Origin of the sequence: Leclercia sp. LSNIH1, assembly GCF_002902985.1 — a bacterium.
Taxonomy (GTDB): Bacteria; Pseudomonadota; Gammaproteobacteria; order Enterobacterales; family Enterobacteriaceae; genus Enterobacter.
Window position 1 is genome coordinate 57672 of sequence record NZ_CP026167.1, and the last position, 115343, is coordinate 173014.

The 115343-nt window shown below is 56.5% G+C and carries 101 protein-coding genes, 2 tRNA genes and 3 rRNA genes (2 of these 106 cut by a window edge); 49 read left to right on the plus strand and 57 right to left on the minus strand.

What is annotated here, in order from left to right; all coding sequences use genetic code 11:
• From fbaA to tkt, 4 genes are all read right to left on the minus strand, one after another.
• Nucleotides 1–839, minus strand: partial view of a class II fructose-bisphosphate aldolase gene (gene fbaA, locus C2U54_RS00335; protein ID WP_039029814.1) — the 5' portion only. 241 nt of this gene lie to the left of the window's left edge; only the first 839 of its 1080 coding nucleotides appear in the window; the start codon lies at nucleotides 837–839; its stop codon lies off the left edge, out of view.
• Nucleotides 840–928: 89 nt separating this feature from the next.
• Nucleotides 929–2092: a phosphoglycerate kinase gene (gene pgk, locus C2U54_RS00340; RefSeq protein WP_103176895.1), complete on the minus strand. Its 1164-nt coding sequence runs from the start codon at nucleotides 2090–2092 to the stop codon at nucleotides 929–931.
• A 49-nt stretch (nucleotides 2093–2141) separates the two neighbouring features.
• A complete protein-coding gene (gene epd, locus C2U54_RS00345; RefSeq protein ID WP_103176896.1) occupies nucleotides 2142–3161 on the minus strand; it encodes an erythrose-4-phosphate dehydrogenase in 1020 nt (339 codons plus the stop codon).
• A 347-nt stretch (nucleotides 3162–3508) separates the two neighbouring features.
• Nucleotides 3509–5500, minus strand: coding sequence for a transketolase (gene tkt, locus C2U54_RS00355; protein WP_103176897.1), 1992 nt, complete (start codon nucleotides 5498–5500; stop codon nucleotides 3509–3511).
• A gap of 279 nt (nucleotides 5501–5779) precedes the next feature.
• On the opposite strand from tkt, the gene C2U54_RS00360 reads away from it, so the two are divergent.
• Nucleotides 5780–6538, plus strand: coding sequence for a M48 family metallopeptidase (locus tag C2U54_RS00360; RefSeq protein ID WP_103176898.1), 759 nt, complete (start codon nucleotides 5780–5782; stop codon nucleotides 6536–6538).
• A 115-nt stretch (nucleotides 6539–6653) separates the two neighbouring features.
• Here the strand turns inward: C2U54_RS00360 and C2U54_RS00370 are convergent, their stop codons facing one another.
• From C2U54_RS00370 to C2U54_RS00435, 14 genes are all read right to left on the minus strand, one after another.
• Nucleotides 6654–8294: a thiamine pyrophosphate-binding protein gene (locus C2U54_RS00370; protein WP_103176899.1), complete on the minus strand. Its 1641-nt coding sequence runs from the start codon at nucleotides 8292–8294 to the stop codon at nucleotides 6654–6656.
• Between the two features lie 13 nt (nucleotides 8295–8307).
• Nucleotides 8308–9777: an aldehyde dehydrogenase gene (locus C2U54_RS00375; protein WP_103176900.1), complete on the minus strand. Its 1470-nt coding sequence runs from the start codon at nucleotides 9775–9777 to the stop codon at nucleotides 8308–8310.
• Between the two features lie 9 nt (nucleotides 9778–9786).
• Nucleotides 9787–10557 carry an aspartate dehydrogenase gene (locus tag C2U54_RS00380; protein ID WP_103176901.1) on the minus strand — a complete coding sequence of 257 codons (771 nt, stop codon included), beginning with the start codon at nucleotides 10555–10557 and terminating at the stop codon, nucleotides 9787–9789.
• Nucleotides 10558–10566: 9 nt separating this feature from the next.
• Entirely contained in the window at nucleotides 10567–11361 is a 795-nt protein-coding gene (locus C2U54_RS00385; RefSeq protein WP_103176902.1) for an SDR family oxidoreductase, read from the minus strand.
• On the minus strand, nucleotides 11345–12115 hold the full coding sequence (locus tag C2U54_RS00390) for an alpha/beta fold hydrolase (protein WP_103176903.1): 771 nt from the start codon (nucleotides 12113–12115) through the stop codon (nucleotides 11345–11347). Before C2U54_RS00390 ends, C2U54_RS00385 begins: the two co-directional genes overlap by 17 nt.
• Nucleotides 12116–12125: 10 nt before the next feature.
• A complete protein-coding gene (locus tag C2U54_RS00395; protein WP_103176904.1) occupies nucleotides 12126–12656 on the minus strand; it encodes a cupin domain-containing protein in 531 nt (176 codons plus the stop codon).
• A 10-nt stretch (nucleotides 12657–12666) separates the two neighbouring features.
• Nucleotides 12667–13923, minus strand: coding sequence for an MFS transporter (locus C2U54_RS00400; RefSeq protein ID WP_103176905.1), 1257 nt, complete (start codon nucleotides 13921–13923; stop codon nucleotides 12667–12669).
• A gap of 25 nt (nucleotides 13924–13948) precedes the next feature.
• Entirely contained in the window at nucleotides 13949–15136 is a 1188-nt protein-coding gene (locus C2U54_RS00405) for an NAD(P)/FAD-dependent oxidoreductase (protein ID WP_103176906.1), read from the minus strand.
• Nucleotides 15133–16059, minus strand: a complete 927-nt coding sequence (locus tag C2U54_RS00410; protein ID WP_014833207.1) for a VOC family protein — start codon at nucleotides 16057–16059, stop codon at nucleotides 15133–15135. Before C2U54_RS00410 ends, C2U54_RS00405 begins: the two co-directional genes overlap by 4 nt.
• 78 nt (nucleotides 16060–16137) lie before the next feature.
• Complete coding sequence (locus C2U54_RS00415; protein WP_038983568.1) at nucleotides 16138–16926, minus strand: IclR family transcriptional regulator; 789 nt, start codon at nucleotides 16924–16926, stop codon at nucleotides 16138–16140.
• Between the two features lie 12 nt (nucleotides 16927–16938).
• Nucleotides 16939–17688, minus strand: a complete 750-nt coding sequence (locus C2U54_RS00420; protein ID WP_103176907.1) for an SDR family oxidoreductase — start codon at nucleotides 17686–17688, stop codon at nucleotides 16939–16941.
• Complete coding sequence (locus C2U54_RS00425; RefSeq protein WP_103176908.1) at nucleotides 17688–18710, minus strand: aromatic ring-hydroxylating oxygenase subunit alpha; 1023 nt, start codon at nucleotides 18708–18710, stop codon at nucleotides 17688–17690. Before C2U54_RS00425 ends, C2U54_RS00420 begins: the two co-directional genes overlap by 1 nt.
• 10 nt (nucleotides 18711–18720) lie before the next feature.
• A complete protein-coding gene (locus tag C2U54_RS00430; protein WP_103176909.1) occupies nucleotides 18721–19029 on the minus strand; it encodes a recombinase-like helix-turn-helix domain-containing protein in 309 nt (102 codons plus the stop codon).
• Nucleotides 19026–19349: a Rieske (2Fe-2S) protein gene (locus C2U54_RS00435; protein WP_013098654.1), complete on the minus strand. Its 324-nt coding sequence runs from the start codon at nucleotides 19347–19349 to the stop codon at nucleotides 19026–19028. The genes C2U54_RS00430 and C2U54_RS00435 overlap by 4 nt, the downstream gene beginning before the upstream one ends.
• Nucleotides 19350–19763: 414 nt before the next feature.
• Between C2U54_RS00435 and C2U54_RS00440 the strand changes: the two genes are divergently transcribed.
• Nucleotides 19764–20975, plus strand: a complete 1212-nt coding sequence (locus tag C2U54_RS00440) for an MFS transporter (protein WP_103176910.1) — start codon at nucleotides 19764–19766, stop codon at nucleotides 20973–20975.
• Between the two features lie 3 nt (nucleotides 20976–20978).
• Here the strand turns inward: C2U54_RS00440 and speB are convergent, their stop codons facing one another.
• The 4 genes from speB to C2U54_RS00460 all read right to left on the minus strand — a co-directional run bounded on the left by speB (nucleotide 20979) and on the right by C2U54_RS00460 (nucleotide 25378).
• Nucleotides 20979–21899 (minus strand): agmatinase, encoded by a 921-nt coding sequence (speB, locus tag C2U54_RS00445; RefSeq protein WP_058608614.1) that lies wholly within the window; start codon nucleotides 21897–21899, stop codon nucleotides 20979–20981.
• A gap of 151 nt (nucleotides 21900–22050) precedes the next feature.
• Entirely contained in the window at nucleotides 22051–22866 is an 816-nt protein-coding gene (locus C2U54_RS00450) for a sugar phosphate isomerase/epimerase family protein (RefSeq protein WP_158251044.1), read from the minus strand.
• 36 nt (nucleotides 22867–22902) lie between these two features.
• Nucleotides 22903–24186, minus strand: coding sequence for an ABC transporter substrate-binding protein (locus C2U54_RS00455; protein ID WP_103176912.1), 1284 nt, complete (start codon nucleotides 24184–24186; stop codon nucleotides 22903–22905).
• A gap of 13 nt (nucleotides 24187–24199) precedes the next feature.
• Nucleotides 24200–25378 carry an oligogalacturonate lyase family protein gene (locus C2U54_RS00460; protein ID WP_103176913.1) on the minus strand — a complete coding sequence of 393 codons (1179 nt, stop codon included), beginning with the start codon at nucleotides 25376–25378 and terminating at the stop codon, nucleotides 24200–24202.
• Nucleotides 25379–25540: 162 nt separating this feature from the next.
• Between C2U54_RS00460 and C2U54_RS00465 the strand changes: the two genes are divergently transcribed.
• Nucleotides 25541–27115 carry a hypothetical protein gene (locus C2U54_RS00465; protein WP_103791339.1) on the plus strand — a complete coding sequence of 525 codons (1575 nt, stop codon included), beginning with the start codon at nucleotides 25541–25543 and terminating at the stop codon, nucleotides 27113–27115.
• Nucleotides 27116–27335: 220 nt separating this feature from the next.
• On the opposite strand, the gene speA is transcribed toward C2U54_RS00465, so the two are convergent.
• The 3 genes from speA to C2U54_RS27940 form a co-directional block, all read right to left on the minus strand.
• Nucleotides 27336–29312, minus strand: coding sequence for a biosynthetic arginine decarboxylase (speA, locus tag C2U54_RS00470; protein WP_103176915.1), 1977 nt, complete (start codon nucleotides 29310–29312; stop codon nucleotides 27336–27338).
• A gap of 8 nt (nucleotides 29313–29320) precedes the next feature.
• The gene (gene yqgB / locus C2U54_RS00475; protein WP_139156299.1) at nucleotides 29321–29452 is read right to left on the minus strand and encodes an acid stress response protein YqgB; all 132 of its coding nucleotides are present in this window, start codon (nucleotides 29450–29452) and stop codon (nucleotides 29321–29323) included.
• An 87-nt stretch (nucleotides 29453–29539) separates the two neighbouring features.
• On the minus strand, nucleotides 29540–29692 hold the full coding sequence (locus C2U54_RS27940; RefSeq protein WP_418936642.1) for a hypothetical protein: 153 nt from the start codon (nucleotides 29690–29692) through the stop codon (nucleotides 29540–29542).
• Nucleotides 29693–30111: 419 nt separating this feature from the next.
• Here C2U54_RS27940 and metK point away from each other — a divergent pair, with 419 nt between their 5' ends.
• From metK to ruvX, 8 genes are all read left to right on the plus strand, one after another.
• Nucleotides 30112–31266, plus strand: coding sequence for a methionine adenosyltransferase (gene metK, locus C2U54_RS00485; RefSeq protein WP_103176917.1), 1155 nt, complete (start codon nucleotides 30112–30114; stop codon nucleotides 31264–31266).
• A gap of 209 nt (nucleotides 31267–31475) precedes the next feature.
• A complete protein-coding gene (locus C2U54_RS00490; protein WP_103176918.1) occupies nucleotides 31476–32873 on the plus strand; it encodes a sugar porter family MFS transporter in 1398 nt (465 codons plus the stop codon).
• A 71-nt stretch (nucleotides 32874–32944) separates the two neighbouring features.
• Nucleotides 32945–33442 carry a SprT family zinc-dependent metalloprotease gene (locus C2U54_RS00495; RefSeq protein WP_103176919.1) on the plus strand — a complete coding sequence of 166 codons (498 nt, stop codon included), beginning with the start codon at nucleotides 32945–32947 and terminating at the stop codon, nucleotides 33440–33442.
• Nucleotides 33443–33536: 94 nt separating this feature from the next.
• Nucleotides 33537–34244: a deoxyribonuclease I gene (endA, locus tag C2U54_RS00500; protein WP_103176920.1), complete on the plus strand. Its 708-nt coding sequence runs from the start codon at nucleotides 33537–33539 to the stop codon at nucleotides 34242–34244.
• 90 nt (nucleotides 34245–34334) lie between these two features.
• The gene (rsmE, locus tag C2U54_RS00505; RefSeq protein ID WP_103176921.1) at nucleotides 34335–35066 is read left to right on the plus strand and encodes a 16S rRNA (uracil(1498)-N(3))-methyltransferase; all 732 of its coding nucleotides are present in this window, start codon (nucleotides 34335–34337) and stop codon (nucleotides 35064–35066) included.
• 19 nt (nucleotides 35067–35085) lie between these two features.
• Complete coding sequence (gene gshB / locus C2U54_RS00510) at nucleotides 35086–36033, plus strand: glutathione synthase (protein ID WP_103176922.1); 948 nt, start codon at nucleotides 35086–35088, stop codon at nucleotides 36031–36033.
• A gap of 155 nt (nucleotides 36034–36188) precedes the next feature.
• A complete protein-coding gene (locus C2U54_RS00515) occupies nucleotides 36189–36749 on the plus strand; it encodes a YqgE/AlgH family protein (protein ID WP_103176923.1) in 561 nt (186 codons plus the stop codon).
• Nucleotides 36749–37165, plus strand: coding sequence for a Holliday junction resolvase RuvX (gene ruvX, locus C2U54_RS00520; protein ID WP_103176924.1), 417 nt, complete (start codon nucleotides 36749–36751; stop codon nucleotides 37163–37165). Before C2U54_RS00515 ends, ruvX begins: the two co-directional genes overlap by 1 nt.
• Nucleotides 37166–37197: 32 nt before the next feature.
• On the opposite strand, the gene C2U54_RS00525 is transcribed toward ruvX, so the two are convergent.
• Together C2U54_RS00525 and C2U54_RS00530 are read right to left on the minus strand one after the other, a co-directional pair.
• Nucleotides 37198–37893 (minus strand): transcriptional regulator, encoded by a 696-nt coding sequence (locus C2U54_RS00525; protein WP_103176925.1) that lies wholly within the window; start codon nucleotides 37891–37893, stop codon nucleotides 37198–37200.
• Between the two features lie 91 nt (nucleotides 37894–37984).
• The gene (locus tag C2U54_RS00530) at nucleotides 37985–38968 is read right to left on the minus strand and encodes a type IV pilus twitching motility protein PilT (RefSeq protein ID WP_103176926.1); all 984 of its coding nucleotides are present in this window, start codon (nucleotides 38966–38968) and stop codon (nucleotides 37985–37987) included.
• 17 nt (nucleotides 38969–38985) lie between these two features.
• Between C2U54_RS00530 and C2U54_RS00535 the strand changes: the two genes are divergently transcribed.
• The 5 genes from C2U54_RS00535 to hemW are packed head-to-tail and all read left to right on the plus strand — an operon-like array spanning nucleotide 38986 to nucleotide 42300.
• Nucleotides 38986–39687 (plus strand): YggS family pyridoxal phosphate-dependent enzyme, encoded by a 702-nt coding sequence (locus tag C2U54_RS00535; protein ID WP_103176927.1) that lies wholly within the window; start codon nucleotides 38986–38988, stop codon nucleotides 39685–39687.
• Between the two features lie 21 nt (nucleotides 39688–39708).
• On the plus strand, nucleotides 39709–40275 hold the full coding sequence (locus C2U54_RS00540) for a YggT family protein (protein WP_103176928.1): 567 nt from the start codon (nucleotides 39709–39711) through the stop codon (nucleotides 40273–40275).
• On the plus strand, nucleotides 40272–40568 hold the full coding sequence (gene yggU, locus C2U54_RS00545) for a DUF167 family protein YggU (RefSeq protein ID WP_103176929.1): 297 nt from the start codon (nucleotides 40272–40274) through the stop codon (nucleotides 40566–40568). The genes C2U54_RS00540 and yggU overlap by 4 nt, the downstream gene beginning before the upstream one ends.
• 3 nt (nucleotides 40569–40571) lie before the next feature.
• Nucleotides 40572–41165, plus strand: coding sequence for an XTP/dITP diphosphatase (locus tag C2U54_RS00550; protein ID WP_103176930.1), 594 nt, complete (start codon nucleotides 40572–40574; stop codon nucleotides 41163–41165).
• On the plus strand, nucleotides 41158–42300 hold the full coding sequence (gene hemW, locus C2U54_RS00555; RefSeq protein WP_103176931.1) for a radical SAM family heme chaperone HemW: 1143 nt from the start codon (nucleotides 41158–41160) through the stop codon (nucleotides 42298–42300). The genes C2U54_RS00550 and hemW overlap by 8 nt, the downstream gene beginning before the upstream one ends.
• Before the next feature lie 188 nt (nucleotides 42301–42488).
• On the opposite strand, the gene C2U54_RS00560 is transcribed toward hemW, so the two are convergent.
• The 3 genes from C2U54_RS00560 to trmB are packed head-to-tail and all read right to left on the minus strand — an operon-like array spanning nucleotide 42489 to nucleotide 44306.
• Nucleotides 42489–43208: a DUF2884 domain-containing protein gene (locus tag C2U54_RS00560; RefSeq protein WP_103176932.1), complete on the minus strand. Its 720-nt coding sequence runs from the start codon at nucleotides 43206–43208 to the stop codon at nucleotides 42489–42491.
• 52 nt (nucleotides 43209–43260) lie between these two features.
• The gene (locus tag C2U54_RS00565; protein ID WP_103176933.1) at nucleotides 43261–43587 is read right to left on the minus strand and encodes a YggL family protein; all 327 of its coding nucleotides are present in this window, start codon (nucleotides 43585–43587) and stop codon (nucleotides 43261–43263) included.
• Nucleotides 43587–44306: a tRNA (guanosine(46)-N7)-methyltransferase TrmB gene (gene trmB / locus C2U54_RS00570; protein ID WP_103176934.1), complete on the minus strand. Its 720-nt coding sequence runs from the start codon at nucleotides 44304–44306 to the stop codon at nucleotides 43587–43589. Before trmB ends, C2U54_RS00565 begins: the two co-directional genes overlap by 1 nt.
• Nucleotides 44307–44450: 144 nt before the next feature.
• Between trmB and mutY the strand changes: the two genes are divergently transcribed.
• The 4 genes from mutY to C2U54_RS00590 all read left to right on the plus strand — a co-directional run bounded on the left by mutY (nucleotide 44451) and on the right by C2U54_RS00590 (nucleotide 48476).
• Complete coding sequence (mutY, locus tag C2U54_RS00575) at nucleotides 44451–45503, plus strand: A/G-specific adenine glycosylase (protein WP_103176935.1); 1053 nt, start codon at nucleotides 44451–44453, stop codon at nucleotides 45501–45503.
• Between the two features lie 25 nt (nucleotides 45504–45528).
• A complete protein-coding gene (locus C2U54_RS00580; RefSeq protein WP_103176936.1) occupies nucleotides 45529–45801 on the plus strand; it encodes an oxidative damage protection protein in 273 nt (90 codons plus the stop codon).
• A 101-nt stretch (nucleotides 45802–45902) separates the two neighbouring features.
• Nucleotides 45903–46982: a membrane-bound lytic murein transglycosylase MltC gene (mltC, locus tag C2U54_RS00585; RefSeq protein WP_103176937.1), complete on the plus strand. Its 1080-nt coding sequence runs from the start codon at nucleotides 45903–45905 to the stop codon at nucleotides 46980–46982.
• Nucleotides 46983–47219: 237 nt separating this feature from the next.
• A complete protein-coding gene (locus C2U54_RS00590) occupies nucleotides 47220–48476 on the plus strand; it encodes a nucleoside permease (protein WP_103176938.1) in 1257 nt (418 codons plus the stop codon).
• Nucleotides 48477–48513: 37 nt separating this feature from the next.
• Here the strand turns inward: C2U54_RS00590 and C2U54_RS00595 are convergent, their stop codons facing one another.
• Nucleotides 48514–50649, minus strand: a complete 2136-nt coding sequence (locus C2U54_RS00595) for an ornithine decarboxylase (RefSeq protein ID WP_103176939.1) — start codon at nucleotides 50647–50649, stop codon at nucleotides 48514–48516.
• 398 nt (nucleotides 50650–51047) lie between these two features.
• On the opposite strand from C2U54_RS00595, the gene C2U54_RS00600 reads away from it, so the two are divergent.
• Together C2U54_RS00600 and C2U54_RS00605 are read left to right on the plus strand one after the other, a co-directional pair.
• Nucleotides 51048–51758, plus strand: a complete 711-nt coding sequence (locus C2U54_RS00600; RefSeq protein ID WP_103176940.1) for a DUF554 domain-containing protein — start codon at nucleotides 51048–51050, stop codon at nucleotides 51756–51758.
• A gap of 95 nt (nucleotides 51759–51853) precedes the next feature.
• Nucleotides 51854–51929 (plus strand) — tRNA-Phe (locus tag C2U54_RS00605).
• Nucleotides 51930–52528: 599 nt separating this feature from the next.
• Here the strand turns inward: C2U54_RS00605 and rrf are convergent.
• The 5 genes from rrf to C2U54_RS00635 all read right to left on the minus strand — a co-directional run bounded on the left by rrf (nucleotide 52529) and on the right by C2U54_RS00635 (nucleotide 59477).
• A 5S ribosomal RNA gene (gene rrf / locus C2U54_RS00615) occupies nucleotides 52529–52644 on the minus strand.
• Nucleotides 52645–52840: 196 nt separating this feature from the next.
• Nucleotides 52841–55745, minus strand: a 23S ribosomal RNA gene (locus tag C2U54_RS00620).
• A gap of 209 nt (nucleotides 55746–55954) precedes the next feature.
• Nucleotides 55955–56030, minus strand: a tRNA-Glu gene (locus tag C2U54_RS00625).
• A gap of 85 nt (nucleotides 56031–56115) precedes the next feature.
• Nucleotides 56116–57655, minus strand: a 16S ribosomal RNA gene (locus tag C2U54_RS00630).
• Together the 16S, 23S and 5S rRNA genes with 1 tRNA gene alongside form the textbook arrangement of a ribosomal RNA operon.
• Nucleotides 57656–58103: 448 nt before the next feature.
• On the minus strand, nucleotides 58104–59477 hold the full coding sequence (locus tag C2U54_RS00635) for a PTS transporter subunit EIIC (RefSeq protein ID WP_103176941.1): 1374 nt from the start codon (nucleotides 59475–59477) through the stop codon (nucleotides 58104–58106).
• A gap of 274 nt (nucleotides 59478–59751) precedes the next feature.
• On the opposite strand from C2U54_RS00635, the gene C2U54_RS00640 reads away from it, so the two are divergent.
• A complete protein-coding gene (locus C2U54_RS00640) occupies nucleotides 59752–60951 on the plus strand; it encodes an enolase C-terminal domain-like protein (RefSeq protein WP_103176942.1) in 1200 nt (399 codons plus the stop codon).
• Here the strand turns inward: C2U54_RS00640 and C2U54_RS00645 are convergent.
• Together C2U54_RS00645 and C2U54_RS00650 are read right to left on the minus strand one after the other, a co-directional pair.
• The gene (locus C2U54_RS00645) at nucleotides 60939–61658 is read right to left on the minus strand and encodes a GntR family transcriptional regulator (RefSeq protein ID WP_103176943.1); all 720 of its coding nucleotides are present in this window, start codon (nucleotides 61656–61658) and stop codon (nucleotides 60939–60941) included. The genes C2U54_RS00640 and C2U54_RS00645 overlap by 13 nt on opposite strands.
• A 36-nt stretch (nucleotides 61659–61694) precedes the next feature.
• Nucleotides 61695–62534, minus strand: coding sequence for an alpha/beta hydrolase (locus C2U54_RS00650; protein WP_103176944.1), 840 nt, complete (start codon nucleotides 62532–62534; stop codon nucleotides 61695–61697).
• Nucleotides 62535–62721: 187 nt separating this feature from the next.
• Between C2U54_RS00650 and C2U54_RS00655 the strand changes: the two genes are divergently transcribed.
• The 5 genes from C2U54_RS00655 (at nucleotide 62722) to fucR (ending at nucleotide 69118) form a co-directional block, all read left to right on the plus strand.
• Nucleotides 62722–65721, plus strand: a complete 3000-nt coding sequence (locus C2U54_RS00655) for an autotransporter family protein (protein WP_103176945.1) — start codon at nucleotides 62722–62724, stop codon at nucleotides 65719–65721.
• 181 nt (nucleotides 65722–65902) lie between these two features.
• Entirely contained in the window at nucleotides 65903–66772 is an 870-nt protein-coding gene (gene yghU, locus C2U54_RS00660) for a glutathione-dependent disulfide-bond oxidoreductase (protein WP_103176946.1), read from the plus strand.
• 140 nt (nucleotides 66773–66912) lie between these two features.
• Nucleotides 66913–67245, plus strand: coding sequence for a glycine zipper family protein (locus C2U54_RS00665; RefSeq protein WP_103176947.1), 333 nt, complete (start codon nucleotides 66913–66915; stop codon nucleotides 67243–67245).
• Between the two features lie 176 nt (nucleotides 67246–67421).
• Complete coding sequence (locus C2U54_RS00670) at nucleotides 67422–68405, plus strand: sensor domain-containing diguanylate cyclase (RefSeq protein WP_103176948.1); 984 nt, start codon at nucleotides 67422–67424, stop codon at nucleotides 68403–68405.
• Nucleotides 68402–69118 carry an L-fucose operon activator gene (gene fucR / locus C2U54_RS00675; RefSeq protein WP_103176949.1) on the plus strand — a complete coding sequence of 239 codons (717 nt, stop codon included), beginning with the start codon at nucleotides 68402–68404 and terminating at the stop codon, nucleotides 69116–69118. The genes C2U54_RS00670 and fucR overlap by 4 nt, the downstream gene beginning before the upstream one ends.
• Here the strand turns inward: fucR and C2U54_RS00680 are convergent.
• The gene (locus C2U54_RS00680) at nucleotides 69115–70662 is read right to left on the minus strand and encodes a methyl-accepting chemotaxis protein (RefSeq protein ID WP_103176950.1); all 1548 of its coding nucleotides are present in this window, start codon (nucleotides 70660–70662) and stop codon (nucleotides 69115–69117) included. The two genes, fucR and C2U54_RS00680, sit on opposite strands and share 4 nt — an antisense overlap.
• Before the next feature lie 515 nt (nucleotides 70663–71177).
• Here C2U54_RS00680 and C2U54_RS00685 point away from each other — a divergent pair.
• Nucleotides 71178–73730, plus strand: coding sequence for an autotransporter domain-containing protein (locus tag C2U54_RS00685; protein ID WP_233210475.1), 2553 nt, complete (start codon nucleotides 71178–71180; stop codon nucleotides 73728–73730).
• 42 nt (nucleotides 73731–73772) lie between these two features.
• Here C2U54_RS00685 and yghX read toward each other — a convergent pair whose 3' ends face one another.
• Nucleotides 73773–74660, minus strand: coding sequence for a YghX family hydrolase (gene yghX, locus C2U54_RS00690; protein WP_103176952.1), 888 nt, complete (start codon nucleotides 74658–74660; stop codon nucleotides 73773–73775).
• Between the two features lie 83 nt (nucleotides 74661–74743).
• Here yghX and C2U54_RS00695 point away from each other — a divergent pair, with 83 nt between their 5' ends.
• The gene (locus C2U54_RS00695; RefSeq protein WP_103176953.1) at nucleotides 74744–75784 is read left to right on the plus strand and encodes an aldo/keto reductase; all 1041 of its coding nucleotides are present in this window, start codon (nucleotides 74744–74746) and stop codon (nucleotides 75782–75784) included.
• A gap of 90 nt (nucleotides 75785–75874) precedes the next feature.
• On the opposite strand, the gene C2U54_RS00700 is transcribed toward C2U54_RS00695, so the two are convergent.
• Both C2U54_RS00700 and C2U54_RS00705 read right to left on the minus strand, forming a co-directional pair.
• Entirely contained in the window at nucleotides 75875–76363 is a 489-nt protein-coding gene (locus C2U54_RS00700; RefSeq protein ID WP_103176954.1) for a TIGR00645 family protein, read from the minus strand.
• An 81-nt stretch (nucleotides 76364–76444) separates the two neighbouring features.
• A complete protein-coding gene (locus tag C2U54_RS00705) occupies nucleotides 76445–76948 on the minus strand; it encodes an ESA_00282 family adhesion-associated protein (RefSeq protein WP_103176955.1) in 504 nt (167 codons plus the stop codon).
• 105 nt (nucleotides 76949–77053) lie between these two features.
• Here C2U54_RS00705 and C2U54_RS00710 point away from each other — a divergent pair, with 105 nt between their 5' ends.
• From C2U54_RS00710 to C2U54_RS00720, 3 genes are all read left to right on the plus strand, one after another.
• The gene (locus C2U54_RS00710; protein ID WP_103176956.1) at nucleotides 77054–77458 is read left to right on the plus strand and encodes a hypothetical protein; all 405 of its coding nucleotides are present in this window, start codon (nucleotides 77054–77056) and stop codon (nucleotides 77456–77458) included.
• Complete coding sequence (locus tag C2U54_RS00715; protein ID WP_103176957.1) at nucleotides 77451–77903, plus strand: cytoplasmic protein; 453 nt, start codon at nucleotides 77451–77453, stop codon at nucleotides 77901–77903. The genes C2U54_RS00710 and C2U54_RS00715 overlap by 8 nt, the downstream gene beginning before the upstream one ends.
• A 133-nt stretch (nucleotides 77904–78036) precedes the next feature.
• Entirely contained in the window at nucleotides 78037–78933 is an 897-nt protein-coding gene (locus C2U54_RS00720; RefSeq protein ID WP_103176958.1) for an SDR family oxidoreductase, read from the plus strand.
• Nucleotides 78934–79037: 104 nt separating this feature from the next.
• Here the strand turns inward: C2U54_RS00720 and exbD are convergent, their stop codons facing one another.
• Nucleotides 79038–79463, minus strand: a complete 426-nt coding sequence (gene exbD / locus C2U54_RS00725) for a TonB system transport protein ExbD (RefSeq protein ID WP_103176959.1) — start codon at nucleotides 79461–79463, stop codon at nucleotides 79038–79040.
• 6 nt (nucleotides 79464–79469) lie between these two features.
• Nucleotides 79470–80201, minus strand: a complete 732-nt coding sequence (gene exbB / locus C2U54_RS00730; RefSeq protein WP_103176960.1) for a tol-pal system-associated acyl-CoA thioesterase — start codon at nucleotides 80199–80201, stop codon at nucleotides 79470–79472.
• Nucleotides 80202–80452: 251 nt separating this feature from the next.
• Here exbB and metC point away from each other — a divergent pair, with 251 nt between their 5' ends.
• Together metC and yghB are read left to right on the plus strand one after the other, a co-directional pair.
• Nucleotides 80453–81640, plus strand: a complete 1188-nt coding sequence (gene metC, locus C2U54_RS00740; protein WP_103176961.1) for a cystathionine beta-lyase — start codon at nucleotides 80453–80455, stop codon at nucleotides 81638–81640.
• A 141-nt stretch (nucleotides 81641–81781) separates the two neighbouring features.
• Nucleotides 81782–82441 (plus strand): DedA family general envelope maintenance protein YghB, encoded by a 660-nt coding sequence (yghB, locus tag C2U54_RS00745; protein WP_103176962.1) that lies wholly within the window; start codon nucleotides 81782–81784, stop codon nucleotides 82439–82441.
• An 88-nt stretch (nucleotides 82442–82529) separates the two neighbouring features.
• Here yghB and C2U54_RS00750 read toward each other — a convergent pair whose 3' ends face one another.
• Nucleotides 82530–83429, minus strand: a complete 900-nt coding sequence (locus C2U54_RS00750) for an AraC family transcriptional regulator (protein ID WP_103176963.1) — start codon at nucleotides 83427–83429, stop codon at nucleotides 82530–82532.
• A 195-nt stretch (nucleotides 83430–83624) separates the two neighbouring features.
• On the opposite strand from C2U54_RS00750, the gene yqhD reads away from it, so the two are divergent.
• Nucleotides 83625–84788: an alcohol dehydrogenase gene (gene yqhD / locus C2U54_RS00755; RefSeq protein ID WP_103176964.1), complete on the plus strand. Its 1164-nt coding sequence runs from the start codon at nucleotides 83625–83627 to the stop codon at nucleotides 84786–84788.
• A 105-nt stretch (nucleotides 84789–84893) separates the two neighbouring features.
• The gene (dkgA, locus tag C2U54_RS00760; protein ID WP_103176965.1) at nucleotides 84894–85721 is read left to right on the plus strand and encodes a 2,5-didehydrogluconate reductase DkgA; all 828 of its coding nucleotides are present in this window, start codon (nucleotides 84894–84896) and stop codon (nucleotides 85719–85721) included.
• A 90-nt stretch (nucleotides 85722–85811) separates the two neighbouring features.
• Here dkgA and C2U54_RS00765 read toward each other — a convergent pair whose 3' ends face one another.
• The gene (locus C2U54_RS00765) at nucleotides 85812–87986 is read right to left on the minus strand and encodes a YgiQ family radical SAM protein (RefSeq protein WP_103176966.1); all 2175 of its coding nucleotides are present in this window, start codon (nucleotides 87984–87986) and stop codon (nucleotides 85812–85814) included.
• Between the two features lie 205 nt (nucleotides 87987–88191).
• Here C2U54_RS00765 and C2U54_RS00770 point away from each other — a divergent pair, with 205 nt between their 5' ends.
• A complete protein-coding gene (locus tag C2U54_RS00770; RefSeq protein ID WP_197431823.1) occupies nucleotides 88192–89685 on the plus strand; it encodes a TrkH family potassium uptake protein in 1494 nt (497 codons plus the stop codon).
• Nucleotides 89686–89724: 39 nt separating this feature from the next.
• Here C2U54_RS00770 and ftsP read toward each other — a convergent pair whose 3' ends face one another.
• The 4 genes from ftsP to C2U54_RS00790 all read right to left on the minus strand — a co-directional run bounded on the left by ftsP (nucleotide 89725) and on the right by C2U54_RS00790 (nucleotide 94836).
• Nucleotides 89725–91137 carry a cell division protein FtsP gene (ftsP, locus tag C2U54_RS00775; protein ID WP_103176967.1) on the minus strand — a complete coding sequence of 471 codons (1413 nt, stop codon included), beginning with the start codon at nucleotides 91135–91137 and terminating at the stop codon, nucleotides 89725–89727.
• Between the two features lie 58 nt (nucleotides 91138–91195).
• Nucleotides 91196–91933, minus strand: a complete 738-nt coding sequence (plsC, locus tag C2U54_RS00780) for a 1-acylglycerol-3-phosphate O-acyltransferase (protein WP_103180982.1) — start codon at nucleotides 91931–91933, stop codon at nucleotides 91196–91198.
• Between the two features lie 122 nt (nucleotides 91934–92055).
• Nucleotides 92056–94314, minus strand: coding sequence for a DNA topoisomerase IV subunit A (parC, locus tag C2U54_RS00785; RefSeq protein ID WP_103176968.1), 2259 nt, complete (start codon nucleotides 94312–94314; stop codon nucleotides 92056–92058).
• Between the two features lie 120 nt (nucleotides 94315–94434).
• Entirely contained in the window at nucleotides 94435–94836 is a 402-nt protein-coding gene (locus tag C2U54_RS00790) for a YgiW/YdeI family stress tolerance OB fold protein (protein ID WP_103176969.1), read from the minus strand.
• Between the two features lie 139 nt (nucleotides 94837–94975).
• Here C2U54_RS00790 and qseB point away from each other — a divergent pair, with 139 nt between their 5' ends.
• From qseB to C2U54_RS00820, 6 genes are all read left to right on the plus strand, one after another.
• On the plus strand, nucleotides 94976–95635 hold the full coding sequence (qseB, locus tag C2U54_RS00795) for a quorum sensing response regulator transcription factor QseB (RefSeq protein ID WP_103176970.1): 660 nt from the start codon (nucleotides 94976–94978) through the stop codon (nucleotides 95633–95635).
• Entirely contained in the window at nucleotides 95632–96981 is a 1350-nt protein-coding gene (gene qseC / locus C2U54_RS00800) for a quorum sensing histidine kinase QseC (protein WP_103176971.1), read from the plus strand. Before qseB ends, qseC begins: the two co-directional genes overlap by 4 nt.
• A gap of 106 nt (nucleotides 96982–97087) precedes the next feature.
• Complete coding sequence (locus C2U54_RS00805; RefSeq protein ID WP_103176972.1) at nucleotides 97088–97669, plus strand: NAD(P)H-dependent oxidoreductase; 582 nt, start codon at nucleotides 97088–97090, stop codon at nucleotides 97667–97669.
• Between the two features lie 29 nt (nucleotides 97670–97698).
• Nucleotides 97699–98013, plus strand: coding sequence for a putative quinol monooxygenase (locus C2U54_RS00810; RefSeq protein WP_103180983.1), 315 nt, complete (start codon nucleotides 97699–97701; stop codon nucleotides 98011–98013).
• A gap of 193 nt (nucleotides 98014–98206) precedes the next feature.
• Nucleotides 98207–98647 (plus strand): peptidoglycan-binding protein LysM, encoded by a 441-nt coding sequence (lysM, locus tag C2U54_RS00815; protein WP_103176973.1) that lies wholly within the window; start codon nucleotides 98207–98209, stop codon nucleotides 98645–98647.
• 20 nt (nucleotides 98648–98667) lie between these two features.
• Nucleotides 98668–99198 carry a hypothetical protein gene (locus tag C2U54_RS00820; protein ID WP_412531177.1) on the plus strand — a complete coding sequence of 177 codons (531 nt, stop codon included), beginning with the start codon at nucleotides 98668–98670 and terminating at the stop codon, nucleotides 99196–99198.
• A 21-nt stretch (nucleotides 99199–99219) separates the two neighbouring features.
• On the opposite strand, the gene C2U54_RS00825 is transcribed toward C2U54_RS00820, so the two are convergent.
• The 3 genes from C2U54_RS00825 to C2U54_RS00835 are packed head-to-tail and all read right to left on the minus strand — an operon-like array spanning nucleotide 99220 to nucleotide 103520.
• Nucleotides 99220–100407, minus strand: a complete 1188-nt coding sequence (locus C2U54_RS00825; RefSeq protein WP_103176975.1) for a glycoside hydrolase family 88 protein — start codon at nucleotides 100405–100407, stop codon at nucleotides 99220–99222.
• Nucleotides 100408–100435: 28 nt separating this feature from the next.
• A complete protein-coding gene (locus tag C2U54_RS00830; protein WP_197431824.1) occupies nucleotides 100436–101680 on the minus strand; it encodes an oligosaccharide MFS transporter in 1245 nt (414 codons plus the stop codon).
• Between the two features lie 31 nt (nucleotides 101681–101711).
• On the minus strand, nucleotides 101712–103520 hold the full coding sequence (locus C2U54_RS00835; RefSeq protein ID WP_103176977.1) for a DUF2264 domain-containing protein: 1809 nt from the start codon (nucleotides 103518–103520) through the stop codon (nucleotides 101712–101714).
• Between the two features lie 166 nt (nucleotides 103521–103686).
• Between C2U54_RS00835 and C2U54_RS00840 the strand changes: the two genes are divergently transcribed.
• Nucleotides 103687–104526, plus strand: a complete 840-nt coding sequence (locus C2U54_RS00840; RefSeq protein WP_103176978.1) for an AraC family transcriptional regulator — start codon at nucleotides 103687–103689, stop codon at nucleotides 104524–104526.
• Nucleotides 104527–104597: 71 nt separating this feature from the next.
• On the opposite strand, the gene C2U54_RS00845 is transcribed toward C2U54_RS00840, so the two are convergent.
• Both C2U54_RS00845 and C2U54_RS00850 read right to left on the minus strand, forming a co-directional pair.
• Nucleotides 104598–106070 (minus strand): Cu(+)/Ag(+) sensor histidine kinase, encoded by a 1473-nt coding sequence (locus C2U54_RS00845; RefSeq protein WP_103176979.1) that lies wholly within the window; start codon nucleotides 106068–106070, stop codon nucleotides 104598–104600.
• Nucleotides 106060–106743: a copper/silver response regulator transcription factor gene (locus C2U54_RS00850; protein ID WP_103176980.1), complete on the minus strand. Its 684-nt coding sequence runs from the start codon at nucleotides 106741–106743 to the stop codon at nucleotides 106060–106062. Before C2U54_RS00850 ends, C2U54_RS00845 begins: the two co-directional genes overlap by 11 nt.
• Nucleotides 106744–106926: 183 nt before the next feature.
• Between C2U54_RS00850 and C2U54_RS00855 the strand changes: the two genes are divergently transcribed.
• The 4 genes from C2U54_RS00855 to C2U54_RS00870 are packed head-to-tail and all read left to right on the plus strand — an operon-like array spanning nucleotide 106927 to nucleotide 113134.
• Complete coding sequence (locus C2U54_RS00855) at nucleotides 106927–108312, plus strand: Cu(I)/Ag(I) efflux RND transporter outer membrane protein (RefSeq protein WP_103176981.1); 1386 nt, start codon at nucleotides 106927–106929, stop codon at nucleotides 108310–108312.
• Between the two features lie 29 nt (nucleotides 108313–108341).
• Entirely contained in the window at nucleotides 108342–108692 is a 351-nt protein-coding gene (cusF, locus tag C2U54_RS00860; RefSeq protein WP_103176982.1) for a cation efflux system protein CusF, read from the plus strand.
• 40 nt (nucleotides 108693–108732) lie between these two features.
• Nucleotides 108733–109995: an efflux RND transporter periplasmic adaptor subunit gene (locus C2U54_RS00865; RefSeq protein ID WP_103176983.1), complete on the plus strand. Its 1263-nt coding sequence runs from the start codon at nucleotides 108733–108735 to the stop codon at nucleotides 109993–109995.
• Complete coding sequence (locus C2U54_RS00870) at nucleotides 109988–113134, plus strand: CusA/CzcA family heavy metal efflux RND transporter (RefSeq protein ID WP_103176984.1); 3147 nt, start codon at nucleotides 109988–109990, stop codon at nucleotides 113132–113134. The genes C2U54_RS00865 and C2U54_RS00870 overlap by 8 nt, the downstream gene beginning before the upstream one ends.
• Nucleotides 113135–113290: 156 nt before the next feature.
• Here the strand turns inward: C2U54_RS00870 and parE are convergent, their stop codons facing one another.
• Complete coding sequence (gene parE, locus C2U54_RS00875) at nucleotides 113291–115183, minus strand: DNA topoisomerase IV subunit B (protein ID WP_103176985.1); 1893 nt, start codon at nucleotides 115181–115183, stop codon at nucleotides 113291–113293.
• 28 nt (nucleotides 115184–115211) lie between these two features.
• Nucleotides 115212–115343, minus strand: the final stretch of a protein-coding gene (yqiA, locus tag C2U54_RS00880; protein WP_103176986.1) for an esterase YqiA. Its footprint extends 450 nt past the window's final position; 132 of the gene's 582 nt are visible here — the last part of the coding sequence; the start codon falls outside the window, past its right edge; its stop codon occupies nucleotides 115212–115214.

Below are 115343 nucleotides of genomic sequence, written 5' to 3' on the forward strand. Positions count from 1 at the left end.
CTAACGGAATCTTTGATTTCCTGAGCAGAAGAACCGGAACCGCCGTGGAAGACGAAGTTCAGGCTGTTGTGCGGCAGGTTGTGTTTCTTGGAAACGTACTCCTGAGAATCACGCAGGATGGTTGGGGTCAGAACCACGTTACCTGGCTTGTACACACCGTGTACGTTACCGAAGGAAGCCGCGATGGTGAAACGTGGGCTGATTTTGCTCAGCTCGGTGTAAGCGTAATCAACGTCTTCTGGCTGAGTGTACAGAGCAGAAGCGTCCATGTGGCTGTTGTCCACGCCATCTTCTTCGCCACCGGTGCAACCCAGCTCGATTTCCAGGGTCATGTCCATTTTGGCCATGCGAGCCAGGTATTTGGAGCAGATCTCGATGTTCTCTTCCAGAGACTCTTCAGACAGGTCGATCATGTGAGAAGAGAACAGTGGCTTACCGGTTGCAGCGAAGTGTTTTTCGCCCGCGTCCAGCAGACCGTCGATCCACGGCAGCAGTTTCTTCGCGCAGTGGTCAGTGTGCAGGATTACTGGAACGCCGTAGTGTTCAGCCATCTGGTGAACGTGATGTGCGCCAGAGATTGCGCCCAGGATTGCCGCGCCCTGAGGAACGTCAGTTTTCACGCCTTTACCTGCGATAAACGCAGCACCGCCGTTAGAGAACTGAACGATTACCGGCGCTTTAACTTTTGCTGCAGCTTCCAGTACGGCGTTAATAGAGTCGGTACCGACGCAGTTAACCGCTGGCAGCGCAAAGTTGTTTTCTTTAGCTACCTGGAACACTTTCTGAACGTCATCACCAGTGATCACGCCAGGTTTTACGAAATCAAAAATTTTAGACATGTTGCGAGTCCTGTATCTTCGGCCTTGGAAAGGGGCGAGCTCTTAAAAGCGCGCTGAAAATTGGGCAGGTTTCCCTGCCCTAAAATGGCTTACTTCTTAGCGCGCTCTTCGAGCATGGCTACTGCTGGCAGAACTTTGCCTTCCACGAATTCGAGGAATGCGCCGCCGCCAGTGGAGATGTAGGAGATCTTGTCGGAAATACCGAACAGATCGATGGCTGCCAGGGTGTCACCGCCGCCAGCAATGGAGAATGCGTCGCTGTCTGCAATCGCGTTAGCCACGATTTCAGTACCTTTACGGAAGTTCGGGAATTCGAACACGCCAACCGGACCGTTCCACAGAATGGTTTTTGCATTCTTCAGGATTTCAGCCAGTTTCTCTGCAGAGGCGTCGCCCAGGTCCAGAATCTGCTCTTCATTTTTGATGTCAGAAACAGATTTCAGCTCTGCGGTTGCGGTTTCAGAGAACTCGGTCGCGACGCGAACGTCAGTTGGAACCGGGATATCGCAGGTGCTCAGCAGGCGTTTCGCTTCGTCAACCAGGTCTGCTTCGTACAGGGATTTACCCACGTTGTGGCCCTGGGCAGCAACGAAGGTGTTAGCGATACCACCGCCAACGATCAGCTGGTCAGCGATTTTGGACAGGGAGTCCAGAACGGTCAGTTTGGTGGAAACTTTAGAACCACCAACGATAGCAACCATCGGACGAGCAGGTTCTTTCAGCGCTTTACCCAGCGCATCCAGCTCAGCGGCCAGCAGAGGACCTGCACAAGCGACGTCGGCGAATTTACCGATACCGTGGGTAGAAGCCTGGGCACGGTGAGCGGTACCGAAGGCGTCCATCACGAATACGTCGCACAGTGCAGCATATTTTTTGGACAGGGTTTCGTCGTCTTTCTTCTCGCCTTTGTTGAAGCGAACGTTTTCCAGAACAACCAGTTCACCTTCAGCAACTTCCACGCCGTCCAGGTAGTCTTTAACCAGACGTACCGGGCTGGACAGTTTGTCTTTCAGGTAATTAACAACCGGCAGCAGAGAGAATTCTTCGTTGTACTCGCCTTCGGTCGGACGACCCAGGTGGGAGGTTACCATCACTTTTGCGCCCTGCTTCAGTGCCAGTTCGATGGTTGGCAGAGAGGCACGGATACGCGCGTCGCTGGTCACTTTACCCTCTTTAACCGGTACGTTCAGATCCGCACGGATGAAAACGCGTTTACCTGCCAGATCCAGATCGGTCATCTTAATTACAGACATGGTGAATCCTCTCGTTGATTCTTAAAGTTTTGCAGACGCAATACGCGTCTTACCTGAAACCTTGTGCGGCCATGGCTAACGTGGTGTCGAGCATCCTGTTAGCAAAGCCCCATTCGTTATCACACCAGACCAGCGTCTTGATCAGGTGCGCTCCACTCACGCGCGTTTGGGTGCCATCTACAATGGCGCTGTGCGGATCGTGGTTAAAATCTACTGAGACCAACGGTAATTCCGTATAGTCAACTATACCATGAAATGCTTGCTGTGCCGCCTTTTGCAGCAACAGGTTGACCTCAAAGGCTTTTACCGGTTTTTTAACGGTAACGCTGAGGTCGATCGCCGTCACGTTGATGGTAGGTACGCGGACCGCGATAGCTTCAAAACGATCTTCAAACTGCGGAAAAATTCGGGTTATACCGGCCGCCAGTTTGGTGTCCACCGGGATAATCGACTGACTCGCCGCGCGAGTGCGTCGCAGGTCCGGGTGGTAAGCGTCAATGACCTGCTGATCGTGCATGGCTGAGTGGATCGTGGTAACCGTACCCGACTCAATGCCGTAGGCATCGTCCAGCAGCTTGATGACCGGAATAATACAGTTGGTAGTACAGGAGGCATTGGAGACAATTCGGTGTTCTGCGTGCAACTCGTGATGGTTGACGCCGTAAACCACCGTGGCATCGAGATCGTTACTGCCAGGATGTGAAAAGAGCACTTTCTTTGCGCCAGCCGCCAGATGGGCTTCGCCGTGTTCGCGGTTGCCGTAGACGCCGGTACAATCGAGTACCACATCGACACCCAGTTCACGCCAGGGTAATGCTTCGATCGTCCGCTCATGAAGCACACGGATCACGTCATCACCGACAAGCAGCTGCTCTCTCTCCTGACGAACGTCCCAGGCAAAGCGTCCATGGCTGGTGTCATATTTCAATAAATGCGCCATGCCTGCGGCATCCGCCAGTTCATTGATGGCCACCACGGTAATTTCCGCCCGGCGTCCGGATTCATATAAAGCACGAACCACGTTACGTCCGATGCGACCGAAACCATTAATCGCTACGCGTACGGTCATAAGTCTCCTGCAAAGCTTTCCCTGACACGAGGTGGCTGACAGAGTAATGCAGCAACGCGCTGAGGGGAATCCTTGCCTGTCACAAACTCCAACTGATTGGTCATTTGTCGAACATTTAATCGACTGAAACGCTTCAGCCAGAATAAGCGAAACACGGAATAAAGGGAATGACTGTCCAGACCAATAAGCCAGCTATATGACACACATCACATTTTAAGTGGAATAATTTACAGAGGTATTACATCTTTGAGGAATAACATGCACAAAAAAGCCGGGTGACGCTTACGCCTGCCCGGCCTGAATATTTGTAGGCCCGGCAAGCTACGCGCCGCCGGGCACAACCATGATTACAGCAGTTCTTTCGCTTTCGCGACCACGTTCTCAACGGTGAAGCCGAACTCTTCGAACAGCTGCTCAGCTGGCGCAGACTCACCGAAGGTGGTCATGCCAACGATAGCGCCGTTCAGGCCCACGTATTTGAACCAGTAGTCAGCGATACCCGCTTCGATTGCCACTCGGGCAGAAACGGCTTTCGGCAGTACAGATTCACGGTAAGCCGCGTCCTGCTTGTCGAAGGCATCGGTAGACGGCATGGAGACCACGCGCGCTTTCACGCCTTCGCCTGCCAGCTGATCCCAGGCGGCAACAGCCAGTTCAACTTCAGAACCGGTTGCGATGAAGATCACCTGCGGCTGACCGTCGCAGTCTTTCAGCACGTAACCACCGCGGGCGATGTTCGCCAGCTGCTCTTCGGTACGATCCTGCTGAGCCAGGTTCTGACGGGAGAGGATCAGCGCGGTTGGGCCGTCCTGACGCTCAACGCCATATTTCCACGCTACCGCCGATTCAACCTGGTCACATGGACGCCATGTGGACATGTTCGGGGTCACGCGCAGGGAAGCAACCTGCTCAACCGGCTGGTGGGTCGGGCCATCTTCGCCCAGACCGATAGAGTCGTGGGTGTAGACCATCACCTGACGCTGTTTCATCAGCGCAGCCATACGCACCGCGTTACGGGCATATTCCACGAACATCAGGAAGGTGGAGGTGTACGGCAGGAAACCACCGTGCAGGGAGATACCGTTGGCAATCGCGGTCATACCGAACTCACGAACACCGTAATGGATGTAGTTACCGGCAGTATCTTCGTTGATGGCTTTAGAGCCAGACCAGATAGTCAGGTTTGATGGTGCCAGGTCAGCGGAGCCGCCGAGGAACTCTGGCAGCAGCGGGCCGAAGGCTTCGATCGCATTCTGGGAGGCTTTACGGCTGGCGATTTTAGCCGGGTTAGCCTGCAGCTTAGCGATGAACTCGTTCGCTTTGGCGTCGAAGTCTGCTGGCATGTCACCTTTCATACGACGGGTGAACTCTGCCGCTTCCTGTGGGAAGGCTTTAGCGTAGGCGGCGAATTTCTCGTTCCATGCCGCTTCTTTCGCCTGACCAGCTTCTTTGGCATCCCACTGCGCATAAATTTCAGACGGGATTTCAAACGCAGCGTGTTTCCAGCCCAGCGCTTCACGGGTCAGGGCGATCTCTGCGTCACCCAGCGGTGCGCCGTGGGAGTCGTGCGTACCGGCTTTGTTCGGAGAACCGAAACCGATGATGGTTTTGCACATCAGCAGGGACGGTTTGTCAGTCACTGCGCGCGCTTCTTCTACTGCACGTTTAATCGCTTCAGCATCGTGACCGTCAACGCCACGCACCACGTGCCAGCCGTAGGCTTCGAAACGTGCTGCGGTGTCGTCAGTGAACCAGCCTTCAATGTGGCCGTCGATGGAGATGCCGTTGTCGTCATAGAACGCAACCAGTTTGCCCAGTTTCAGGGTGCCTGCCAGGGAGCACACTTCGTGAGAAATGCCTTCCATCATGCAGCCATCACCCAGGAATGCATAGGTGAAGTGGTCGACGATGTCATGACCCGGACGGTTGAACTGCGCCGCCAGCGTCTTCTCGGCAATCGCCATACCCACGGCGTTAGCAATACCCTGACCCAGCGGACCGGTAGTGGTTTCAACACCTGCGGTGTAACCCACTTCCGGGTGACCCGGGGTTTTGGAGTGCAGCTGACGGAAGTTTTTCAGCTCTTCGATTGGCAGATCATAGCCGGTGAGGTGCAGCAGGCTGTAGATCAGCATCGAGCCGTGGCCGTTAGAGAGAACGAAACGGTCGCGGTCAGCCCAGGCAGGGTTCTGCGGGTTGTGGTTCAGGAAATCACGCCACAGGACTTCGGCAATGTCAGCCATACCCATAGGGGCACCCGGGTGACCGGACTTAGCTTTTTGTACAGCATCCATGCTCAGCGCACGAATAGCATTGGCAAGCTCTTTACGTGAGGACATTTTGACTCCAGATCGGATGTTGAAGGCCATGCCCGTTTCGGCTTGACGACAGCGCGTTTTGGGCTACGCCAGAAAAAAGTGCCAACAATGTAACCCAAGCGACAAAGCATGTACATGGACCATTCTTTTGCCGCTTAAGAAATCTCTGGAACAGGCTCGCACGTTGCGCAATCTTCTCGCTCGCCTTCGTTTATATTCTTTATAATTGGAGCTGCACCCTCCTCCGGGGCGGCAAAACTTTCAGAATTTATCAAGTTTAACGAGTACGGAAGCAACATAATGAAAATGCGTGCAGTAGTGCTGGCTCTGGGAACGACCCTTCTTCTTAGCGGGTGTCAGAATATGAATTCTGGTGGCCTGCTGAGCTCCGGAGCAGAGGCGTTTCAGGCCTACTCCCTCACCGATGCCCAGGTGAAAACATTAAGCGATGAGGCCTGTAAAGAGATGGACGGTAAAGCGACCATCGCACCGGCAGACAGCACTTACGCTCAGCGTCTGAATAAGATTGCTTCAGCACTTGGCGACAACATTAACGGCCAGCCGGTGAACTACAAGGTTTACATGGCGAAAGACGTTAACGCCTTTGCGATGGCTAACGGCTGCATCCGCGTCTACAGCGGATTAATGGACATGATGAACGACAATGAAGTCGAAGCGGTTATCGGCCATGAAATGGGCCACGTTGCCCTCGGCCATGTGAAGAAAGGGATGCAGGTTGCCCTCGGCACGAACGCCGTTCGCGTGGCGGCGGCCTCTGCGGGTGGTATTGTAGGTAGCCTTTCCCAGTCGCAGCTCGGCGATCTCGGTGAAAAACTGGTTAACTCCCAGTTCTCTCAGCGTCAGGAATCTGAGGCCGATGACTACTCTTACGATCTGTTGCGCAAACGTGGGATTAACCCATCAGGTTTAGCCACCAGCTTCGAAAAACTGGCTCAACAGGAAGCGGGCCGCCAAAGCTCCATGTTTGACGACCACCCTGCCTCCGCAGCGCGTGCGCAGCACATCCGCGATCGCATGGCGGCAGACGGGATTAAATAATGTACCGGGGAGGCGCCCGCGTCTCCTTTGAAAAGCCGGGTGGCGGCTTCGCCTTACCCGGCCTGCTTTGTGCGTAAACGTAGGCCCGGTAAGCGCAGCGCTACCGGGCACACAGCTAGTACAGCGTTTTCTGCGGCGGCCCGGCAAACTTCAGGGCGCCAATCTGCCCCATCCGCACCTCCACCACCGACGGCCCCGGCATGGCCAGCGCCTCTGTCATCACCGCATCAAAATCCTCTGCCCGCTCAACGCTCCACGCCTGCAGGCCAATCGCCTGGGCCAGCAGGGTAAAGTCCGGCGTATGCAGCTCGTTATAATACTGCCGCCCGCCAAAATATTTATCCTGAATGCCACGCATCACGCCGTAACCGCCGTCATTCATGATCAGCAGCGTCACGTTGGCTTTCTCCTGCGCCAGCGTCGCCAGCTCGCCTAAATTCAGGCTCAGGCCGCCGTCGCCCACCAGCCCCACCACCTTGCGCTGCGGATTGGCAATCGCAGTACCAATTGCCATCGGCAGCCCCATGCCAATTGCCCCGGCCAGAGAGTGAATGTTCATCAGCGGACCGTTGGCGCGGAACAGACGGCTGCCCCACAGGCTGCCGGAAACGGTGATATCACGCACGAGCAGGCCATCCTGCGGCAGCGCTTTCTCGATGGCGTCGTTGAGCTTCGCATAGGCACCACACTGCTCGCGCAGACCCTGCTCAGCTTGCTCCACCGCCTGCTGTACCTGCGTGTCCCACTGCGCGTTACCCCATTCACGCCCCTGCGCTTTTGCAGCCAGCGCGTTAAGCAGCGCTGAACAATCGGCTACCAGCGTCTTATCCATCAAATAGTTACGGCTTGCCGCCGCCGGATCGATATCGATCTGCACCCGCGGAGAGGGCAGTTCGAGCGTCCATGAACGGGTCTCATTGCTGCGCAGGCGTGAGCCCGCCACCAGCGTAAAATCACACCGGGCGATCAGCGCCTCCACTGACGACGAGTTGTGGAAAGCCCGCAGGCTGGCGCGATGGCTGTCCGGCAGCACGCCGCGCGCGTGGGTGCTGGAGATCACGGTGATGCCCGCATCCGCCAGCTTTTTCACAGCGTCAGCGCTGCCCAGCGCCCCGCCACCCAGCCACAGCAGCGGCTGTTTCGCCTGCTTCAGCTGCGCCCAAAGCGCATCAACCATTCCGGCGTCTGGCGCTGAAACTGACACCGGTTTTACCGGCGCCGTCACCAGCGACAGCGGAATTTTCGCCCCCTGAATATCAATCGGGATCTCCACAGAGACCGGCCCGCACGGCGGCGTCTGTGCCTCCTGAATCGCTTTATGGAGAATCGCTATCGCCTGGTTGGCATTGCTGATGCGATATGCCCGTTTTGAACTGGCCTTCAGGAAGGTCAACTGGTCGCGGGTTTCGTGAATAAACCCGGTGTCGGCATCCAGCCAGGCTTTTTCCACCTGTCCGGTTAAATGCAGCAGCGGCGTGCAGGCATTCATCGCTTCCACCAGCGCGCCTACCGCGTTACCTGCCCCTGCCCCGGTACTGGTCAGCGCCACGCCGAGGCCGGAAAAACGCCCGTGGGCATCGGCCATGGTGACGGATCCCGCTTCGCCGCGCGCGGGCACAAAGCGGATATTGCCGCGCTGCCCTACTGCATCGGCGATGGGCAGGTTGTGAATGGAGATGACGCCGTAGATGGCCTCAACCTGATACTGCTCCAGCGTTCTGGCGATGGCGTCGCCGACGGTTATCATTTCGCTCATTGCTCACCCTTTTTCAGTCGCACCAGTGGTTGACGCTGTTACCCGTCGCCAGATAAATGCTCTTTTGTTGCATCCAGGCTTTCAGCCCCTGAATGCCCTTTTCGCGGCCCAGACCGCTCTCTTTAAAGCCCCCGAACGGGGTCGAAATCGCAAAGACCTTGTAGGTGTTGATCCACACCGTGCCCGCCTCAAGCTGCTCGCTTAAGCGCAGCGCACGTCCGGTATCCCGCGTCCAGATCCCGGCAGCCAGACCATATACCGAGTCGTTCGCCTGCTGGATCAACGCCGCTTCATCGTTAAATGGCATCGCCACCAGCACCGGGCCGAAGATCTCCTCCTGACAGGCGCGGGCGCTGTTGCTCAGCCCTTCGATAATCGTTGGCTGGAAGAAGCTGCCGTTTGCAAGATTGGGATCGGCTGGGATCTCCCCGCCGCACAGCACGCGGCCCCCTTCGCGCTTCGCCAGCTCGACGTAGGCCTGCACGCTCTGGCGATGCTTATCGTTGATCAACGGCCCGACGTGGATGCCGTCGGTAAACGGATGCCCGACGCGCAGGCCACGGGTTAACTCCAGCAACCGCGCCATCAGCGGAGCGTAAAGGCTTTCGTGGATAAACAGCCGCGACCCGGCGATACAGGCCTGTCCCGCCGAGCTGAAGATGCCGAAGCAGATCCCGCGTGCGGCCTGCTCGATATCCGCATCGTCGAGCACGATGGTCGGGGATTTACCGCCCAGCTCAAGAGAGGCCGGGATCAGCTTTTCCGCCGCCACGTGCGCCAGATGACGGCCAGTGGTGGTGCCGCCGGTAAAAGAGATTTTGCGCACTTTAGGATGGCGTGCCAGCGCATCGCCAATGACCGAGCCTTTGCCCGGCAGCACGCTCAGCAGCCCGGCGGGCAGCCCCGCCTGTTCAAAGATGCGGGCCAGCTCCAGCGCCATCAGCGGCGTCGCTTCGGCGGGCTTGAGGATCACCGCGTTACCGGCGGCAATGGCCGGAGCGACTTTCTGCATTTCACTGGCAATCGGCGAGTTCCACGGCGTAATGGCTGCCACCACGCCAAGCGGCTCATAGCGACTCAGGGTTAGTAAATCCGGCTGGCGCGGCGTCGGAAGCTCCCCTTCCAGCAGTTCGCAGGCGGCGGCAAAGTAGCGCGCCGTTCCCGCCGCGCTCATCACCAGCCCGCGTGCTTCCGCCAGCGGTTTGCCGTTATCGCGGCTCTGCATCTGCGCCAGCTCGTCGACGCGGGATTCAATCTGATCCGCCACTCTGTGCAGGATCTTCGCGCGCATATGCGGCAGACTGTGGCGCCAGGCGGGATCGCGCCACGCGCGCTCACCGGCCTCGATCGCGTCCTGCAGGTCGTCCAGACTTGCCGCATTCAACGTCGCGTTGATCGACCCGTCAGCCGGAAACTGGCTCTGCATCGGGTTGCCGCTGCCGTGTCGCCAGTGGCCGCCGATAAATATCTTCAGATCGTCCATCGTCACTCCTCAGCTCAGGGCCAGCTCGCGGCAGGCGCGTACCGCGCTGAGTGCCGCCAGGGTGGAGGTTTTCGGGTTAGAGGCAAGCGGCAGGCCGCTTAGCTCCAGATGGAATTCACCAAACGCGCCTTCCACGTGCAGCGTGTGGGTGTTACGTTTCGTGGCCGGGTCGACCATCAGCTGTACGCGGGTCTCATCCATCCCCACGCCGCCGAGCGCCACGGTCGCCGCCACGTTGGCGTTGGCCGGGAACAGTCGTGCCGCCTCCCGGGCGCTGCCTTCGAAAAAGACCTGCGCCACTGACACCGAATTAAGATCGATAAGCTGTTCGGCGTAGCTGCCGCGCCAACTGGCCGGGCTTTTACGCGACTGATAGGTCACGCGCTCAAGCCCGCCCTCTTTCGCCGCCGCCAGCCCGTCGATGCCGGCCACCGCGCCGGAGAGCAGCGTCAGTTTGCCGCCCGCGTTGAGCAGGCGCTGCTCCAGCGCGCTATCTGCCAGTGCGCCGGTGGAGATCACCGCCAGATGCCAGCCGCGATGCAAAATATCCTCGCCGTACTGCGCCACCGCCTGCTGGCTGGCGCACTCCAGCACCAGATCGGGCGCTTCAGCGCACTCCAGCGGCGAGGTCAGCGCCACCACCGCATCACCAAACTGCTGGCGAATCGCCGCGTGATGAGACGCGCGCGCCACGATCCAGCCGATAGCGACACCGGCAGGCAGGCGCTCGATCACCGCCTGCGCCATGGCGCCGAACCCAATTAACATGATCTTTTTCATGATGCGTCCTTACAGATGGCGGCAGAAGCCGCCGGAAACGTCCAGCGCGGCGCCGGTGGTAAACGAGGCCAGCGGCGAGGCGAGGAACAGCAGCGCCTGCGCGGGCTCCTGCGGCTTGCCGAGGCGCGCCATCGGGATGCCGCGTTTGCGCGCGATCTCTGCCGTCCACTCCGGCCAGCTCTGGCTTTTGTCTGTACGGTTTTCAAAGCGGCGCTGCCACTGGCCGGACTCCACCATGCCGAGCAAGATGGAATTCACCCGAATGCCTTTCCCCACCAACTCTTTCGAGAGTGTCAGCGTCATATTCAGCAGCGCGGCACGGGCGGCAGAGGTGGCAATCATGTGCTCCTCCGGCTGCAGCGCCAGTAGCGAGTTGACGCAGGTGATGGAGGCGATGTCGGACTGCTCCAGCAGCGGCTGAAACGCCTGCACCGGATTGATCACTCCGAACAGCTTCAGCTCGGCCTCGTGCAGCCACGCCTCGCGCGGCGTATCCTGGAAGTGCGCCACGTAGCCCTGCCCGGCGTTGTTGATCAGCATATCCGCCGCACCAAAGCGCGCCTGAACGGCATCCGCAAAGGCCTGCATCTCGTCAGCGTTCAGCACGTCGCATCGATAAGAGAAAACCTCCCCGTCGGGGTATTCGTTATGCAGCGCGGCATGGGCGCTGGCGAGGCGATCCGGATCGCGGCCACAGAAGGCCACTTTAGCCCCCTCGCCCAGCAGCAGGCGCAGCGTTTCAAAGCCAATGCCAGAAGAACCGCCGGTGACGACCGCTATGCGCCCATCAATTTGTGCATTCATCGCGCACCTCTTCGTTAATGCGTAAAAGCTGTTGGTTAAAAAACGCGTCGTTATCGAGATAGCTGGCGTGACCGGCCTGGGGAATGGCGATAAACGGCAACCCGTATCGCAGCGCCAGCCCCTGCACCAACTCCGGCTGCGTAATCGCATCCTGCTCGCCGCACCAGACTTCAAAATCGCCCGGGTAGCGCTTAAGCCAGGCATGGATGTCGTCATATGCCAGCATCCACGCGGCGGCCAGGTAGCCCTCCGGGCGCAGCTTGCGCATCCCTGACGCCACGGTGGCAATATCCTCCGCGCGCGCGCCAGGGCGCAGCAGCTTCGCGGCGCGGGTCTGGGCGAGGATTTCGCCGCCCAGTGCCATCTGTTGCTCGCGGTTGCGCCAGACCTGCTCGCGCTGCTCCAGCGCGGCCTGGCCGTAGCCCTGCGCGGCATCCGCCAGCACCAGATGGATAACGCGTTCCGGGAACTTCGCCGCAAAAGCACTGGCGACCAGCGCCCCCAGAGAGTGCCCTACCAGCACCGCCTGCCAGACGCCCGCCCGATCGAGCATCGCCGCCAGCGCGTCGGCGTAATCTCCGGCGTTTGCCCGTTCAGCTGCCAGCATCGGGCTTTCGCCATAGCCGGGCATGTCCCACGCCAGCACCCGAAAACCGTCCAGCGCCATCTGCTTATGCCAGGAGGCGGCGCCGGAGCTGATGCCGTGCAGCAACATCAGCGGAATGCCGCATCCCTGTTCACGAAATTCCGTCATCGTGCACCCCTTAGTTCCGCTTCACTTTTGAGAGCGGATGATCGGCCGGGTAGGTCGGGATTTCCGGCTTGTTAGTGCCCAGCATGACGCACATCAGCGCCTCTTCTTCGCCGTGGTTGAACAGCCCACGATAGATACCCGGCGGGACGGAGATGAGGTCACGCTCGCGCAGCACGGTTTCGGTGTAGTTGTCGCCATCCTGGATCATCAGCGTGATCTGGCCTTTCAGCATGAAGAAGACCTCTTCCACATCGTCATGCAGGTGCAGCGGCCCTTCGCACTTCGACGGCAGTACCATGGTGGAGAAGGTAAAGTGATCCGCCTGCACGGTGTTGGTGTCGTTCGCCACGCCGGTGGCACCGGTGCCGATGTAGCGCATCTGCGCCCGGCGGTATTTCGGATCAAAATCGGCCTGGAACTTCAGGGCGTTCCAGTCATATTTACGCCCTTCGAAGCGCGCGATGCGCGACTCGACCCACTCTTCCATCGTCAGGTGGTCAGGTTTGATGCCAGATTTGTTGGTTATGGTTGAATCAGTCATGACACTCTCCTCAGTAACGTCTCAGCAGCGGCAGTAACAGGACGCAGCCCACCGCCGCCATCACCGCCAGAAAAATCAGCCCGGAATCCATGCTGTGGGTGAAGGCGATAAGCGCGCCCATCACCGCCGGCGACAGCGCGCCCGCAAAGTTTCCCAGCCCGTTGAAGATGCCGCCCGCCGTAGCACTCACCCGTGGATGGGTGGCCTTTGCCAGCAGGGCGAAAATGTTGGGCGCCCCGGTGCCCCACATAAAGGTACTGAAGCTCATCGCCGCGATGATGGTCAGCGGGGTGTCGAGGTGCATGACCGCTGCCAGCCCCACCGCCGCCCCCGCCATGGAGATAAAGCAGGCCGCGGCGCGCTTATCGACCCGGTCCGAGAGCCATGCGCCAATCACCTCGCCTGCCAGCATGGCGATAAACGGCATCGACGACAGCCAGCCCGCATGCTCCAGATGAATGCCCTTCCCCTTGATCAGGTAGCCCGGCAGCCAGCCGTTGATACCCCACAGGTAGGTCAGGAAGGCGATGTTAAAGATGCAGATGATCCAGAAGTGCGGACTGACGAACAGCTCGCGCCGGGCCGCGCGACGCTCATCCTGCGACGCCTGAGTAGTGGCCGGTTTCGCATCCAGACGGATCCCCCGCAGACCGATGCGCACAAAAATAAGCACCGGCACGGTCAGCATCGCCATCACGAAGAAGGTGCTCTGCCAGCCGAAGGTATTCAGCAACCAGAGGGAGAGCGGGAAGCCAATCGCCGCCCCCACCGGGGTGCCCAGCAGCCACAGCATGGTGGCGCGCGCCTGCAGATGCTGCGGGAAGTTGTGGCGCACAATGGCGAAGGCCAGCGGGAAGAGCGGCCCTTCTGCTACCCCCAGCAGGATGCGCAGGACAATCATCAGCGTGTAGTTATGGGTAAAGCCCATCGCCACCATCAGCACGCACCAGATCACCATCATCCCGGTGAGCAGGCGCAGCGGGGCGATTTTGTCCCCCAGCCCGCTTAAAAAGACCGATGAAAAGCCGTAGCTCAGCAGGAAGGCGCTCATCAGAATGCCGAGGCGCGTGGTGTCGAAATCGATGCCCATCGCCTGCTGGAAGTGGCCGTCAGAAAACAGCGCGGCAATGCTGATTTTGTCGAAAAACGCCAGCAGCACGCAGGCCAGCAGCGACAGCGGGATGGCCCAGCGTACCGCTTTTTCAGGCGTGCGGGTCCCCTCACCGCTCGCCTCAACGGGCGCGGTGTTGGTCTCTAATGTGGTCATGTCTCCCCCTACGGGTGCGGGTTAGCTATCGCAATGACATCAGTGAAAAAGTCGGGTCGGCGAGCGGCACGTCTGATAAATCCCGCCCGGCCGCCATCCAGCGTTTCGCCAGCTTGACGGTGCGCGCATCGTTGAACGCCACCAGCTGCGTCAGGCGCCCGTTTTCGTCCAGCGAGAAGTACAACGCGTCTTCACGCACTATGGTGCGGCTGCCCGGCTGCGGAATGCCGAGGATCTGAATATTGTGCTGATATTGATCCGACCATAGCCACGGTGCGTCGTCATAGCCTGCCGCATCGGGGTTAAGCATCGCTTTTGCCGCCACCACCGCCTGATTCTGAGCGAAGGCCCAGGACTGAATGCACAGGCCGTAATGATGATGCTGTGCCACATCCCCGGCAGCGAAGATGGACGGATCCGACGTGCGGCCCTGCGCATCCACCACGATCCCGCGTTCGGTTTGCAGCCCCGCGTCGCGCGCCAGCTCCAGATTGAGATCGACGCCGATCCCTACCACCACCGCATCAACGGTTTCACGTTTGCCGTCACAGTGAATGACCGGCAGGCCGTTATCGTCCTCCAGCTCCAGCGCGCCGCAGCCGGTACGGATATCCACGCCCTGCTCGCGGTGAAGGGCCTCTAAGCGCTGCGATACCTCGCCGCTCACCGAGCGCATGCACAGCGCGGGCTGCTGCTCGAACAGGGTGACCGCCACGCCACTTTTGCGCGCAGATGCGGCAATCTCCAGACCTATCCAGCCGCCGCCCACAATCGCCAGTTTTTGACTGTCCGCCAGCCGCCGTTTCAGGCGCTGCGCGTCCTGCCAGTGGCGGAGGGTGTAGACCTGCGGATGCACAGACCATGCCTCGCCCGGCAGGCGCGCCCGCCCTCCGGTGGCAATTAAAAGTATGTTGTAACTAAGATGCTCGCCGTTGCTCAAACGCACCGTTTTCGCCTTGCGGTCAATCTGCTCCGCGCGCAGCGGACGGTACCAGGTCAGGTTCAGCGCCTGCTGAGCCTCTTCAGTAAAGAGTCGCGGAAGCGCCGCGTCCGTCTCCAGCAGAGCCGCTTTCGACAGCGGCGGACGTTCATAGAAATCCCACGCCTCTTCCGCCACCACGCTGATCTCACCGTCAAAGCCCTCATCGCGCAGGGTTTTCGCCGCCCAGCCCCCCGCCTGACCGCCACCAATAATGACAATGCGCGACGTCATACCGCCTCCGGTTTTTTCTGCTGGCGGCGCGTATCGTGGTCGATCCCGCCTTCCACCGCCCACTCGGTAAAGGAGACCAGCGAATGCTCCAGCTCGCGCGGCTGCCAGTTTTCCGTCAGGTAGTCGTCATTGGTGTAATACTCGAACGCCCCGCCGGTCGGGCTGTTGACGTACCAGAAGTAGGCTGACGACACCGGATGGCGGCCGGGTCCGATAAATGTGCTCCAGGCGTTTTTGTTCATCGCAATCCCGCCGCCGATCACTTCGTGAATATCGCGCACGGTAAAGGCCACGTGGTTCAGGCCGCGCTTACGGTTCGGCAGCTGCAGCAGGAACAGGTTGTGATGGCCGCCGCGCACGCCGCAGCGCAGGAACACAGCGCGGTTGATGTAGCGGTCAGAGACCTGGAAGCCGAGCACCTCGCGGTAGAATTTCTCCACCGCCGCGAGCTCCTCCACGAAGAACACCACGTGCCCCACGTTAATGGGCTGGGCGCGATCGTAAACCGGGCTGGGGGTGTCGATACGTCGAGCGTCGCCCCACTGGTTGATCGGCTCAACGTTTAGCTCCACTTCGGTCTGCTGGCTGACCTGCACACGCAGCGTCATGCCGTTCGGGTCAAGACACTCCAGGGCGTCACCCACTTCGCGAAAGCCGGGCTGCTGCGCAAGCTTCGGGCGCAGCGCATCCAGATCTGACTGTGCGGCAACAGCCCAGGTCATGCGGCGCAGGGTGTTGCCCGCTTCAAACGCCGGGGGCAGGTCGGGGCTGTCGATCGGGTTAAGTTCCACGCGCGCGCCGCTCAGGGTGGTAAAACGCTGGCCGCTGGCATCGCCCGTCAGGCCAAAATCACGCATAAATTTGGCGCAGTGCGTCAGGTCTTCAACGCCAAATTCCAGCTTTTCAATTCCGGTTACACTCATCGTTCGTTGCCTCATCTGGCCCAAATTGGGCGTAAAACATGCCCGACGCCGCAAAGCGCCTGACGTTAACTCACTGATTTAACTGGCCTGTGATAAATACCCTAAGAAGCCAGAAATTTTGTCCGCCGCCAGACGAACCTCGTTTTGCAGTCGCTCGCGGTCGGCCTGTGGGATCTCTTCCGACGGCACCAGAATGCTCACTACCGCCGCCACGCGATGGCTTCGGTCAAACACCGGATAAACGATGGAGGAGATACCGTGGCGGAAGAAGGATTCACCGATCACGTATCCGCGGGCTTTATCCTGCTGCACCATCTGCCACAGGGCTTCACGGTCGTGAAGCTGACCCGGTGTGTTGCCCGGCAGGCGCTCGTGCGGGAACAGCTGTTCGAAATCGGCGCGGGAAATATCGGTCAATAACATGCGGCCAAGCGAGGTGCAGTGCACCGGCAAACGGGTGCCAATGCTGACCTGGTTGATGCGTGATCCGGCGGCGCTGACGCGGGCGATGTAGATGATGTCGCGCCCGTCGCGGATCGCCAGATGGCTGCTGCACTGGCTCACGTCGCGCAGTTGCTCAATCACCGGCTGACCCACCTGCGCCACATCCAGCGAGGCGATGTACTCAAAGCCCAGACGCAGCACGTTCATGCCGAGCGAGAAGGTATTGGTACGGGTATTGCGCTCCAGAAAGCCCATATACTCCAGGGTCTGCACCACCCGGTAGGCGGTGGCCTTCGGCATATCCACCAGCCGGTGAAGCTCGGCAAAGGTCAGTTCGCGATGCTGCTCGCCAAAGGCCAACAGCAGCTGCAGGCCACGCTCCAGCCCCGGTACCAGATACTTCACTTCCTGATCGTTTGCCATCATCGCCCTACCTTAGTTAAAGACAAAACCGCCGTTGACCGGGATCAGCTGCCCGGTGATAAACCGCGACAGATCGCTTAACAGCCAGACCACGCTGCCGGTGACATCTTCCGGCAGCTGCGCGCCCGTTAATGCACGGCCGTTTTCGTAAAGCTGATGCCGCTCGGCGGGCACATATTCGGTGGCCTCGACGCGGGTCAGTCCCGGCGCGATGGCGTTGATCCGGATACGCTTTTCACCGAGTTCGCGCGCCATTGAGCGGGTCATGGCAATCACGGCCCCTTTGCTGGCGACGTAGGCCATCAGGCGCGGCGCGCCCCACAGGGCGGTGTCGGACGCCACGTTCACGATCCCCGCCCCCTCGCGCAGAAGGGGTACGGCGGCCCGCGTCACCAGCCAGGTGCCTTTAACGTTCACGCGCATTACCCGGTCCCACAGCTCCGGGTCGTAATCGAGCATATTTTTGCCGCCCACGCCGGTCGCCATCGCCGCGTTATTCACCAGCCCATCAATCTGCCCCTGCTCGCCAATCGCGTTGAACACCTGCTCAATAGAGGCCGGATCGGCGAGATCGATAACGTGCGATTCGATCGTAAAACCCTGTGCCCGCAGAGCGTGTGCGCTTTCGGCCAGCTCACCTTCGAGGATGTCGCACATCACCACCGCGGCACCCTGCTCCGCGCAGGCGCTGGCGAAGTGATAGCCCAGCCCGCGCGCGGCACCGGTTACAACGATGCGTTTTCCGCTCAACAGCCCGTTCATCAGGCGGCTCCCTGCTGCGCGTCGCGCATCGCCAGCTGCTCTTTCGCAGCTTTTTGCATCATGCGGCGCAGGCGGGAGAGACCAACGTCATGCTGGTAGAGGTATTCATGGTCGCGGGCGTTTGGCGCCATGCTTTCCAGCACCACACGATCCTGCTCCAGCACTTCCCAGTGCAGTTTTTCCAGGCGGTTACGGTACATAAAGCGCCACATATCGCGCTGCCAGCCCTGCACGCGGCGGATGCGCCAGAAGAAGACGCGGCAGTTGTCGTTATCTTCCGGTACCACCATACCGACGATAAAGAAGTGGCCGCCCGGCCCGAAACGCTTCCTGTAAGGAATGGAGAGGCGCATCCAGCAGGTGCCGCTGTTGCCCAGCTCCACCCAGTCGAAGTTAACGCCGCTCTGCCCTTTTTTCTCAAAGATGAAGCCGGTTTTGGTCGGCTGGAGCACCATGTCGGCCTTGCGGTCCCCTTCCGCCATTGAGTGCGAGGAGGAGTGCAGATAGGTGCCGTGCATCGGGTCCATCACGTTTTCCAGCGCGTACTGGTAATTGCATTTCCACCCGGCGGTGCAGAGGAAGTTGCTGAAATTTTCCATGTCGGCGAGTTCATCCGGGAAGGTCAGTTCGTCCGGCTGCTGATCGGCGGTGACACCGAACCACAGGAAGATGGCGCCGTGCGCCTCCTGCACGTTATAGCTGCGTACGCACTGCTGGCCGACCAGCGGACATTTGTCCACCGCAGGCACATCTTTCACTTCGCCATTGCCTGCCACTTCCACGCCGTGATACCAGCAGGCGATGCGGTCCCCGAGATTCCAGCCCATCGACAGGCGCGCGCCGCGGTGCGGACAGCGGTCCTCCAGCGCCTGGACCTGGCCGTCTTTGTTGCGCCAGACCACAATCTGCTCCCCCAGGCGGGTAATGCCCACCGGTGCAGACTGCACTTCCCAGCTCGCCAGCACCGGATACCAGAGGCCGCGCAGACCTTTATCGAGATAGTTTTGTACGGTAGTCGTCATCGCGTTGTCCTCAGTAGCCGTTAACCTGTAAGAATGCCTGGAAGCTGGCGTCGCTCCACGGCTCGCCCTGCTGATCGTGCATCCGCACCGCGTTCAGCCCCTTCACCAGCTCCGGTAAGGTTTCAATGCCCTGCTCAAAGAGATCTTCCAGCGTGGCGATAAGGCTCATTTCCCAGTTTTCCGGCACCCGGCTGCGGGTCTGCCAGATCAGGTTCTGGTACTCGCCCGGTTTATGAATGGCGCCGTTCCCGCCTTCTGCCGGGGGCGTAAACTGGCGGCTTTCGGGCAGCGCCGGGTTGAAGTTCAGGATGTCGCTCATGCCACGGTCTCCTCGACAAAAGTAATCTGGATTTGATTTTCAAAGACCCGAACCGGGTAGCGGTTGAGGTTGCGACCACCGGGGCCATGCAGACACTGGCCGGTTTTGACGTCAAACACCGCCTCATGCAGCGGGCACTCCACTTTGCCATCTTCCACGAAGCCCTGGCTCAGCAAGGCATAAGCGTGCGGGCACACGTCTTCCAGCGCGTAATATTCGCCGTCAATCAAATAAACGCCGATCTCTTTGCCTTCGACGTTGCCGCTAAAAGGGAAATCTTCCTGTACTTGTTCTGCGTCACATACGCCTATCCAGCTCATCGCGATCCTCCAGGCTTTTGTTTCATATATGAAACTCTGTTTCTTATTTAATACGGTCAATATAAAAGCGATGAATGTTTCGTCAAGCGTCAATGTGACGAATTTGTTAATTGATCGGCAATTAATAAGCTAAGTGTGCAAGGGATCACGAAAAAATGCAGCGATATGAAATTTTCATTATTGAGGCGTGAAAGAATACGTTTTAGCGATGAGCTAAAAGAGTAAATGAAAAATATTGACTTCTTTTCTTTTTCTTCCTTAAAAATAAAGCAAAGAAAAATCGACAGGTTTCACCCGTGAAACACATTTTAAAACAACCTTTTAAAAACAACGAGTTTCACAGGTGAACCATTTTAGCTCCGTGACAATCACATTGATAAAAATATAAATTCTCGAACGCATAAGGCGGGCAATATGACGGCAAGATGGCAAGGCACAATTGCACTGTTATTTCTCATTATTATTTCCTACGTTGACCGGGTAAATATTTCGGTGATGATTTTAAATCCGGAATTTGCCGAACATTTTCAGTTAAATGAAAACAGAATGTTACAAGGAATGTTAATGACCTGCTTTCTGCTGGGTTATGGATTCTCGGCTTTATTATTAACACCGGTTATCGAAAGCAAACTGCATTATCGGCAGGGGTTGTTAAGCAGCATTGCGATCTGGGCCCTGGTCTGCGCTGTTTCGCCATTACTGGGCTCGCTAATGGGGATGCTTATCGCCCGCCTGGTATTGGGCATTGCCGAAGGTCCGCTCTTTTCCCTGAAAACGCGCTTTATAAGCGATAACTTCAGCGCGGAAGAGATAGGCAAACCCAACGCCGTCACCGCGCTGGGCGTCTCGCTCGGGCTGGCGGTGGGCTTTCCGCTCGTCACCTGGCTGATGGCACATCTGGGCTGGGCGGGTTCGTTCTATGCGCTGGCGGCAATCAATCTGCTGCTGGGTGGCGGGTTAATCTGGCGCTTCCTGCCCGCACCGCGTGGTGCGGTGAAGATGAAAAAACCAGGATTTGTCGAAACCTTTACCCTCGCCTGGCAAACGCCGCTGCTGGGCTGGATTTTACTGGTTGAAATCGCCACCCTGAGCTATCTCTGGGGAAGCAGTGCCTGGCTGCCCGCGTGGCTGCGGGATGAACACCATTTCTCCCTTCACGCGACGGGCTGGCTTGCGGCGATCCCTTTCCTGCTGAGCCTGGGTTCAAAGTTCCTGGGTGGTGTACTGCTCGATAAAATGCGCCCGGACCAGGCTCCGGTACTCTTTGTTGTGGGCGGCGCGTTGACCGCGTTGTCAGTGGTCGCCCTGATGCTCAGCCATCAGCCGGTATGGCTGGCGCTGTTTATGCTTTCCGCCAATATCTTTTGGGGGCTTCAGGGGGCCGCCATTCCTGCCGTGATCCAGCATCACGCCGCACGAGAAGTGGTGGGCAGCGCCTACGGGATCATTAATGGGATTGGCAATATCTGCGCGGCGTTTATTCCGCTGCTGATGGGGATGGTGATGAAATCGGCCGGGTCGGTCAGTTCCGGTTTTTCGGTGCTGGTGGCGTCGCAGGTTATCACTCTGCTGGCCGGAGGAATGTTGCTGCTGCGCATGCGTCGCGCAGCAGCACTCAGCGCGTAAGGCTTACTCGCCTTTTTTCGCTGCCTGGATGTAGAGCATCTCCAGCGCCAGGGTCGCTGCGGCCAGCGCAGTGATCTCGGACTGGTCATAGGCAGGGGCCACTTCAACGACGTCCATACCGACGATGTTCAGATCCTTCAGGCCGCGCACCAGTTTGATGGCGCGGTCTGAGGTCAGGCCGCCAATTACCGGGGTGCCGGTACCTGGGGCAAAGGCTGGATCCAGGCAGTCGATGTCGAAGGTCAGGTAGACCGGCATATCACCGACGATCTGCTTAACCTGGGCGATGATGTCATCCACGCCGCGATCGTTCACCTGGCAGGCGTCCAGCACGGTGAAGCCGTTATCTTTGTCGAATTCGGTACGGATGCCGATCTGTACGGAGTGGTTCGGATCGATCAGACCTTCCTTCGGCGCGGTGAAGAACATGGTGCCGTGGTCAAATTCACAGCCGTTCGCGTAGGTGTCGGTATGCGCATCGAAATGCACCAGCGCCATCTTACCGAAGTGTTTCGCGTGGGCGCGCAGCAGGGGCAGCGTCACGAAGTGGTCACCACCGAAGGAGAGCATGCGCTTGCCGGCAGCCAGCAGTTTTTCTGCGTGCGCCTGCAGTTTTTCACTCATTTCACGCGCGTCGCCGAAGGCATACACCAGGTCACCGCAGTCCACGACGTTCAGGCGCTCGCGCATGTCGAAGTTCCACGGGAAGCGGTTATGCTCCCAGGCGAGGTTGGTGGAAACCTGACGAATGGCCGCCGGGCCATGACGGCCACCGGCACGACCGGATGTCGCCATATCAAATGGTACGCCGGTGATCACCCAGTCCGCATCGCTGTCGTAAGGCTGGAAGTTCATCGGAAGGCGTAGAAAACCAAAGGCATTGGAAACTAACGAGTTGTCGTACTGGTGACCTAAGGTGCTCATGGCAAAAACCTCATATTCGTCGCTATAAAAAAACCCTCCCGCGTCGTTAGCCCGACGAGGAAGGGTTAGATTGGAAAAAGGCAATAAAAAGAATTATCGCCGTTAATCTGCGCAGGTTCAAGTCAGGAAAAACGATCCCCCACCTCACCCCTTATAAGCGACGCAACCGGTCGATCAGCGGACCGGCCTCCTTAATCAGCGTTGCCGTTGACGGCTGGCACAAACACTCCAGCGAAACCGCCCCCTGATAGTTGGCCGCTTTTAGCGCCAGATAGATGTCGTCAATCGGCAAATGGCCATACCCCGGAAACGCCCGGTTAGAGTCGGCAAAATGCACATGCCGCAGCCGGGAGCCCAGCAAGGCTATCGCGTCGGTGAAATCGCGATCCTCAATATTGGCATGGAAAATATCCCATAACACGCCGACATTTTCCGGTGCGTCGCAGAAGCTTATAAACGCCATCATATCCGCCGCGCTGTGCAGGTGCGCTATTTCATAGCGATTGAGGGCTTCAAGGACCAGCGTCACGCCGCACCGCTTCGCCTGCTCCACGCACGGCGCCATCGCCTCCGCCAGCGCATGCATATACTCGGTTTGACTCAGCACCCTGTCCGTTGCGCGCAATGAGCCTATGGTGACATGGCTCGACAGCTGCGCGGCGGCGTCAATATGTTCCGCCAGGCGCTGTTGAGTACGCAAAACCACCGCCCTGTCGCTGGAAAGTAAAGAGAGGCCATCGCGCTTGCGGGCCTGGCCCGTGGCAATAGTCGTACACCCCAGCCGGTAATCATCCAGCCGCTTTTTCAGCCATGAGACCTCCATGCCTTCATAATCATTGATGCACAGTTCGGCGGCGTCGAAGCCGCTTTGCGCCAGCCACGCCAGCCCCTGCTCAAAGTCCTGCGGGGTAAAAGGCGAAAAAAGCGTTTCATAACGGCAGGTTAGCGTTGCGCTAAAGGTAATCATATCCTTCCCCATCATCTGTGAACCGGTATCGTCGGGTTAGCGCATTGCTCTGCCCAGGATGCGTTCGGCATTACGGGAGAAGCTTTTCGCCGCCTGCTCTACCGTAAGGGTGCCCTGGTCGATATTTTCAATGGTGTTGTGCCAAAGCTCGACAAACTGCGGGTTATCGAAATAGGGCGAGGTGGGGATGTTATGGGGCAGTGCCAGGGAGGCGTTGATCCCGGCTACGGTAATATTGTCCTTTTGAATCACTCCCTCTGCTTCCAGCTGCTGCGCGGCCTTTTTACTCAGCGGCGTGCCGCGCTCCAGCCCCATCGCTTTGACGCCCTGCGGATCGTTCATTAAAAAATCGATCAGCTTCGCCGCCTCCTGTGGGTGCTTCGTCGATTTCCCCACGCTGAACATCATTGTCGGCTTGAAGAATAATCCGGCATCTTTCGCCCCCGGCAGCATAAAGAATGGCCCCAGCTCCAGCTTGTTATAGGGCGCGGTCAGGTTGTTTTCATACATCACGGCATTCGTATTCCACATATAGATGCCGCCCCATTTTCCCTGGATCCAGGGCTTCATCTCCCAGGTATTACTTTTGCCGTAAGAGGAGAGTACCCGCATGGAAGGGAAGACGTGGCTGTCGACAAGATCTTTATACAGCTGGAAGAACTCCACCCACTGCTGCGGGGTATAGTTGAACTTGCCCGTTTTCTCATTAATCGCCGGAATCGCGTACTTCTGCACCATCCAGGACTGTACCAGCGTCAACGACTCCATATAGTCGAGAACCAGCGGATATTTCTCTTTGTCTTTTGCCTGAAACGCTTTCCCGGCCGCCATCAGCTCCGGCCAGCTCTGCGGATAGCTGACGCCCATCTCCTGCCATAATTTCTTGTTGTAGTAGAAGCTGCGCGCCGTCACCGCCACCGGAATGCCGTTCAGCTTGCCGTTGACCGTGGTGGTACTCAGAGACTGCGGGTCATATTGCCCGAGGTCGAGCACCGCTTTCTGGCTGTAGAGATCATAAAAGCCGTTGCCGTCCCGGGAAAAAATAGGCAGCCAGTTCCAGTTGGTCTGAATGACATCCGGCTCGTTGCCGCCCGCAATCTGTACGGTCAGGCGCGAGAGGTATCCCTCCCACCCGGCGTATTCGGCCTTCACCTTGATATCAGGGTATTTCTGCTCAAACAGCTTGATGGCGTTCAAGGTCGCCTGGTGGCGGCTGTTTCCTCCCCACCAGGAGATACGGATTTCCGCCGCCTGCGCCGCCGCGAGGCAGGAGCAGGCAAGCAATAATGAGGCGCTCAGGCAAGCGTTACGTTTCTTCATCGTTTGCTCCTTATTAAGCCTTAATGTTTTGCAAAACCTCAGGCGGGATCTCGGCCAGATAGAGCGCCGGTTTACCGTCTTTATCCGTGCTGAACAGCACCGCTTTTTCGTCCGGCGTAAACGAGGGGTGCGGATGCGTCACCTGGCGATCGCCGTCCAGCACCTGCCAAGATGAGCTGTGACGGGCGATTTTGTAGGCTTGCTTTTTCCGCAAATCAAATAACCACAGGTAGGGATCGCTGGTATCGCCATAGCCGGCGTTATCGGCGATATCAATGGGCACGCCGGAACCGTCGCCTACGGCGAGGGAGCCATCTTCGTTACTCATGACGTGCGAACAGGGGGGCATCGCCATCAGACGTTCGTCCTGACCGCTCTGACCATCAATACGGCATAAATAGCGCACAGGGCTGTTTTTCACATAGGTGACGTACATCAGCGCCGAGCCATCCGGCACCCAGAATTCATGGGTATAGCTCTCCCCGGGAGCGGGCTGTCTGGCTTTACGAATATTGCTGCCATCTTCATCCATCAGCCACATACGGGCATCAACCCGGTCCAAAGGCCCCTCGTGGCAGAAGGCCACGGTGTTGTCATCAAAGGGTCGATAAATCGGATGCCCCAGCCACTGATTCTCCTCCAGCAGCGTGGTTCTCTCCCCTGTATGTAGATCGATGCGGATAACCCGACAGCGCGGCTGCTCGGCCCAGAAGGTCTGGAAGATGGTCCAGTCGCTAATTGGCCGCCAGCTGTCGCGATGGATCTCCACGCCGACAAGCTTATTGCAGGCGCTGTTCGCCACCCAGGTGCCATATCCCACCCACTCTTCCGGCACCTGATAAACGATCTCTTCCTGCAGCGTCGACAGATTTATCCGCATTAAATTGCGTTCGCTTTTGACATAATAGAGCGAAGTTTCATCCGGTGATAAAAAGCCGCCAAAGGTATTATCGCCCGCGCCTTCCGTTAATTGTGTTGCTATACCCGTCGCCAGATCCAGCAGATAATAGTTGCGGTTAACATCGAACTCACCGGCAAAAATTAATTTCCTGCCACCATCAATAAAACATTTCTGGTAAAAGTAATTACGATGACAAATAACATCAACAGGCGTGAAGCGGGTAACTTTAGCGCCGGTATCCTCATCGATATAGTGTTCAAAATGTAATTGTACCTTCATACCTTTCGCCATGGGAACTCCTCCTGTCAGGGCATAACAATCTGGCCTGCAGATGTCACACGTTTTTAGCGCATTCGAGCAGGCTCACACTTTTTTTCTTACGCCAGCAGCGGCGTTTGATCTTTGCGGGGATCGCATCTAGCATGCGTTTTTTATCGCTGCGGAATGCGTTTAATGAATACAACGACGCCTTACCTGTTAATGGAATTTAATTCACCTGAAATATGGCGCTGGGCTTTTATTGAAAAAGCGGTACGACTGGCCACAGGCTATGGTTTTCAGGGCATTATTATTCACCAGCAGTCATTATTAGCGCGTCTGGCTCCGCCTTCACCGCATTGTAAAGGCGCCGATTTAATTAATCTCACCATCGCCCAGGAAAATGCCATTATTTATTTACGCAAAGTGGGCGACTATGTTCAACGTCATAATTTGCAGCTTTGGTTACAGGGAGAAGCCACCCCTAATAGCCAGGAATTAAAAGCAAAATTCCCGGAGTTTTTTCTTTCTGAAAATAACGAATCCCACTTTATTCACGCTTTTTTTCAGAACGTCATTCCGCACATTCTCGCCGCGTTGCCCACCGTTCGCGGTCTGCGCCTGTCGTTATCCACGCCCGACGTCAGCACCGAAAACTGGATTAGCGCACTAAAGGCGCTATATAAGGGCATCCGGCAACTGGGACGCCAGCTTATTTTACGCGATTACCAGGACAAAACCTGGCCCCGGCATATGCTGCGGGAAGCGCTGGAGGCCCTGCCCGGCGACGTTCGCGCCTCGGTTAAAGCAACCGAACTCGATTACCGTCCCGGCTTTGCCGGTAATCCCAATCTGCTCAACATTCGCCATAACCAGAAATGGCTGGAGCTGGATCTCTGGGGGCTGGAATATGGCTGGACGCTGCTGCCCTGTTATCTGCTTGACGAAATCCAGCAGCGCCTTAGCTGGCTTAATCAGCTCGACAGTACGCCAGAGGCCATCACCGTCCGCGTCGACTGGGAGTGGCTGCCCGACCTGACGCTGGAAGATTCCGTTAACGAGCTTAATTTGTCCGGCCTCTCCCGGCTGATCCACGAGCCAGAGATCGCCCCCCGTCAACTGATCGCTCCCTGGCTACAGCAACGCGCCCGCGCCCCTCTCTCCTTGCCGAACCTTAACGCCATCAGCGAAATTCTCGTCGCCAGCCACGAATGGAGCTGTAAAACGCCTACCCTACTGGGGCGCGTGCTGCAATCCCACAGCCGCCCCCCGGAAGATTTAGACCAGACCCTGCATCTGCTTCATCTTGATACCCGCGGCGCCAGCTGGACCCAGTCTTTTCAACCGCTGATGCCGAGCGACGATCCGGAGCTGGGCCACCAGCAGCGTCAGCTTATCGAGCTTGAGGACCAGCGTAGCCGCTTCCTGGCCGACTATATGTACAGCCGGGCATCTAATCTCCTGCCTGATAGCATGCTCACCGACGAAGCCCGGCATATCCTCCTTTCCGGGGTAACCCGGGCGGTGAAATATAGCCATATCTACAGCGCGTTCACCCGGGCGCTGACGCTAAAACTGTGGCTGCGCAAATATGGCGAGCAAGCGGATGTCAGGGCGGAATTCACCGCGGCGCTGGCGCACTTTACTCATCAGAATCGCGAGCTTGAAACGTGGCTGCTTCAGCACGGCTCACAACATCCCTCCTCCTTCGCCACACTGCTCAATCCGCCACGCATCGCGGCGTTGATAGCAAGCCTGGCTCACGACTAAGCGATAGTGAAAGCATGGTGGCACAGGGGCGGGAAGTAAATCCGTCAGGCAAAAGGAAAAGAGCGGTTAGCGCAATGAGCGGTAGAAAAAGCGAGGCCGATCACGACCCGGGGAAATTTCAGGTGATCTAACTCACATTTGAGAGGCAGGATATTGTGATCGCCATCTACTGGCTGGGGCAGGAAAAGCCCGGCGACGCAAACGTCGCCGGGCACCGTCATTACTCGTCTTCCAGATACGTGTAACCGTACAGACCGGCTTCAAACTCTTCCAGGAACTGTTTCTGCAACGTATCGTTTAGGTCGGTCTTTTTCACCTGATCGCGGAACTGGGTCAGCAGTTTGTTCGGATCGAGCTGCACGTACTGCAACATGTCCGCCACGGTGTCGCCCTCGTCAGAGAGCTCCACTTCCACATTGCCGTCAGGGAAGACAAACACGTCAACCGCTTCGGTGTCCCCAAACAGGTTGTGCATGTTGCCCAGGATCTCCTGATAGGCCCCGACCATAAAGAAGCCCAGCATAGGTGGGTTCTCCGGATCGTACTCCGGCATTGGCATGGTGGTAGCGATACCGTCACCGTCAATGTAGTGATCGATCGCGCCGTCGGAGTCACAGGTGATATCCAGCAGCACCGCGCGGCGCTCAGGCACCTGGTTCAGCCCTTCCAGCGGCAGGACCGGGAACAGCTGATCGATACCCCACGCATCCGGCATCGACTGGAACAGCGAGAAGTTGACGTACATTTTGTCCGCCATACGCTCCTGCAACTCGTCGATGATCGGACGGTGCGCACGGTTGCTCGGATCGAGCTGTTTCTGCACTTCGTGACACATGTTCAGATAGAGCTGCTCTGCCCAGGCGCGCTCCTGCAGACTGAACGTACCGGATGAATAGCCGATATGAATATCATGCAGGTCCATCTGGCTGTCGTGCAGCCACTCGCGCAGGGAACGGCGGGTGCCCGGCTCGTGCATCTCCTGCCAGGTTTCCCACATACTCTGCAGGGCGCGTGGCGCGTCGTCAGCAGGCGGTGTGGCTTCGGTGTATTCGTTGCGCTCAACGCCAATAATGTTGGAGACCAGCACCGTATGGTGCGCGGTCACCGCGCGCCCGGACTCGGTGATCACCGTCGGGTGCGGCAGGCCGTGCTCTTCGCAGGCATCGCCGATTGCCCAGATGATGTTGTTCGCATATTCGTTCAGGCCGTAGTTCACGGAGCAGTCAGACTTGGAGCGAGTACCCTCGTAGTCCACGCCCAGGCCGCCGCCCACGTCGAAGCACTGGATATTCACGCCCAGCTTATGCAGCTCGACGTAGAAACGGGCCGACTCGCGCACGCCGGTGGCGATATCGCGGATGTTGGCCATCTGGGAACCGAGGTGGAAGTGCAGCAGTTGGATGCTGTCCAGACGACCACGCTCGCGCATGATCTCCACCAGCTGCAGAACCTGGTTCGCCGCGAGGCCGAATTTGGATTTTTCACCGCCGGAGGACTGCCACTTGCCGGAGCCCTGGGAGGCCAGACGTGCACGTACACCCAGGCGCGGCACCACGTTCAGACGTTCGGCCTCTTCCAGCACAATGTTAATCTCAGACATCTTCTCGATGACCAGATAGACCTTGTGGCCCATCTTCTCACCGATCAACGCCAGACGAATGTATTCACGGTCTTTATAACCGTTACAGACGATCACCGAGCGGGTCATGCCGGCATGGGCCAGCACCGCCATCAGTTCCGCTTTGGAACCGGCTTCCAGACCCAGCGGTTCGCCGGAGTGGATCAGGGATTCAATAACGCGACGATGCTGGTTTACCTTGATCGGATAAACCAGGAAGTAGTCGCCGTTATAGCCGTAGGATTCACGCGCGCGCTTAAAGGCGGCGTTAATGGAGCGCAGACGGTGTTGCAGGATCTGCGGGAAGCAGAACAGAGCGGGCAGACGCTGGCCCTGCGCTTCGCGTGCTTTTACCAGTTTGGCGAGATCGACGCGCGCTTCCGGTACGTCAGGATCCGGGCAAACGCTGATGTGGCCCAGCTCGTTGACGTCGTAGTAGTTGTTACCCCACCACGCAATATTGTATGTGCGCAGCATCTTGCTGGCTTCCTGGGAGCTCATCGCAACCTCCTGCATAGAACGTAGTACACCCTGTTCGCCCGCTGACGAAGGCGAAAACGAAGACATGTCGTCAGACATAGCGAACCTCAACTCTTACTATTAAGTGTAAAACAGTTGACTACTATCGCAGCGTCAATCTGCGATAACAACCCATTATCCGACCGGTTTTCCAGCACAGAATGCTGAAAGCCGGGCCGTGCGACCGGTTTCTTATTCATATCATTGTAAAACACGTATCCGAACTCTGTATGACAAGGTCCGGCGAAACCACGAGAAAACTCTTGTATTAACAAGAGCGCCCTTGTTCAGTCTTCACAAAGCGTAGTGCCTGCCCGGGAATCCTGAGAAGCGCCGAGATGGGTATAACATCGGCAGGTTTGCAGATTAGAAATGCGAATGGCGGGGTACATGTTCCGGCCTGAAAGGCAGAACTGAATTAGCGGAAAACGACGGTTCATTATCTCGTATCACCTCCACGCAAGCCCGATGAAGCTCGCGACAAGTTAAAGCTAAAAGTTCACTGCTTTACCCGGCTGGAAGTGGCGACACGAAGAAACGTCGTGTGCTTTTTTGTATGAGCCGCGCGCCGCGTTTTATACCGACAAGACGCGGAAAATGCAAAATATAAATGCGGGCATTGACGCACCGTCAGCAAAAATTTCCAGCAGGGTTTTCAGGGGCGTGTGGATACATTTAAAAAAAGCTGGAAATCGGGCGAAGAAGTGACCTAAAATAGCCATCCAGATGTTAATCCATCCATACCGATTAACACTCAGACTGCCAGTGTCACCATCTGCAAGTCCTGGTGGAAAACCCTGCCACGGCTATCCCACACGACAGTTTGAGCTAAACAAATTCTCCTTAGGTAAATTAAAACATGGCAAAACACCTGTTTACGTCCGAGTCTGTATCAGAAGGACATCCTGATAAAATTGCTGACCAAATTTCCGATGCCGTGCTGGATGCGATCCTCGAGCAGGATCCAAAGGCGCGCGTAGCGTGTGAAACCTATGTCAAAACCGGCATGGTGATGGTAGGCGGTGAAATCACGACCAGTGCATGGGTTGATATCGAAGAGATCACCCGTAACACCGTACGTGAAATCGGCTATGTGCATTCTGATATGGGCTTTGATGCCAACTCTTGCGCCGTCCTGAGCGCCATTGGCAAACAGTCCCCTGACATCAACCAGGGCGTTGACCGTGCCGATCCGCTGGAACAGGGTGCGGGCGACCAGGGCCTGATGTTTGGCTACGCTACCAACGAAACCGACGTGCTGATGCCAGCGCCAATCACCTATGCGCACCGTCTGGTGCAGCGTCAGGCTGAAGTGCGTAAAAACGGCACCCTGCCGTGGCTGCGTCCGGATGCGAAAAGCCAGGTCACCTTCCAGTACGACGACGGCAAAATTGTCGGCATTGACGCGGTGGTTCTCTCTACTCAGCACGCTGAAGATATCGAGCAGAAATCCCTGCAGGAAGCGGTGATGGAAGAGATCATCAAGCCGGTTCTGCCAACCGAATGGCTGAATAGTTCCACCAAATACTTCATTAACCCAACGGGCCGCTTTGTTATCGGTGGACCAATGGGCGATTGCGGCCTGACCGGACGTAAGATCATCGTTGATACTTACGGTGGCATGGCGCGTCACGGTGGCGGCGCATTCTCCGGTAAGGATCCGTCTAAAGTTGACCGTTCCGCAGCCTACGCAGCACGTTATGTTGCCAAGAACATCGTGGCTGCTGGCCTGGCAGACCGCTGTGAGATCCAGGTCTCCTACGCTATCGGCGTGGCGGAACCGACCTCCATCATGGTTGAAACCTTCGGTACTGAAAAAGTGCCTTCGGAACAGCTGACCCTGCTGGTACGCGAGTTCTTCGACCTGCGTCCGTACGGTCTGATTCAGATGCTGGATCTGCTGCACCCAATCTACAAAGAAACCGCTGCATACGGTCACTTTGGTCGCGAACATTTCCCATGGGAAAAAACCGACAAAGCCGCTCTGCTGCGTGAAGCTGCCGGTCTGAAATAATCGACTGACCGCTTACTGAAAAAGCCAGCCTCGTGCTGGCTTTTTGTTTTTTATCCCCCTGAATGCCCCGCCTGAAATCGCTTACATCGCGATAAAAACGCAGCCCTTTCGGAATACTCTCTTTGTCTGTCCCGCCCCTCTCACATACTTTTACAGCATCCCATTCAAAACTTTACATTCATAAAACAAAAAACCAACTGGAGGGCTTCATGCCTGATAATAAAAAACAGGGGCGGACGTCCAACAAGACGATGACATTCTTCGTCTGCTTCCTCGCAGCACTGGCAGGATTACTTTTCGGCCTCGATATCGGCGTGATTGCCGGCGCCCTGCCGTTCATTACTGACGAATTCCAGATCGATTCCCATACCCAGGAGTGGGTGGTCAGCTCGATGATGTTCGGGGCTGCGGTTGGGGCAGTTGGCAGCGGCTGGCTCTCCTTCAAACTCGGGCGTAAAAAGAGCCTGATGATTGGCGCGATTCTGTTTGTCGCCGGTTCGCTCTTCTCTGCCGCGGCGCCTAACGTGGAAGTGCTGATTGCTTCGCGTGTGCTGCTGGGTCTGGCGGTGGGTGTGGCCTCTTATACCGCGCCGCTGTATCTGTCTGAGATTGCACCGGAGAAAATCCGCGGCAGCATGATCTCCATGTATCAGCTGATGATCACTATCGGTATTCTCGGGGCCTATCTTTCTGACACCGCCTTCAGCTACAGCGGCGCATGGCGCTGGATGCTGGGCGTGATCATTATCCCGGCGGTACTGCTGCTGATTGGCGTCTTCTTCCTGCCTGACAGTCCGCGCTGGTTTGCGGCTAAACGGCGCTTTAACGATGCGGAGCGCGTCCTGCTGCGCCTGCGCGATACCAGCGCGGAAGCGAAGCGTGAGCTGGAAGAGATCCGCGAAAGCCTGCAGGTCAAACAGAGCGGCTGGGCGCTGTTTAAAGAGAACAGCAATTTCCGTCGGGCGGTGTTCCTTGGCGTGCTGCTGCAGATCATGCAGCAGTTCACCGGGATGAACGTCATTATGTATTACGCGCCGAAAATCTTTGAGCTGGCGGGTTACAGCAACACCACTCAGCAGATGTGGGGCACCGTGATTGTCGGCCTGACCAACGTGCTGGCGACCTTTATCGCCATCGGTCTGGTGGATCGCTGGGGTCGTAAACCGACGCTGACGCTGGGCTTCCTGGTGATGGCCGCCGGTATGGGTGTGCTGGGTACAATGCTGCATGTGGGTATTGATTCCACCGCGATGCAGTACGTAGCCGTCGGGATGCTGCTGATGTTTATTGTTGGTTTTGCGATGAGCGCGGGCCCGCTGATCTGGGTACTCTGTTCTGAGATCCAGCCGCTGAAAGGCCGCGACTTCGGTATTACCTGCTCCACCGCCACCAACTGGATCGCCAACATGATTGTCGGCGCAACCTTCCTGACCATGCTCGATACGCTGGGTAATGCCAACACCTTCTGGGTGTACGGCGGTCTGAACCTGCTGTTTATCGTGCTGACGCTGTGGCTGGTTCCTGAAACGAAACATGTTTCGCTGGAACATATTGAACGCAACCTGATGAAAGGTCGCCCACTGCGCGAAATTGGCTCCCACGACTAATCCGTCCGGCTTCCTCCCCTGCGGAGGAAGCCGCTTGCACCGCCTCGCCGCAGGCTCTATGCTCTGCTCCTATGAAAACACCCCGTCTCCCTATTGCGCTTCAGCAAGCCGCTATGCGCAGCCTGCGCGATAAACTGGCCCAGGCCAATCTGAAACTCGACCGGAACTACCCTGAACCTAAACTGGTGTGGCAGCAGCGCGGCACCGCAGCAGGCACCGCCTGGCTGGATGCGTACGAGATCCGCCTTAACCCTGTTTTAATGCTGGAAAACCAGCAGGCGTTTATTGACGAGGTGGTGCCGCATGAACTGGCGCATCTGCTGGTTTGGAAGTACTTTGGCCGCGTGGCACCGCACGGCAAAGAGTGGAAATGGATGATGGAAGCGGTGCTGGGCGTACCGGCTCGCCGAACCCACCAGTTCGAGCTTGATTCCGTTCGGCGCAATACGTTCCCCTATCGCTGCCCCTGTCAGCAGCACCAGCTTACGGTGCGTCGTCATAATCGGGTGGTGCGCGGTGAAGCCACCTACCGCTGCGTCAAGTGCGGTGAACCCCTTATCGCTGAGTAACCGGCAGAACAATCAGGAACATTCATGATCTGCCTGATTGCATACAGGAACAACTTTCGTTACGTTGCGGGCTCGTTTTGACACGGAGTTCACGATGTCCCGTAATTTCTCTCTCGCGGTCGCGTTTCTGACGACGGCGTTCTCAGGCCATGCGCTGGCCGAAGGTATCCACAGTTTCTCCCAGGCAAAAGCCGCAGGCGTAAAGGTTAATGCCGACGTGCCGGGCGATTTTTACTGCGGCTGTAAAATTAACTGGCAGGGCAAAAAAGGGGTCGTGGATCTGCAGTCCTGCGGCTACAAAGTGCGTAAAAATGAGAACCGTGCCAGCCGTATCGAATGGGAACATGTGGTCCCGGCCTGGCAGTTCGGCCACCAGCGTCAGTGCTGGCAGGATGGCGGACGTAAAAACTGCGCCAAAGACCCGATCTATCGCCAGATAGAGAGCGATATGCATAACCTGCAACCCGCCGTGGGCGAGGTAAATGGCGATCGCGGCAACTTTATGTACAGCCAGTGGAACGGCGGCGAAGGCCAGTATGGCCAGTGCGCCATGAAGGTCGATTTCAAGGAGAAACTTGCGGAGCCGCCTGCCCGCGCCCGCGGCAGCATCGCCCGCATCTATTTCTACATGCGCGACAGGTATCACCTCAACCTCTCCCGCCAGCAGACCCAGCTCTTCAACGCCTGGGATAAACTCTATCCGGTCACGGCCTGGGAGTGCATACGAGACGAGCGCATCGCCAAAGTGCAGGGGAATCACAACCCTTACGTCCAGCGCGCTTGCCAGGCGCAAAAGAGCTAACCTACACTAGCGGCAACTGTTTCTTAGCGTCCCCCTCCCCCTCTCCCCTGCGGGGTGAGGGGGACTCAGCTCTTGATGGATTTCTTAACTATGCGTGTTCCTCGTATTTATCACCCTGAACCGATCGCCGCTGGCAGTGAAATCGCCCTCTCGGAAGAGGCCGCCAACCATGTTGGCCGCGTGCTGCGCATGGGTGCAGGCCAGGCGATTCAACTGTTTGATGGATCAAATCAGGTTTTTGACGCCGAAATCATCCGCGCCGATAAAAAAAGCGTGCAGGTCAGCGTCCTGCGTGGCGACATCGACGATCGTGAATCAACGCTGCATATCCATTTAGGCCAGGTGATGTCGCGCGGCGAAAAAATGGAATTCACCATCCAGAAATCGATCGAACTGGGTGTAAGCCTCATTACGCCACTTTTTTCTGAGCGCTGCGGGGTTAAACTGGATGCTGAACGTCTGAATAAGAAGCTCCAGCAGTGGCAAAAAATCGCCATTGCCGCCTGTGAGCAGTGTGGCCGCAACCGCGTCCCGGAGATCCGTCCGGCCATGGATCTTGAAGCCTGGTGCGCGGAAGAGGAGCAGGGTCTGAAGCTCAACCTTCATCCCCGCGCCAGCGCCAGCATCAACACCCTGCCGCTGCCGGTTGAGCGCGTGCGTTTGTTGATCGGTCCGGAAGGCGGCCTGTCGGCGGATGAGATCGCCATGACCGCACGCTACCAGTTTACTGATATTCTGTTGGGACCCCGCGTTCTGCGTACTGAGACCACCGCGCTAACCGCCATCACTGCCCTGCAGGTGCGTTTTGGTGATTTAGGTTGAAGCATTAACGGAGAAGACAATGATCAAGCTCGGCATCGTGATGGACCCCATCGCAAGCATTAATATCAAGAAAGATTCCAGCTTCGCTATGCTGCTGGAAGCGCAACGTCGCGGCTATCAGCTCCACTATATGGAGATGAGCGACCTCTACCTGATTAACGGCGAGGCGCGTGCGCGCACCCGCATCGTCAACGTCGAGCAGAATTACGATAAATGGTACGAGTTTGGTTCCGAGCAGGATCTGCCGCTTGCCGAACTTGACGTGATCCTGATGCGTAAAGACCCGCCGTTCGACACGGAATACATCTACTGCACCTATATCCTGGAGCGCGCAGAAGAGAAAGGCACCCTGATCGTCAACAAACCGCAGAGCCTGCGCGACTGTAACGAGAAGCTCTACACCGCCTGGTTCTCCGACCTGACGCCAGAGACGCTGGTAACGCGCAATAAAGCGCAGCTGAAAGCCTTCTGGCAGAAACATGGCGATATCATCCTGAAACCGCTGGACGGCATGGGCGGTGCCTCAATCTTCCGCGTTAAAGAGGGTGACCCAAACCTGGGGGTGATCGCCGAAACGCTGACCGAGCACGGTACCCGCTACTGCATGGCGCAGAACTATATTCCGGCGATTGTCGACGGCGACAAGCGCGTGCTGGTGGTGGACGGCGAGCCGGTGCCTTACTGCCTGGCGCGTATTCCGCAGGGTGGCGAAACCCGTGGTAACCTGGCGGCCGGTGGCCGTGGCGAGCCGCGTCCGCTGACCGAAAGCGACTGGGAAATTGCCCGCCGCGTGGGCCCGCTGTTAAAAGCCAAAGGGCTGATCTTCGTTGGCCTCGACATCATTGGCGATCGCCTGACAGAAGTGAACGTGACCAGCCCGACCTGTATTCGTGAAATCGAAGCTGAGTTCCCGGTGTTTATCACCGGCATGCTGATGGATGCGATCGAAAAACGGCTGAAGCAGTAACAGTCCCAATATTTATACACACAACCCTTCATGCTGCATCAAGGCGCAGCCGTTGCCCCGGCAGCGTGAAGGGTGAAGTGTATAGTGACAGTGTCGGGTTTTGTCCGCATACTGGGTACTGTCGCTTTTTAAACCAGGAAACTGAACCTCTGACAATGAATTTACAGCATCACTTTCTGATTGCCATGCCTGCTCTCCAGGATCCGATTTTCCGCCGTTCCGTCGTGTATATCTGCGAGTACAGCGAAGAGGGTGCGATGGGGATTATCATCAATAAACCGCTGGAAAATCTGACTGTTGAAGGCATTCTGGAAAAATTGAAAATTTCCCAGGACGAACGTGTTCCTGAAATTCGTCTCGACAAACCGGTGATGCTGGGTGGCCCGCTGGCAGAAGATCGCGGCTTTATTTTGCATACGCCGCCCGGTTTCTCCTCCAGCATCCGCATCTCTGACAATACCGTTGTGACCACCTCCCGTGACGTGCTGGAGACGCTGGGCACCACCAGCCAGCCGGCGGATGTGCTTGTGGCGCTCGGTTACGCCTCATGGGAAAAAGGCCAGCTTGAGCAGGAGATCCTGGATAATGCCTGGCTCACTGCCCCGGCAGATCTGAACATTCTGTTTAAAACCCCCATCGCCGATCGCTGGCGGGATGCGGCAAAACTGATTGGCATTGATATCCAGACCATGCCTGGCGTCGCGGGGCATGCCTGATGAGCGGCACGCTTCTCGCCTTTGATTTCGGCACTAAAAGTATCGGCGTGGCGATCGGCCAGCGCATCACCGGCACCGCCCGCCCGCTGACGGCGCTGAAAGCGCAAAATGGCATCCCGGACTGGAACCTGATCGAACGACTGCTGAAAGAGTGGCAGCCGGACGAGGTCATCGTCGGTTTACCGTTGAATATGGATGGCACAGAACAGCCACTAACTGCCCGGGCGCGCAATTTTGCCAATAAAATTCATGGCCGTTTTGGCGTGGCGATTAAGCTGCATGACGAACGGTTAAGCACGGTTGAAGCCCGCGCCGGTCTGTTCGAGCATGGCGGTTTTCGCGCGCTAAACAAAGGCAGCGTCGATTCCGCTTCTGCGGTGATTATTCTCGAAAGTTTCTTCGAGCAGGGTTACTGATCCCCTTCCCTTTGCCCGGCAATCCGGGCAATTCATTCCCGGTCCGCCAGCAGCGTAGCGTTGAGCGCGGTCAGCTCATCAAGACGGGAGCGGACGCTCTCATCGTCAATATTCCACATGCCGGCAAAGGCCAGCGCGGCATGGTGCGCCCCTACGGGCACCGCCATCGACACTTCACCGTCGTCATGATGCCAGATCACACGTCCCTGCTCGCGCTGCTGGGCCACATGCGGGGCGAGGTTTTGCCACTGCTCTGGCGTAAAGCGTGGGATTAGCGCGTCATCCGGTTCGCTCGCCAGTAGCGACATGCCAATCACCGATTGCCAGGCAGGGAGCATATGGAATCCGGCCAGCGCCTGGCTGGCCTGGCTGCCGGGAACGGCGTGCCAGATATAGATGACCTGATCCTCCCACAGCACGCCCAGGGCCACCACGATATCGCGTGGCGCATGGCGCTCCAGCCGGGGCAAGGCGCGGGAGAAAAGCTCCGAGCCACGGATGGACTGCGCCGCCAGGGCATGAATGCCGGGACCAGGCAGGTAGCGACGATGCTCGTCCTGCATGGTCAGGCCAATAGAAGCCATGGTCATCAGCAAACGGTTCACCCGAGTGGTGTTGATCCCCATCAGTCGTGCGAGTTCACGGCAACCGATAGCACGGTCGCTGGAAACCAGATATTGCAGACAGCGAATGCCGTCGATAAGACTTTGGTTCGGTTGTGATGACATAGCCGCTTTCAATCAGTGCAATCAGAACTCGATTTTAGCGCCCGTACCGCAGGAAACAAGGCCATGAGAGGCATTCTCTGCTGGCACAGGCTCATGACAATCGCCCCTGCGCCCTGCGCTCAGCCAGGCTCTGCTCGAAGTTTTGCATGCCAGCCTGCTGCCCGGTCTGGATCACGCCGGGCAGTTGCCAGGTTTTTCCTTCGCGGATTAAATTGGCTGCCGCAGGGGTATTAACCAGTAATTCGAACAGCGCGACGCGCCCCTGCTGGTTATCCCTTTCGAGTTTTTGCGCCAGCACGGCGCGCAGGCTGCCTGCCAGCTGTTTCCGTACCGGCTCTTTTTCCTGCGCAGGGAAGGCATCCACCAGCCTCTCCACTGCCTGGGCGGCGCCCCGGGTGTGGAGCGTCGCCAGCACCAGATGCCCGGTCTCTGCGGCGGTAAGCGCAAGACGTATCGTCTCGCTGTCACGCAGTTCGCCCAGCAGGATTACATCGGGATCTTCACGTAATGCAGCCCGCAGCGCGTCGGCAAAGGAGAGGCAATGCAGGCCAATCTCCCGCTGCTGAACCAGGCAACGCTTGCTTTGATGGATAAATTCCACCGGATCTTCGAGCGTCAGGATATGCCCGTCGCTATGGTGATTGAGAAAATCGACCATTGCCGCAAGGGTGGTGGATTTACCGCTGCCTGTCGCCCCGGTCACCAGTATCAGACCGTTATCGTGCGCCAGCAGTTCGGGTATCGCCCGCGGCGCTCCCAGGGTGCGCAACTGCGGGCACGCGTCTGGAAGCAGGCGGAGCACCAGAGAACACCCCTGCATATGCGCAAAGGCGCTGGCCCGCAGCCGCTGCCTGCTCGCAAGCGTAACGGCAAAATCCACCTGCCCTTGGGCACACCATGCACCCTGCTGCTCGTCGCTAAGCCAGCTTTTCAGCAGCATCGCGACCTCCGGCCCCGGAAAGGGAGCAAATTCCATTTTCCCTCGCCGCCGCCAGCGAGGTGGTGCGTTACTGCACAGGTGTAGATCCGACACATTATGCTTTACACTAAGGGCCACAATTTCTTCCATATCCATTTAATGATCCCCGGAAAATGAACGACATTGCGCATAACCTGGCACAGGTCAGGGACAAAATCTCAGCCGCGGCAACAGGTTGCGGCCGTGCTTCAGAAGAAGTTACGTTGCTTGCAGTCAGTAAAACCAAGCCTGCGAGCGCTATCGCAGAAGCCATTGATGCAGGCCAGCGCATGTTCGGTGAAAACTACGTGCAGGAAGGGGTGGAAAAAATCCGCCATTTCCGGGAAAAGGGCACCGCGGATCTGCAGTGGCACTTTATCGGACCACTACAGTCGAACAAAAGCCGGCTGGTGGCGGAGCATTTCGACTGGTGTCATACCGTCGATCGTCTGCGCATCGCCACCCGTCTGAGCGAGCAGCGCCCGGCAGAGATGCCGCCGCTTAACGTGCTGATCCAAATCAACATTAGCGATGAGAACAGTAAATCCGGCATTGCGCTGGATGCCCTGGATCTGCTGGCGAAACAGGTTGCCGCTCTGCCCGGCCTTCGCCTGCGCGGGTTAATGGCGATCCCGGCCCCTGAAACAGATTACGACAGGCAGTTTGCCGTAGCCCGGCAAATGGCTGTAGCATTTGAGGCGCTTAAAACGCGCTACCCAACGGTCGACACGCTTTCACTGGGCATGACGGACGATATGGCCGCCGCGATTGCGGCTGGCAGCACCATGGTGCGCATCGGGACAGCAATTTTCGGCGCGCGCGATTACACCCAATAATAAGGAAACCTGAGGAACGCCATGAAGACGTTGACCTTCCTGCTCTCAACGGTCATTGAACTGTATACGATGGTGCTTTTGTTACGCGTCTGGATGCAGTGGGCCCGTTGTGATTTTTACAACCCCTTCTCACAGTTTGTCGTGAAAGTGACCCAACCGATTGTCGGACCGCTGCGCCGGGTGATCCCGCCAATGGGCCCGATTGACAGCGCCTCCCTGCTGGTTGCGCTGATCCTGTGCGTGGTGAAAGCGATCGTGCTGTTTATGGTCATCACCTTCCAGCCGATCATCTGGATCGCGGCGGTGTTGATCCTGATAAAAACGATCGGCCTGCTGATTTTCTGGGTTCTGCTGCTGATGGCGATCATGAGCTGGGTAAGCCAGGGCCGTAGCCCGGTGGAGTATGTCCTGATTCAGCTTGCAGACCCGCTGCTGCGCCCGATTCGTAATCTGCTGCCGGCCATGGGCGGGATCGACTTCTCTCCAATGATCCTCGTACTGCTGCTGTACGTGATCAATATGGGTATCGCTGAACTGCTGCAGTCCACAGGCAATATGCTACTGCCGGGGCTGTGGATGGCGTTATGAGTGCTGTCAGCACCTGCGCCGATGGGCTGGTTTTATGGCTGTATATTCAGCCGAAAGCCAGCCGCGACACGATTATCGGGCTGCATGGCGACGAAGTAAAAGTCGCCATCACTGCCCCTCCTGTGGACGGCCAGGCCAATGCCCATCTGGTGAAGTATCTGGCGAAGCAGTTTCGCGTTGCGAAAAGCCAGGTGCTGATCGAGAAAGGTGAACTGGGCCGTCACAAGCAGGTCAAAATTCTTCATCCGCAACAAATCCCGACGGAAGTCGCGGCACTGATACAACAGGATTAACAGATGCAAAAAGTTGTTCTCGCTACCGGTAACGCCGGTAAAGTGCGCGAGCTGGCCTCGCTGTTAAATGATTTTGGTCTGGATGTGGTTGCCCAGACCGAACTGGGGGTGGACTCTGCAGAAGAGACCGGCCTGACCTTTATTGAAAACGCCATTCTGAAGGCGCGCCATGCTGCACAGGTCACCGGCTTACCGGCCATTGCCGATGACTCTGGCCTGGCGGTAGATGCCCTTGGCGGCGCGCCAGGAATTTACTCCGCCCGCTATTCTGGCGTCGATGCCAGCGATCAGCAGAATCTCGAAAAGCTGCTGGAAACGCTCAAGGATGTGCCGGATGAGCAGCGCAAGGCGCAGTTCCACTGCGTGCTGGTCTATATGCGACACGCTGAAGACCCAACGCCGCTGGTCTGCCACGGCAGCTGGCCGGGCGTGATAGCCCGCGAGGCGGCAGGCAATGGTGGCTTTGGCTACGATCCGATCTTCTTTGTCCCGAGCGAGGGCAAAACCGCTGCGGAACTGACCCGCGAAGAAAAAAGCGCGATTTCCCATCGTGGACGCGCCCTGAAACTGTTACTGGAAGCATTACGTAATGGCTAATTTGCCACCATTGAGTCTTTATATTCACATCCCGTGGTGCGTGCAGAAATGCCCGTACTGCGATTTCAACTCGCATGCGCTAAAAGGCGAAGTGCCCCATGACGATTACGTTCAGCATCTGCTTGCCGATCTGGACGCCGACGTACCTTACGCGCAGGGACGTGAAGTAAAGACCATTTTTATCGGTGGCGGTACGCCGAGCCTGCTCTCAGGGCCGGCGATGCAAACGCTGCTGGATGGCGTGCGAGCGCGCCTTAATCTGGCAGCGGATGCAGAGATTACCATGGAGGCCAACCCGGGTACCGTTGAGGCCGACCGTTTTGTGGAGTATCAGCGCGCCGGGGTGAACCGTATCTCTATTGGCGTGCAGAGCTTTAGCGCGCCGAAGTTAACGCGTCTGGGGCGCATTCATGGCCCGGATGAGGCGAAACGTGCCGCTCACCTGGCGACCGGGCTGGGATTGCGCAGCTTTAACCTCGACCTGATGCACGGCCTGCCGGATCAGTCCCTGGAGGAAGCGCTGGACGATCTACGTCAGGCCATTGAGCTGAACCCGCCGCACCTCTCCTGGTATCAGCTGACCATTGAGCCAAACACGCTGTTTGGTTCACGCCCGCCGGTACTGCCTGATGATGACGCGCTGTGGGATATTTTCGAGCAGGGCCACAAGCTTTTGACCGCCGCCGGGTATCAGCAGTACGAAACCTCGGCCTACGCGAAGCCTGGCTACCAGTGTCAGCACAACCTGAATTACTGGCGTTTTGGCGACTACCTGGGCATTGGCTGTGGCGCCCACGGCAAAGTGACCTTCCCGGACGGACGGATTCTGCGCACGGCTAAAACGCGCCATCCGCGTGGCTATATGGAAGGACGCTATCTTGAGCGCAGCCATGATGTTGAAGCCGACGATAAGCCGTTTGAGTTCTTTATGAACCGCTTCCGCCTGCTGGAACCCGCACCGCGCAAGGAGTTTACGTTGTATACCGGGTTGCCGGAGTCGGTCATTCGTCCGCAGATTGACGAAGCGCTGGCGCAGGGGTATCTGATCGAATGCGCTGATTACTGGCAGATAACCGAGCATGGCAAACTGTTCTTAAACTCCCTTCTTGAGCTATTCCTCGCCGAAGCGTCCTGAAGCAGGCTTCAGGGTTTTGCCTCCCCCTCTGCTGGTTAAGGGAAAAGCGGGCAGAGTGCGGGGAGGGAACTTACTGGTTCTTATGCGAAACAGCTTCGCCGAGAGCGGACCATAGAGACGTCTCCCCTCGCCCCGACCCTCATCCTGAAAGGGAGAGGGTTAAGGTGAGGGGCCCAGAACGCACTAAACTACTTCAACGTCCCCACCAGCGCCTTTCGGCTCTCTTCCAGCGAGACAACACGCTTACACACATCTTTGCCAAAGCTCTGGAAATCCGCTTCCTGGTTTTTCCACTCGTTCTGAATGGCGGTTTGCAGGCCGCCCAGGCTACCCAGTACGCCCTGCAGCGGGTTGCCGCCGCCTTTCAGTACCGCTTTGGCGCCCATTTCGTTAATGCTGTCCTGCAGAATGCCGCCCATCGCCTGGTTCACCAGCTGCTGACCGTCGGCACGTACCTGATCGATCGCTTTATAGTGGAACGTCAGGCCATCGGTGCGATGCTCAATAATGCGGTTCATCTGCTCTTTTAACTGCGCGTCCAGTTTGGTGAGCCGCGAGCGCATGTTGCTGCTCTCACCTACCTCTTTCGCGATGATCTTATCCAGCGCGACACGGCCTTTTTCCACGCGGGTCTGTGCGCCTTCGTCGATCCACGGCAGCGCGCTGCGCAGATCGGCCTGGTAATCTTTTGCCTGTTCACGTTGGGCTGCGCTCAGCGTGTACTGCTTGCCGTTAAACATGACGTTGCCATCCGGGGTGATCACCAGATTGCCGTTCTCACCTTTTACCTGCACGGTTTGGGGACTCAGGATCACATCGTCACGCGGCGTGACTTCACATTTGTACTCTGCGTGAGCGGTGAGTGCCGTGGTCATTAAGGCCGCGGCGAGCAGCGTTTTGCGCATCATATATTCTCCCTCATACAAAATGGGCCAGCAATTGCTGGCCCCTGATGCTCTATTAGTCCCACCAAATGTCGAAAAGTTCGCTGATGCGCACCTCTTCGAATTTGTGGTCTTCCAGCCACTTACGCACAATGGCCTGATCTTCTTCGCTACACTTGCCGATCTCTTGTTTGCAGATCAAACCTTCCCACGCCAGGTAGCCGCTGCCGTCAAACGCCAGCTTGTTCGGCTCGATGACTTCATTGATGAAAGCGTCGACATCTTCATCAATTTTTTCTACGCTGGTGCCTTCCGGGAAACGCCATGCAACCGAAAAACCCACCTCCTGGAACTCCTCGATGTGCATTTTCTTACGCAGACGACGGCTACGGTTCTTTGCCATTATTTTACCCTCTCGAACATTAAGTCCCATACGCCGTGACCAAGACGATGGCCACGCTGTTCAAATTTGGTTACCGGACGCGATTCAGGACGCGGTACATAGTCATTGCTCGCAGACTGGTTTTTATACCCGTCCAGCGCCGACATCACCTCCAGCATATGTTCCGCATACTGTTCCCAGTCGGTTGCCATATGGAAAACACCACCCAGCTTCAGTTTGCTTCTGAGAAGCTCAGCAAACGGCGCCTGAACGATACGGCGTTTATTATGACGTGCTTTGTGCCACGGGTCAGGGAAAAAGAGCTGAACCATGCTCAGAGAATTGTCAGGGATCATCTTGTGCAGCACTTCTACCGCGTCGTGACACATCACGCGCAGGTTCTCGACGCCCTCTTCGTGGGCGGTCGCCAGACACGCACCGACGCCCGGGGAGTGCACTTCAATGCCGAGGAAGTTCTGCTCCGGGCGCGCTTTTGCCATGGTCACCAGCGAAGCGCCCATGCCAAAACCGATCTCAAGTGTAATTGGCGCGTCGCGGCCAAACAGCGCCACAAAGTCGAGCGGCTGTTCGGTGAACTCAACGCCCATCACCGGCCAGTAGTTATCCAGCGCGTGCTGCTGCCCTTTGGTCAGGCGCCCCTGACGGCGGACAAAGCTGCGAATACGGCGCAGCGGGCGACCGTTTTCATCAAATTCCGGTGATATGACGTCGTTTTTCATAAAAGAGTAGTCTGCTTGTGAGAATGTTCGGGAAACGGGCATTATCCAAAGTTAATGACCGGATGCAAGCATGGGAAAGATCCGGTTTACAGCCGCATGCCTCTGTGCTGCAATCTGCCTCCCTGATACCGCAAAGCGAAGACCATGCAAGCCTCTCAATTTTCAGCCCAGGTGCTGGACTGGTACGACAAATACGGGCGTAAAACCCTGCCCTGGCAAATTGAAAAAACACCGTACAAAGTATGGCTCTCAGAGGTGATGTTGCAACAAACGCAGGTCGCGACGGTTATCCCTTACTTTGAGCGCTTTATGGCGCGTTTTCCAACGGTGACCGATCTGGCTAACGCACCGCTGGATGAAGTGCTGCATCTGTGGACCGGGCTCGGCTATTACGCCCGCGCCCGCAACCTGCATAAAGCCGCCCAGCAGGTGGTTTCGCTGCACGGTGGCACCTTCCCGGAAACCTTCGATGAAGTGGCCGCCCTGCCGGGCGTGGGGCGCTCCACCGCCGGGGCCATTCTTTCTCTCTCGCTGGGCAAACATTTCCCGATTCTCGACGGCAACGTTAAACGCGTGCTGGCGCGCTGCTACGCCGTCGGTGGCTGGCCGGGCAAGAAAGAGGTGGAGAAACGCCTCTGGGAGATCAGTGAAGCGGTCACTCCCGCTCAGGGTGTTGAACGCTTTAACCAGGCGATGATGGATTTAGGGGCAATGGTCTGCACCCGCTCGAAACCGAAATGCGAACTGTGCCCGCTGAATAATCTCTGCGTGGCCTATGCTAACCAGTCGTGGGCGCACTATCCCGGTAAAAAGCCGAAGCAGACCTTACCAGAACGTACCGGCTATTTTCTGCTGATGCAGCACGAGGAGACCGTCTGGCTCGCCCAGCGTCCGCCAAGCGGTTTATGGGGCGGTCTCTTCTGCTTCCCGCAGTTTGAGGATGAAGAGCATCTTCGCGACTGGCTGGCGCAACGCGGCATCCCTGCCGATACTCTTGTGCAGCTCACCGCGTTTCGCCATACCTTCAGCCACTTCCATCTGGATATTGTTCCAATGTGGCTTCCCGTGTCCTCATTCACGGCGTGCATGGATGAAGGCACCGCTCTCTGGTATAACTTAGCGCAACCGCCGTCAGTGGGGCTCGCGGCTCCCGTAGAGCGCCTGTTACAGCAATTACGTGTCGGAGCAACGGTTTAGCTCCGGGCGACAAAGAGGAATCAGTATGGCCAGAACAATTTTTTGCACCTTCCTGCAGCGTGAAGCAGAAGGCCAGGACTTCCAGCTCTATCCGGGCGATCTGGGTAAGCGCATCTATAACGAAATTTCGAAAGAGGCGTGGGCGCAGTGGCAACACAAGCAAACCATGCTGATTAACGAGCGCAAGCTCAACATGATGAACGTTGAACACCGCAAACAGCTTGAAGAGGAGATGGTCAATTTCCTGTTTGAAGGCAAAGACGTTCACATCGAAGGCTATACGCCACCAGAAAAATAATATCGTGCCGCCTTGCCTGGTCTACGGTTTGTAGGCCGGGTAAGCGTAGCGCCCCCGGCGAAAAGAGCCCCAGAACCAACACAACACGCACTCCTGGAATGATGAAAAAATTTTTAGCGCTTGCTCTTGTTGCACCGTTACTTGTTTCGTGTTCCTCCAGTAAGAAAGGCGATAGCTATAACGAAGCCTGGGTAAAGGACACCAACGGTTTTGACATTCTGATGGGGCAATTCGCCCATAACATCGAAAATATCTGGGGATTTAACGAGGTTCTGATCGCAGGACCAAAGGACTACGTTAAGTATACCGACGCTTACCAGACCCGCAGCCACATCAACTTTGACGAAGGTACTATTACCGTCGAGACCATCGCCGGAACCGATCCTGCGGCGCGTTTGCGCGAGGCGATCGTGAAAACCTTGCTGATGGGTGACGATCCGGGCTCTATCGACCTCTACTCCGATGCTGACGACATCACCATCTCCAAAGAGCCGTTCCTCTATGGCCAGGTGGTGGATCAAACCGGCCAGTCCATTCGCTGGGAAGGCCGTGCTAATAATTTTGCTAACTACCTGTTGCAGACGCGTCTGAAAAGCCGCAGCAATGGCCTGCGCGTTATCTACAGCGTGACCATTAACCTGGTGCCAAACCACCTCGATAAACGTGCTCATAAATATGTCGGAATGGTGCGCCAGGCGTCGCGTAAATATGGTGTCGATGAGTCGCTGATCCTGGCGATTATGCAGACCGAATCCTCGTTCAACCCCTACGCGGTGAGCCGTTCCGACGCGCTGGGCCTGATGCAGGTTGTGCAGCACAGCGCCGGGAAAGATGTGTTCCGCTCGCAGGGAAGATCGGGTATGCCAAGCCGCAGTTACCTGTTTGATCCTGCCAGCAATATCGACACCGGTACCGCCTACCTGGCGATGCTGAACAACGTCTACCTGAGCGGCATCGATAACCCGACCTCTCGCCGCTACGCGGTGATCACCGCCTACAACGGCGGCGCAGGCAGCGTGCTGCGCGTCTTCTCCAGCGATAAAATCCAGGCGGCAAACATTATCAACAGTATGTCACCGGGGGATGTATACCAGACCCTCACCAGCCGTCACCCTTCCGCAGAATCCCGCCGCTACCTCTACAAGGTCAATACGGCTCAGAAGAGCTATCGTAGAAAGTAGTGTGACTTTTTTACCCTCTCCTGCGCGGGGAGGGTAAAGAGTCCATCGATCCCCGCCCGCCTTACCCATAGGAAATTGTTATTTGCATCACAATCCAAACTGCAAATTAATGTTGATTGCATTTTTTTGCGGGAGGTAACAAAACATCACGCCACTCGCTGATAGAATTGCATCAAATCCAAAACCCAAATGTTTCTACACCAACATACAGCCCGCTCTCTTTGTGAGGAAAGTAACATGAACCTTAAGCTGCAGCTTAAAATCTTGTCGTTTCTGCAGTTCTGTCTGTGGGGGAGCTGGCTAACCACGCTCGGCTCCTACATGTTTGTCACCCTGAAATTCGATGGTGCTTCCATCGGCGCGGTCTATAGCTCGCTGGGCATTGCCGCGGTATTTATGCCGACCCTGCTCGGGATCGTGGCGGACAAATGGATCAGCGCGAAATGGCTTTACGCCTTCTGCCACCTGGTGGGGGCGGCCACGCTGTTTATGGCCGCGGGGGTAACCACGCCGGGGGCGATGTTTGTGGTGATCCTGCTTAACTCGCTGGCCTATATGCCAACGCTTGGGCTTGTGAACACCATCTCCTACTATCGCCTGAAAACGGCGGGTCTGGACATCGTGACCGACTTCCCGCCGATCCGTATCTGGGGCACCATCGGCTTTATCATGGCGATGTGGGCGGTGAGCTTCTCCGGCTTTGAGCTGAGCCATATGCAGCTCTATATCGGCGCGGCGCTCTCCATCGTGCTGGTGCTGTTCACCCTGACCCTGCCCCACATTCCGGTCTCTAACCAGCAGACAAACCAGAGCTGGAGCTCCATGCTTGGCCTGGACGCGTTCGCGCTGTTTAAAAACAAACGCATGGCGATCTTCTTCATCTTCTCCATGCTGCTGGGCGCGGAGCTGCAGATCACTAACATGTTCGGCAACACCTTCCTGCACAGCTTCGATAACGACCCGATGTTCTCCGGGAGCTTTATCGTTGAACATGCCTCGGTGATGATGTCCATTTCGCAGATCTCCGAAACGCTGTTCATTCTGACCATCCCGTTCTTCCTGAGCCGCTACGGCATCAAGAACGTCATGATGATCAGTATCTTCGCGTGGATGCTGCGCTTCGGTCTGTTCGCCTACGGCGACCCGTCAGCCTTCGGTACCGTGCTGCTGGTGCTGTCGATGATTGTCTACGGCTGTGCGTTCGACTTCTTCAACATCTCCGGTTCCGTCTTTGTGGAGAAAGAGGTACGTCCGGAAATTCGCGCCAGCGCCCAGGGCATGTTCCTGATGATGACCAACGGCTTCGGCTGTATTCTCGGCGGCGTGGTGAGCGGTAAGGTTGTGGAGATGTATACCACCAACGGTATTACCGACTGGCAGCCGGTATGGCTGATCTTTGCAGGCTACTCGCTGGTACTGGCCTTCGCGTTCATGGTGCTGTTCAAGTACAAACATGTTCGTACCCCAACAGGTGTGCAGACCGTCGCACATTAATCTGTGAAATCCCCCTCCCTGCGGAGGGGGATTTTTTTTACTTCAGAACATACCCGTACAAACGCTTGATCCCGTCCGCATCCTTTTCGCTGTAAACGCCCTGCAGTTCCGGAGAAAAACCGGGTAACAGGTTGACGCCCTCTTCCAGCGCCAGGAAGTAACGCTGCACCGCTCCACCCCACAGTTCGCCCGGCACCACACACAGCACCCCTGGCGGGTATGGCAACGCCCCTTCCGCCGCGATACGCCCTTCGGCTTCGCTGATGCGCACCAGCTCGACGTCACCGCGAATAAAGGCCTGGTTAGCATCCTGCGGATTCATCGCCACGGTGGGCAGGCTCTCTTTGCGGAACATCGCCTTTTGCAGATCCTTCACGTCAAAGCTGACATACAGATCGTGCATCTCCTGGCAAAGCTGACGCAGCGTGTAGTCGCGGTAGCGGACCGGATATTTGTTCCAGATGGTCGGCAGGACATCCGCCAGCGGGGTGTCATCTTCAATGTGCTGCTCAAACTGGCCCAGCATCGCCACCAGTTGCGCCATCTTCTCGGTGCTCTCCGCCGGGGTCAGCAGGAAGAGAATGGAGTTGAGATCGCACTTCTCCGGGACAATGCCTTTCTCGCGCAAGTAGTGCGCCAGAATGGTCGCCGGGATGCCAAAGTCGGTGTACTCCCCGCTTTCAGCATCGATGCCCGGCGTGGTCAGCAGCAGCTTGCACGGGTCGACAAAGTACTGCTCTTCGGCATACCCCTCAAAGCCGTGCCATTTCGCCCCCGGTTCAAAGCTGAAGAAACGCAGCTCGCTGGCAATCGCATGGGTAGGATGATCCTGCCACGGACGCCCGGCCACCACCGGCGGGATAAACGGCTTAATCATTTTACAGTTGGCGATAATCGCCTTGCGCGCTTCGATGCCCATCTCAACGCATTCGGCCCACAGCCGACGCCCGCTCTCCCCTTCGTGGATTTTGGCGTTCACGTCAAGGGCCGCAAACAGCGGATAGAACGGGCTGGTGGACGCATGCAGCATAAAGGCATTATTCAGGCGCTTATGCGGGCAGAAACGCGCCTGACCGCGGATATGGTTATCCTTTTTGTGGATCTGCGAGGTCTGGGAGAACCCGGCCTGCTGTTTGTGCACCGACTGAGTGACAAAGATCCCCGGATCGTTCTCGTTTAGCTCCAGCAGCAGCGGCGAGCTGTCGGCCATCATCGGGATAAACTGCTCGTAGCCTACCCACGCCGAGTCGAAGAGGATGTAGTCGCACAGCTGGCCGATTTTATCGATCACCTGACGGGCGTTATAGATGGTGCCGTCATAGGTGCCGAGCTGGATCACCGCCAGGCGGAACGGACGGGCTTCCAGAGCTTTCTCCGGAGCAACATCACGGATCAACTCCCGCAGGTACGCCTCGTCAAAACAGCGATCGTCGATGCCGCCAATAAAGCCAAAGGGGTTGCGCGCCGCTTCGAGGTAAACCGGCGTGGCACCCGCCTGGATCAGCGCCCCATGATGGTTGGACTTATGGTTATTGCGGTCAAACAGCACCAGATCGCCACGGGTCAGCAGCGCGTTAGTCACCACCTTGTTGGCGGCTGAGGTGCCATTAAGAACGAAATAGGTTTTGTCGGCATTGAATACTTTCGCCGCAAACTTTTGCGCATGTTTGGCAGACCCTTCATGGATCAGTAGATCGCCGAGCTTGACGTCGGCGTTGCACATATCGGCACGAAAGAGGTTCTCGCCAAAGAAATCGAAAAACTGGCGGCCGGCGGGATGCTTCTTAAAGAATGCGCCGTGCTGGTGCCCCGGACAGGCAAAGGTGCTGTTATCCATTGCTACATACTGACTAAGGGTGTCGAAAAACGGCGGCAACAGATTCTCTTCATAGCGACAGGCCGCCGCTTCCAGCTCAAGCCACTCCTGTGCCTTACCGTCGATTACCGCATCGACACCCGCAGGCGCGTCTACCGGCTCTGGTGAGAACAGATAAACAGGTAAATGAAAACCGGTGCGTTTCAGTAATGCGAGGATGCCGCTGTGGCTTTCAGCGACGGTAATGACGACTGCCGCCACATCCGTAAAATCGGTGTTATCCAGCGTCACCACTTCCCGGTGCGTGGATAAGGCGGAGGCCAGCTCACGGCTGACGGCAATTTTCATTGATTTCATAAGCGCAAATACCCGTGCAAGGCGAGAAAAAGCCCCGGACAGGGAGTCCCCCTGCCCAACGAATGTGTCTGACCGGAGTTCAGCTCCGACCGCCAGACATCAGTAAAAACAGAGCGCGTCTGGTTTTACTGCTGTCCTGCAGTGAGCCTGCGTTACCCTCACCGCATGGTGAGCTTAGAATAAGCGGTGTGGATGCGGCCAGCCATTCGTACAGCGAGAGAAAGTCTGTTCATGGGCGGCCCCGTATCTGAGAGGAGAAAATTCGCGCAATAATGTCACCTTTCGCCAGGAGGCGCAAGGAGGAATCATTATGCAAAAAATAGCATTACTTTTGGCGGTTACTCACTGAAAAGAGTAATAATAATGCAATATCAATGAGTAAATAACAGGAGTTCATAGTGGTTATTGGACCATTTATTAATGCCGGAGCCGTGCTGCTCGGTGGTGTACTGGGTGCCATGCTCAGCCAGCGATTACCGGAGCGTATCCGCTCCTCCATGCCCTCAATCTTCGGTCTGGCGTCGTTAGGCATTGGCATTTTGCTGGTCATCAAATGCGCCAACCTGCCGGTAATGGTGCTGGCGACCCTGCTTGGGGCACTGATTGGCGAGTTTTGTTATCTGGAAAAGGGTATTAATAGCGCCGTCGGCAAAGCGAAAAATTTACTCTCACGGGGTAAACAGAAAGGCGGTGGCCACGACGCATTTATCCAGAACTACGTCGCCATCATTATTCTCTTCTGCGCCAGCGGCACGGGGATATTTGGCTCAATGCAGGAAGGGATGACCGGCGATCCCAGTATCCTCATCGCCAAAGCCTTTCTCGATTTCTTTACCGCCACAATCTTTGCAACCACGCTGGGGATTGCCGTCGCCGCGATCTCTGTGCCCATGCTGCTTATCCAGCTCGTGCTTGCAACCTGCGCCACGCTGCTGCTACCGCTAACCACTCCGGCGATGATGGCTGACTTTACCGCCGTGGGCGGCCTGCTGCTGCTGGCGACGGGGCTGCGGATCTGCGGTATCAAGATGTTTGCAGTGGTGAATATGCTGCCTGCGCTGGCAATCGCCATGCCGCTCTCTGCCCTGTGGACAGCGTTTTTTGCCTGATAATGCAGCAAAGTGGCGACAGAGTGTGCGGTCAGTAGCGAAACCAACAAATTTCGTTGACGACAGAGGGTAGATCGGGTTTAATGCGCCCCGTTGCCCGGATAGCTCAGTCGGTAGAGCAGGGGATTGAAAATCCCCGTGTCCTTGGTTCGATTCCGAGTCCGGGCACCACTATTTAAAGAACCCGCCCAAAAGGCGGGTTTTTGCTTTCTGAGAGCCGGACTCTTCATCGAACGATGTTCGATTATTCGCCGCAAGCGGCTCACCCCTTCGGGGCCAGCGCGGCAAGCACGCTGTTCAACGCCTCCGGCGTTAGTCCGGGTCCGGGCACCACTATTTAAAGAACCCGCCCAAAAGGCGGGTTTTTGCTTTTGGCAAAACAGAATTTAACAACGGCCCTTTCTCTTCCAGCTTTACTGTCAACGCTTCCGGGCATCTATCAGTACGTCAGCAGCGTTGAACCATTCTGACGTCTTATTTGTGGCACACAGGCGTTGTGGAAGGCATAACCTCTTCAAAGCAGTTCCCCCTCCCCTGGCCTTTCTCGCGTCTTACCGTCGTTAAAACCGCACTCTGCGTAACGATCGATATAGACCACACGATCGCTAGATGGCTGTTATGTCATCGGGAAATGCACATGGCAGTGCACGATATTGCTGAACAATCGACAGGGTGACCCGTAGGCCGGGTAAGGCGAAGCCGCCACCCGGCTTTTTTAACGCCCAACGCAAAAAGCCCATCCGTGAGGATGGGCTTTCGGCTTGTTTGATGCCTGGCAGTTCCCTACTCTCGCATGGGGAGACCCCACACTACCATCGGCGCTACGGCGTTTCACTTCTGAGTTCGGCATGGGGTCAGGTGGGACCACCGCGCTACAGCCGCCAGGCAAATTCTTGGTGCTCTGTACGCAATACTTTATCGCATCAGCCGCGTTGGCCGCGCTCGTAAAGTCAGTCACATACTTCAGTATGCTCCTTCCTTTCCTTCGCTTGCCGCCCTGCTGCTGCGCAAACTATTGTGTACTTAACTCTGAATCAATGCTGAAAATTTTCTCAAATCCACCGAAACAGCTTCGGCGTTGTAAGGTTAAGCCTCACGGTTCATTAGTACCGGTTAGCTCAACGCATCGCTGCGCTTACACACCCGGCCTATCAACGTCGTCGTCTTCAACGTTCCTTCAGGACCCTCAAAGGGTCAGGGAGAACTCATCTCGGGGCAAGTTTCGTGCTTAGATGCTTTCAGCACTTATCTCTTCCGCATTTAGCTACCGGGCAGTGCCATTGGCATGACAACCCGAACACCAGTGATGCGTCCACTCCGGTCCTCTCGTACTAGGAGCAGCCCCCCTCAATTCTCCAGCGCCCACGGCAGATAGGGACCGAACTGTCTCACGACGTTCTAAACCCAGCTCGCGTACCACTTTAAATGGCGAACAGCCATACCCTTGGGACCTACTTCAGCCCCAGGATGTGATGAGCCGACATCGAGGTGCCAAACACCGCCGTCGATATGAACTCTTGGGCGGTATCAGCCTGTTATCCCCGGAGTACCTTTTATCCGTTGAGCGATGGCCCTTCCATACAGAACCACCGGATCACTATGACCTGCTTTCGCACCTGCTCGAGCCGTCACTCTCGCAGTCAAGCCAGCTTATGCCATTGCACTAACCTCCTGATGTCCGACCAGGATTAGCTGACCTTCGTGCTCCTCCGTTACTCTTTAGGAGGAGACCGCCCCAGTCAAACTACCCACCAGACACTGTCCGCAACCCGGATTACGGGTCTACGTTAGAACACCAGCCATTAAAGGGTGGTATTTCAAGGACGGCTCCACGCAGACTGGCGTCCACGCTTCAAAGCCTCCCACCTATCCTACACATCAAGGACCAGTGTTCAGTGTCAAGCTATAGTAAAGGTTCACGGGGTCTTTCCGTCTTGCCGCGGGTACACTGCATCTTCACAGCGATTTCAATTTCACTGAGTCTCGGGTGGAGACAGCCTGGCCATCATTACGCCATTCGTGCAGGTCGGAACTTACCCGACAAGGAATTTCGCTACCTTAGGACCGTTATAGTTACGGCCGCCGTTTACCGGGGCTTCGATCAAGAGCTTCGCGTTGCCGCTGACCCCATCAATTAACCTTCCGGCACCGGGCAGGCGTCACACCGTATACGTCCACTTTCGTGTTTGCACAGTGCTGTGTTTTTAATAAACAGTTGCAGCCAGCTGGTATCTTCGACTGATTTCAGCTCCACCCGCAGGGGCTTCACCTACATATCAGCGTGCCTTCTCCCGAAGTTACGGCACCATTTTGCCTAGTTCCTTCACCCGAGTTCTCTCAAGCGCCTTGGTATTCTCTACCTGACCACCTGTGTCGGTTTGGGGTACGATTTGGTGTTACCTGATGCTTAGAGGCTTTTCCTGGAAGCAGGGCATTTGTTGCTTCAGCACCGTAGTGCCTCGTCATCACACCTCAGCGTTAAAAAGGTACCGGATTTACCTGGAACCTCCGCCTACATGCTTAAACCGGGACAACCGTCGCCCGGCCAACATAGCCTTCTCCGTCCCCCCTTCGCAGTAACACCGAGTACAGGAATATTAACCTGTTTCCCATCGACTACGCCTTTCGGCCTCGCCTTAGGGGTCGACTCACCCTGCCCCGATTAACGTTGGACAGGAACCCTTGGTCTTCCGGCGAGCGGGCTTTTCACCCGCTTTATCGTTACTTATGTCAGCATTCGCACTTCTGATACCTCCAGCATGCCTCACAGCACACCTTCGCAGGCTTACAGAACGCTCCCCTACCCAACAACACATAAGTGTCGCTGCCGCAGCTTCGGTGCATGGTTTAGCCCCGTTACATCTTCCGCGCAGGCCGACTCGACCAGTGAGCTATTACGCTTTCTTTAAATGATGGCTGCTTCTAAGCCAACATCCTGGCTGTCTGTGCCTTCCCACATCGTTTCCCACTTAACCATGACTTTGGGACCTTAGCTGGCGGTCTGGGTTGTTTCCCTCTTCACGACGGACGTTAGCACCCGCCGTGTGTCTCCCGTGATAACATTCCCCGGTATTCGCAGTTTGCATCGGGTTGGTAAGCCGGGATGGCCCCCTAGCCGAAACAGTGCTCTACCCCCGAGGATGAGTTCACGAGGCGCTACCTAAATAGCTTTCGGGGAGAACCAGCTATCTCCCGGTTTGATTGGCCTTTCACCCCCAGCCACAGGTCATCCGCTAATTTTTCAACATTAGTCGGTTCGGTCCTCCAGTTAGTGTTACCCAACCTTCAACCTGCCCATGGCTAGATCACCGGGTTTCGGGTCTATACCCTGCAACTTAACGCCCAGTTAAAACTCGGTTTCCCTTCGGCTCCCCTATACGGTTAACCTTGCTACAGAATATAAGTCGCTGACCCATTATACAAAAGGTACGCAGTCACACCCGAAGGTGCTCCCACTGCTTGTACGTACACGGTTTCAGGTTCTTTTTCACTCCCCTCGCCGGGGTTCTTTTCGCCTTTCCCTCACGGTACTGGTTCACTATCGGTCAGTCAGGAGTATTTAGCCTTGGAGGATGGTCCCCCCATATTCAGACAGGATACCACGTGTCCCGCCCTACTCTTCGAGTTCACAGCAAGTGTGCTTTCGTGTACGGGAGTATCACCCTGTACCCTGCGACTTTCCAGACGCTTCCACTAACACACAAGCTGATTCAGACTCCGGGCTGCTCCCCGTTCGCTCGCCGCTACTGGGGGAATCTCGGTTGATTTCTTTTCCTCGGGGTACTTAGATGTTTCAGTTCCCCCGGTTCGCCTCGTTAGCCTATGTATTCAGCTAACGATAGTGTGACGAATCACACTGGGTTTCCCCATTCGGACATCGCCGGGTCAAGGGTTCATATCACCTCGCCGGCGCTTTTCGCAGATTAGCACGTCCTTCATCGCCTCTGACTGCCAGGGCATCCACCGTGTACGCTTAGTCGCTTAACCTCACAACCCGAAGCTGTTTCACTTCGTGTTGTGAAAATTTGAGAGACTCGAACACACCTTTATCTGTTCTTATTACGGAGAACAGACACAGTGTGTCGTTTCAATTTTCAGCTTGATCCAGATTTTTAAAGAGCAAATATCTCAAACGTAACTCGATGAGTTAGTTTTGAGATATAAAGGCAGGTGACTTTCACTCACAAACCAGCAAGTGGCGTCCCCTAGGGGATTCGAACCCCTGTTACCGCCGTGAAAGGGCGGTGTCCTGGGCCTCTAGACGAAGGGGACACTGAAGTCTCAATCGCAAGACGCCTTGCTATTCACTTTCTATCAGACAATCTGTGTGGACACTGCAAAGGCAGGTTCTTTAAGGTAAGGAGGTGATCCAACCGCAGGTTCCCCTACGGTTACCTTGTTACGACTTCACCCCAGTCATGAATCACAAAGTGGTAAGCGCCCTCCCGAAGGTTAAGCTACCTACTTCTTTTGCAACCCACTCCCATGGTGTGACGGGCGGTGTGTACAAGGCCCGGGAACGTATTCACCGTAGCATTCTGATCTACGATTACTAGCGATTCCGACTTCATGGAGTCGAGTTGCAGACTCCAATCCGGACTACGACGCACTTTATGAGGTCCGCTTGCTCTCGCGAGGTCGCTTCTCTTTGTATGCGCCATTGTAGCACGTGTGTAGCCCTACTCGTAAGGGCCATGATGACTTGACGTCATCCCCACCTTCCTCCAGTTTATCACTGGCAGTCTCCTTTGAGTTCCCGGCCTAGCCGCTGGCAACAAAGGATAAGGGTTGCGCTCGTTGCGGGACTTAACCCAACATTTCACAACACGAGCTGACGACAGCCATGCAGCACCTGTCTCAGAGTTCCCGAAGGCACCAAGCCATCTCTGGCAAGTTCTCTGGATGTCAAGAGTAGGTAAGGTTCTTCGCGTTGCATCGAATTAAACCACATGCTCCACCGCTTGTGCGGGCCCCCGTCAATTCATTTGAGTTTTAACCTTGCGGCCGTACTCCCCAGGCGGTCGACTTAACGCGTTAGCTCCGGAAGCCACGCCTCAAGGGCACAACCTCCAAGTCGACATCGTTTACGGCGTGGACTACCAGGGTATCTAATCCTGTTTGCTCCCCACGCTTTCGCACCTGAGCGTCAGTCTTTGTCCAGGGGGCCGCCTTCGCCACCGGTATTCCTCCAGATCTCTACGCATTTCACCGCTACACCTGGAATTCTACCCCCCTCTACAAGACTCAAGCCTGCCAGTTTCAAATGCAGTTCCCAGGTTGAGCCCGGGGATTTCACATCTGACTTAACAGACCGCCTGCGTGCGCTTTACGCCCAGTAATTCCGATTAACGCTTGCACCCTCCGTATTACCGCGGCTGCTGGCACGGAGTTAGCCGGTGCTTCTTCTGCGAGTAACGTCAATCACTGTGGTTATTAACCACAATGCCTTCCTCCTCGCTGAAAGTACTTTACAACCCGAAGGCCTTCTTCATACACGCGGCATGGCTGCATCAGGCTTGCGCCCATTGTGCAATATTCCCCACTGCTGCCTCCCGTAGGAGTCTGGACCGTGTCTCAGTTCCAGTGTGGCTGGTCATCCTCTCAGACCAGCTAGGGATCGTCGCCTAGGTGAGCCATTACCCCACCTACTAGCTAATCCCATCTGGGCACATCCGATGGCAAGAGGCCCGAAGGTCCCCCTCTTTGGTCTTGCGACGTTATGCGGTATTAGCTACCGTTTCCAGTAGTTATCCCCCTCCATCAGGCAGTTTCCCAGACATTACTCACCCGTCCGCCACTCGTCACCCGAGAGCAAGCTCTCTGTGCTACCGTTCGACTTGCATGTGTTAGGCCTGCCGCCAGCGTTCAATCTGAGCCATGATCAAACTCTTCAATTTAAGTTTGATGCTCGTGAATTAAACTTCGTAATGAATTACGTGTTCACTCAGAGACTTGGTATTCATTTTTCGTCCGAGGACGTTAAGAATCCATGTCACTTTGAGTGCCCACACAGATTGTCTGATAAATTGTTAAAGAGCAGTGCAACGCGGCTTTCGCTCACCGTTGCGAGGTGGCGTATATTACGCTTTCCTCTTTCAGAGTCAAGCGATTATTTTCGCTTTTCTCCTCAACCGGCCCGGCTGTTTGTGTGAAGTGATTCACATCTGCCGTGTCGATGGAGGCGCATTATAGGGAGTTCTCCGGCGCCCGCAACCCTTAAATGTCATAAAAATGACTGACTGCTGCATTCCCCAGCAAAAGCCCGCCTTATACCTGATTACCCACAGAGTTATCCACAAACATGCTGATATTCTCTGCTATATAGAGGCTAAGGCGGGTTCAGAATCACGCTGCGGTCTGTTCTTTGCGTACCAGAAGGGTGGTAAGTATAAAGGAGAGCACCAGCGAGATCGCCACACCCGCCAGAGCAAAGATAAAGTACGGCCCTATATAAGCAGGCAAACTGAAGATGCTTGACAGGATATAGCCATAGAGGCGCACCCCGAAGAAGGCGATAAAGGCTGATGCCAGCGAGCTGGCCACCGTGGCGGCGATAAAAGCTTTCTTGTAGCGCGTCAGGACGCCAAAGAGTGCCGGTTCGGTAATCCCCAGCAGCGCAGAGATGGCTGCCGACAGCGTAACGGTCTTCTCCTGACGGTCTCGGCTCAGCCGCCAGATAGCAAATGTCGCCCCCGCAATCGCCATATTGGCCATAAACATCATCGGCATCAGCATGTCGTAACCACGGTCGCTGAAGTTTTGCAGGGCAATCGGCGTCATTGCGTGATGCATACCGGTCAGGATCGCCACCGGACGGATAGCCCCGACGATAAGCCCGGCAAAGCTGGCCGACACGCCAAAGAGTCCTTCTATAAAGAAGGCGAGTCCTTTACCCAGCCAAATGCCCACGGGGCCGATCACCACCAGTGCCGCCAGGGCGCCTATAAAGAGGGAAAGCGTTGGTGTGAACACGGTTTTCAATACATCCGGCATAATGCTGTCTACCCAGCGATGGATATAGCTTAATGCCAGCACAGAGAAGATCACCGGAATGACGCTCGAGGCATAGTTAAAGACGGAGACCGGTATGGCATTCATTAACCAGAGCGCGCTGACCGCCCCTTCCTGATGTGTCGCCAGGGCTTTCGCTGCTTCTATTAAGGAGGGATACATCAGACAGGCGGCAACCGCCGCGGCAAGATACTCATTCGTTTTGAAGATCTTTGCCGCCGACACGGCAAGAAAGAAAGGCAGAAAATAGAACACGCCGCTGGCAATCAGGTCGATAACCATAACAGTATCGCTTTTCGCTGATACCAACTTCAGTGCAATCAGCCCGGCCAGCAGCCCTTTTATCATCCCGGCCCCGGCAATGGCCGGAACAATCGGGCCAAACACGCCCGAGACGGTATCCATAAAGAGGGAGACCAGACTTTTACGCCCCTTCGTCGCCGTCGGCGCCTGATCGCCCCCTTGACCGAGTACCTTAACCATTTGCACGTACCAGCTGTTCACTTTCGGCCCAATAATCACCTGAAACTGATCGCTCTGCAGTTGCGCGCCCAGCACGCCCGGCAGATTTTTTATCGCGGTCTGATCAACTTTGTTATCGTCGATAAGATCAAACCGTAGCCGCGTCATACAGTGCCAGACTTTATTAATATTCCCCTGGCCGCCGACCAGATAAATAATATTGTTGATGGCTTCTTGCATCCCCATAAAGACTCCTGCCGGTATGGTTGTTGTTTTATTGATGCTCTGAGAATAATTAACCCCCCCATACAAAACAAACCAATAAAATTTGACACCGCTCACACTTAACCATCTAAAAGACGGTAAAACAATATGCAATGCATAATTGGTACGGTTTTTAATTAAAATAGAATAAAATAACTGACCAAAATAAATAATAAAAAAATGGTTTACCTGTAAACATTTTTGGGGCGATGATATTCCCATTCCGTATTTCCACAGCGCAGCAAAGGAGTTTTTCGTGACGCCTGTGATTATCAAAAATATCGAGTGTTTTATTACGCGCCCGGACCGACATAACCTGGTGACCGTGCGCGTCACCACCGAAAACGGGCCCATTGGACACGGTTGCGCCACCTTCCAGCAACGCCCGCTGGCGGTGAAAACCCTGGTGGATGAGTACCTTAAGCCGCTGCTCATCGGCCGGGATGCCAATAACATCGAAGATCTGTGGCAAATGATGAACGTTAACGCTTACTGGCGTAACGGTCCGGCAATGAACAACGCGATTTCAGGCGTGGATATGGCTCTGTGGGATATTAAAGGGCAACTGGCCGGAATGCCGCTTTATCAGCTGCTGGGTGGAAAAGCCCGTGATGCGATCCCGGCTTACAGCCACGCCAGCGGCGAAACGCTGGAGGAACTCTTTGCCTCCGTTGATAAACTGGTGGCGCAAGGCTATCGGCATATCCGCTGCCAGCTTGGTTTTTATGGCGGAACGCCATCGGCGTTACATGCCCCGGAAAATCCGACGTCAGGGGCCTGGTTCGATCAGCATGAATACATCGCGAATACCGTGGAGATGTTCCGCACCCTGCGCGAAAAATATGGCTGGAAACTCCATTTCTTACACGACGTTCATGAGCGATTATTCCCGCAGCAGGCGGTGCAACTGGCAAAACAACTTGAGCCTTACCAACCCTACTTTATTGAAGATATTTTACCGCCGCAGCAGAGTGCCTGGCTGGAACAGGTTCGCCAGCAGAGCTGCGTGCCGCTGGCGATGGGCGAGCTCTTCAATAATCCCGCTGAATGGCACGAGCTGATTGTGAACCGCCGCATCGACTTTATTCGCTGCCACATCTCGCAGATTGGCGGCATTACACCGGCGCTGAAGCTTGCGCATCTCTGTCAGGCCTTCGGCGTGCGTCTCGCCTGGCATGGCCCCGGCGATATGACCCCTATCGGCGTGGCGGTAAATACGCACCTGAACATTCATTTGCATAATGCCGCCATTCAGGAATTTATTCCGCGTTCTGCCGCCACCGACAGCGTATTCCCTGGCGCGCCTGAGGTGAAAGACGGGTTTGTTTATCCGCCGACAGCGCCCGGCATCGGCACCGCCTTCAATGAAGAGCGAGCTCTGGCCTATCCGTTGGTTTATCGCCCGCATGAATGGACGCAAAGCCGCCTGCCGGACGGCTCGATTCACACGCCCTGATGTTGTCGCCAGGCTAAATTATCGCGGTTATACGGGCTGACCCAGGTGCAGGTGTAGTTGATATCAATAATATCGCTCACCTCAAAGACCCGACCCCCCTCCAGTATTCCACGATTATTAATATGCATTGCTGGGCTGCCTTTTTTGCAGCCCAGTATTACCGCCTGCTCCCGGCTGACGCTGACCGCCCGGTAGGTGGTCAGCATATGGGAAATGATCATTCCTTTATTTAAGACGTACTGCTGAATGGAACGCTCAATCGCCTGCTGATTAAGATCGGGGAAATCGGCGGCCGGCATGCTGGACACTTCCAGCTGTACGAGCTGGTCATCGACGTAGCGCAGGCGGCAAAAGTGCCAGATAAAACTCTCTTCATCGATGCCGAAGATCTGCTGCGCCGCGCGATCGGGCCTCCTCTTATGCAGGCTAATCATCCGGTAACGCATCTGATCGAATCGCTTTTCCGTGATCGAATTATAAATCAGCGGATTATTGCGTGCATGCTCGTTGATCCAGATCCCCGAGCCCTGCACGATCCGCACCACGCCAATACTGACCAGTTTTTCCAGCGCCTGGCGGATGGTGAAACGCGAGACGCCATACTCTTCGGCCAGCTGTCTTTCAGGAGGAAGTTTACGTGGCCCTGCCGTGGTGTCCTGATAGATTTTGCTCAACAGATCCTGGGTCACAAACTCTTTCTTTTTCATTGTTCCATCCTGAAGTCACTCAACGTTGATCGCACCTCAACACTCCGGCAAATCTTGTGCCAGCAAGCGCGGCCAGACTGCCGCCCAGTCGGAGCCATGCCCCAACCCGCTGACCACCTCCGTTTGCACACAGTTCCCCCCCACCGCCTGTTGAAAACGTCTGGCGACGGCGGGCGGCACGGTGGTATCGGCTTCTCCACTGTAGTGGATCTGTGGCAGGACGCGAAGCGTAGGCGCACGATCAATAGCGCTTTCCGCCTCGGGCATCGGACTGACACGGTGCAGGGCATTGACATACGCCACGTCGAGATTGCCCGCCACCGTGCGCAGAGAGCGCACATCATTCCGTCGTTCGGCTAACAGCGCGGCGATATTACCGCCCCCGGAGTAGCCAACCAAATCGAGCTTCACGCCGGGATAACGCTTCACCATCTGGCTGAGCGCCTCATTCATCGCATCAATGACCGCAGGTGAAAAACGATCCTGCGTCCAGATATTTACACGGCAGTGCGCCGGCAAAGGCGGCCCGATAAACTGGCAGGGCCGGGCCAGATAAAGCACATTGGCATGGCTATCCGCCGCCGCCAGCATCAGGCCAACTGGATTACGAGGTGTCGGATTATCCGAGGGTGTGAAGCGGTTTTTCCAGGCAAAGCCATCCCCCTCGATATAGACCCGCAACGAAACAACCGGAGGCGTGATTCGATGCCAGCTGGTAATCGGGAAGGGATCTGTATCAAACTTCTCACTGATCAGACCACTCTCCCTGGCGATTTTTTGTACGGCACCCTGCGGATTGGCTGAAATACATCCCGCCAATAATAAAGATAAATTAATCAATACCGTTCCCTGCATTAAGTGAGGATATATCCTCATTCCGCCACCAGCCTTAAGTCAAATTATAAACATTACAAAAAATATGCAATAAATTCGCCCTGAAATAATTAAGCAGGACTTATTGTTTTCAGCAACGAATTGTATATTCTGCGCCCGAAGATATCGGATTAATCCGAAGAGATCGCCACAACCTTTGCACAATCATCGCTACTTATGACGGAATACCATGGAAAAGAAACGCCTTAGCCAGCTGATCTCCCTGCTGGTTGCATCGACGGCTGCGCACGCCTTCGCAACGTCTCCCGAGTTAATTATCGACACGCCAACGAGTAATATTCAGATCGCTGACGGAAAAGAGCTGGTGCATATTACCCATGCGGGAAGTATCACCGGCACCCCTACCAATGCCTTAACCGTGAACGCGGGCGTCACTGTAACGACACTTACTAATGATGGGATGATTAGCGACACCGTTGATAACCCATTATTGTTAAACAACAATATTGTTCAGATTGATGGAACAATAGATACGCTAAACAATAACGGCACCATCTCCAGCCAGAGCCTGTATCAAAACGGCAGCGTCGTGGCGGTGGGTGCGACGGGGGTGATTAACACCTTCACTAACAGCGGCACGCTCGAGAGGGTTTCGGGCTCTTACAACCTTTTCGGGTATAACAACAACGGTACCTTGAGCAATGCCGGGACTATCGGCACCCTGGTTAATGCCGTGGATGGCAAGATTGTGGGCTATCGCGGCATCAACAATCAGGGCACCATCGACAACCTGAATAATGCCGGCCTTATCTCTTCTGTGAATAACGATAACGGCATATTCATGGGGCAAAAAGGGGCCATTTTTAACAGCGGTACGATTGGCTCCCTGCATAACACCGGAACAATTGAAGGCGGCACGACCGATTATTACGGCAGCTCCGGGATCATCAACCAGGGCATCATTAACGCTATCGTTAATGATGAGAAGATTAACGGCAGCTCCTTCGGCATTATCAACTCCGGCACCCTTAATACCCTTGTTAATAACGGTAACATCACCGCCAACGACACCGCTGTCTATAACAACAGCAATAACAACAGCGTTATTGGCTCCATTGTGAACAACGGTGAAATCTCGGGTAACTGGAGCGGGATTTACATCTGGAACTACAACAACCAGGGCAACACGGAGATCGTCAATAACGGCCTGTTAAGCGGCGGGGGCTATGCCCTGTTTGTTAACGGTAATAATAGCGACACGGTAACCCTCACCAATACCGGCACCATTACCGGTGATATTTACTCCACCAGCACGGCACCATTAACTCTTAACGGTGGCACCACCATGGGCACGCTGACCGGCATCGACGGCGCGACGGGCACCATTACTGGCTCTAATGTCACATTTGGCAGCGGCTCGCTGCTGCTCAACGATAATGTCAGCACGTTTAGCGTTATCCCTGAGTATGGCCTGATGGCAATGCAGATGAGCGACGACATTGAAGTGACGACCGGCACCGTACTGAACGAAGCCGCGTCCCTTCAGGTCAATAACAGCATCAACATTCTGGGTGATTATCATCAGAAAGCGGCCGCAACGCTCATCTCCGGCATCTCCGATCTGGCCGAGGCTAACGGCGATGTGCTTGCCGACGCCGGATATGGTCGTCTGAACGTCAGCGGTAATGCCACTATCGACGCGGGCTCAAGCATCAATCTGCTGCGCACCGGCAGCACCTATAAGTTCGCTGAAGGGCAGCGCTATGTGGTCATCAACGCCAGTGGCGCCCAGACCGACTACCATGCCGATCAGCTGAACTATAAAGCGCTCGGCTACCGTGGTGCGGTCAACGGCACCGTGTATGAAGATGCGACGAGCAAGGCGCTGGTGTTAACCCTGGGCGCAGAGCCGGTCACTCCCGATCCGGTAGAGCCACAGCCCCAGCCGCAGCCGCAGCCTGAGCCGACGCCAGAAGTGACCCCGCCTGTGGTGACCGAGCCTGAGATCGCCCCGCCGGTCGTTACGACCCCGGCACAGCCGACCCAGCCTGCGCCAGCGGAACCCACACCTGCTCAGCCGACCAAACGGGGCTATGCCACTATCCCAAGCGCTACCGCGTCACTGGGCGGGCTGGCGAGCTACTCCGGTATCGCCTCACCGCAACTGCTGAATTTGTATAACGCCTCGCTGGCAATTGAAGATAAACAGGAGGCGAACCGCGTTGGCGAGCGTCTCTCTACCAGCCAGAATCTCAACACCAGCTCAGCGGCAACCGTTGCCATCTCTACCGCTCAGGCCGTAGTGGGTGCTCACATCGATGCCGTGCGTAATCCACAGGCCTCCGGCGTGAGCGGGGTGGCAACCGGTGATGACTACGCAGAAAACTGGATTGTCTGGGGTCAGCCGTTCGGCGGTTATGCCCGCCAGCAGAGCAGTGACGACGTGAGCGGTTACTCAGCGAAATTTGGCGGCCTGATCATCGGTGCCGACCGTGCCCTGGGTGACGCCTGGCGTCTGGGCGCGGCGCTGAACTACAGCAACACCTCCGTACATGGTAAAGACAACCTGAGCGGCAACAACTCCACCGCCGATAACTATGGGGTGATTGGTTATGCGGCCTACACCGGCAATCCGTGGTATCTGAACCTCTCCGCGGGCCTGAACCGTCAGAACTACAGCTCCGTTCGCCGCGCCGATTTCACCGGTTTCTCCGGCGCGGCGCACGGCAAGTTCAACGGCCAGTCGGTCACTCTGCAAAGCGAGCTGGGTTACCCGATCACGCTGCCAGCCGACGTGGTACTGACCCCGCTCGCGGGCCTGACCTACGGTTATCAGCATGTGGAGGGCTACAGCGAAACTGGCGGCAATGGGATGGCGCTGGATGTCAGCAGCACCCATACGCAGTCGGTAGTCAGCGATATCGGCGCCCGCCTGGAGAAAAGCTTCTCCACCGGACTGGGTAATCTGACGCCGTTTGCCCAGCTCTCCTGGATCCACCAGTACGATAACCGCCAGGTCAGCAGCCATGCGACCTATGCCGCCGATGCCGTGGGAGAAACCAGCTTTATCACCAAAGGAGCCTCACCGGTGAAAGATATGGCCGGCGTAGCTATCGGCACCACGCTCTACGACGCCAACGATCTGAGCTTTGACGCGCGTTACGACCTGCAGGCCGGCGACCGTTACCAGGCACACACTTTCAGCCTGCGTTTACGCAAGTCGTTCTGATTGTTATGTCCCTTCAACGGGGCCCTCAGGGGCCCCGTTTTTTTACCCGGGTAAAACATTATGTTTTTAGCACACCTGCAGGCATCCCGTTGAGCGCATAATCTTATGCGCTCAGTTCGTTAAACCGTTCACGGCACAGCTGCTACACTGCCTCAACACCTCCACAAAAAGGCAGATCAACATGTCCGAGAATAACTACCAGCCAGCGAAAGTCTGGGAATGGAAGCAGAACAACAGCGGCGGCGCGTTCGCCAGCATCAACCGCCCAATCTCAGGCGCCACTCACGAGAAAACCCTGCCGGTCGGTTCACATCCGTTGCAGCTTTATTCACTGGGTACGCCAAACGGCCAGAAGGTCACTATTCTGCTGGAAGAGCTGCTGGCGCTCGGCGTCACCGGTGCGGAATATGATGCATGGCTGATCCGCATCGGCGAAGGCGATCAGTTCTCAAGCGGGTTTGTTGAGGTCAACCCGAACTCTAAAATTCCGGCCCTGCGCGACCACTCCACCACGCCGCCAACCCGGGTGTTTGAGTCCGGCAATATCCTGCTCTATCTGGCGGAAAAGTTCGGCCACTTCCTGCCAAAAGATCCGGCTGGACGAGTGGAAACCCTGAACTGGCTATTCTGGCTGCAGGGCGCTGCCCCGTTCCTTGGCGGCGGTTTCGGCCACTTCTATCACTATGCCCCGGTAAAAATCGAGTACGCCATTGATCGCTTCACCATGGAAGCCAAACGTCTGTTCGACGTGCTGGATAAACAGCTGGCGCGGGGTCGCTACGTGGCGGGTGAAGAGTACACCATCGCCGACATTGCCATCTGGCCGTGGTTTGGCAGCGTGGCGCTGGGCCAGGTTTACGGCGCGGCAGAGTTCCTCGATGCCGAAAGCTACAAGAACGTTCAGCGCTGGGCGAAGGATGTCGCCAGCCGTCCGGCGGTGAAGCGCGGGCGTATCGTCAACCGCACCAATGGCGAGCTGAGCGAACAGCTGCATGAGCGCCATGCGGCAAGCGATTTTGATACCAACACTGAAGATAAACGTCAGGGCTAACCCCTGTGCCGGGCGGGCCACCGCCCGGCGACGGTCAGATTACGTTGAGTTTCCCCACTACGGCATTATTGGCCTACCTGGCAAACCGCGCAGCTGGCAGTATCCCCAACGTCTCACTGCATATTTATAAGGGAACAGCCATGAAAACCATGAAAATCACTTTGATGATCGGCGCGCTGATCTTCTCTGCTACCAGCCTGGCGGCAGATAAAACCGCTACCGGGGCGCTGGTGGGTGCCACCATCGGCGCAGTAGCCGGGAAAAGCGTAAAATCCACCGTCGGTGGCGCGGTGGTTGGCGCGGGTACCGGGGCAATGTTTAAAAACGGTGAGAAAGGCAAAGCCGCGCGTAAGGGGGGAGCCATTGGTGCCGCTGTAGGGGCTGGTGCAGCCGCCGTAACCGGCAATAGCGTTCTCAAAGGCGCCGCCCTTGGCGCAGGGGCGGGCGGCCTGGTCGGCGAAGCGACCCACTAATAAAAATGCCAGGTGATTATTCCACCTGGCTTTTTCAGGCCCCTCATTTCTTATTTCCTGGCTGTTTATAAGACCTTCAATATAAGCCTTAACGCAAATCCCTCTCTTTTTTCAACACCATATTTACTTCCATCCAGTAAACTGGCATCAATAATTTCTTTCTTCAGATTATTCGCATGTCAGAAAAGGCGCTGAAACAACAGATTCAGAATCTCAAAAAGCACAATGCCCGGCTTGCCAGGCTGGCGCGTGACGCCCGAAACAAGCTCAGTGCTGCGCTCGACGGAACCGGTCTCTGTTTATGGCAGCTCGACGTTCCTACCGGCAAGCTGATTATCTATAACCGCCGCTGGGGTGCGATGCTGGGCTATCAGCCCAAGGAGCTGAACGCGCAGTTTGAGATCTGGCGTGAGCATCTGCACCCGGATGACAAACAGAACGTGCTGGACGCCTTCTACGATCACCTGCACGGCAAAACCCCCTTCTATGAAGCGCTGCACCGCATGCAGCACAAAAACGGCACCGTCACCTGGGTGCTGGACCGCGGACGGGTGACGGACTGGGATGAAAACGGCAACCCCCTGAAGGTGACCGGCACCCATATCGACATGACCAAAGAGAAGCAGTACGAAGAGCAACTGGCCCAGCTGGCTAATCACGATCCGCTCACTGGCCTTGCCAACCGTCACGCATTGCTTAAGCACTTCGCCCAGCTTAAGGCCCTGGGGCCGCTCAGCATCGCCTTTATCGATCTCGATGATTTTAAAACGGTGAACGACACTTTTGGTCATCGCAGCGGCGATGAGCTGCTGATCCAGATCAGCCAACGCCTGCGCGATGCCTGCCCGCCGGAGGCCATCGTTGGCCGTCTGGGTGGCGATGAGTTTGTGCTACTGCTGCCTTTCCCGCTTTCCAGTGTACTGGTGAACAGCACCGCCCACCGTTGTCTGCAGGCGGCGCTGACGCCGTTCGAGCTGGATAATGGCCAGGCGCAGGTCGGCGCCTCGGTAGGTATTGACGAAGTAATGGAGCAGGATGATTTCGTCAATGCCCTGCGCCGTGCCGACCGATCGATGTACCAGATTAAGCACACCGGCAAAAACGGCGTGGCGATTGGCCAGACGCCGCTCGCCTTCACCCGTACCGGAACAGAACCATGAAAAGCTCCCGTCATCAGGATCTTATCCGCCTGCTGGCGGCCTCCGACTGGCTGACAACAGAGGCGCTGGCCGCCGCGCTTGGCGTGAGTAAAGAGACGATTCGGCGCGATCTGAAACTGCTGCAGCAGCAGGGCAAGATCGTGCGCCATCACGGGCGGGCGCGGGCGATCCACCCGGATCACCGCGACGGCGGAGAGCCCTTTGGCGCGCGGTTGAAAAGTCACTACGCGGATAAAGCCGATATCGCCCGTCATGCGCTGGACTGGGTCAGCGAAGGCATGACGCTGGCCCTGGATGCCAGCTCAACCTGCTTTCACCTGGCGCGGCAGCTGCCGGATATCGCTCTGACGGTCTTTACCAACAGCCTGCCCATCTGTCATGAGATGGCGAAGCGCGAGCGCATCACCCTGATCTGCTCGGGCGGGACGCTGGAGCGCAAATACCGCTGCTATGTGAATCCGGCCCTGGTGACGCTGCTGAAATCGCTGGAAATTGACCTGTTTATCTTCTCGTGTGACGGGGTGGATGAGCAGGGTGTGATGTGGGATCCCACCCCGCACAGCGCCGGGTTTAAATCGCAGCTGCTGGGCCGCGCCAGCCAGTCGCTGCTGCTGATCGACAAAAGCAAGTTTCAGCGCTCCAGCGAAGTGAAAATTGGTCACCTGTCGCAGGTGACGCAATTGATCAGCGACGCGCAGCTTGCCCGGCGTTAGTCTGCCAGACGGAACTTCTGCACCGAACGTTGCAGCTCTTCGGTCTGGCGCTCCAGTGCGGAAGCCGCCGCCGACACCTGCTCCACCAGCGAGGCATTCTGCTGGGTCACGCCGTCCATCTGGGTGATCGCCACCCCAACCTGCGAAATGCCTTTGCTTTGCTCTTCCGAGGCGCTGGCAATCTGCTTCATGATGGTGGTGACGCCAGTAATGTCGCGCAGCACCGCCTCCATGGTGGTGCCAGTCTCGGTCACCAGTTTGGCCCCCTCCTCCACGCGGGAGACGGAGTCAGAGATTAACCCCTCGATCTCTTTTGCCGCGTTCGCGCTGCGGCTGGCGAGATTCCGTACCTCACCGGCTACCACCGCAAAGCCACGCCCCTGCTCGCCCGCCCGCGCCGCTTCCACCGCCGCGTTGAGGGCCAGAATATTGGTCTGGAAGGCGATGCTGTTGATGACGCTGGTGATCTCCGCAATCTTCTTCGAACTGATGGAGATCCCGGTCATGGTACTGACCACATTTTCCACCAGCGCGCCGCCGCGACTGGCGCTGACAGAGGCGACGTCCGCCAACTCGCTGGCCTGCCGGGCATTATCCGCGTTTAGCTTCACCGTGGCGGTGAGCTGCTCCATGCTGGCGGCGGTCTCTTCCAGCGCCGCTGCCTGCTCTTCGGTACGGGACGAGAGATCGTTATTGCCGCTGGAGATCTCCGTCGCCCCGCGCCAGATGTTCTCGCTGCCGTTGCGGATGGTGCTCACCGCCTCGCGCAGGCTCTCCTGCATCGCCGTCAGCAACGGTACCAGCTGGCCCACACAGTTACGGCCAAAAGGCGCGATCGGCTGGCTAAGATCCCCCTGCGCAATCAGGCGGAAATGGTGGCGGAGCTGCTCAAGAGGTTTCACCAGCATGGCAACCAGATAACGGTCAGCGAACAGCAGGATCAGCAGGCCGATAATCGTTGCGGTAATCATTACCGTGCGGGTAGTGCTGGTGAAGCCATCCACCGTCACCCGGGTGGTGTCGAGGATCGTGTCGGCGGCCTTATTGAACTGTCCGGCGCTCTCGCCAAAGGCGCGGCTTAGCGGTGGGGTGACATTGTTCGCCTGCTGGCGATAGCCCTCAAGGTTGCCCTGCTGAGCCAGCTGCATCTGGGGCTTAACGCCGTTATCCAGCAACGCCTGCCAGCTGGCGATCACCCGGGCGGAGACGTCGGCATCCATTGGCCCCGGCGACATGGCTTTCAGCTCGTCGAGCCTGATGCTCATGGTATCCAGCGCCTGCTGCACAGCGGCAAAATCGGCCTTGCCGCCTGCCGCCTGCGTCTCCATCGCGCGGCTCAGCCGGGTAACAAAACGGAAGTATTGATCGTTGCCCTGGCTGAGCACCGTCATCTGTCTGACCAGCTGGCGATCGACCTCATTGCCATCCGCCACACGGGAGAGCGCCCATGAGCCATACAATCCCACGCCCGCCCACATTAAACAGAAGATACCCAGAATCGTCAGCATCACGAACCGGATTGTAAGATTACGAAATATACGCATAACTCTTTCCTTGCCTGAGGGAGATGTCGCCCGGAGGCGAGTATTACCCTCGTTATCGGCAAGAAAAGGCGAAGCAATACCTTTTCCTGGTTATTTTTATAAAACTTTTCATTTCTGTTTACCGGGCCGGAAAAGGATAATCACGCCAGGACAAATACCCCTCTAAATAACGTGATATTAGATTTCATAAAATTTACAAATGTAAATCAGGCTCTCCATTCATAATCCACATAACTCTAAAGGGTTAGTCCTCCGATCTCTCTTGACAGAGAATTTTCCTGTTCAAGCGGAAAAAGTCTTACTTTTTGTACGTTAATAAAACTGTAACATTCACAAAACAGATATATTTAGAAAAACCAATCATTTGTTTTTATAAAAATGGTCATTTAATGGCTTGATATAATTTCAAATTTCATTACACCCTTTTCGTCTGAGAAAGTTCTTAATTACGCATATCTGGTTTAAAAAGAATTCACTTTGATCCGGTTATAAGAGATGAAGAAATGCGTATTTCAATGAAAAGGACCTTGTTGTCACAGTGTGTATTACTGTCACTTGCCTCGTTTGCTGCCCAGGCAGGCGAGACCCCTGCCACGCCTTGCCAGAATGGTGACACCACCCAGACCTGCGGCCTGAAAGAATATCCGGACGGCAGTTTCTATCAGGATCCAGGGGTCACTGATGCCGTTATGGCAAATGAAACAGCAACCAATATTTATATGGATGGTGACCGTAAAACAGACGATACGCAGACCTTAACTGTGACAGGTACGGACATGTCCGGTTATTATATTCAGGGAAGCAATGGCGGTACCGTGAATATTAACGTCACTGACAATGCCAAAGTGGATATGATTGAAGTCGGTTCCGCATTCAAGACCACCAATACAACGATCAACGTCAATGACTCCACGCTGAACGGCCAGAACAGCGACGGGGCCTATCAGCGAGACAAAGATTATATGATGGGCGCCGCCATCTATCTCGACCCGCTCGATGCAGGGTACCACGACGTGAATATCAGCAACGACAGCGCACTGCATGGCAGTATTATCAGCGCCGGTCAGGGCACCCAAACCATCGCCATGAGCGACAGCATCATGGATAATGGCGGTATCTACGTCGGCAGCGATAAATCCGATACCTCCCTTACCCTGACGAACGCCAGCGTGGATGCAACTAACAGCCAGGTGGCGCAAAATCTCGATACCATCGTAGAAACACTGAGCCAGTACCAGCCCTTCCAGAATATCAACGTTGATGCCTTTAGCGATCTGGCAGTGGCACTGTACGGTACCACTCAGGATACGCTGGCACTGAACAACAGCACCGTGACCGGCGACATCGGGGTTATTAACGAAAAAGGCCAGACCAACCTGTCATTCACCAATAACAGCGTCGTGAACGGCAATGTGACGCTGGACGGTAACTCCACCAATACCGTTCTGGTGGATAACAGCACCATTAATGGCGACCTGAATGCCAGCCAGAACAGTGGCGATACCACCATTACTCTGCAAAACGGTGCTAACGTTGACGGCAATATTACGACCGGCGCAGGCGATGATACGGTGGTCCTGGTGAATGATTCCCACGTCACCGGTAATGTCAGCGGCGGAGACGGCAACGATACCCTGTCGATGGATGCGGGTAGCTCTATTTCCGGGCAAATTAATCAGTTTGAAACTGTGAATACCACCAGCGATAACAGCATCAGCCTCGACACCATTAACGATTCAACTACATGGAGTCTGCAAAACGGCTCCACCCTGACCGCCGACACCACGGGTAGTAATGCCGTAGTGAACATGAGCACCGATAGCCGGGTTAACTTCGGCCAGATCACCGGCTCCCGTAACGCTGTGGTAGTCAATAACATTACCTCTTCGGCGCTCAATCAGCAGAACATCGTGCTGGGGTCCTTTACCACGACTACGGCAACCACCACGCCGGAAACGGCCGCCAATGCGACCTTCAGCAACGGTCAGCAGCAGGTTGAAAACCGCAGCGCGGCTTATAACTACAACAATGCTCTGAGCATTGTGCCTGGCGATAACAGCCAGGACTGGAATATTGTCTTTAACAGCTCACGTGGCGCACTGGCCAGCGATGTCCAGGGATTAGTCGCCGGGCTGGATGCAGCCGAACAGGCGGGCCATCAGGTCACTGATGACATCGCCAGCCATTTGGATCGCCTGCACTTTGCTGGCCTGACAGGTGAACAGCAGGAAGGGGCCCAGCTGTGGGGAGATTTCCTCTATCAGAACGGTAACTTCAGCAACGATGTGGATTACAAGAGCATCACTCAGGGCGCACAGGGAGGCGTTGACTGGACGGCGTACCTCGCTAACGGGGACAGCGTAACCGGCGGCGTGGCACTGGCCTGGACCCGTAGCCGCGTTGAAGATACCGCCAACGGCCCGGACAGCTTCAAGGACACCGTCTATGGTAACTACTACAGCCTGTATGGCGGCTGGCAGCAGGCGCTGAACGGTCGTCAGTGGGGCATGTTCGCCGACGCCAGCTTCAGCTATGGCGATATGCGCTACTCCCTCTCCGCGCATAACGTCACTGGCGACACCAGCGGCATGACCGAAGCGCTGCACGGCTCCACAGACGGTAGCCTGTATATGGCTCAGGCTCGTACCGGGGTGAACGTGCTGCTGCCAGGCGAAACCGTACTGCAACCATACGCCATCCTCGGCTGGGATCAGACCAAAGCTAACGGCTTCTCCGACAGAGAAGTGACCTTTGCTGACAGCCAGGTCTCCTCCTGGAACGGCGGCGCGGGTCTGCGTCTGACCACCACCCTGACCGATCTGAACAAAAACGTGCAGATCATGCCATGGCTGGATGCCCGCGTGCAGAAAGAGTTCAGCGATGATACCGATATCCAGGCAGCGGATTATCACAACACCGCAGGTCATAACAACAGCATGGGAATGTTTGGTGCGGGCGTGAATGCCACTATCGCGCACAACTTCTCGATAAATACCGGCATTTACTATGGCACGGGCGATGTCGATAACGACGCCAGTGTTCAAGCAGGTATGAGCTACAGCTTCTGATGACCACGCCTACCCGGCAGCCTGAGGCTGCCGGGTATTTTCTTAACTCAAATATTTCTCAAACCATCCCAGGGTTCTTTTCCACGCTAATTCGGCAGCAGGTTCGTCGTAACGCGGGGTAGAGTCATTATGGAACCCGTGGTTGACCCCCGGATAGATCCAGGCTTCGTACACCTTACCGTTAGCTTTAAGCGCGGCCTCATAGGCAGGCCACCCCTCGTTAACATTCTTGTCGTGCTCGGCGTAATGCAGCAGCAGCGGCGCCTTAATTTTGGCGACATCCGCCGCCGGTGGCTGGCGGCCATAAAAAGGGACCGCGCAGGCCAGCTCTGGCCAGGCGACTGCGGCGGCATTAGAGACACCGCCGCCGTAGCAAAAACCGGTGATCCCCACTTTACCGGTAGCGTCCGGGTGTTTTTGCATAAACCCGATGGCGGCAAAGAAGTCATTCATCAGCTTCGTCGGATCGACCTTCTGCTGCAGGATCTTGCCCTCCTCATCATTGCCGGGGTAACCGCCCACCGAACTTAAACCATCCGGCGCCAGGGCGATGTAGCCCGCTTTCGCTACCCGGCGAGCCACGTCCTCAATGTAGGGATTGAGCCCGCGGTTTTCGTGAACCACCACCACCGCCGGCACTTTGCCGGTGGCTTTGGCCGGTTTCACCAGATAGCCGCGCACCTGGCCATGGCCGTCCGGGGAGGGATAGGTGATGTATTCGGGCAGGATATCGGGATCGGTGAATTTCACCTGCTCCGCGAGGGCGTAATTGGGCTTAAGCATATTAAACAGCGCCAGCGCCGTGACGCCGCCAACCGCATAACGGGCAGCCAGATTGAGGAACTCACGTTTGTTGATTTTGCCGTGAGCGTAATAGTCGTAGTAGTCGAGCAATTCCTGAGGAAAGTCTTTGGCGGTCATACGCGTCATCGCATATCTCCATGAATTGTGAACGAACTAAGGTTAGAATAGAAACGCTGTTTCGAAAATCAATCACTAAGAAAGGAGACATCATGCCCTGGAACGCCTCCCCTGACCGCTACGAGACGATGCAGTACCGTTACTGCGGTAAAAGCGGCCTGCGCTTACCCGCCCTGTCACTCGGCCTGTGGCACAGCTTCGGCCACGTCCACGCCCTCGACTCACAGCGCGCCCTGCTGCGAAAAGCCTTCGATTGCGGCATCACCCATTTCGATCTCGCCAATAACTATGGCCCACCGCCGGGCAGCGCGGAGGAAAATTTTGGCCGCCTGCTGCGCGATGATTTCGCGGCTTATCGCGACGAACTGATTATCTCCACCAAAGCGGGCTATGACATGTGGCCGGGGCCTTACGGTGCGGGGGGTTCGCGCAAGTATCTGCTCGCCAGCCTCGATCAAAGCCTCAAGCGGATGGGGCTGGACTACGTGGATATCTTCTATTCACACCGGGTCGATGAAAACACGCCAATGGAGGAGACCGCTTCTGCGCTGGCGCAGGCGGTGCAGAGCGGGAAAGCGCTGTACGTGGGCATTTCCTCCTGGTCGCCGGAGCGGACCCAGAAAATGGCGGAGCTGCTGCGCGAGTGGAAAATCCCGCTGCTTATCCACCAGCCCTCATACAACCTGCTTAACCGCTGGGTGGACAAGAGCGGCTTACTGGATACCCTGGCCGCTAACGGCACCGGCTGCATCGCCTTTACGCCGCTGGCCCAGGGGCTGTTGACCGGAAAATACCTGAACGGCATTCCTGACGGCTCCCGCATGCAGCGTGAGGGCAAAAAGGCGCGCGGCCTGACGGAAAATATGCTGACCGAAGCCAACCTGAACAGCCTGCGTTTGCTCAATGAGATGGCCCAGGCGCGCGGACAGACGATGGCGCAGATGGCGCTGAGCTGGCTGCTGAAAGATGAGCGTGTCACCTCGGTACTGATTGGCGCCAGCCGGACGGAGCAGCTGGAGGAGAATGTGCAGGCGCTGAATAACCTGCACTTTAGCGAAGAGGAGCTGCAGCGGATTGACCAGCATGTGGCCGACGGGCAGCTGAATCTGTGGCAAGCCTCTTCGGATAAATAATTTCAGCGGATGGTGTCGGGTGGCGCTGCGCTTACCCGACCTACAGGCCCCCGTAGGCCTGATAAGCGCAGCGCCATCAGGCGTTTTGTCTTATTTGCGGCTCAGCTTGTCCAGATATCCCATCACAAATGCCGACAGCACAAACGTGAGGTGGATAATCACGTACCACATCATCTTGTTGTCAGGGATATTTTTGGCATCCATGAACACCCGCAGCAGGTGAATGGAGGAGATCGCCACAATCGACGCCGCCACTTTGTTTTTCAGCGACGACGCATCCATTTTGCCAAGCCAGCTCAGCTTCTCTTTATCTGCGGAGATATCCAGCTGCGAGACGAAATTTTCGTAGCCCGAAAACATCACCATCACCAGCAGGCCGCCCACCAGCGTCATATCCACCAGCGACAGCAAAAGCAGGATCAGGTCAGATTCAGCGATGCTGAATATATGCGGCAGAACGTGAAAAATTTCCTGAAAGAATTTAATACAGAGCGCCACCAGCGCCAGCGAGAGGCCAAAATAGACCGGGGCTAACAACCAGCGGGAGGCATACATTGCGTTTTCAAAAAAGCGTTCCATAGAGTCCTGTCTGCAAACGAAACCAGTGTGCAGTATATCGCAATGGCCCAAATTGTTTGCAACAACTAAACAACAGGTCCCCTACACTTGCTCAGGCTTTACCACCGGGCGCTGATACTCAGGCCACACCAGCACCACCAGCGAGGGATACGCCTCGAGGCTGAACTCGCGAAAACACTGGCGCAGGTTCATCACCTCCAGATCGGTGTGCGACACTTTTTCGCCGTTCAGGCAGCGCTTCTTGATATTGTCGTAATATTTGTAGACCGCCGAGTTAAGATCGCTGCAACGACGCTGCGCCTCAAACAGGTCAGGAATGCTATTTATTTCCACCATATTCATTCGTTTAATTGTGGCATGGAGGAAATCAATATATTCATGGTTAACGCGCCAGTACCAAACCGGGGTAATCGCATTCATTAACACAGAAAAATGGTCTTCGCCCTCTTCTTTTGACATCCGCTCCGGCTGAGGCGGGACGTGCGCGCTCCCCACATCGCTACTTTTATTGAACTCGCGCATCAATAAAAGAACTACGGCGGTAAGCAATAACAAAGTAATGACAGTATAAAAAATGCTGTTCATATAGGCAGGCTCCATTTTTTTTGATTTTAAATTTGCCTCATGTTATTGTCAACGAATCTCACACTCCAGACAACCCTACCCCGTTGAAATTAAAGGAAATATAAAATGTTGCCCGACAATCTGGTTCCGGCCAAGTTTCACATTTCTTCCGTGGAACCAAAACCGCCAGAAGCAGAAAGCAATGCCAATTTCACTAAGGGGAAAAGAACACTCGCTGATTACGCGCCAGATATATTAATTGGCGTTACCCGTACCGGTAACTCCCGCAATATGTTGCTTGAAGAGCACGATCGGCATATTAAAGACCGGTTATTTCGGGTAGTTAAAATCGAGGTGTTCGCCCGGCTGCTGAATGATTTGCAGGCGGAGGGGGAAATAGATGCCCAGGCACTAAGTCAAATATTGGCGGAAAAAACCGATGAGATTAACGAAGCCGGTAATGAAATCTGGTTGAATCTTATTACCTGCGAAAAAAACACGCCTGTGTTTTATACGCTAGAGGATGAATAACGTGAAGGATGTTGATAATAACAACGTTTATTTAGCTTTAGATGACAAAAAAAGCGATGAATTTATCTTAGAGCAAAACCTTGCCGCACTTAAAGAGATTAAAAATGCTGAAATACAAAGAATTGCTAAAGATCTGCTCTCCATTCCGGCGGGCCTGGTGCGTCTGAAATGGCAGAATCGCCGTGAAATTTATCCATTGCAGGTAAAAGAAGAGATCTATGGCGCGACAATAAACGCCATTATGCAACAGCGTCCGGATTTAAAAGAAAAAATACTGGCGCGCCTGGAAACCAATTATCAATATATTCTGGCACGTGAAACCGCGACCCTGCGCGTCACCCGTAAGCTGGCTGATGAAGGCTATCGCACCACCAGCGTGACCACCGTTGCGCTGAATGAAGAGGTACTGGCCGCGAAAGCGGACATCCCACCGCAAAAGCCGTAACCTCTCGCCGAACCCTGCCGTCTCGCCTGTTTCTGCTCAGCCCATTTCTTTTAAGGATTATCCTGAATAATCCTCACAGCCCAGTTGATTCTCCTAAGCTTAAAGTCTGATTAACCCCTCAAGGAGAACACCTATGGCAAACTCTCAGAGCAAAATTCAGGATCCGACAACCCAGTACTACACCGGCGAATATCCCAAGCAGAAACAGCCTGTACCGGGGCTGCAGAGCAAGATGGACCCAGTGCCGGACTGCGGCGAAAAGAGCTATAAAGGCAGCGGCAGACTACAGGATCGTAAGGCACTGGTGACAGGGGGCGATTCCGGGATTGGACGCGCTGCCGCCATCGCTTACGCGCGTGAAGGAGCAGACGTCGCCATTAACTATCTGCCCGCCGAAGAAGAGGATGCCCAGCAGGTTAAGCAGCTTATTGAAGAGGCCGGGCGCAAAGCGGTGCTCATCCCTGGCGACCTGAGCGATGAACAATTTGCCCGCTCGCTGGTACATAAAGCCCATCAGGAGCTGGGTGGGCTGGACGTGCTGGCGCTGGTAGCCGGTAAGCAGGTGGCGGTGGAGAAGATTGCCGATATCACCACCGAGCAGTTTAAGCAGACCTATGCCGTGAACGTGCTGGCTCTGTTCTGGATTACCCAGGAGGCACTGCCGCTGCTGCCCGCCGGGTCGAGCATTATCACCACCTCCTCGATTCAGGCCTATCAGCCGAGCCCGCATCTGCTGGACTATGCTTCCACTAAAGCGGCTATTCTCAACTTCAGCCGCGGGCTGGCGAAACAGGTGGCTGACACCGGCGTGCGCGTCAACGTGGTAGCCCCTGGTCCTATCTGGACGGCGCTGCAAGTCTCCGGCGGTCAGCCTCAGGAGAAGCTCCCGCAGTTTGGTCAGCAGACGCCGATGAAGCGCGCAGGGCAGCCTGCGGAGCTGGCGCCGGTCTATGTCTATCTGGCAAGTCAGGAGTCCAGCTACGTGACCGCAGAAGTGCACGGCGTGTGCGGTGGGGAACATTTAGGCTGATGGTGCAGTGCCGGGTGGCGGCTTCGCCTTACCCGGCCTACGTTTCGCATGCAGGCGCCATCCGGCAAATACAAAAACGGCAACCCGTGGGTTGCCGTTTCTCTTTATTTCGCCGCCGCTTTCTCTTCGCCGACGAGACCAATTTTCAGGTAACCCGCCTGGTGCAGCGTGTCCATTACCTTCATCATGGTTTCGTAATCGACCGTCTTATCGGCGCGGAAGAAGACGGTAGTCTCTTTCTTGCCTTCGGTCAGGGCGTTCAGCGCCGGGATCACCGACTCATCGGTCACCGGATCGTTGCCGAGGAACATAGATTTATCGGCCTTTACAGAGAGATAAATCGGTTTTTCCGGGCGCGGCTGCGGCTGACTGGATGACGCAGGCAGATTCACCTTCACGTCTACGGTCGCCAGCGGCGCCGCCACCATGAAGATAATCAGCAGAACCAGCATAACGTCGATAAACGGCGTCACGTTGATTTCGTGCATTTCGCCGTTATCGTCCAGATTTTCATTAAGACGCATTGCCATGACGAATCAACCTACGTGAAATTTCTGAGCAGAACGAATCGGCTTAGCCGAGCTGGCGCTGAGATCCAGATCGCGGCTTTGCAGGAGCAGAACCTGGGCGGCAACGTCGCCGAGGGTCGCTTTGTAGCTGCCAATCATACGGGCGAAGACGTTATAGATCACGACTGCCGGGATTGCCGCCACCAGACCAATGGCTGTTGCCAGCAGCGCTTCGGCGATGCCGGGCGCCACAACCGCGAGGTTGGTGGTTTGCGTCTGGGCGATGCCGATAAAGCTGTTCATGATGCCCCAGACGGTACCGAACAGACCGACGAACGGCGAAATCGCGCCGATGGTCGCCAGGTAACCGTTACCCCGTCCCATATGACGGCCAACGGCCGCAACGCGACGCTCAAGGCGGAAGCCGGTACGCTCTTTAATCCCTTCGTTGTCTTCACTGCCTGCAGAAAGTTCGAGCTCGTTCTGCGCTTCGTTGATTAACAGGGTGGTCAGGCTCTTCGCCTGGAAGGAGGCGGCCATGTCGCTCGCCTGATTCAGGGTACGGGCTTCGGCCAGCTGCTGCTGCTCGCGCTTAAGGCGGCGTTTATGGGAAAGAAGCTCTACGCTCTTGCTAAAGAAAATAGCCCAGGTGACGACAGACGCCAGAATCAGGCCGATCATGACAATCTTCACCACGATGTCGGCATGATGATACATACCCCAGACGGAGAGGTCCGTCTGCATCAAATTATTACCCACTCGGTATCTCCAGGACGCAAATCACAAAATCTGAGCATAATAATATCAAAACAACGTCGAATTGATAGTAGTTCTCATTAGTATTTACATAGTGCCGTAAATTCGTTTCATTTTCCTTGCGCTTACGCAGGAAAAATTTCCCGGAAACAAATTTTAAAAAATTTTCCGCTGAACCCACTACCGTTAAGGTGACCATTTTTACTTTCGTGATAGTCTGGACGTCCAGACGTATAAAAACAGGTTGCGCAGACATGAAAGAGAAGCATCTTGATACCACCCTTGTCCAGGCGGGACGCAGTAAAAAATATACCCTTGGTTCCGTGAACAGCGTCATCCAGCGCGCCTCGTCGCTGGTGTTTGATACCGTGGAGGCGAAAAAGCACGCCACCCGTAACCGGGCCAACGGTGAACTGTTTTACGGGCGTCGCGGCACGCTGACCCACTTCTCGTTACAGGAAGCGATGTGCGAGCTGGAGGGCGGCGCGGGCTGTGCGCTCTTCCCCTGCGGTGCCGCGGCGGTGGCCAATACCATTCTGGCGTTCGTTGAGCAGGGCGACCATATCCTGATGACCAACACCGCCTACGAGCCAAGCCAGGACTTCTGCACCAAAATCCTCAGCAAGCTGGGGGTCACTACCGACTGGTTCGATCCGCAGATTGGCGCGAACATCGCCGAGCTGATCCAGCCCAACACCCGGATTGTGTTCCTGGAATCACCCGGCTCTATCACCATGGAAGTGCATGATGTGCCAGCCATTGTGCAGGCGGTACGCAGCAAAGCGCCGGACGCTATCATCATGATTGATAACACCTGGGCGGCAGGGGTGCTGTTTAAGGCGCTCGATTTTGGTATCGACATCTCGATTCAGGCGGCGACGAAGTACCTGATTGGCCACTCTGACGGGATGATTGGTACCGCGGTTTCCAACGCCCGCTGCTGGGAGCAGCTGCGCGAGAACGCCTATCTGATGGGCCAGATGGTGGATGCCGACACCGCCTATATGACCAGCCGCGGCTTGCGTACCCTCGGCGTGCGTCTGCGTCAACATCATGAAAGCAGCGTGCAGATTGCACAGTGGCTGGCGCAGCATCCCCAGGTGGCGCAGGTTAACCATCCGGCACTGCCGGGCAGCGTCGGACATGAATTCTGGCAACGTGACTTTACGGGCAGCAGCGGTCTGTTCTCCTTTGTGCTTAATAAACGCCTGAGCAATGACGAGCTCGCCGCTTACCTGGATAACTTCTCGCTGTTCAGCATGGCCTACTCCTGGGGCGGCTTTGAATCGCTGATCCTGCCGAACCAGCCAGAGCAGATTGCGGCCCTGCGTCCCGGCGGCAAAGTGGACTTTACCGGCACCCTGATCCGCCTGCATATCGGCCTGGAAAACGTCGACGATTTGATTGCCGATCTGCAAGCCGGGTTTGCGCGCATTGAATAGCGCAGGGCCACAAACACACTCCGCGGACACTTTTCTCTCCATTAGCTGCAGAAAAGTCTGATTTGTTGCGTCTGCGATCAAAGCCCGCCGACGAAATAGGGAGTACAATAGCCTTATATATGCTGTTCCACAGGAAAGCCCATGGCTGTTATTCAAGATATTATCGCTGCACTCTGGCAACACGACTTTGCAGCGCTGGCGGACCCGCACGTGGTTGGGATTGTCTATTTCGTTATGTTCGCCACATTGTTTCTGGAAAACGGGTTACTGCCCGCCTCCTTTTTACCGGGGGACAGTCTGCTGCTGCTGGCAGGGGCGTTAATCGGTAAAGGGGTGATGGACTTTACCCCCACGATGGTGATCCTCACCTCAGCCGCCAGCCTGGGCTGCTGGCTCAGCTATTTGCAGGGCCGCTGGCTCGGCAATACGCGGGTGGTCAAAAGCTGGCTGGCGCAGCTGCCGCATAAATACCATCAGCGGGCGAACTGCATGTTTGACAGGCATGGCCTGCTGGCGCTGCTGGTCGGGCGTTTTCTGGCCTTTGTGCGTACGCTGCTGCCAACCATGGCTGGCATCTCCGGGCTCTCTAACCGCCGCTTCCAGTTCTTTAACTGGCTGAGCGCGCTGCTGTGGGTCGGGGTCGTGACCACTTTTGGCTATGCGCTGAGTATGATCCCGTTCGTTAAACGCCATGAAGATCAGGTCATGACCTTCCTGATGATCCTGCCTATTTTCCTGCTGGTCGCAGGGCTGGTAGGAACCATCGTGGTGGTGATCCGTAAGAAGTACTGCAACGCCTGAGGCGCTGCTGTCGTTGTAGCCCCGGTAAGCGTAGCGCCTCCGGGGAAAAGCGCCGGGCGGCACTGCGTTTGCCCGGCCTACATGTCAATCACATCCCCTGCATCATCCGCATCCGCGCCGCATCTTCCCCCGGCGTCACGCCAAAGTAGCGCTTGAACTCCCGGCTGAACTGCGAGGCGCTTTCATAGCCTACCCGCAGCGCGGCGGCGCTGGCTTTCATACCATCGTGGATCATCATCATCCGCGCCTTATGCAGGCGGTAGCTCTTGAGATACTGCAGCGGCGAGGTGCTGGTTACCGACTTAAAGTTATGGTGGAACGCCGAGACGCTCATGTTGGCCTCAGCCGCCAGCTGATCCACGCTCAGGTTTTCGGTGTACTGGCTCTCGATGCGTTTCAACACCCGGCCAATCAGGCTGAAATGGGTCTGACGGCTGACCAACGCCAGCAGCGCCCCGCCGCCTGGCCCCAGCAGGATGTGGTAGAGGATTTCACGCACGATCTGCTTACCCAGAATCCGCGCGTCCAGCGGCCGCTCCATCACGTCCAGCAGACGTTCAATGGCGCAGAGGATCTCATCCGTCAGCGTGGCGGAGTTGATGCCGCTCGCCGCCATCGACGGGCGAAACAGTTCGTCCTCGCCAATGTCCATCAGCAGTTCCTGCAGTTGCAGAATATCGATATTTAAGCGAATACCTGCCAGCGGTACCGCCTCTGTCGCGAAAGTTTCACATTCAAAGGGTAAAGGTACTGTCAGGAGCAGATATTCGTTGGGGTCGTAACGAAATACCCGCTCGTTGATGTAGCCAATTTTGTGGCCAGAAAAGAGAAAAATGATACCCGGCTGATACATCACCGGCGTGCGGGCGTAGGGCTGAGTCCCATACAGCAGACGAACATCCGGCAGCAGCGTATCAAGATAATTTTCATTATCTTTCAGTTTCTTAATTTGTTCCGTTAGCTGCTGGCAGACGGCTTCACGTTTCATCTTCTCTCACTCCGGGTACGTTTTCCGACACCTGCAGTGTGCGCATTTTTTCCTGTTTTCTCCAGCACTGTGTAGAAATGGGCAAGACAACGGCAGGAATGTGCATTGAGAGGAGCGCGTGCGCTCGCCACAATGAGCACCATCAGGCAGCCCTCTGTGCCGCCCCGTTTTTTCACCCACCAAAGGGAACGAACAATGAACAATTTTAATCTGCATACCCCAACCCGCATCCTGTTTGGTAAAGGCGCCATCGCCGATCTGCGCGAGCAGATCCCGGCCAACGCCCGCGTCCTGATTACCTATGGCGGCGGTAGCGTGAAGAAGAATGGCGTCCTGGATCAGGTTTACTCCGCGCTGGAAGGCATGGACGTGCGCGAGTTCAGCGGCATTGAGCCAAACCCCTCTTACGAAACGCTGATGAAGGCGGTGAAAATCGCCCGTGACGAGCAGATCACCTTCCTGCTGGCGGTGGGTGGCGGCTCGGTGCTGGACGGCACCAAGTTCATTGCCGCGGCGGCCCATTACGATGAAACCATCGACCCGTGGCACATCCTGCAAACCGGCGGCAGCGACATTAAGAGCGCCATTCCGATGGGCTCCGTACTGACCCTGCCGGCGACCGGCTCCGAATCCAATAAAGGCGCGGTGATCTCACGTAAAACCACCGGCGACAAGCAGGCCTTTATGAACGAGCACGTGCAGCCGGTGTTTGCGGTGCTGGATCCGGTTTACACCTACACCCTGCCGCCGCGTCAGGTGGCGAACGGCGTGGTGGATGCCTTTGTCCACACCGTTGAGCAGTACGTTACTTACCCGGTAAACGCCAAAATTCAGGATCGTTTCGCCGAGGGCATTCTGCTGACCCTGATCGAAGATGGCCCGCTGGCGCTGAAAGAGCCAGAAAACTACGAAGTGCGTGCCAACGTGATGTGGGCTGCGACTCAGGCGCTGAACGGCCTGATTGGTGCCGGCGTGCCGCAAGACTGGGCAACCCACATGCTGGGCCACGAGCTGACGGCGATGCACGGCCTCGATCATGCCCAGACCCTGGCCGTGGTTCTGCCTGCGCTGTGGAATGAAAAACGCGACACCAAGCGTGGCAAGCTGCTGCAGTACGCTGAGCGCGTCTGGGGTATTACTGCCGGTTCTGAAGATGAGCGTATCGATGCGGCTATCGCTGCCACCCGCAACTTCTTCGAGCAGCTGGGTGTTCCGACGCGTCTCTCCGGCTACGGTCTGGACGGCAGTTCCATCCCTGCCCTGCTGGCAAAACTCGAGGAGCACGGCATGACGCAAATCGGGGAACATCATGACATTACTCTCGATGTAAGCCGCCGTATTTACGAGGCCGCTCGCTAACTGATTTTACGCGATTGCCTTCCGTTTTTCGGCATTTAGGCCAGGCTTAATGCACATACGCCACCAGGGGATCACTCCTGGTGGATGTCCAATGAAGGAGGAAAAATGGCAAACCAAACCGTAATCAAGCTTCAGGATGGCAACGTAATGCCCCAGTTGGGGCTCGGCGTATGGAAAGCCGGTAACGACGAGGTCGTCTCCGCCATTCATAAAGCACTGGAAGTCGGCTATCGCTCCATTGATACCGCTGCCGCCTACAAAAATGAGGAGGGCGTCGGCAAGGCCCTTGCCAGCGCTGGCGTACCCCGCGATGAGCTGTTCATTACGACCAAGCTGTGGAACGACGACCAGAAGCGTCCGGCAGAAGCCCTCCAGGAGAGCCTGGACAAGCTGCAGCTCGATTTTGTCGATCTCTATCTGATGCACTGGCCGGTTCCGGCTATCGACCATTACGTCGAGGCCTGGAAAGGGATGATTGAGCTGCAAAAAGCCGGACTGATAAAAAGCATCGGGGTCTGTAACTTCCAGGTTCACCATCTGCAGCGCCTGATCGATGAGACGGGCGTCGCCCCGGTGATCAACCAGATTGAGCTGCACCCGCTGATGCAGCAGCGCCAGCTTCATTCATGGAATGCGACCCACAAAATTCAGACCGAATCCTGGAGCCCGCTGGCTCAGGGCGGCGAAGGGGTCTTCGATCAGAAAATTATCCGCGATCTGGCCGATAAGTATGGCAAAACCCCGGCACAGATTGTTATTCGCTGGCATCTGGACTGCGGTCTGGTGGTGATCCCGAAATCGGTCACCCCGTCGCGCATCGCTGAGAACTTCAACGTGTGGGATTTCCGCCTGGATAAAGATGAACTGGGTGAAATTGCGAAGCTGGATAAAGGCAAGCGTTTAGGCCCGGATCCGGACCAGTTTGGCGGTTAGTAAAAAGCCGGGTGGCGGCTTCGCCTTACCCGGCCTACGTTCAGACTTGTAGGCCCGGTAAGCGCAGCGCCACCGGGCTTTTTTACAGGCTTAACCGGCCTTACGTTTTACACTCTTCTTCGTGCTCGCCCCACCGTTCGAACGCTGATGCACAATTGGCGTGTGCTTGGTCAGGGCCGGACGTGTATTGCGGTTCTGGCGGCGCGCTTCGCGCATCTCTTCAACCGTTGGCGCAGGTACCAGACAGTCGCGGCGTGAGCCAATCAGGTGCTTTTTGCCCATCTCTTCCAGCGCCTGGCGGATCAGCGGCCAGTTTTTCGGATCGTGATAACGCAGCAGGGCTTTATGCAGGCGACGCTGTTTGTCCCCCTTCGGCACCACCACATCCTCACTCTTATAGCCAATCTTACTCAGCGGGTTCTTGCCGGTGTAATACATGGTGGTTGAGTTCGCCAGCGGCGACGGATAGAAGTTCTGCACCTGATCCAGACGGAAGCGACGCTGCTTCAGCCACAGGGCCAGGTTCACCATGTCTTCGTCACGCGTGCCCGGGTGCGCGGAGATAAAGTACGGGATCAGGTACTGCTCTTTCCCGGCCTGCTTCGAATAGGTATCGAACAGCTCTTTAAAGCGATCGTAGCTCCCCATCCCCGGCTTCATCATCTTCGATAATGGCCCCTCTTCGGTATGCTCCGGGGCGATCTTCAGGTAGCCGCCCACATGGTGGGTCGCCAGCTCTTTGATGTAGCGCGGATCTTCCACGGCGATGTCATAACGCACCCCGGAAGCGATGAGGATCTTCTTGATGCCCTTCAGATCGCGGGCACGACGGTACAGGTTGATCGTCGGCTCATGGTTGGTGTCCATATGTTCGCAAATGCTCGGATAGACACAGGAGAGACGACGGCAGGTCTGCTCCGCGCGCGGCGACTTACAGCGCAGCATGTACATGTTGGCGGTTGGGCCACCCAGATCGGAGATGACGCCGGTAAAGCCCGGCACCGTGTCGCGAATGGCTTCGATCTCGTTGACGATAGAGTCTTCAGAGCGGCTCTGAATAATGCGCCCTTCATGCTCGGTGATCGAACAGAAAGAGCAGCCCCCGAAGCAGCCACGCATGATGTTGATCGAGAAGCGGATCATCTCATACGCCGGGATACGGCTGTTGCCGTATGACGGGTGCGGCACGCGCTTGTACGGCAGCGCAAATACGCTGTCCATCTCTTCGGTAGAGAGCGGGATCGCCGGCGGGTTTACCCAGATGTAGCGCTCACCGTGCTTTTGCATCAGCGCACGGGCACAGCCCGGGTTGGTTTCGTGGTGCAGAATACGGGACGCATGCGCGTAGAGCACCTTGTCGCTTTTTACCTTCTCAAAGGATGGCAGCAGCACGTAGGTCTTTTCCCACGGCTTCGGACGCGGCGGCTGCACCACGATGGCTTTTGCTTCGGCTTTCTTCGGCGCAACCGGCTTATTATCCGCACACGGCAGATCTTCGCCGTATGGATGCGGGATCGGATCGATTTTGCCCGGCATATCGATGATACGGGAATCCACCCCTTTCCAGCCCGGCAGCGCCTCTTTCACCATGATGGCGGTGTTACGCACGTCGCGGATGTCGCCCACTGGTTCGCCCTGCGCCAGACGATGCGCCACTTCCACCAGCGGACGCTCGCCGTTGCCGAAGATCAGCATGTCGGCTTTGGAGTCCACCAGCACCGAACGGCGCACGGTATCAGACCAGTAGTCGTAGTGCGCGGTACGGCGCAGGCTCGCTTCGATACCCCCCAGGATAACCGGTACATCTTTCCAGGCCTCTTTGCAGCGCTGGGTGTAGACGAGGGTTGCGCGATCCGGACGCTTGCCCGCCACGTTATCCGCGGTGTAGGCGTCGTCGTGACGCAGCTTGCGGTCGGCGGTGTAGCGGTTGATCATCGAGTCCATGTTGCCCGCGGTAACGCCGAAGAAGAGGTTAGGCTTACCGAGGCGCATAAAATCATCTTTGCTGTTCCAGTCAGGCTGGGCAATGATCCCGACGCGGAAGCCCTGGGCTTCGAGCATGCGACCGCAGATCGCCATACCAAAGCTCGGATGATCGACGTAAGCGTCACCCGTCACCAGGATAATGTCGCAGCTGTCCCAGCCAAGTTGGTCCATCTCTTCACGAGACATCGGCAGGAAAGGCGCCGGTCCAAAGCAGGCCGCCCAGTACTGCGGCCAGGAGAAGAGGTCACGATCCGGCTGGATCAGGGAAATTGCGCTCATAATGCTTCCGAAGAAAAAATAATCAAAGGGCGGCGATTATACGCTGTTCTTCTGCAATAAATGAAGTGGGGAACGCGCCAAAATGGCGCCAGGTTAACGAAACTTCCACAAGCGCTGTAAACAACCTGCTAGAATGCCGCGCGCTGACGAATAACCGCTTTACTACGCAGGATTTTTAGCCCGTTTTTGCTCAGCAAAAACGGCCATGACGGGGAATGACACTTTGCGAGGCAGCCACTCTTCTCAGGTTTCCCAGCTACAGGTTGTGATGCATCTGTGCGGGTTTTTGGTGTTGCTTTATAGCTTCTCGATGCTGCCGCCGATGGCCATCGCGCTGGCAAATAAAGAGCGCAGCTATATCGCCTTTTTGAGCACCTTCGTGACCTTTTTTACCCTCGGTGGCGGCACCTGGCTGATGACCAAACATGCCGGGATCCAGCTGCGCACCCGCGACGGGTTTGTGATTATCGTACTGTTCTGGTTCCTCTTTTCGCTGATTAGCGCCATGCCGCTGTGGATGGATGACGCGCAGAAACTCTCGCTGGCGGATGCGCTTTTTGAAGGGGTATCGGGGATCACCACCACCGGGGCTACGGTGATTGGCGACGTCAGCGCCCTGCCAAAATCGTATCTCTACTATCGCGCGCAGCTCAATTTTATCGGCGGCCTTGGGGTCATCGTGCTGGCGGTGGCGGTGCTGCCGTTTCTCGGCATTGGCGGCATGAAGCTTTATCAGTCTGAAATGCCAGGACCGTTTAAAGAGGAGCGCCTCACTCCCCGGCTGGCGGATACCTCACGCACTCTCTGGCTCACCTATCTGCTGCTGGGGCTAACCTGCACGCTGGCCTACTGGCTTGCGGGGATGTCGTTCTTCGACGCGCTGTGCCACGGGCTCTCAACCGTCTCCCTCGGCGGCTTCTCCACCCGTTCGGAGAGTATCGGTTTTTACGACAGCCATGCCGTGGAGCTGGTCGCCGGGCTGTTCTCCCTGCTCTCCGCTTTCAACTTTACCCTCTGGTATGTGGCCATTACCCGCCGCACGCTGAAGCCGTTTCGCCGTAACCAGGAGCTAAAGTTCTTTCTGATTGCCGCGGCCATCATCATTTTGATCACCGCCTGGCAGGTATGGCATGCAGGGATGTACAACATCCCTGACAGTCTGGTGCATGCCTTTTTTCTTGCCAGCTCGATGATGACCGATAATGGCCTGTCGACCGGGGACTATGCCCAGTGGCCCGCGCACACCATCTTTTTACTGTTACTGGCCAGCTTCTTCGGCGGCTGTATCGGCTCCACCTGCGGCGGGATCAAGGCGCTGCGTTTTCTGATCATGTTCAAACAGTGCCGCCAGGAGCTGCACCAGCTTGGCCATCCACGCGCCCTTTTGCCGGTGCGCATCGGTAAAAGCGTGGTCAACGAGCGCGTACTGCGTTCGGTCTGGAGCTTCTTCTTTCTCTACGTCCTGTTTACCGCCTTTTTTATCTGGGCGCTGAATCTGATGGGGTACGATCTGTTCACCTCCTTCGCCACGGTCGCCGCCTGCATCAACAATATGGGGCTAGGATTCGGTGAAACTGCGTCAACGTTCGGTACGCTGACGGAAGGGGCAAAATACCTGATGTGCGTGGCGATGATTCTGGGGCGTCTGGAGATCTATCCGATACTGATCCTCTGCTCGCGCTTCTTCTGGCGGGCCTAGAAACAACACGCCCGGCAGAGGATGCCGGGCGGGAGAGAATTACGGGGCCGGATTCACCAGCAGCTGCCCCACCGAGCCGCGATCCGCCATCTCCAGTGTCTGGCTGTGGAACAGGAACGGGAAGTGCGGCCAGGAAGGCTGCCCGTAATAGACCAGCAGTTCCACCTGCCCGTCGACCCAGACGGTATCCTTCCAGCCTCTGTCTTCCGGGAACGGCATGGCGCCGTTGACGTTGCGGATAAGGAAACTCACCCCTTCGATATGGAACGACTGCGGCCTGTCGGCGCGCACCGTCCAGCGCTCCCAGGAGCCCTGCTGGGCGGTGATATCGATGCGGTTCACATCCCACAGCTGGCCGTTAATGCCCGGATCGTCGCCAAGGCTGATATCCCGGCTGCGCACCGGCGTACCGCTCAGGATCTCCTCCGACAGCAGGCGCATCGGCAGGGTATCGGTCACCAGCGGCAGCAGGCCGGTTGGACGCAGGGTTAACACCAGCGTCGAAACCAGAATGCTCGACGGCTCAAAGAAACCGCGCAGACGATCAACAATGCCCGCCGCCTCGCCACAGGTGATCGACACCTCTTCGCCGTTGGTCATATCCACCAGGATTTCGCGTCGCTCGCCCGGCGCCAGCGCCAGCTGTTTAACCGACACCGGAGCCGGTAAAAAGCCCTGATCCCCGGCAATGACGTGCAGCGCGCGGCCATCGCTCATCTGCAGTTGATAGCGACGCGAGTTGGAGGCATTCAGCAGACGCAGGCGTACCCAGCCGCGTGACACCTCGACATAGGGGCTTTGCGCGCCGTTGACCAGCAGCGTATCACCCACAAAACCGCCGCTGCCCGGCTCGCTGTACTCCGGCGTACCGAAATTATCCAGCCGCTTGTCCTGAATGATGAGCGGGAAGTCATCCACCCCGTAGTGGTTCGGGATCGGCAGGGATTTACTGACCTCATCCTCTATCAGCCACATCCCGGCCAGACCGTTGTAGACCTGCTGCGCGGTGCGGTTTGGGGTGTTGGCGTGATACCAGAGGGTCGCGGCGCGCTGGCGGACCGGCAGAACCGGTGCCCAGTCGGCGCTTGCGGACATCATGCGCGGCGCACCGCCCAGCAGCGGGCCCGGCACCTGCATCCCGCTGATGGTCATGGCGACATTCTCCGCCAGGCGGTTGCTGTAGATCAGTTTGACGTCATCGCCGCTCCAGACGCGCACCGTCGGGCCGAGGTAGCGTCCGTTGATGCCCCAGACCGAAGCCCGGGTACCCTGAGTGAACGACCAGTGGGCGCGCTGTAGCGTCAGAAACAGCGGCTGCCCGCGGCGGGATTCCAGTAACGGCGGAATGGGCAGCGGCTGCTGCTGCCCGGCGGCGTTTGCCCTCAGCGGAACCGCGCCTGCACAAAGGGCGATCCCCGATGCCTGAATAAACTGACGGCGACTGAGTGACATAATGGCTCCATCTATAAACGCACTAACACACGGGAATTCGTTTTCCCTTTAAACCGGCTTAAACCTTGCCAGCAGCTTCTCGCTCTGCGACTTCTTTATCGAGCTCAGCGATTTTATTCAGCATTAATTCGCGGCAATGTGCCGCCAGCTCGCGTACCTGGTCTTTGCCATATTTACTGACATCGACCGGCGGCAGCATTTCTACGATGACCAGACCGTTACGCAGACGATTCAGGTTTATCTTATTCGATGTGTTGGAAACACACACTGGAATAATCGGTACGCCTGCCGCAATTGCGGCATGAAATGCGCCAGTTTTGAACGGCAGCAGGCCACGACCCCGGCTGCGGGTCCCTTCCGGGAACATCCAGATAGAGATCTTGCGCTTTTTGAAGTGGTTCACCACCTCGGCAATCGTGCCGTGCGCTTTGGCCCGGTTGTTGCGGTCAATCAGCAGGTTGCCGGTGAGCCAGTAGAGCTGGCCGAAGAACGGGATCCACAGCAGGCTTTTCTTGCCCACGGTGACGGTTGGCGGCTGCACGATTTTCGCTGCGGTCACCATATCGTAGTTATTCTGGTGGTTACCGATATAGATAGCATTACCAAATTTCTCTGCCCCTTCCGGCAGACGCGTTTCCACCTTCAGGCCAAACAGCGGCGCCAGACGGGCAAACATGTGGCCAAAGGTGGCAACGTGTTTTGGATTACGCGGGCTGAACAGGCAGTAAACAGAGCCGAAGATACAGACCAGAATGCAGTAGATAACGGCAAGAATGGTTCGAACAATTAATAGCATAGCGACCTCAAAAACCCCTGACAGTTGGCGATTATACTGCAACTGTGAGCGGGTAACTCCTTTGTTTCTATAACGGATGTTTTTCACGAGTCCCCCTCCTGAGCGGAGGGGGAGGTGCTCTGTTACGCTTCGTTGTCGCCCGATGTCGCGCGGTGTGGAGAGTCGATCTCTACACGGTCAATGCGCTGCAAGCCACGCATCAGCGATCCTTTGCGTCCACGTTCGCCCACCACTTTCTGCAGCTCTTCCGGGCGCAGCTTGATTTTGCGTTTACCCACATGGATGGTCAACGTGCTCTGCGGCGGCAGAATAAAGAGGTGCGCCAGGCTGTCTTCCCCTTTTGCCGCATCCGCCGCAGCGATGTTGATGATCTTGTTGCCTTTGCCTTTCGACAGCTGCGGCAGATCGCTGAGCGGGAACATCAGCATGCGGCCCGCGGCGGAGATCGCCAGCAGCATGTCGTTCTCGTCTTCAATCACCAGCGGGGCCATGACCCGGGCGTTATCCGGCAGGCTAATCAACGCTTTGCCCGCACGGTTGCGCGAGATCAGATCGTTAAAGGTACAGATGAAGCCGTAACCCGCATCGGAGGCCATCAGCAGTTTCTGCTCATCACCTTCCATCAGCATATGCTCGACGGTCGCCCCTGGCGGCAGCGTCAGCTTGCCGGTGAGCGGCTCGCCCTGCCCGCGCGCTGACGGCAGCGTAATCGGGTCGATGGCGTAGCTACGCCCGGTGGTGTCGATAAAGGCCACCGGCTGGTTGCTCTTGCCCTTCACGGCGGCTTTGAAGCTGTCGCCCGCTTTGTAACTCAGACCCGGCGCGTCGATATCATGACCTTTGGCGCTACGCACCCAGCCGCTTTGTGACAGCACAATGGTCACCGGCTCGGACGGCTGCATGTCATGCTCGCTCATCGCTTTCGCTTCTTCACGCTCGTGCAGCGGAGAGCGACGCTCATCGCCGAAGGCATCGGCGTCAGCCTGCAGCTCTTTCTTCAGCAGGTTGTTCATCTTGCGTTCGGAGGCGAGGATCGCCTGCAGCTGATCGCGCTCTTTTTCCAGCTCATTCTGCTCACCGCGAATTTTCATCTCTTCCAGCTTCGCGAGATGGCGCAGTTTCAGCTCGAGGATCGCTTCCGCCTGGGTTTCGCTGATGCCAAAGCGCGACATCAGGGCTGGCTTCGGCTCATCCTCGGTACGGATGATCTCAATCACTTCGTCGATGTTGAGGAACGCCACCAGCAAACCTTCGAGGATATGCAGGCGCTTAAGCACTTTCTCCAGACGGTGATTCAGACGACGGCGCACCGTATCGCGGCGGAACGTCAGCCATTCGGTGAGGATCTCCAGCAGGTTTTTCACCGCCGGACGGCCATCCAGCCCGATCATGTTCAGGTTGATACGGTAGCTTTTTTCCAGATCGGTGGTGGCGAACAGGTGATTCATCACCGGCTCCATATCCACACGGTTGGAACGCGGCACGATCACCAGACGGGTCGGGTTTTCGTGGTCGGATTCATCGCGCAGATCGTCCACCATCGGCAGCTTTTTATTGCGCATCTGGGCGGCGATCTGCTCCAGCACCTTCGCGCCCGAGACCTGGTGCGGCAGCGCGGTAATCACCACCGCGCCATCCTCTTTGGTCCACACCGCGCGCATACGCACCGAGCCGCGACCGTTCTGGTAGATTTTGCGGATTTCCGCGCGGGAGGTGATGATCTCCGCTTCGGTCGGGAAGTCCGGCCCCTGCACGATATCCAGCAGATCGTCCAGCGTGGTCTTCGGCTGTTCAATCAGGGTAATGGCCGCTTTCGCCACTTCACGCAGGTTGTGCGGCGGGATATCCGTCGCCATCCCGACGGCAATACCGGTGGTGCCGTTCAGCAGAATGTTCGGCAGACGCGCAGGCAGCATTTTCGGCTCCTGCAGCGTACCGTCGAAGTTGGGTACCCACTCCACGGTGCCCTGGCCCAGCTCGCTGAGCAGCAGTTCGGCATATTTTGAGAGACGGGATTCGGTATAACGCATCGCCGCGAACGACTTCGGATCGTCCGGCGCACCCCAGTTCCCTTGGCCGTCGACCAGCGGATAGCGGTAGGAGAACGGCTGGGCCATCAACACCATCGCTTCATAACAGGCGCTGTCGCCGTGCGGATGGTATTTACCCAGCACGTCACCCACGGTACGGGCGGATTTTTTAAACTTGGCGCTGGCATTCAGTCCCAGCTCAGACATCGCATAAACGATGCGGCGCTGAACGGGTTTCAGGCCATCTCCGATAAACGGCAACGCCCTGTCCATGATGACGTACATGGAGTAGTTCAGGTAGGCGTTTTCCGTGAATTCATGTAGCGCGAGGCGCTCTGCCATATCGCTCATTAAATGGGATTCCTCAACTCAGAAACCAGTTGGTTTCAGGCAATATTGCCGCAGATACTACCTTATCTGGCGAGTCGAGTCACAAAGAAAAAGGGGCCGGAATAGCGGCCCCTTGATGGGTTATTTATTCAGCTTGATAACCTGTTTCACGTCGATTTCGAAATCGTTCCACTCTTTATCGACCTTGCCCTGCAGCTCAACCTTATCCTGCGGCGTAATGGTCTGGCCGTTCCAGTGTTTATTGTCGATCTCCACCGTTACCGTGCCGCTCTCATCACGGAAGGTATAACGGTCGTCAGAGAGGCGCTCGGTAATCGTCCCGCGCAGTTTCACCCAGCTGTCATCCTTCATATCCTTGACCTTCTGCGCCGTGGTGAGGTTAGCGTCATTATCGACAAACCCGCCCTGCTGGGTTTGCGTCTGGGTTGCCGTCGCGGATGGGCCATTAAATCCCCCCTGTGCCGCAAACACCGGCGCGGAGGTGATCATCATGATGGCAGCAATAGCAGCGATTTTTTTCATCTTAACTCTCCCTTTAATGTCGTTTCGCAATCCATTAAACAGGGTAAACCTTAACAACTTCTTAAGCGGAAAATTTAAATTTTTTTACTGTACAGCTGTGCGTAACAGAGGGTTTACTGACGGCATCAGGGAGGGAAACATGCGCATTTTACTGGTAGAAGATGACAGGCTGATTGGCGATGGCATTAAAGCCGGGCTGACGAAAATGGGCTTTTGCGTGGACTGGTTCACCGACGGCGAAACGGGCCGTGCGGCGCTCTATAGCGCCCCCTACGACGCCGTGGTACTCGACCTGACGCTGCCCGGCCTCGACGGGCTACAAATCCTGCGCGAATGGCGGGCACAGGGGCGCGACGAACCGGTGCTGATATTAACCGCGCGGGATGCGCTCGATCAGCGCGTCGAGGGGCTGCGCCTGGGGGCTGACGATTATCTCTGTAAACCCTTCGCCCTGATTGAGGTGGCTGCCCGTCTGGAGGCGCTGGTGCGCCGCAGCCACGGGCAGGCGCACAGCGAACTGCGCCACGGTAAAATCACGCTCAATCCCACCAGCCTCGTCGCCACCCTGAACGGCGAAACTCTGGTGCTGAAGCCGAAAGAGTTTGCCCTGCTGGAACTCCTGATGCGCAACGCAGGCCGCGTCCTGCCGCGGAAGCTGATTGAAGAGAAGCTCTATACCTGGGATGACGACGTCTCCAGTAACGCCATAGAAGTCCACATACACCATCTGCGCCGCAAGCTCGGCAGCGATGTTATCCGCACCGTGCACGGCATCGGTTATACCCTGGGTGACGCATGAAACTGACCCAACGCCTCAGCCTCAAGCTGCGCCTGACGCTGCTGTTCTTAGCCCTGTCGCTGACGGCATGGTTTGCCGCGAGCATCGTCGCCTGGCACCAGACCACCGATAAGCTCGATAAGCTGTTTGACACCCAGCAGATGCTGTTTGCCAAAAGGCTGCTGACCATGGATCTCGACGAGCTCAAAGCCCCGGAACGCATGCGCGAGGTGCCGAAAAAAGCCCGTCACGGCCATCTGGATGACGATGCGCTGGCCTTCGCCATCTACACCCCCGAGGGCAAAATGGTGCTTAACGACGGCGAAAACGGACGCGACATTCCGTACCACTATCGCCGGGAGGGCTTCGACAACGGGCGGCTGGACGACGATAACGACGAATGGCGCTTCCTCTGGCTTACCGCCCCGGACGGCAAGTACCGGGTGGTGGTCGGCCAGGAGCGGGAGTACCGTCAGGAGATGGCGCTGGACGTGGTGCGATCGCAGCTCACGCCTTGGCTGGTGGCGCTGCCGGTGATGCTGCTGTTGCTTATCGTCTTGCTGAGCCGGGAACTGCACCCGCTGAAAAAGCTGGCGCAAACCCTGCGCCTCCGCTCACCGGATGCCACTGACCGCCTGCCGACCCACGGCGTGCCCGTTGAGGTTCGTCCGCTGCTCGATGCGCTGAATCATCTGTTCGCCCGCACCCAGGAGATGATGGCCCGCGAGCGCCGCTTTACCTCCGATGCCGCCCACGAACTGCGCAGCCCCCTCACCGCCCTGAAAGTGCAGACCGACGTGGCGCAGCTGTCGCTGGACGATCCTGAGGCGCAGGGCAAAGCGCTGAACCAGCTACACGCCGGTATCGACCGGGCATCGCGGCTGGTTGAGCAGCTCCTGACCCTGTCGCGCCTGGATTCACTGGAGAGCCTCGATGACGTGGAATCCCTGTTGCTGGCCGATGTTCTTCAGTCGGCGGTGATGGCGATCTACTCTCCGGCGCAGCAGGCCGGGATCGAGATGCGCCTGAACATCAACGCCCCGCAGGTCACCCGCCCCGGCCAGCAGCTGCTGCTGAGCCTGCTGGTACGCAATCTGCTGGATAACGCCGTACGCTACAGCCCGCGCGGCAGTGTGGTGGAGGTTACGCTCGATAGCCGCAGTTTTACCGTCCGTGACAACGGAGCGGGCATTGCCCCCGAGGCGCTGGCGCGGATCGGCGAGCGCTTCTATCGCCCGCCAGGGCAGGAGCAAACCGGCAGCGGGCTGGGGTTGTCTATCGTCAAACGGATTGCCGCCCTGCATCGAATGAGGGTAACTCTCGGGAATGCGCCGGAGGGCGGCTTTGCCGTCACCGTCGGCTGGTAGGGAATTATTGCTGCTATAGCAAAAGACTTTGCACATTTTGCTAATTTCACCGCACCGCTGTCGCGCGTAGAATAGCCCTCAGACTCGCTACTCTGAGGACAACTTAATGAGCAATATCTTAATTATCAACGGTGCAAAAAAATTCGCCCACTCCAATGGCCAACTGAATGACACCCTGACCGAGGTCGCGGACGGCTTCCTGCGCGACGCCGGGCATGATGTTAAAGTCGTGCGCACCGACGGTGAATACGATATCCAGGCCGAAGTGCAGAACTTCCTCTGGGCTGACGTGGTGATCTGGCAGATGCCTGGCTGGTGGATGGGCGCACCGTGGACCGTGAAAAAGTACATGGACGATGTCTTTACCGAAGGCCACGGCGCGCTGTATGCCAGCGATGGCCGCACCCGTTCAGATGCCTCGAAAAAATATGGCTCCGGCGGTCTGATTCAGGGGAAAAAGTACATGCTTTCCCTCACCTGGAACGCCCCGATAGAAGCCTTCACCGAAGAAGATCAGTTCTTCCACGGCGTGGGCGTGGACGGTGTTTATCTGCCGTTCCACAAAGCCAACCAGTTCCTGGGAATGGAGGCGCTGCCGACCTTTATCACCAACGACGTGATCAAAATGCCGGACGTGCCACGCTATATCGCAGAATATCGCAAGCATCTGGCTGAAATTTTTGCTTAACTGGTTGCATGTTATCAGGAGAAATGACCATGCTTACCGTTATTGCTGAAATTCGTACCCGTCCTGGCCAACATCACCGTCAGGCGGTGCTGGAGCAGTTCGCTAAAATTATCCCGACCGTTTTAGATGAAGCCGGCTGCCACGGCTACGCGCCGATGGTGGACACCGCCGCAGGCGTCAGCTTCCAGACCACCGCCCCCGACTCCATCGTGATGGTTGAGCAGTGGGAAACCGTCGCGCACCTTGAAGCGCATCTGCAGACTCCGCACATGAAAGCGTGGAGCGAGGCGGTGAAGGGTGACGTTCTGGAAACGCATATCCGTATTCTGGAGAACGGGGTTTAACCCCTGTTTTGCCCGGTGGCGCTACGCTTACCGGGCCTACAAAACCGTAGGCCGGGCAAACGAAGTGCCGCCCGGCAATACCAACAGCACCGAATCTCAGGCCCGGTACGCATAGCGTTTCCGGGCTTTTTTTATCACCTCAAAACGCACCTGCTATGCTTACTTCTGATTTCATTGTTATCTGGAGGAAGGAATGGGAATTTTTAACTTCGTTAAAGAGGCAGGTGAAAAGCTGTGGGATAACCTGACCGATCACAAAGGTCAGAGCGATAAGGTGACTGAACACCTTAAAAAACTCAACATACCGGGCGCCGACAAAGTGCAGGTCAACGTCAACGATGGTAAGGCCGTGGTGACGGGTGACGGACTCACCCAGGAGCAGAAGGAAAAAATCCAGGTCGCGGTAGGGAACATCGCGGGCGTCAGCGAGGTGGAAAACAGCATCACCGCCACCGACACCCAACAAGAAGCCACCTACTATACGGTCAAATCGGGTGATACGCTGAGCGCTATCTCCAAAACGGTGTATGGCGATGCGTCGCAGTACAACAAAATCTTCGAAGCCAACCGCCCTATGCTCTCCAGCCCCGATAAAATTTATCCCGGCCAGACGCTGCGTATTCCAGAAGCCTGATAGCACCGCACCGAGGGAAGATGATGAAGATAGCCTGTCTGGGCTGGGGCTCGTTGATATGGAAAAGCGGCCCACTCCCCGTCGTCGGGGAGTGGAAAACTGACGGGCCATCGCTCCCCGTTGAATTTTGTCGGATCAGCGATGGCGGCGAGCTCGCCACCGCCCTCTGCATGAACGCACCTGCCGTTCCCGTGCTCTGGGCGTGGCTCAACGCGGAAACCCTGAACGTTGCCTGTCAGGCCCTGCGCGAGCGCGAAGGGATCCCTGAGGAACGTTGTGACGGTATCGGTTCGTTGCTGACTGGAGAGCGCCACACCGGCCTGCTTGCTAAATGGGCGGCCGAGAGAGGCATCGAGGCGGTGATCTGGACCGGGCTGCCACCGAGAAGCGCCTCACTGGAGGGGCGGGTGCCTACCGTGGACGAAGCGATTGTCTATCTGGATAGCCTGAGCGGCGAGGCCCGCCAGCACGCGCGGGACTATTTTGACCAGGTGCCAGCCCAAATCGACACCCCCTACCGGCGGGTAATCACTGAAGTGCTGGGGTGGTAACAACGCCACCCCAGCGTTTTCTTACCAGTACAGTTTCCAGCTCTGGGTAAAGCGCACCAGCGCTTCGACGTAGAAGTAATCCCCCCAGCTGGCGCACTCGTCCACGCCTTTATTGCTGGCGAGGTGATACACAGAGTGTTTCAGCACGCCGTTGCCCTTCTCCTCTTTTCCCATCAGGTAGTGCCTGGTCAGCGAGGACATGATCCCTTTCGCCCACGCCAGATAGCGCTCGCGATCCGGGTCAGTCACCGGCAGATGCTTCACCAGCTCCAGCAGGCCGCATACCGCAATCGCCGCCGACGATGAATCACGCAGCGCGTCGGTGCCTACCAGCGCCAGATCCCAGTGGCAGACGTAATCCTCCGGCAGGCGGTTGAGGAAGTAGTTTGCCAGCCGTTTTGACAGGGCGATCATCGTCTCGTCGCCGGTATAGATATAGCTCAGCAGAAAGCCGTAAATCCCCCACGCCTGGCCCCGCGACCAGCAGGAGTCGTCCGCATAGCCCTGCTGGGTATTACCGTAGCGCGGCGCGCCGGTGACCACATCCATATAGTAGGTGTGGAAGGTGGAGGCATCGTCACGGATAAGGTACGTTGCGGCCTGCATCACATGGGCTTTAGCGGCCTCGGCAAAGCGCGGATCGCCGGTCTGCTCCGTCGCCCAGTAGAGCAGCGGCAGGTTCATGTTGCAGTCGATGATCATCCGGCCAGCCTGTTCCGGGTCGGCCAGATCGCCCCACGCCTGGATGATCTTCGCCTTCTCGTGGAAGCGCTCCAGCAAAGCTTCTGCCGCCAGCAGCGAGAAGCCGCGCGCCTCGCGACTGCCGGTCAGCCGCCAGTCCGCCACGCAGGAGAGCGTGTAGAGGAAGCCGAGATCGTGGGTGTTGGTGTCGCTGCGCCCGGCAATGCGCAGGCCAAACGAGCGCGTGTGTTTTTGGGCCATCTCACGGAATTTCTCGTCCCCGCTCATCTCCCACGCCAGCCACAGCTGCCCGGTCCAGAAGCTGGTGGTCCACTCGACGTTATCGGTCAGGGGATAAAACCCCTCTTTGCAGGTTTCTGCCGGGAATTTGTCACCGAATTCCGTTAAATGACGGCTAATCAGGTCGAGGATATGGCTGCGTGCCGAGATTAATTCATCGCTAAAGGCGCGTTCATCCACGGGCACGGGAATATCGGCCAGACGTTCCTCGGTGATACGACTTAACATAATTCGATTCCTTCTTTGACGACGTAAATTAGTGATGTTCAGCAACGTTCAGTGTTTTTGCGCCGCGCCATTTGCTCTGGCAGGCGGATAACGTGAAGGCGGAAATAAGGGTAAAGGTCAGCGCCGTAGCGCCCATGATGATATAGGTCTGCTCAAAGCCGATGCGGTCATACATATAACCCGCAGGGGAAGAGACCACGACATTACCGACGTAGAGCATTGCCTGATAGCCCAGCAGATACATGGTGGCGTTCACGCGTTTATCGAAATGCTCGGCGATATATTTAAAGACCGACACCAGCAGGAGGCAGATCTCCAGACCGTACAGCGGCTTGAGAACCGAAATAAGCAGGTGCGAATCGCAGATCCCGGAAATAATCAGGCGCGCCCCGACAATCAGACCGACAATCAATAACCCACGCTTGGCGCCAATAAAATTCACGAACAGCGGGATGACCATATACATGACAAATTCCATCCCCGACTGCACGGTGCCCAGATAGCCAAAGACCGCGTTGCCCTGATGCACGTCATCAAAGAAGGTGACGAAATAGCGCGAGAACTGCTGCTCGGCGATAAACATCATCCACGCCACGCCCGCCACGTACAGGCAGAAGGCCCAGAATTTGCGGCTGCGCAGCAGGGCGTAAACATCCGCCGGAACGATTTTCTCTTTGGTCAGCACCTCACCGGCATGGGCCGAGTTGGTGTTCACCTTCAGGCTCAGGAGGACAATCAGCATAATGACCGACGCCACGCTGCCCATAATGAAGTTGTACGCAGGAGAGAGGTTAAACAGCAGGCCGGAGAACGACGATGCCACCGCCCAGCCGAGCGATCCCCACATACGGATCTGACCAAATTCCATGCCGTTCAGACGGCTGAAACGGTCGGAATAGGATTCGCACGCCGCGACGCCCGCATACCAGGCGAAACTTAAATAGAGCGCGCCGATAATAATCCCCAGCATGGTGTTGGACATTAACAGCGGCTGATAGACATAAATAAAGAACGGCGCCATCAGGGCGGACATCGCCACCACAAAATAGAGCAGGTATTTGCTCATGCCGATCTTATCCAGAATATAGCCATAGATCGGTTTCAGAATAACGGAGAAGACACCATTTACCGCAAATACGGTGCCGATCACCGAGCCGCTCAGGTTGGCTTTTTGCCCGAGCCAGATCGCCAGCAAACCAATACTGGCCGACCAGGTAAAGAAATAGAGAAAGATAAAACTGCTGATTTTGTAATATTCAGTTTTGTTGCTCATACCATCCTCGCCGATATCCAGGGTAAGGCTCTTATAAAATGAACGACAGCTTACGTTCGCTTCCGGGCGCGCAAATAACGACCCGGTTATCTTCTATTTTCAGTTGTGGTGTGTTTGCCTCTGCACGCGCTTTCCCGGAGGCGTATACCGCACTGCATAGCCAGCTCTCCCCCTGCGGGAGAGTGGTGGTCAGCACCGGAATGGCGGCGCATTCGGCAAACATGATGCTGCTGTTGGGTGGCGTCACCACGCTGTCAGGCTGACGGCTGATGACAGGCGACAGATCGACAATGACGCTGCTGCCGTTCGCGGCATTCAGATAACTGCCGCGCCCGATAAGCTGATGGTCGGTTTTCATTACCGCAAAACCGCCCTCCACCGTCTGCAACGTGCGGGCGCTGTTGATGCGGTGCAGGCGCAGATGCCACTCGCCAAACGGCACCAGCCAGCTCTCAATGTGGACGTCGTGCCACGGCGACCAGCGCGAAAAGATGAAGTTCTCGTCGACGCGGACCGCCTCGCATTCGCGGCGTCCGCGGAAGTAGTTATCACCATCGGCCAGCAGCAGCATGGAGTCGCAGGCAGCATGCTTGATGCCGAAGCGTCCGCGCTCGATGGTGAACCCAAAGCGGCTGGAGTAGGCAAATTTGGTGTATTTCGCCTCGGTGTTCACATAGTTGTTCAGCTCCAGCTGTCCGGCGGTGAGCATGGTGACGTGATCCGCCTGCATCAGGATCTGCTGGGCATGGGGAATGAGGCGCTTTTCGGCAAGCGCAGGTAATGGCTGCTCTTCTGCCTGCCAGAACGGATGGCTCTCCGGCAGGGCCAGAATCAGGTAGGTTTTCAGCGCCCAGTAAGGCGAGCCGGGGGAGTTATAGTCCTCGCACATCGCCAGGTTCGGGTAGGCGAAACCCAGCGTCAGGATCCCGTCGCGATCGGTCATCGGCTGTTGCTGCCACCAGCGCAGATGACGGAGGATGATCCCTTTCACAATCCCCGGCGTGAACACCTCCAGCCCGGAAAAAGCCACCGCACTCCAGAAGGCGACCATCGCGAAGCGGTAGGTCAGGCTGCGGCCAAAGGGCACCGAGGCGCCGTCGGCGGCGGACATATAGATAAAATCTTCCGCGAACAGGCGCGAACGCTGGCGCAGCACCTCTGCCCTCGCCTCATCACCGCTCAGGGTGGCGTAGATCAAACCGTAAAAGTGAAACGCCATTGAGATGTAGTAGTCCTTTGGCCGTCCCGGACCGTCGGAGTACCAGCCGTCCCCCAGATAGTAGGTCTCCATCATGGCGAAGCGGCGATCGATGGCCTGCTGGTCGTAGGGCAGTCCGGCGCGCTTAAAGCCAAGCTGGACCATGATGGCGAAGTAGTTCCAGTTGCTGTCCGGCATCGTCGCGTCGGTGATCTGGTTCAGCCAGGCGTGCAGATTCATCAGCTCACGTTCGCTAAACAGTTCAGTAAGTTTGTCCTGTAGGAGCGCCAGCCCGAGGCCATAGGCCGCCATCTCCACCAGACGCTGGTCATAAGGCCCGGCTTCGCCCCAGTAGCCTGCGCTTTGCGGATCGGTGCCCTGCTTAATGGCGGCGATATATTTATCGCTGAACGGCGTACTGTCGCCTGCGGCCATCAACGGAAACAGCCCCCATAAGACACGGGAGAGCCCCTCCATCTGCGCCACATCCCGGGCGTAGTGCGCGCAGGTATCGCCCAGTGAAAACCGCGAACTCCCCGCCGGAAACTGATTATCTACCGCCGCAAGCCACATGTTCAGGGCCGCCACCAGATCCTGGCGGGATGACAACGGATTTGATTTTTCTTTATTTGCCGCGCACATACGCTTGTCCTCGCAATCAACTGCGGCAAAGCATAGTTAATCAACAAGGTGCAGAAATGTTAGCCGGGTCACAGGAGTGAGAGATGAATAAACCCGCAGTTGAGGAAATTTAAAATGGTGGTTTATAAAGAGGAAAGAAAAGGGAAAAGTTGAGTTTTATTGCACTATGCGCGAAACACCTACGCCGGAACACCTTGAGCTCATCACCCTGAACGATACCCTCGTGTCGTTCAGTCGCCTGTTCGCCAACACCGTGCGCTATCACCACTGGCATCAGTGTCTGGAGATCCTCTATGTCGAAGAGGGCTTTGGCGTGGCGATTGTCGATAACCGCCACTACACCATGCGCCCGGGGAGGCTGTTTTTCTTTCCCCCCTTTACCCTGCACAAGGTGATGGTCGACCCCCAGGCCGAAGCGAACTACCGCCGGACCATTATTCATCTCGATCAGCATGCGGTAATGAAAGCCCTGCGTGATTTTCCCCAGACCCAACAGCGACTCCAGAAGCTGTCCCAACGGGGAGGAGAAGCCTGGGTAGCGGACATGGCCCACTGCCACAGCCATATCGATCATCTCTTCAGCTGCTACCCGCCGCCGTTGAACGGCGAGCGCATCGCCAGCCTGCTGATTAGCCTGTTCGCCATGCTGCCGCACGATGACGAAGGCCAGCCCGGCAACAGCCACGGTATCGCCAGCCAGGTAATGTTCTGGCTGGATGAGCACTACCAGCATAAGTTCAGTCTTGATGCGCTGGCAGACGAGCTGGGTAAATCCCGCAGCTACGTATCACGGAAATTCCATGCGGAGACGGGAGAGAAAATTCACGATTACCTGAATACGTTACGATTACGCAAAGCCTGTGAGAGCCTGCTGCATTCAGACGCCAGCGTGCGGGAGATTGCCGCGCGGGTGGGGTTTTCAGACGTGACCTACTTTATCAGCGCGTTTAAAAAGGGGATCGGAGAGACGCCCTTACAGTACCGGAAGAATCATCTGCAGCCCTGAGACACACGGCTGCGCGCTCATGTTCATTCATCTCTGAAAAAATGACAGCATAGTGATACTTTTCCTGTTCATCATAACGGCGGATTAATGGCCCCTGACTGAGCAGGCAGCATCAGAATAAAGCGCGTCGAGGTTTTATCTGACTCAACGGATACCCGTCCATTATGGGCAGTAATAATGGATTTAACGATCGCCAGACCGATGCCGCTGCTGTTTTCATCTTTTCGCTGACGAGAGGGATCGACCCGATAAAAGCGATCGAACAGCCGGGATAAATGCACAGGCGCTATAGGCGTGCCCGGGTTTTCCACACTAATATGCACTTCCCCTTCCCCTGAGCGCAGGTGAACGGTAATGGTGCTCCCGCGTGGGGTATAACGGATGGCGTTTGACAGTAAGTTGCTTATTGCCCGACGCAGCATCAGCGGATCGCCCTCCACCGGGGTGGCCTGCCCCTCCAGGCTTAGCGCTACTTCGCGTTCCTCGGCCAGAGCTTCAAAGAAGTCGAAAACCGTGGCGATCTCCGTCGCCAGATCCAGCTTCTCTTTTTCCGGGATCAGCTGGTTATTATCTGCCTGGGCGAGAAATAGCATATCGCTGACCATTTTCGACATGCGTGAAAACTCCTCCAGGCTGGAGTAGAGCACTTCCTCCAGCTCTTTCACGTTACGTGGCTGGCTGAGAGCTATTTCGGTTTGCGTGACAAGATTAGTGATCGGGGTACGCATTTCATGAGCAATATCGGCAGAAAAATTGGACTGCCGGTTAAAGACATCTTCTATACGCTCAATCATATGGTTAAAAGAGATCACCAGCCTTTCCAGCTCAATGGGCACATTTTGGTTATTTAAGCGGACACCGAGATCGGCCGAGCTAATATTTTTGATCTGCTGACTTAAACTGCGGATAGGTTTATGCCCCTGATAGACGGCAAACAGCACAATAAAGATCACGATAATGCTGATTATCGACGCCATTATCATCAGCTTGTTTTTGAGGTCATTGATATAATGCAGATGAAAATTGATCGATAGCGCCATCAGTAAATTATAGGCGGGCGTGCCATCTGCTTTTTTGCCGATGGGTAGCATAATTATACGCCAGGCGCTGTGCTGCGCCTGCGCACTATCAGCCATTCCCTGGTGCGGGGCGGGATCACGCCATAAGAGCACATGTCCGGCACGCAAATCTCTGCCAGGGGCGGGATCGTTGAGAAGGGTGTTCAAATCGGGTCCGGTTGAGGACTGAAAAACCGGACGATTATCCCTATCCAGCAGCAAAACAGAGATATTGGCGAAGCCTGCCACGACATTTTGCAGGATTTCCAGCCGCTCTTTTTCCGGCTCCTCCTGATGGCTCAGTACCGTTTCGAGGGTGAAGCCTATCTGCTTCAAATCATGAATATCGCGCTCTTCGAAATGTGCCTTTACGGAGTGGATCATTACCCAGGTGAAGACAAAAAAAGAGGCAATGGTGGCGAGGCTGATAAAGAACGTGAGCCGCGTGGCCAACGAAAAAGGCCGGGGGGAGCGCCTAAAGATCATCTGGCACCTCAAGCATATAGCCTACACCGCGCACGGTCTGGATGAGCCGTGGTTCAAAATCGTTATCAATCTTGCCCCGCAACCTTTTCACCGCCACGTCGATGGCGTTGGTATCGCTGTCAAAATTCATGTCCCAGACCTGAGATGCAATCAGCGACCGGGGCAATACTTCGCCCTGATGACGAATGAAGAACTCCAGCAAGGTAAACTCCTTGCTGGTCAGCGTGATGCGCGTTCCGTTGCGCGTTACCTTACGGCTGACCAGATCGAGGGTCAGATCGGCTACCTGAAACTGGCTTTCGACCATCACCGCCGCGCCACGACGGAGTAACGTCTTTACCCGGGCCAGCAGTTCGGCAAAGGCAAAAGGCTTAATCAGATAATCATCAGCGCCTAGCTCAAGCCCTTTGACCCGATGTTCAATGGTGCCCAGCGCGGTGAGCAGGAGAATGGGCATCCCTTTGTTGGCCGTGCGCAGCATCCTGACAATATCCCAGCCGTTCACATCCGGCAGCATAATGTCGAGGATCAACAGATCGTAATCTGCGGTCATTGCCAGATGAAAACCGTTCAGGCCGTTGTCTGCCAGATCGACAATAAACCCGGCCTCTTTCAGCCCCTTAGTCAAATACTCGCCGGTTTTTTTCTCGTCTTCGACGATCAGAATTTTCATGACGTTCTCTCCCTGCCCTGCGCTGCGAGCCTGAGATTTTAGGCATCCCGGATTCGATAGCAAAGGCATATTCCGCTTAATGACAGCTTTGTCATTTTCCTGTCACCCGTCAAACAGAGCCCGGAACGTAAAGTACCCGTCGTTGAACTACCCCTTTAAGGATCCGCCCGGGCGAGAAAACCTATGCGTAAATTTCAATTAATGACGCTCAGCGTAAGTTTTATTCTGACCGGCTGTCTTTCGCTGGCACCGGAATATCAGCGCCCGTCCGCCCCGGTGCCGTCGCAATTCTCGCTCAGCCAGAATGCATTAGTGGCTACCACGCCGGGTTACCGGGATAGCGGCTGGGGGGCCTTTTTTGTCGATCCGCACGTCAAGGCCCTGATAGACGAAGCGCTGGTAAATAACCGCGATTTGCGAATGGCGGCGTTGAAAGTAGAGGAAGCCCAGGCGCAATACGGCGTAACGGATGCCGACCGTTTTGCGCAACTGACGATGGATGGCCGTAAAACAGTGAGCGGGAGAGTGGACGGGAATGCATCGACCACGGGGGACTATGAAGCAGGCCTCAACCTTAGCTTCGATCTGGATTTCTTTGGCCGCTTAAAAAATCTGAGTGAAGCTGAGCGTCAGGCGTATCTTGCCAGCGCCGAAGCTCATCGGGCGGTACATATTTTACTTATCTCGAATGTATCGCAGGCCTATTTCAATCAGCAGCGGGCCTGGGCCCAGCTCCAGGTGGCCCAGGAGACGTTAGCCAACTATGAGCGTGCTTATACCTTTGTTGAGAAGCAACTGCTGACAGGCAGCACCAGTGTGCTGGCACTGGAGCAGGCGCGTGGCGTCATAGAGAGCACCCGCAGCGATATCGCCAGGCGGCAAGGGGAGCTGGTGCAGGCCGATAACGCCCTGCATCTGCTGCTGGGTACCTGGAACCCGCTGCCGAAGAATGGCTATCGCGAGGATATTGCAAATAATGGCGTAGTATTACCGCCAAATCTCTCCTCAAACATTTTATTGCAGCGCCCGGATATCATGCAGGCTGAACACGAGCTGCTGGCGGCCAATGCCAATATCGGTGCCGCCCGCGCCGCTTTTTTCCCGTCCATCACTCTCACCAGCGCGTTATCCAGCAGCAGTACCGAGTTATCCAGCCTGTTTTCTGCGGGCAGTGGGATGTGGAATTTTATCCCCAAAATCGAGCTGCCTCTGTTTAATGCCGGACGTAATCAGTCGAACCTCAGCCTGGCTGAAATTCGTCAGCAACAGTCGGTAGTGAATTATGAAAATAAGATCCAGACCGCCTTTAAACAGGTTGCGGATGCGCTGGCATTACGCCAGCACATTAGCGATCAGATTGCGGCGCAGCAGCGCTATCTCACCTCGCTGCAGATAACCCAACAGCGCGCCAGAGGCCTCTATCAGCATGGCGCGGTCAGCTATATCGAAGTGCTGGATGCCGAACGCGCCCTGTTTACCACCCGGCAGACCTTACTCGACCTTAACTACGCCCGTCAGGTAAACGAAATTACGTTATTCACCGCTCTCGGCGGCGGCTGGATTGAATAACTCCCTTACTTCACTCAGGAATTATCACGATGAAAACGCTCTCTACCGCACTCTTATTCGGCCTCTGTTCCGCGACCCTGTTCAGCGCGCACGCCAGCGACAGGCATGACATGGCAAACATGCAGCCCACCGCGGCAACGGCAGAGCAACATCCGGTGGTCAACGCCACAGGAGAAGTCAAACATATTGATATGCAAGAAAAAAAGATAACCATCGCCCACGGACCTGTCGCGGCATTGAACTGGCCAGCAATGACGATGCGTTTCACCCTGACCCCCACGACGCACCTGCAGGATATTAAACCGGGCGACAAGGTTGAATTTACCTTTGTGCAGCAGGGCAACATCTCGTTATTACAGGATATCCACACCCAGGATTAATCCCGCCAGATACGGTGCACTGAGCGTGAATGGAATAACTATGATGCCTTTCAACATTAAAAACACAGCACTTATTGTCGGCGGCGCGATCCTGGGCGGGAGCATTACCGCAGGCATTGCTTTCTCTATTTCAGCTGCGCATTCGACCACGGAAGCTCCCGCCACAGAGCAGCACCGGCAAGTGCTGTTCTGGTATGACCCGATGTACCCCAACACCCGCTTTGATAAACCAGGCAAGTCACCCTTTATGGATATGGATCTGGTGGCGAAGTATGCCGATGAAGAGGGAGGGGAAACCCCTGCCCCTGGCATTCGCATCGACCCGGCCCAGACACAAAACCTCGGCGTAAAGGTGGAGTCGGTTCGCCAGGGGCCGTTGCAGTATCAGCGGACCTTCCCGGCCAATGTCAGCTACAACGAATATCAGTTTGCCATCCTGCAGGCACGCTCAGCGGGCTTTATTGAGAAAGTCTATCCCCTGACCGTGGGGGACAAAGTGCGCAAAGGGATGCCGCTGGTGGACATGACTATCCCGGACTGGGTTGAAGCACAGAGTGAATATTTACTCCTGCAGGAGACTGGCGGGACAGGTACTCAAACTGAAGGGATCCTTGAGCGCCTGCGGCTGGCGGGTATGCCGGACGAGGCTGTACGGCGTCTCATCTCCAGCCGCAAAATTCAGACCCGCTTCACGTTGAAAGCGCCTATTGACGGGGTGATTACCGCATTTGATCTGCGCAGCGGGATGAACATCGCTAAAGACAACATAGTCGCCAAAATCCAGGGTATGGACCCGGTGTGGATCACAGCCTCGGTGCCAGAATCCATCGCCTGGCTGATTAACGATACATCACAGTTCACGTTTTCTGTGCCGGCATGGCCGGATAAAACGCTCTCCGTGAAGAAATGGTCGCTGCTGCCGAGTGTGGATGCGGCAACCCGCACGCTCCAGCTGCGCCTGGAGGTGGATAACCCGGATGAGACCCTGAAGCCGGGTATGAATGCCTGGTTAAAACTCAACAGCCAAAGTCAGCCCATGCTGTTAATTCCTTCCACCGCGTTAATCGACAGCGGTGATGAGCAACGGGTTATTACCGTTAATAGCGAGGGGCGTTTCGTCCCGAAATTGGTTGAAGTGTTCCATGAATCCCAGGGCGTCACCGCCATTCGTACCGGACTTACAGAGGGTGAAAAGGTCGTGTCGAGCGGCCTGTTCCTGATCGATTCAGAGGCAAACATCACAGGCGCGCTGGAGAGAATGCGTACAACCGGCCATCCGCACGAAGGGAAAGCAAATGATTGAATGGATTATTCGCCGTTCGGTGGCTAACCGTTTTCTGATGTTAATGGGCGTAGCGTTTCTCAGCATCTGGGGTACCTGGACAATCCTCCACACCCCGGTTGATGCCTTGCCGGATCTCTCTGACGTACAGGTGATCGTAAAAACCCAGTATCCGGGCCAGGCTCCGCAACTGGTAGAAAATCAGGTCACCTACCCAATCACCACCACCATGCTCTCTGTGCCTGGCGCAAAAACGGTGCGCGGCTTTTCGCAGTTTGGTGATTCGTATGTGTATGTCATTTTTGAAGAGGGTACGGATCGGTACTGGGCGCGCTCCCGGGTGCTGGAATACCTCAACCAGGTCCAGGGCAAACTGCCCGCGGGCGTAACGGCAGAAATGGGTCCGGATGCCACCGGCGTAGGCTGGATCTTTGAGTATGCGCTGGTGGATCGCAGCGGCAAACACGATCTGGCTGAACTGCGATCCCTACAGGGCTGGTTCCTGAAATATGAGCTGAAAACTCTCCCGGATGTTGCCGAAGTGGCGTCGGTGGGAGGCGTGGTTAAAGCGTACCAGATCGTGGTCGATCCTCAGAAACTAACCCAGTTCGGCATCAGTCTGGCGGAGGTGAAAGCCGCAGTGAATGCCTCCAATCAGGAGGCGGGGGGTGCCTCTGTCGAGCTCTCTGAAGCCGAGTATATGATCCGGGCCAGCGGCTACCTGCAAACGCTGGATGATTTCAATGCCATCGTGCTAAAAGCTGGCGTCAACGGTGTACCGATTTATCTGCGTGACGTGGCGCGGGTGCAGACTGGACCGGAGATGCGCCGGGGTATCGCTGAGCTTAATGGCGAAGGAGAAGTGGCCGGGGGCGTGGTGATCCTGCGTTCCGGTAAAAATGCCCGGGAGGTGATCTCCGCGGTCAAAAATAAGCTGGAGACGTTAAAGCAAAGCCTGCCGGAAGGGGTGGAGATTGTCACCACTTACGACCGCAGCCAGCTCATTGACCGGGCCGTCGGTAACCTGAGCCATAAACTGCTGGAAGAGTTCATTGTGGTTGCCCTGGTCTGCGCCCTGTTTCTCTGGCATTTGCGCTCCGCGCTGGTGGCGATTATTTCACTGCCGCTTGGCCTGTGCTTCGCCTTTATCATCATGCGTTTTCAGGGAATTAACGCCAATATCATGTCCCTTGGCGGCATTGCCATTGCCGTTGGCGCGATGGTGGATGCCGCTATCGTGATGATCGAAAATGCCCATAAGCGCCTGGAAGAGTGGCAACACCAGCATCCGGGCCAGAAGCTACGCAACGACACACGCTGGCAGGTGATCACCCAGGCGTCCGTTGAGGTTGGACCGGCGCTGTTTATCAGCCTGTTGATTATCACTTTGTCCTTCATTCCGATCTTTACCCTGGAAGGCCAGGAGGGACGCCTGTTCGGACCGCTGGCTTTTACCAAAACCTGGTCGATGGCGGGGGCTGCCCTATTAGCGATCATGGTGATCCCGATCCTGATGGGATTGTGGATCAGAGGCAAGATCCCGGCGGAAACCAGTAATCCATTGAACCGCCTGTTGATCCGCCTGTATCACCCCCTGTTGCTCAAAGTGCTGCGCTGGCCGAAAACGACCTTACTGGTGGCGGTGCTGTCGGTTTTGACCGTCATCTGGCCGCTCAATAAGATCGGGGGGGAGTTTCTGCCGCAAATTAATGAAGGCGATCTGTTGTATATGCCCTCTACCCTGCCGGGCATTTCCGCTGCGCAAGCGGCGGCGATGTTGCAAACTACCGATAAACTGATCATGACCGTGCCGGAAGTTGCGCGCGTTTTTGGCAAAACCGGAAAAGCGGAAACGGCAACCGACCCGGCACCGCTGGAGATGGTGGAAACAACCATTCAGCTGAAACCTGAAGATCAGTGGCGACCAGGTATGACGATGGACAAGATCGTGGCCGAGCTGGATAAAACGGTGCGCCTGCCGGGGCTGGCAAACCTCTGGGTACCGCCCATCCGTAACCGCATTGATATGCTCTCGACCGGGATAAAAAGCCCTATTGGCATCAAAGTCTCCGGTAGGGTTCTGGCCGATATCGACGCCACAGCAGAGCAGATTGAAGGGGTGGCCAGAACCGTGCCGGGGGTCACCTCGGCTCTGGCAGAGCGTCTGGCTGGCGGGCGCTATATCAACGTGGAGATCCAGCGCGACAGAGCGGCGCGCTACGGTATGACCCCAGCCGACGTGCAGCTGTTTATTACCTCCGCCGTCGGTGGGGCCATGATTGGCGAAACGGTGGAGGGCATTGAACGCTATCCTGTGAACCTTCGCTATCCCCAACGCTATCGCAATAGCCCGGAACAGCTGCGTCAGTTGCCCATCCTGACCCCGATGAAACAGCAAATCACCCTTGGGGATGTCGCAGACGTAACGGTCTCAACAGGCGCGTCGATGCTCAAAACAGAAAACGCGCGTCCCACAGGCTGGATTTATATTGATGCCCGCGATCGTGACCTGTTATCAGTAGTTAACGACCTGAAGCAGGCGATTGCTGAAAATGTGCAGTTAAAACCCGGCATCAGCGTAACCTTCTCCGGGCAGTTTGAATACCTTGAGCGCGCCAGCCAGAAGCTGAAATTGATGGTGCCGATGACATTACTCATCATCTTTGTGCTGCTGTATCTGGCATTTCGTCGCGTTGGTGAAGCGTTACTGATCATTACCAGCGTCCCCTTTGCCCTGGTGGGCGGGTTCTGGTTCCTGTTATGGATGGGGTTTCACATGTCGGTAGCCACCGGTACTGGCTTTATTGCGCTGGCCGGGGTAGCCGCGGAATTTGGGGTAGTAATGTTGATGTATCTGCGCCATGCCATCGAGGCCGATCCATCTCTGGACGATCCACGCACCTTCAGTACTGTAAAATTGGACGCTGCGCTGTATCAGGGGGCGGTTCTGCGTGTGCGGCCTAAAGCGATGACGGTCGCGGTGATCCTTGCCGGTTTGCTGCCCATTTTATGGGGCGCTGGCGCAGGCTCGGAAGTGATGAGCCGGATTGCTGCCCCGATGATTGGTGGCATGATCACGGCACCACTGCTGTCGCTGTTTATTATTCCGGCGGCCTATAAATTGATGTGGCTGCACAGGCACCGTCGCGCCCGCGTTTAGAAAGACTTTTCCTGGGCCTTTACCCGTTTGCGTTATTCAGCAGCTAACGCGGCGGATAAAGGCCTTATGAAAAGAGAACTCGCTGGTCAGCGATCGCTACGGGAGAGGCTCTGAGCAGCGATCTGCATCCGCAGTGAGGTCAGCACGGTAATGCCATCAACCCTCGATATCTGCCAGGTCGCCCTTCTCCTGCAGCCAGTTGCGGCGGTCTTCCGAGCGCTTCTTGGCCAGCAGCATATCCATCACCGCAGTGGTCTGCTGCTCATCTTCATCGCTGATGGTGAGCTGCACCAGACGGCGGGTATTCGGATCGAGCGTGGTTTCACGCAGCTGCAACGGGTTCATCTCGCCCAGCCCTTTAAAGCGCTGCACGTTAGGTTTGCCCTTCTTGCGTTTAAGCTGCTCTAGCACGCCCGCTTTCTCTTCTTCCGTCAGGGCGTAATAGACCTCTTTACCGAGATCGATACGGTACAACGGCGGCAGCGCCACATAGACATGGCCGTTTTTCACCAGCGTGCGGAAATGCTTCACAAAGAGCGCGCACAGCAGGGTGGCGATGTGCAGACCATCGGAGTCCGCATCCGCAAGGATACAGATCTTGCCGTAACGCAGCTGGCTGAGATCTTCGCTGTCCGGATCAATACCGATCGCCACCGAGATGTCATGCACCTCCTGCGACGCCAGCACCTCATCGGAAGAGACTTCCCAGGTGTTAAGGATCTTACCCTTCAGCGGCATGATCGCCTGATATTCACGGTCGCGCGCCTGCTTGGCCGACCCACCCGCAGAGTCCCCTTCCACGAGGAACAGCTCGGTGCGGTTCAGATCCTGTGCGGTACAGTCCGCCAGCTTGCCCGGCAGCGCAGGGCCGCTGGTGAGCTTTTTACGCACCACTTTCTTCGCCGCGCGCAGACGGCGCTGGGCGCTGGAGATCGCCATTTCGGCCAGCATTTCTGCGGCCTGCACGTTCTGGTTCAGCCACAGGCTGAAGGCATCTTTCACCACGCCGGAGACAAACGCCGCGCACTGGCGTGAAGAGAGCCGCTCTTTAGTCTGACCGGCAAACTGCGGATCCTGCATCTTCACGGAGAGGACGTAGGCGCAGCGCTCCCAGATATCTTCCGCCGACAGCTTCACGCCGCGCGGCAGGATGTTGCGGTATTCGCAGAACTCACGCATCGCGTCCAGCAGCCCCTGGCGCAGGCCGTTCACGTGCGTGCCGCCCTGCATGGTCGGGATCAGGTTAACGTAGCTTTCAGTCAGCAGCTCGCCGCCTTCCGGCAGCCACAGCAGCGCCCAGTCCACCGCTTCCGTATCACCGGCAAAATTACCGATAAACGGTTTTTCCGGCAGGGTTGGCAGGCCGTTAACCGCTTCGCCCAGGTAATCATTCAGACCATCCTGGTAGCACCAGCGCTGCTCGCTGTTGTTGACCTCATCCTTGAAGGTAATTTCTACCCCAGGGCAGAGCACCGCTTTCGCTTTCAGGATGTGCGTTAAGCGTGAGACCGAGAAACGCGGGCTGTCGAAGAAGCTCTCGTCCGGCCAGAAGTGGACGCTGGTACCGGTATTGCGTTTCGCGCAGGTACCGATCACCTGCAAATCCTGCACTTTATCGCCGTTCTCAAAGGCGATGTTGTAGACCTGGCCGTCGCGCTTAACGGTCACTTCAACGCGTTTGGACAGGGCGTTCACCACGGAGATACCTACTCCGTGCAGACCGCCTGAGAACTGGTAATTTTTATTGGAGAACTTACCGCCCGCGTGCAGGCGGCAGAGGATCAGTTCAACCGCCGGCACACCCTCTTCCGGGTGGATATCGACAGGCATGCCGCGCCCGTCGTCGATCACTTCCAGCGACTGGTCGGCATGCAGAATAACGTCAACGCGTCTGGCATGACCCGCCAGCGCTTCGTCGACGCTGTTATCAATTACTTCCTGGCCCAGATGGTTTGGGCGCGTGGTATCGGTATACATCCCCGGACGGCGGCGAACCGGCTCAAGCCCGGTGAGTACCTCAATGGCATCAGCGTTATAGGTTTGCGTCATGATTTAAACTAGCAATTCGCAGCGATTGTCAGAGGCTGTGCAGACCGAGAAAATCGACAATCTGGGTGAAATGATCCTCAAAGCCCGTGAAAGCGTGGTTGCCACCCTCTTCTACAGTCTGGCGGCAGGAGGCGTAATACGCCACTGCCTGGCGGTAATC

Excerpts from the sequence above, each read along its gene's own strand:
- C2U54_RS00845 (WP_103176979.1), bottom strand. The coding sequence starts at position 106,070 with ATGATCTTTAGGCGCTCCCCCCGGCCTTTTTCGTTGGCCACGCGGCTC.
- C2U54_RS00515 (WP_103176923.1), top strand. The coding sequence starts at position 36,189 with ATGAATTTACAGCATCACTTTCTGATTGCCATGCCTGCTCTCCAGGAT.
- C2U54_RS00430 (WP_103176909.1), bottom strand. The coding sequence starts at position 19,029 with ATGAGCGACATCCTGAACTTCAACCCGGCGCTGCCCGAAAGCCGCCAG.
- C2U54_RS00410 (WP_014833207.1), bottom strand. The coding sequence starts at position 16,059 with ATGAGTGTAACCGGAATTGAAAAGCTGGAATTTGGCGTTGAAGACCTG.
- C2U54_RS00715 (WP_103176957.1), top strand. The coding sequence starts at position 77,451 with ATGAATAACGTGAAGGATGTTGATAATAACAACGTTTATTTAGCTTTA.
- C2U54_RS00385 (WP_103176902.1), bottom strand. The coding sequence starts at position 11,361 with ATGAATGCACAAATTGATGGGCGCATAGCGGTCGTCACCGGCGGTTCT.
- yqgB (WP_139156299.1), bottom strand. The coding sequence starts at position 29,452 with ATGAATAAGAAACCGGTCGCACGGCCCGGCTTTCAGCATTCTGTGCTG.
- trmB (WP_103176934.1), bottom strand. The coding sequence starts at position 44,306 with ATGAAAAACGACGTCATATCACCGGAATTTGATGAAAACGGTCGCCCG.
- C2U54_RS00370 (WP_103176899.1), bottom strand. The coding sequence starts at position 8,294 with ATGAGCGAAATGATAACCGTCGGCGACGCCATCGCCAGAACGCTGGAG.
- C2U54_RS00765 (WP_103176966.1), bottom strand. The coding sequence starts at position 87,986 with ATGAGCGCAATTTCCCTGATCCAGCCGGATCGTGACCTCTTCTCCTGG.
- C2U54_RS00670 (WP_103176948.1), top strand. The coding sequence starts at position 67,422 with ATGTCAGAAAAGGCGCTGAAACAACAGATTCAGAATCTCAAAAAGCAC.
- cusF (WP_103176982.1), top strand. The coding sequence starts at position 108,342 with ATGAAAACGCTCTCTACCGCACTCTTATTCGGCCTCTGTTCCGCGACC.
- C2U54_RS00650 (WP_103176944.1), bottom strand. The coding sequence starts at position 62,534 with ATGAGGATATATCCTCACTTAATGCAGGGAACGGTATTGATTAATTTA.
- C2U54_RS00550 (WP_103176930.1), top strand. The coding sequence starts at position 40,572 with ATGCAAAAAGTTGTTCTCGCTACCGGTAACGCCGGTAAAGTGCGCGAG.
- gshB (WP_103176922.1), top strand. The coding sequence starts at position 35,086 with ATGATCAAGCTCGGCATCGTGATGGACCCCATCGCAAGCATTAATATC.
- C2U54_RS00855 (WP_103176981.1), top strand. The coding sequence starts at position 106,927 with ATGCGTAAATTTCAATTAATGACGCTCAGCGTAAGTTTTATTCTGACC.
- C2U54_RS00380 (WP_103176901.1), bottom strand. The coding sequence starts at position 10,557 with ATGAAAAAGATCATGTTAATTGGGTTCGGCGCCATGGCGCAGGCGGTG.
- C2U54_RS00530 (WP_103176926.1), bottom strand. The coding sequence starts at position 38,968 with ATGGATATGGAAGAAATTGTGGCCCTTAGTGTAAAGCATAATGTGTCG.
- qseC (WP_103176971.1), top strand. The coding sequence starts at position 95,632 with ATGAAACTGACCCAACGCCTCAGCCTCAAGCTGCGCCTGACGCTGCTG.
- C2U54_RS00535 (WP_103176927.1), top strand. The coding sequence starts at position 38,986 with ATGAACGACATTGCGCATAACCTGGCACAGGTCAGGGACAAAATCTCA.
- mutY (WP_103176935.1), top strand. The coding sequence starts at position 44,451 with ATGCAAGCCTCTCAATTTTCAGCCCAGGTGCTGGACTGGTACGACAAA.
- C2U54_RS00440 (WP_103176910.1), top strand. The coding sequence starts at position 19,764 with ATGACGGCAAGATGGCAAGGCACAATTGCACTGTTATTTCTCATTATT.
- qseB (WP_103176970.1), top strand. The coding sequence starts at position 94,976 with ATGCGCATTTTACTGGTAGAAGATGACAGGCTGATTGGCGATGGCATT.
- C2U54_RS00820 (WP_412531177.1), top strand. The coding sequence starts at position 98,668 with ATGATGAAGATAGCCTGTCTGGGCTGGGGCTCGTTGATATGGAAAAGC.
- C2U54_RS00680 (WP_103176950.1), bottom strand. The coding sequence starts at position 70,662 with ATGCGTATATTTCGTAATCTTACAATCCGGTTCGTGATGCTGACGATT.
- hemW (WP_103176931.1), top strand. The coding sequence starts at position 41,158 with ATGGCTAATTTGCCACCATTGAGTCTTTATATTCACATCCCGTGGTGC.
- C2U54_RS00705 (WP_103176955.1), bottom strand. The coding sequence starts at position 76,948 with ATGAACAGCATTTTTTATACTGTCATTACTTTGTTATTGCTTACCGCC.
- C2U54_RS00805 (WP_103176972.1), top strand. The coding sequence starts at position 97,088 with ATGAGCAATATCTTAATTATCAACGGTGCAAAAAAATTCGCCCACTCC.
- C2U54_RS00850 (WP_103176980.1), bottom strand. The coding sequence starts at position 106,743 with ATGAAAATTCTGATCGTCGAAGACGAGAAAAAAACCGGCGAGTATTTG.
- C2U54_RS00415 (WP_038983568.1), bottom strand. The coding sequence starts at position 16,926 with ATGGCAAACGATCAGGAAGTGAAGTATCTGGTACCGGGGCTGGAGCGT.
- yghB (WP_103176962.1), top strand. The coding sequence starts at position 81,782 with ATGGCTGTTATTCAAGATATTATCGCTGCACTCTGGCAACACGACTTT.
- C2U54_RS00645 (WP_103176943.1), bottom strand. The coding sequence starts at position 61,658 with ATGAAAAAGAAAGAGTTTGTGACCCAGGATCTGTTGAGCAAAATCTAT.
- lysM (WP_103176973.1), top strand. The coding sequence starts at position 98,207 with ATGGGAATTTTTAACTTCGTTAAAGAGGCAGGTGAAAAGCTGTGGGAT.
- mltC (WP_103176937.1), top strand. The coding sequence starts at position 45,903 with ATGAAAAAATTTTTAGCGCTTGCTCTTGTTGCACCGTTACTTGTTTCG.
- C2U54_RS00750 (WP_103176963.1), bottom strand. The coding sequence starts at position 83,429 with ATGAAACGTGAAGCCGTCTGCCAGCAGCTAACGGAACAAATTAAGAAA.
- ftsP (WP_103176967.1), bottom strand. The coding sequence starts at position 91,137 with ATGTCACTCAGTCGCCGTCAGTTTATTCAGGCATCGGGGATCGCCCTT.
- C2U54_RS00835 (WP_103176977.1), bottom strand. The coding sequence starts at position 103,520 with ATGTGCGCGGCAAATAAAGAAAAATCAAATCCGTTGTCATCCCGCCAG.
- rsmE (WP_103176921.1), top strand. The coding sequence starts at position 34,335 with ATGCGTGTTCCTCGTATTTATCACCCTGAACCGATCGCCGCTGGCAGT.
- C2U54_RS00825 (WP_103176975.1), bottom strand. The coding sequence starts at position 100,407 with ATGTTAAGTCGTATCACCGAGGAACGTCTGGCCGATATTCCCGTGCCC.
- C2U54_RS00665 (WP_103176947.1), top strand. The coding sequence starts at position 66,913 with ATGAAAACCATGAAAATCACTTTGATGATCGGCGCGCTGATCTTCTCT.
- C2U54_RS00870 (WP_103176984.1), top strand. The coding sequence starts at position 109,988 with ATGATTGAATGGATTATTCGCCGTTCGGTGGCTAACCGTTTTCTGATG.
- C2U54_RS00840 (WP_103176978.1), top strand. The coding sequence starts at position 103,687 with ATGCGCGAAACACCTACGCCGGAACACCTTGAGCTCATCACCCTGAAC.
- C2U54_RS00580 (WP_103176936.1), top strand. The coding sequence starts at position 45,529 with ATGGCCAGAACAATTTTTTGCACCTTCCTGCAGCGTGAAGCAGAAGGC.
- C2U54_RS00540 (WP_103176928.1), top strand. The coding sequence starts at position 39,709 with ATGAAGACGTTGACCTTCCTGCTCTCAACGGTCATTGAACTGTATACG.
- C2U54_RS00455 (WP_103176912.1), bottom strand. The coding sequence starts at position 24,186 with ATGAAGAAACGTAACGCTTGCCTGAGCGCCTCATTATTGCTTGCCTGC.
- metK (WP_103176917.1), top strand. The coding sequence starts at position 30,112 with ATGGCAAAACACCTGTTTACGTCCGAGTCTGTATCAGAAGGACATCCT.
- C2U54_RS00770 (WP_197431823.1), top strand. The coding sequence starts at position 88,192 with ATGACGGGGAATGACACTTTGCGAGGCAGCCACTCTTCTCAGGTTTCC.
- C2U54_RS00830 (WP_197431824.1), bottom strand. The coding sequence starts at position 101,680 with ATGAGCAACAAAACTGAATATTACAAAATCAGCAGTTTTATCTTTCTC.
- exbD (WP_103176959.1), bottom strand. The coding sequence starts at position 79,463 with ATGGCAATGCGTCTTAATGAAAATCTGGACGATAACGGCGAAATGCAC.
- C2U54_RS00360 (WP_103176898.1), top strand. The coding sequence starts at position 5,780 with ATGAAAATGCGTGCAGTAGTGCTGGCTCTGGGAACGACCCTTCTTCTT.
- speA (WP_103176915.1), bottom strand. The coding sequence starts at position 29,312 with ATGTCTGACGACATGTCTTCGTTTTCGCCTTCGTCAGCGGGCGAACAG.
- C2U54_RS00450 (WP_158251044.1), bottom strand. The coding sequence starts at position 22,866 with ATGATTACCTTTAGCGCAACGCTAACCTGCCGTTATGAAACGCTTTTT.
- C2U54_RS00790 (WP_103176969.1), bottom strand. The coding sequence starts at position 94,836 with ATGAAAAAAATCGCTGCTATTGCTGCCATCATGATGATCACCTCCGCG.
- C2U54_RS00710 (WP_103176956.1), top strand. The coding sequence starts at position 77,054 with ATGTTGCCCGACAATCTGGTTCCGGCCAAGTTTCACATTTCTTCCGTG.
- yghU (WP_103176946.1), top strand. The coding sequence starts at position 65,903 with ATGTCCGAGAATAACTACCAGCCAGCGAAAGTCTGGGAATGGAAGCAG.
- C2U54_RS00405 (WP_103176906.1), bottom strand. The coding sequence starts at position 15,136 with ATGACGTCGCGCATTGTCATTATTGGTGGCGGTCAGGCGGGGGGCTGG.
- yghX (WP_103176952.1), bottom strand. The coding sequence starts at position 74,660 with ATGACGCGTATGACCGCCAAAGACTTTCCTCAGGAATTGCTCGACTAC.
- plsC (WP_103180982.1), bottom strand. The coding sequence starts at position 91,933 with ATGCTATTAATTGTTCGAACCATTCTTGCCGTTATCTACTGCATTCTG.
- C2U54_RS00435 (WP_013098654.1), bottom strand. The coding sequence starts at position 19,349 with ATGAGCTGGATAGGCGTATGTGACGCAGAACAAGTACAGGAAGATTTC.
- ruvX (WP_103176924.1), top strand. The coding sequence starts at position 36,749 with ATGAGCGGCACGCTTCTCGCCTTTGATTTCGGCACTAAAAGTATCGGC.
- yggU (WP_103176929.1), top strand. The coding sequence starts at position 40,272 with ATGAGTGCTGTCAGCACCTGCGCCGATGGGCTGGTTTTATGGCTGTAT.
- C2U54_RS00425 (WP_103176908.1), bottom strand. The coding sequence starts at position 18,710 with ATGACGACTACCGTACAAAACTATCTCGATAAAGGTCTGCGCGGCCTC.
- C2U54_RS00525 (WP_103176925.1), bottom strand. The coding sequence starts at position 37,893 with ATGTCATCACAACCGAACCAAAGTCTTATCGACGGCATTCGCTGTCTG.
- C2U54_RS00495 (WP_103176919.1), top strand. The coding sequence starts at position 32,945 with ATGAAAACACCCCGTCTCCCTATTGCGCTTCAGCAAGCCGCTATGCGC.
- C2U54_RS00810 (WP_103180983.1), top strand. The coding sequence starts at position 97,699 with ATGCTTACCGTTATTGCTGAAATTCGTACCCGTCCTGGCCAACATCAC.
- C2U54_RS00720 (WP_103176958.1), top strand. The coding sequence starts at position 78,037 with ATGGCAAACTCTCAGAGCAAAATTCAGGATCCGACAACCCAGTACTAC.
- C2U54_RS00685 (WP_233210475.1), top strand. The coding sequence starts at position 71,178 with ATGAAAAGGACCTTGTTGTCACAGTGTGTATTACTGTCACTTGCCTCG.
- C2U54_RS00700 (WP_103176954.1), bottom strand. The coding sequence starts at position 76,363 with ATGGAACGCTTTTTTGAAAACGCAATGTATGCCTCCCGCTGGTTGTTA.
- C2U54_RS00400 (WP_103176905.1), bottom strand. The coding sequence starts at position 13,923 with ATGACCACATTAGAGACCAACACCGCGCCCGTTGAGGCGAGCGGTGAG.
- C2U54_RS00490 (WP_103176918.1), top strand. The coding sequence starts at position 31,476 with ATGCCTGATAATAAAAAACAGGGGCGGACGTCCAACAAGACGATGACA.
- C2U54_RS00560 (WP_103176932.1), bottom strand. The coding sequence starts at position 43,208 with ATGATGCGCAAAACGCTGCTCGCCGCGGCCTTAATGACCACGGCACTC.
- tkt (WP_103176897.1), bottom strand. The coding sequence starts at position 5,500 with ATGTCCTCACGTAAAGAGCTTGCCAATGCTATTCGTGCGCTGAGCATG.
- dkgA (WP_103176965.1), top strand. The coding sequence starts at position 84,894 with ATGGCAAACCAAACCGTAATCAAGCTTCAGGATGGCAACGTAATGCCC.
- pgk (WP_103176895.1), bottom strand. The coding sequence starts at position 2,092 with ATGTCTGTAATTAAGATGACCGATCTGGATCTGGCAGGTAAACGCGTT.
- C2U54_RS00655 (WP_103176945.1), top strand. The coding sequence starts at position 62,722 with ATGGAAAAGAAACGCCTTAGCCAGCTGATCTCCCTGCTGGTTGCATCG.
- C2U54_RS27940 (WP_418936642.1), bottom strand. The coding sequence starts at position 29,692 with ATGAACCGTCGTTTTCCGCTAATTCAGTTCTGCCTTTCAGGCCGGAAC.
- C2U54_RS00635 (WP_103176941.1), bottom strand. The coding sequence starts at position 59,477 with ATGGGGATGCAAGAAGCCATCAACAATATTATTTATCTGGTCGGCGGC.
- C2U54_RS00375 (WP_103176900.1), bottom strand. The coding sequence starts at position 9,777 with ATGGACGATCTGAAGATATTTATCGGCGGCCACTGGCGACACGGCAGC.
- speB (WP_058608614.1), bottom strand. The coding sequence starts at position 21,899 with ATGAGCACCTTAGGTCACCAGTACGACAACTCGTTAGTTTCCAATGCC.
- C2U54_RS00695 (WP_103176953.1), top strand. The coding sequence starts at position 74,744 with ATGCCCTGGAACGCCTCCCCTGACCGCTACGAGACGATGCAGTACCGT.
- endA (WP_103176920.1), top strand. The coding sequence starts at position 33,537 with ATGTCCCGTAATTTCTCTCTCGCGGTCGCGTTTCTGACGACGGCGTTC.
- C2U54_RS00460 (WP_103176913.1), bottom strand. The coding sequence starts at position 25,378 with ATGGCGAAAGGTATGAAGGTACAATTACATTTTGAACACTATATCGAT.
- metC (WP_103176961.1), top strand. The coding sequence starts at position 80,453 with ATGAAAGAGAAGCATCTTGATACCACCCTTGTCCAGGCGGGACGCAGT.
- C2U54_RS00465 (WP_103791339.1), top strand. The coding sequence starts at position 25,541 with ATGAATACAACGACGCCTTACCTGTTAATGGAATTTAATTCACCTGAA.
- C2U54_RS00395 (WP_103176904.1), bottom strand. The coding sequence starts at position 12,656 with ATGACTGATTCAACCATAACCAACAAATCTGGCATCAAACCTGACCAC.
- yqhD (WP_103176964.1), top strand. The coding sequence starts at position 83,625 with ATGAACAATTTTAATCTGCATACCCCAACCCGCATCCTGTTTGGTAAA.
- C2U54_RS00865 (WP_103176983.1), top strand. The coding sequence starts at position 108,733 with ATGATGCCTTTCAACATTAAAAACACAGCACTTATTGTCGGCGGCGCG.
- C2U54_RS00420 (WP_103176907.1), bottom strand. The coding sequence starts at position 17,688 with ATGAACGGGCTGTTGAGCGGAAAACGCATCGTTGTAACCGGTGCCGCG.
- fucR (WP_103176949.1), top strand. The coding sequence starts at position 68,402 with ATGAAAAGCTCCCGTCATCAGGATCTTATCCGCCTGCTGGCGGCCTCC.
- C2U54_RS00390 (WP_103176903.1), bottom strand. The coding sequence starts at position 12,115 with ATGACGGAATTTCGTGAACAGGGATGCGGCATTCCGCTGATGTTGCTG.
- parC (WP_103176968.1), bottom strand. The coding sequence starts at position 94,314 with ATGAGCGATATGGCAGAGCGCCTCGCGCTACATGAATTCACGGAAAAC.
- C2U54_RS00590 (WP_103176938.1), top strand. The coding sequence starts at position 47,220 with ATGAACCTTAAGCTGCAGCTTAAAATCTTGTCGTTTCTGCAGTTCTGT.
- parE (WP_103176985.1), bottom strand. The coding sequence starts at position 115,183 with ATGACGCAAACCTATAACGCTGATGCCATTGAGGTACTCACCGGGCTT.
- epd (WP_103176896.1), bottom strand. The coding sequence starts at position 3,161 with ATGACCGTACGCGTAGCGATTAATGGTTTCGGTCGCATCGGACGTAAC.
- C2U54_RS00595 (WP_103176939.1), bottom strand. The coding sequence starts at position 50,649 with ATGAAATCAATGAAAATTGCCGTCAGCCGTGAGCTGGCCTCCGCCTTA.
- C2U54_RS00565 (WP_103176933.1), bottom strand. The coding sequence starts at position 43,587 with ATGGCAAAGAACCGTAGCCGTCGTCTGCGTAAGAAAATGCACATCGAG.